General features: G+C 65.0%; 111 protein-coding genes (2 of these 111 cut by a window edge). 58 read left to right on the plus strand and 53 right to left on the minus strand.

The features are described from left to right. Together rpoC and rpoB are read right to left on the minus strand one after the other, a co-directional pair. Nucleotides 1-2,683, minus strand: the 5' portion of a protein-coding gene (rpoC, locus tag ACZ1JY_RS10125; RefSeq protein WP_465129188.1) for a DNA-directed RNA polymerase subunit beta'. Its footprint begins 1,601 nt before the window's first position; only the first 2,683 of its 4,284 coding nucleotides appear in the window; its start codon is at nt 2,681-2,683; its stop codon lies off the left edge, out of view. Between the two features lie 90 nt (nt 2,684-2,773). Continuing rightward, on the minus strand, nt 2,774-6,934 hold the full coding sequence (rpoB, locus tag ACZ1JY_RS10130) for a DNA-directed RNA polymerase subunit beta (RefSeq protein WP_465129189.1): 4,161 nt from the start codon (nt 6,932-6,934) through the stop codon (nt 2,774-2,776). 443 nt (nt 6,935-7,377) lie between these two features. On the opposite strand from rpoB, the gene ACZ1JY_RS10135 reads away from it, so the two are divergent. The 7 genes from ACZ1JY_RS10135 to ACZ1JY_RS10165 all read left to right on the plus strand — a co-directional run bounded on the left by ACZ1JY_RS10135 (nt 7,378) and on the right by ACZ1JY_RS10165 (nt 11,205). Further along, complete coding sequence (locus ACZ1JY_RS10135; RefSeq protein WP_465129190.1) at nt 7,378-8,247, plus strand: hypothetical protein; 870 nt, start codon at nt 7,378-7,380, stop codon at nt 8,245-8,247. A 182-nt stretch (nt 8,248-8,429) separates the two neighbouring features. Then, on the plus strand, nt 8,430-8,582 hold the full coding sequence (locus ACZ1JY_RS10140) for a hypothetical protein (protein WP_168904114.1): 153 nt from the start codon (nt 8,430-8,432) through the stop codon (nt 8,580-8,582). 27 nt (nt 8,583-8,609) lie between these two features. Further along, nucleotides 8,610-9,140 (plus strand): DUF2975 domain-containing protein, encoded by a 531-nt coding sequence (locus ACZ1JY_RS10145; RefSeq protein WP_168904113.1) that lies wholly within the window; start codon nt 8,610-8,612, stop codon nt 9,138-9,140. Beyond that, complete coding sequence (locus ACZ1JY_RS10150) at nt 9,140-9,361, plus strand: helix-turn-helix domain-containing protein (protein ID WP_465129191.1); 222 nt, start codon at nt 9,140-9,142, stop codon at nt 9,359-9,361. The genes ACZ1JY_RS10145 and ACZ1JY_RS10150 overlap by 1 nt, the downstream gene beginning before the upstream one ends. Before the next feature lie 297 nt (nt 9,362-9,658). Beyond that, the gene (rplJ, locus tag ACZ1JY_RS10155) at nt 9,659-10,171 is read left to right on the plus strand and encodes a 50S ribosomal protein L10 (protein ID WP_465129192.1); all 513 of its coding nucleotides are present in this window, start codon (nt 9,659-9,661) and stop codon (nt 10,169-10,171) included. Nucleotides 10,172-10,240: 69 nt separating this feature from the next. After that, nucleotides 10,241-10,615: a 50S ribosomal protein L7/L12 gene (gene rplL, locus ACZ1JY_RS10160; RefSeq protein ID WP_039337844.1), complete on the plus strand. Its 375-nt coding sequence runs from the start codon at nt 10,241-10,243 to the stop codon at nt 10,613-10,615. A gap of 119 nt (nt 10,616-10,734) precedes the next feature. Beyond that, complete coding sequence (locus ACZ1JY_RS10165) at nt 10,735-11,205, plus strand: hypothetical protein (protein ID WP_168904112.1); 471 nt, start codon at nt 10,735-10,737, stop codon at nt 11,203-11,205. Nucleotides 11,206-11,207: 2 nt separating this feature from the next. Here the strand turns inward: ACZ1JY_RS10165 and ACZ1JY_RS10170 are convergent, their stop codons facing one another. Continuing rightward, entirely contained in the window at nt 11,208-12,683 is a 1,476-nt protein-coding gene (locus tag ACZ1JY_RS10170) for an ATP-binding protein (protein WP_465129193.1), read from the minus strand. A 170-nt stretch (nt 12,684-12,853) separates the two neighbouring features. On the opposite strand from ACZ1JY_RS10170, the gene ACZ1JY_RS10175 reads away from it, so the two are divergent. From ACZ1JY_RS10175 to ACZ1JY_RS10190, 4 genes are all read left to right on the plus strand, one after another. After that, entirely contained in the window at nt 12,854-14,230 is a 1,377-nt protein-coding gene (locus ACZ1JY_RS10175) for an MATE family efflux transporter (RefSeq protein ID WP_465130895.1), read from the plus strand. Nucleotides 14,231-14,380: 150 nt separating this feature from the next. Beyond that, entirely contained in the window at nt 14,381-14,668 is a 288-nt protein-coding gene (gene groES / locus ACZ1JY_RS10180; RefSeq protein ID WP_039337841.1) for a co-chaperone GroES, read from the plus strand. A 51-nt stretch (nt 14,669-14,719) separates the two neighbouring features. Next, nucleotides 14,720-16,363: a chaperonin GroEL gene (gene groL / locus ACZ1JY_RS10185; RefSeq protein WP_118072869.1), complete on the plus strand. Its 1,644-nt coding sequence runs from the start codon at nt 14,720-14,722 to the stop codon at nt 16,361-16,363. A 157-nt stretch (nt 16,364-16,520) separates the two neighbouring features. After that, nucleotides 16,521-18,212 carry an ATP-binding protein gene (locus ACZ1JY_RS10190; RefSeq protein ID WP_465129194.1) on the plus strand — a complete coding sequence of 564 codons (1,692 nt, stop codon included), beginning with the start codon at nt 16,521-16,523 and terminating at the stop codon, nt 18,210-18,212. Here the strand turns inward: ACZ1JY_RS10190 and ACZ1JY_RS10195 are convergent. From ACZ1JY_RS10195 to ACZ1JY_RS10220, 6 genes are all read right to left on the minus strand, one after another. Further along, a complete protein-coding gene (locus ACZ1JY_RS10195; protein WP_465129195.1) occupies nt 18,199-18,735 on the minus strand; it encodes a GNAT family N-acetyltransferase in 537 nt (178 codons plus the stop codon). The genes ACZ1JY_RS10190 and ACZ1JY_RS10195 overlap by 14 nt on opposite strands. Beyond that, complete coding sequence (locus ACZ1JY_RS10200) at nt 18,732-19,937, minus strand: DUF445 domain-containing protein (protein ID WP_168904204.1); 1,206 nt, start codon at nt 19,935-19,937, stop codon at nt 18,732-18,734. The genes ACZ1JY_RS10195 and ACZ1JY_RS10200 overlap by 4 nt, the downstream gene beginning before the upstream one ends. A 107-nt stretch (nt 19,938-20,044) precedes the next feature. Beyond that, nucleotides 20,045-23,248 carry an efflux RND transporter permease subunit gene (locus ACZ1JY_RS10205; protein WP_465129196.1) on the minus strand — a complete coding sequence of 1,068 codons (3,204 nt, stop codon included), beginning with the start codon at nt 23,246-23,248 and terminating at the stop codon, nt 20,045-20,047. 9 nt (nt 23,249-23,257) lie between these two features. Next, a complete protein-coding gene (locus ACZ1JY_RS10210; protein ID WP_118072867.1) occupies nt 23,258-24,430 on the minus strand; it encodes an efflux RND transporter periplasmic adaptor subunit in 1,173 nt (390 codons plus the stop codon). A 331-nt stretch (nt 24,431-24,761) separates the two neighbouring features. Further along, on the minus strand, nt 24,762-25,061 hold the full coding sequence (gene sciP / locus ACZ1JY_RS10215) for a CtrA inhibitor SciP (RefSeq protein WP_118072866.1): 300 nt from the start codon (nt 25,059-25,061) through the stop codon (nt 24,762-24,764). Between the two features lies 1 nt (nt 25,062). After that, on the minus strand, nt 25,063-25,401 hold the full coding sequence (locus ACZ1JY_RS10220; protein ID WP_168904109.1) for a hypothetical protein: 339 nt from the start codon (nt 25,399-25,401) through the stop codon (nt 25,063-25,065). Between the two features lie 141 nt (nt 25,402-25,542). On the opposite strand from ACZ1JY_RS10220, the gene mnmA reads away from it, so the two are divergent. Then, a complete protein-coding gene (gene mnmA / locus ACZ1JY_RS10225; RefSeq protein WP_118074607.1) occupies nt 25,543-26,682 on the plus strand; it encodes a tRNA 2-thiouridine(34) synthase MnmA in 1,140 nt (379 codons plus the stop codon). An 18-nt stretch (nt 26,683-26,700) separates the two neighbouring features. Here the strand turns inward: mnmA and ACZ1JY_RS10230 are convergent, their stop codons facing one another. Further along, nucleotides 26,701-27,072 carry a hypothetical protein gene (locus ACZ1JY_RS10230; protein ID WP_168904108.1) on the minus strand — a complete coding sequence of 124 codons (372 nt, stop codon included), beginning with the start codon at nt 27,070-27,072 and terminating at the stop codon, nt 26,701-26,703. Between the two features lie 32 nt (nt 27,073-27,104). Here ACZ1JY_RS10230 and ACZ1JY_RS10235 point away from each other — a divergent pair, with 32 nt between their 5' ends. Next, nucleotides 27,105-28,229: a serine hydrolase domain-containing protein gene (locus ACZ1JY_RS10235; RefSeq protein ID WP_465129197.1), complete on the plus strand. Its 1,125-nt coding sequence runs from the start codon at nt 27,105-27,107 to the stop codon at nt 28,227-28,229. Between the two features lie 9 nt (nt 28,230-28,238). Here the strand turns inward: ACZ1JY_RS10235 and ACZ1JY_RS10240 are convergent, their stop codons facing one another. The 3 genes from ACZ1JY_RS10240 to pdxH are packed head-to-tail and all read right to left on the minus strand — an operon-like array spanning nt 28,239 to nt 30,665. Continuing rightward, nucleotides 28,239-29,054 carry a PhzF family phenazine biosynthesis protein gene (locus tag ACZ1JY_RS10240; protein WP_465129198.1) on the minus strand — a complete coding sequence of 272 codons (816 nt, stop codon included), beginning with the start codon at nt 29,052-29,054 and terminating at the stop codon, nt 28,239-28,241. Nucleotides 29,055-29,064: 10 nt separating this feature from the next. Beyond that, complete coding sequence (locus ACZ1JY_RS10245; protein WP_465129199.1) at nt 29,065-30,042, minus strand: cation diffusion facilitator family transporter; 978 nt, start codon at nt 30,040-30,042, stop codon at nt 29,065-29,067. An 11-nt stretch (nt 30,043-30,053) separates the two neighbouring features. After that, nucleotides 30,054-30,665, minus strand: a complete 612-nt coding sequence (gene pdxH / locus ACZ1JY_RS10250) for a pyridoxamine 5'-phosphate oxidase (protein ID WP_465129200.1) — start codon at nt 30,663-30,665, stop codon at nt 30,054-30,056. 221 nt (nt 30,666-30,886) lie between these two features. Here pdxH and ACZ1JY_RS10255 point away from each other — a divergent pair, with 221 nt between their 5' ends. Genes ACZ1JY_RS10255 through fabI form a run of 3 tightly spaced genes read left to right on the plus strand, consistent with a single transcriptional unit; the run spans nt 30,887 to nt 33,678 of the window. Further along, nucleotides 30,887-31,831, plus strand: a complete 945-nt coding sequence (locus ACZ1JY_RS10255) for a DnaJ C-terminal domain-containing protein (protein ID WP_168904103.1) — start codon at nt 30,887-30,889, stop codon at nt 31,829-31,831. A 48-nt stretch (nt 31,832-31,879) separates the two neighbouring features. Further along, nucleotides 31,880-32,878, plus strand: a complete 999-nt coding sequence (locus tag ACZ1JY_RS10260; protein ID WP_465129201.1) for a YihY/virulence factor BrkB family protein — start codon at nt 31,880-31,882, stop codon at nt 32,876-32,878. Beyond that, the gene (gene fabI / locus ACZ1JY_RS10265) at nt 32,875-33,678 is read left to right on the plus strand and encodes an enoyl-ACP reductase FabI (RefSeq protein ID WP_168904102.1); all 804 of its coding nucleotides are present in this window, start codon (nt 32,875-32,877) and stop codon (nt 33,676-33,678) included. Before ACZ1JY_RS10260 ends, fabI begins: the two co-directional genes overlap by 4 nt. Before the next feature lie 89 nt (nt 33,679-33,767). Here the strand turns inward: fabI and ACZ1JY_RS10270 are convergent, their stop codons facing one another. From ACZ1JY_RS10270 to ACZ1JY_RS10310, 9 genes are all read right to left on the minus strand, one after another. After that, complete coding sequence (locus tag ACZ1JY_RS10270; protein ID WP_465129202.1) at nt 33,768-34,340, minus strand: hypothetical protein; 573 nt, start codon at nt 34,338-34,340, stop codon at nt 33,768-33,770. An 84-nt stretch (nt 34,341-34,424) separates the two neighbouring features. Continuing rightward, nucleotides 34,425-34,934: a demethoxyubiquinone hydroxylase family protein gene (locus ACZ1JY_RS10275; protein ID WP_118072860.1), complete on the minus strand. Its 510-nt coding sequence runs from the start codon at nt 34,932-34,934 to the stop codon at nt 34,425-34,427. Nucleotide 34,935: 1 nt separating this feature from the next. Beyond that, nucleotides 34,936-35,418, minus strand: a complete 483-nt coding sequence (locus ACZ1JY_RS10280; protein ID WP_465129203.1) for a disulfide bond formation protein B — start codon at nt 35,416-35,418, stop codon at nt 34,936-34,938. 13 nt (nt 35,419-35,431) lie between these two features. Beyond that, nucleotides 35,432-36,775: a S41 family peptidase gene (locus ACZ1JY_RS10285; protein ID WP_465129204.1), complete on the minus strand. Its 1,344-nt coding sequence runs from the start codon at nt 36,773-36,775 to the stop codon at nt 35,432-35,434. 136 nt (nt 36,776-36,911) lie between these two features. Beyond that, nucleotides 36,912-38,126, minus strand: coding sequence for a murein hydrolase activator EnvC family protein (locus ACZ1JY_RS10290; RefSeq protein ID WP_465129205.1), 1,215 nt, complete (start codon nt 38,124-38,126; stop codon nt 36,912-36,914). 7 nt (nt 38,127-38,133) lie between these two features. After that, entirely contained in the window at nt 38,134-38,559 is a 426-nt protein-coding gene (locus tag ACZ1JY_RS10295) for a 23S rRNA (pseudouridine(1915)-N(3))-methyltransferase RlmH (RefSeq protein ID WP_168904098.1), read from the minus strand. Nucleotides 38,560-38,656: 97 nt separating this feature from the next. Beyond that, nucleotides 38,657-39,049, minus strand: a complete 393-nt coding sequence (gene rsfS, locus ACZ1JY_RS10300; protein ID WP_039337819.1) for a ribosome silencing factor — start codon at nt 39,047-39,049, stop codon at nt 38,657-38,659. Between the two features lie 109 nt (nt 39,050-39,158). Continuing rightward, entirely contained in the window at nt 39,159-39,863 is a 705-nt protein-coding gene (locus tag ACZ1JY_RS10305; protein WP_465129206.1) for a nicotinate-nucleotide adenylyltransferase, read from the minus strand. Continuing rightward, complete coding sequence (locus ACZ1JY_RS10310; RefSeq protein ID WP_465129207.1) at nt 39,827-41,104, minus strand: glutamate-5-semialdehyde dehydrogenase; 1,278 nt, start codon at nt 41,102-41,104, stop codon at nt 39,827-39,829. Before ACZ1JY_RS10310 ends, ACZ1JY_RS10305 begins: the two co-directional genes overlap by 37 nt. A 293-nt stretch (nt 41,105-41,397) precedes the next feature. Between ACZ1JY_RS10310 and ACZ1JY_RS10315 the strand changes: the two genes are divergently transcribed. The 3 genes from ACZ1JY_RS10315 to ACZ1JY_RS10325 all read left to right on the plus strand — a co-directional run bounded on the left by ACZ1JY_RS10315 (nt 41,398) and on the right by ACZ1JY_RS10325 (nt 43,862). After that, nucleotides 41,398-42,555, plus strand: a complete 1,158-nt coding sequence (locus tag ACZ1JY_RS10315; RefSeq protein ID WP_465129208.1) for a M23 family metallopeptidase — start codon at nt 41,398-41,400, stop codon at nt 42,553-42,555. Nucleotides 42,556-42,562: 7 nt separating this feature from the next. Further along, complete coding sequence (locus tag ACZ1JY_RS10320; RefSeq protein WP_465129209.1) at nt 42,563-42,913, plus strand: bactofilin family protein; 351 nt, start codon at nt 42,563-42,565, stop codon at nt 42,911-42,913. A 244-nt stretch (nt 42,914-43,157) separates the two neighbouring features. Further along, nucleotides 43,158-43,862 carry a DUF1013 domain-containing protein gene (locus ACZ1JY_RS10325; protein WP_118072854.1) on the plus strand — a complete coding sequence of 235 codons (705 nt, stop codon included), beginning with the start codon at nt 43,158-43,160 and terminating at the stop codon, nt 43,860-43,862. 125 nt (nt 43,863-43,987) lie between these two features. Here the strand turns inward: ACZ1JY_RS10325 and ACZ1JY_RS10330 are convergent, their stop codons facing one another. Then, nucleotides 43,988-44,986 (minus strand): NAD(P)H-quinone oxidoreductase, encoded by a 999-nt coding sequence (locus tag ACZ1JY_RS10330; protein ID WP_465129210.1) that lies wholly within the window; start codon nt 44,984-44,986, stop codon nt 43,988-43,990. A 93-nt stretch (nt 44,987-45,079) separates the two neighbouring features. Here ACZ1JY_RS10330 and ACZ1JY_RS10335 point away from each other — a divergent pair, with 93 nt between their 5' ends. Further along, nucleotides 45,080-45,298, plus strand: coding sequence for a DUF1192 family protein (locus tag ACZ1JY_RS10335; protein WP_465129211.1), 219 nt, complete (start codon nt 45,080-45,082; stop codon nt 45,296-45,298). A gap of 168 nt (nt 45,299-45,466) precedes the next feature. Next, a complete protein-coding gene (clpA, locus tag ACZ1JY_RS10340; protein ID WP_168904094.1) occupies nt 45,467-47,830 on the plus strand; it encodes an ATP-dependent Clp protease ATP-binding subunit ClpA in 2,364 nt (787 codons plus the stop codon). A 76-nt stretch (nt 47,831-47,906) separates the two neighbouring features. Here clpA and ACZ1JY_RS10345 read toward each other — a convergent pair whose 3' ends face one another. After that, nucleotides 47,907-48,422: a hypothetical protein gene (locus tag ACZ1JY_RS10345; protein ID WP_465129212.1), complete on the minus strand. Its 516-nt coding sequence runs from the start codon at nt 48,420-48,422 to the stop codon at nt 47,907-47,909. 136 nt (nt 48,423-48,558) lie between these two features. On the opposite strand from ACZ1JY_RS10345, the gene ACZ1JY_RS10350 reads away from it, so the two are divergent. From ACZ1JY_RS10350 to ACZ1JY_RS10370, 5 genes are all read left to right on the plus strand, one after another. Further along, nucleotides 48,559-49,575, plus strand: coding sequence for a ligase-associated DNA damage response exonuclease (locus ACZ1JY_RS10350; RefSeq protein WP_465129213.1), 1,017 nt, complete (start codon nt 48,559-48,561; stop codon nt 49,573-49,575). Further along, complete coding sequence (locus ACZ1JY_RS10355) at nt 49,575-51,170, plus strand: cisplatin damage response ATP-dependent DNA ligase (protein WP_465129214.1); 1,596 nt, start codon at nt 49,575-49,577, stop codon at nt 51,168-51,170. The genes ACZ1JY_RS10350 and ACZ1JY_RS10355 overlap by 1 nt, the downstream gene beginning before the upstream one ends. A gap of 59 nt (nt 51,171-51,229) precedes the next feature. Further along, nucleotides 51,230-51,418, plus strand: coding sequence for a hypothetical protein (locus ACZ1JY_RS10360; protein WP_118072848.1), 189 nt, complete (start codon nt 51,230-51,232; stop codon nt 51,416-51,418). A gap of 99 nt (nt 51,419-51,517) precedes the next feature. Beyond that, on the plus strand, nt 51,518-51,913 hold the full coding sequence (locus tag ACZ1JY_RS10365; protein WP_465129215.1) for a group II truncated hemoglobin: 396 nt from the start codon (nt 51,518-51,520) through the stop codon (nt 51,911-51,913). A 48-nt stretch (nt 51,914-51,961) separates the two neighbouring features. Continuing rightward, a complete protein-coding gene (locus tag ACZ1JY_RS10370; RefSeq protein WP_118072846.1) occupies nt 51,962-52,600 on the plus strand; it encodes a YoaK family protein in 639 nt (212 codons plus the stop codon). Nucleotides 52,601-52,611: 11 nt separating this feature from the next. Here ACZ1JY_RS10370 and ACZ1JY_RS10375 read toward each other — a convergent pair whose 3' ends face one another. The 4 genes from ACZ1JY_RS10375 to ACZ1JY_RS10390 are packed head-to-tail and all read right to left on the minus strand — an operon-like array spanning nt 52,612 to nt 56,047. Next, nucleotides 52,612-52,896: a DUF167 domain-containing protein gene (locus tag ACZ1JY_RS10375; RefSeq protein WP_465129216.1), complete on the minus strand. Its 285-nt coding sequence runs from the start codon at nt 52,894-52,896 to the stop codon at nt 52,612-52,614. Further along, on the minus strand, nt 52,877-53,452 hold the full coding sequence (locus ACZ1JY_RS10380; RefSeq protein ID WP_465129217.1) for a gamma carbonic anhydrase family protein: 576 nt from the start codon (nt 53,450-53,452) through the stop codon (nt 52,877-52,879). The genes ACZ1JY_RS10375 and ACZ1JY_RS10380 overlap by 20 nt, the downstream gene beginning before the upstream one ends. Nucleotides 53,453-53,463: 11 nt before the next feature. Next, nucleotides 53,464-54,456 (minus strand): porphobilinogen synthase, encoded by a 993-nt coding sequence (hemB, locus tag ACZ1JY_RS10385; protein ID WP_465129218.1) that lies wholly within the window; start codon nt 54,454-54,456, stop codon nt 53,464-53,466. Nucleotides 54,457-54,493: 37 nt separating this feature from the next. Continuing rightward, complete coding sequence (locus ACZ1JY_RS10390; protein WP_465129219.1) at nt 54,494-56,047, minus strand: peptidoglycan DD-metalloendopeptidase family protein; 1,554 nt, start codon at nt 56,045-56,047, stop codon at nt 54,494-54,496. 147 nt (nt 56,048-56,194) lie between these two features. Here ACZ1JY_RS10390 and ACZ1JY_RS10395 point away from each other — a divergent pair, with 147 nt between their 5' ends. Continuing rightward, a complete protein-coding gene (locus tag ACZ1JY_RS10395) occupies nt 56,195-57,241 on the plus strand; it encodes a DUF3667 domain-containing protein (protein WP_465129220.1) in 1,047 nt (348 codons plus the stop codon). 54 nt (nt 57,242-57,295) lie between these two features. On the opposite strand, the gene ftsH is transcribed toward ACZ1JY_RS10395, so the two are convergent. From ftsH to ACZ1JY_RS10425, 6 genes are all read right to left on the minus strand, one after another. Then, nucleotides 57,296-59,227 (minus strand): ATP-dependent zinc metalloprotease FtsH, encoded by a 1,932-nt coding sequence (gene ftsH, locus ACZ1JY_RS10400; protein WP_168904086.1) that lies wholly within the window; start codon nt 59,225-59,227, stop codon nt 57,296-57,298. A gap of 140 nt (nt 59,228-59,367) precedes the next feature. Continuing rightward, complete coding sequence (tilS, locus tag ACZ1JY_RS10405; RefSeq protein ID WP_465130896.1) at nt 59,368-60,312, minus strand: tRNA lysidine(34) synthetase TilS; 945 nt, start codon at nt 60,310-60,312, stop codon at nt 59,368-59,370. Between the two features lie 16 nt (nt 60,313-60,328). Next, complete coding sequence (locus ACZ1JY_RS10410) at nt 60,329-61,336, minus strand: tetratricopeptide repeat protein (RefSeq protein WP_465129221.1); 1,008 nt, start codon at nt 61,334-61,336, stop codon at nt 60,329-60,331. Nucleotides 61,337-61,456: 120 nt separating this feature from the next. Then, complete coding sequence (locus tag ACZ1JY_RS10415) at nt 61,457-62,440, minus strand: helix-turn-helix domain-containing protein (protein ID WP_465129222.1); 984 nt, start codon at nt 62,438-62,440, stop codon at nt 61,457-61,459. A 126-nt stretch (nt 62,441-62,566) separates the two neighbouring features. After that, nucleotides 62,567-64,846 carry a phosphoenolpyruvate--protein phosphotransferase gene (ptsP, locus tag ACZ1JY_RS10420; RefSeq protein WP_118072839.1) on the minus strand — a complete coding sequence of 760 codons (2,280 nt, stop codon included), beginning with the start codon at nt 64,844-64,846 and terminating at the stop codon, nt 62,567-62,569. A 159-nt stretch (nt 64,847-65,005) separates the two neighbouring features. Continuing rightward, complete coding sequence (locus ACZ1JY_RS10425; protein ID WP_118072838.1) at nt 65,006-65,164, minus strand: YdcH family protein; 159 nt, start codon at nt 65,162-65,164, stop codon at nt 65,006-65,008. A 234-nt stretch (nt 65,165-65,398) separates the two neighbouring features. Between ACZ1JY_RS10425 and ACZ1JY_RS10430 the strand changes: the two genes are divergently transcribed. The 6 genes from ACZ1JY_RS10430 (at nt 65,399) to nadA (ending at nt 69,734) form a co-directional block, all read left to right on the plus strand. Then, nucleotides 65,399-65,596, plus strand: coding sequence for a YdcH family protein (locus ACZ1JY_RS10430; protein WP_039333267.1), 198 nt, complete (start codon nt 65,399-65,401; stop codon nt 65,594-65,596). 126 nt (nt 65,597-65,722) lie between these two features. After that, nucleotides 65,723-66,208, plus strand: coding sequence for a DUF1465 family protein (locus tag ACZ1JY_RS10435; RefSeq protein WP_205525256.1), 486 nt, complete (start codon nt 65,723-65,725; stop codon nt 66,206-66,208). Nucleotides 66,209-66,293: 85 nt separating this feature from the next. After that, complete coding sequence (locus ACZ1JY_RS10440; protein WP_465129223.1) at nt 66,294-67,211, plus strand: MBL fold metallo-hydrolase; 918 nt, start codon at nt 66,294-66,296, stop codon at nt 67,209-67,211. Beyond that, nucleotides 67,193-67,846, plus strand: a complete 654-nt coding sequence (locus tag ACZ1JY_RS10445; protein WP_465129224.1) for a DUF4230 domain-containing protein — start codon at nt 67,193-67,195, stop codon at nt 67,844-67,846. Before ACZ1JY_RS10440 ends, ACZ1JY_RS10445 begins: the two co-directional genes overlap by 19 nt. A 101-nt stretch (nt 67,847-67,947) precedes the next feature. Then, on the plus strand, nt 67,948-68,679 hold the full coding sequence (locus ACZ1JY_RS10450; protein ID WP_465129225.1) for an adenylate cyclase: 732 nt from the start codon (nt 67,948-67,950) through the stop codon (nt 68,677-68,679). A gap of 56 nt (nt 68,680-68,735) precedes the next feature. Continuing rightward, complete coding sequence (nadA, locus tag ACZ1JY_RS10455) at nt 68,736-69,734, plus strand: quinolinate synthase NadA (protein WP_465129226.1); 999 nt, start codon at nt 68,736-68,738, stop codon at nt 69,732-69,734. 1 nt (nt 69,735) lies between these two features. Here nadA and ACZ1JY_RS10460 read toward each other — a convergent pair whose 3' ends face one another. After that, nucleotides 69,736-70,629, minus strand: coding sequence for a DMT family transporter (locus ACZ1JY_RS10460; RefSeq protein WP_465129227.1), 894 nt, complete (start codon nt 70,627-70,629; stop codon nt 69,736-69,738). Between the two features lie 82 nt (nt 70,630-70,711). Here ACZ1JY_RS10460 and ACZ1JY_RS10465 point away from each other — a divergent pair, with 82 nt between their 5' ends. Both ACZ1JY_RS10465 and ACZ1JY_RS10470 read left to right on the plus strand, forming a co-directional pair. Continuing rightward, nucleotides 70,712-71,818 (plus strand): alkene reductase, encoded by a 1,107-nt coding sequence (locus ACZ1JY_RS10465; RefSeq protein WP_465129228.1) that lies wholly within the window; start codon nt 70,712-70,714, stop codon nt 71,816-71,818. Nucleotides 71,819-71,835: 17 nt separating this feature from the next. Further along, complete coding sequence (locus ACZ1JY_RS10470) at nt 71,836-72,717, plus strand: HpcH/HpaI aldolase/citrate lyase family protein (protein ID WP_465129229.1); 882 nt, start codon at nt 71,836-71,838, stop codon at nt 72,715-72,717. Here ACZ1JY_RS10470 and ACZ1JY_RS10475 read toward each other — a convergent pair. Continuing rightward, complete coding sequence (locus ACZ1JY_RS10475; RefSeq protein WP_465129230.1) at nt 72,700-72,999, minus strand: hypothetical protein; 300 nt, start codon at nt 72,997-72,999, stop codon at nt 72,700-72,702. The genes ACZ1JY_RS10470 and ACZ1JY_RS10475 overlap by 18 nt on opposite strands. Continuing rightward, complete coding sequence (gene lipB, locus ACZ1JY_RS10480; protein ID WP_465130897.1) at nt 72,978-73,646, minus strand: lipoyl(octanoyl) transferase LipB; 669 nt, start codon at nt 73,644-73,646, stop codon at nt 72,978-72,980. Before lipB ends, ACZ1JY_RS10475 begins: the two co-directional genes overlap by 22 nt. Nucleotides 73,647-73,743: 97 nt before the next feature. On the opposite strand from lipB, the gene ACZ1JY_RS10485 reads away from it, so the two are divergent. Further along, complete coding sequence (locus ACZ1JY_RS10485; RefSeq protein WP_465129231.1) at nt 73,744-74,577, plus strand: glycerophosphoryl diester phosphodiesterase membrane domain-containing protein; 834 nt, start codon at nt 73,744-73,746, stop codon at nt 74,575-74,577. 4 nt (nt 74,578-74,581) lie between these two features. On the opposite strand, the gene ACZ1JY_RS10490 is transcribed toward ACZ1JY_RS10485, so the two are convergent. Next, nucleotides 74,582-75,208 (minus strand): class I SAM-dependent methyltransferase, encoded by a 627-nt coding sequence (locus ACZ1JY_RS10490; protein WP_118072828.1) that lies wholly within the window; start codon nt 75,206-75,208, stop codon nt 74,582-74,584. Nucleotides 75,209-75,353: 145 nt separating this feature from the next. On the opposite strand from ACZ1JY_RS10490, the gene ACZ1JY_RS10495 reads away from it, so the two are divergent. After that, nucleotides 75,354-76,676: an MFS transporter gene (locus ACZ1JY_RS10495; protein WP_465130898.1), complete on the plus strand. Its 1,323-nt coding sequence runs from the start codon at nt 75,354-75,356 to the stop codon at nt 76,674-76,676. A 64-nt stretch (nt 76,677-76,740) separates the two neighbouring features. Further along, a complete protein-coding gene (locus ACZ1JY_RS10500) occupies nt 76,741-78,243 on the plus strand; it encodes a lipopolysaccharide biosynthesis protein (protein ID WP_465129232.1) in 1,503 nt (500 codons plus the stop codon). Here the strand turns inward: ACZ1JY_RS10500 and ACZ1JY_RS10505 are convergent, their stop codons facing one another. Next, nucleotides 78,244-79,176, minus strand: a complete 933-nt coding sequence (locus ACZ1JY_RS10505; protein WP_465129233.1) for a CDP-alcohol phosphatidyltransferase family protein — start codon at nt 79,174-79,176, stop codon at nt 78,244-78,246. Nucleotides 79,177-79,301: 125 nt separating this feature from the next. On the opposite strand from ACZ1JY_RS10505, the gene ACZ1JY_RS10510 reads away from it, so the two are divergent. The 5 genes from ACZ1JY_RS10510 (at nt 79,302) to ACZ1JY_RS10530 (ending at nt 84,237) form a co-directional block, all read left to right on the plus strand. Continuing rightward, a complete protein-coding gene (locus ACZ1JY_RS10510) occupies nt 79,302-80,399 on the plus strand; it encodes a CDP-alcohol phosphatidyltransferase family protein (RefSeq protein ID WP_168904080.1) in 1,098 nt (365 codons plus the stop codon). A 207-nt stretch (nt 80,400-80,606) separates the two neighbouring features. After that, complete coding sequence (locus ACZ1JY_RS10515) at nt 80,607-81,329, plus strand: phosphocholine cytidylyltransferase family protein (RefSeq protein WP_465129234.1); 723 nt, start codon at nt 80,607-80,609, stop codon at nt 81,327-81,329. Then, nucleotides 81,326-82,009 (plus strand): HAD family hydrolase, encoded by a 684-nt coding sequence (locus ACZ1JY_RS10520; protein WP_465129235.1) that lies wholly within the window; start codon nt 81,326-81,328, stop codon nt 82,007-82,009. The genes ACZ1JY_RS10515 and ACZ1JY_RS10520 overlap by 4 nt, the downstream gene beginning before the upstream one ends. Before the next feature lie 276 nt (nt 82,010-82,285). Then, the gene (locus ACZ1JY_RS10525) at nt 82,286-83,386 is read left to right on the plus strand and encodes an inositol-3-phosphate synthase (RefSeq protein WP_118072822.1); all 1,101 of its coding nucleotides are present in this window, start codon (nt 82,286-82,288) and stop codon (nt 83,384-83,386) included. Nucleotides 83,387-83,478: 92 nt separating this feature from the next. Beyond that, nucleotides 83,479-84,237, plus strand: a complete 759-nt coding sequence (locus tag ACZ1JY_RS10530) for a phosphocholine cytidylyltransferase family protein (RefSeq protein ID WP_465129236.1) — start codon at nt 83,479-83,481, stop codon at nt 84,235-84,237. Nucleotides 84,238-84,447: 210 nt separating this feature from the next. On the opposite strand, the gene ACZ1JY_RS10535 is transcribed toward ACZ1JY_RS10530, so the two are convergent. After that, nucleotides 84,448-84,945 carry a DUF2141 domain-containing protein gene (locus ACZ1JY_RS10535; protein WP_118072820.1) on the minus strand — a complete coding sequence of 166 codons (498 nt, stop codon included), beginning with the start codon at nt 84,943-84,945 and terminating at the stop codon, nt 84,448-84,450. A gap of 342 nt (nt 84,946-85,287) precedes the next feature. Here ACZ1JY_RS10535 and rpe point away from each other — a divergent pair, with 342 nt between their 5' ends. Genes rpe through purH form a run of 3 tightly spaced genes read left to right on the plus strand, consistent with a single transcriptional unit; the run spans nt 85,288 to nt 89,454 of the window. Next, entirely contained in the window at nt 85,288-85,959 is a 672-nt protein-coding gene (gene rpe / locus ACZ1JY_RS10540) for a ribulose-phosphate 3-epimerase (protein ID WP_118074596.1), read from the plus strand. 1 nt (nt 85,960) lies between these two features. Then, nucleotides 85,961-87,850, plus strand: coding sequence for a heparinase II/III family protein (locus ACZ1JY_RS10545; protein WP_465129237.1), 1,890 nt, complete (start codon nt 85,961-85,963; stop codon nt 87,848-87,850). Nucleotides 87,851-87,864: 14 nt separating this feature from the next. Continuing rightward, the gene (gene purH / locus ACZ1JY_RS10550; protein ID WP_465129238.1) at nt 87,865-89,454 is read left to right on the plus strand and encodes a bifunctional phosphoribosylaminoimidazolecarboxamide formyltransferase/IMP cyclohydrolase; all 1,590 of its coding nucleotides are present in this window, start codon (nt 87,865-87,867) and stop codon (nt 89,452-89,454) included. Nucleotides 89,455-89,652: 198 nt separating this feature from the next. Here purH and ACZ1JY_RS10555 read toward each other — a convergent pair whose 3' ends face one another. From ACZ1JY_RS10555 to ACZ1JY_RS10600, 10 genes are all read right to left on the minus strand, one after another. Further along, nucleotides 89,653-90,141 (minus strand): cell wall hydrolase, encoded by a 489-nt coding sequence (locus tag ACZ1JY_RS10555; protein ID WP_370073194.1) that lies wholly within the window; start codon nt 90,139-90,141, stop codon nt 89,653-89,655. 372 nt (nt 90,142-90,513) lie between these two features. Then, the gene (locus tag ACZ1JY_RS10560) at nt 90,514-90,855 is read right to left on the minus strand and encodes a DUF1491 family protein (protein ID WP_465129239.1); all 342 of its coding nucleotides are present in this window, start codon (nt 90,853-90,855) and stop codon (nt 90,514-90,516) included. 11 nt (nt 90,856-90,866) lie between these two features. Further along, nucleotides 90,867-91,349 (minus strand): PaaI family thioesterase, encoded by a 483-nt coding sequence (locus ACZ1JY_RS10565; RefSeq protein ID WP_168904074.1) that lies wholly within the window; start codon nt 91,347-91,349, stop codon nt 90,867-90,869. Further along, on the minus strand, nt 91,339-91,800 hold the full coding sequence (locus tag ACZ1JY_RS10570; RefSeq protein ID WP_118072814.1) for a PTS sugar transporter subunit IIA: 462 nt from the start codon (nt 91,798-91,800) through the stop codon (nt 91,339-91,341). The genes ACZ1JY_RS10565 and ACZ1JY_RS10570 overlap by 11 nt, the downstream gene beginning before the upstream one ends. A 161-nt stretch (nt 91,801-91,961) precedes the next feature. Next, entirely contained in the window at nt 91,962-92,546 is a 585-nt protein-coding gene (hpf, locus tag ACZ1JY_RS10575; RefSeq protein WP_118072813.1) for a ribosome hibernation-promoting factor, HPF/YfiA family, read from the minus strand. A gap of 68 nt (nt 92,547-92,614) precedes the next feature. Further along, nucleotides 92,615-93,316, minus strand: a complete 702-nt coding sequence (dnaQ, locus tag ACZ1JY_RS10580) for a DNA polymerase III subunit epsilon (protein WP_118072812.1) — start codon at nt 93,314-93,316, stop codon at nt 92,615-92,617. Nucleotides 93,317-93,365: 49 nt separating this feature from the next. Beyond that, on the minus strand, nt 93,366-93,971 hold the full coding sequence (gene coaE / locus ACZ1JY_RS10585; RefSeq protein ID WP_168904072.1) for a dephospho-CoA kinase: 606 nt from the start codon (nt 93,969-93,971) through the stop codon (nt 93,366-93,368). Continuing rightward, nucleotides 93,968-94,825, minus strand: a complete 858-nt coding sequence (aroE, locus tag ACZ1JY_RS10590; RefSeq protein WP_465129240.1) for a shikimate dehydrogenase — start codon at nt 94,823-94,825, stop codon at nt 93,968-93,970. Before aroE ends, coaE begins: the two co-directional genes overlap by 4 nt. Next, complete coding sequence (locus ACZ1JY_RS10595; RefSeq protein ID WP_465129241.1) at nt 94,822-95,409, minus strand: Maf family protein; 588 nt, start codon at nt 95,407-95,409, stop codon at nt 94,822-94,824. Before ACZ1JY_RS10595 ends, aroE begins: the two co-directional genes overlap by 4 nt. After that, complete coding sequence (locus tag ACZ1JY_RS10600) at nt 95,406-96,248, minus strand: pyruvate, water dikinase regulatory protein (protein WP_465129242.1); 843 nt, start codon at nt 96,246-96,248, stop codon at nt 95,406-95,408. The genes ACZ1JY_RS10595 and ACZ1JY_RS10600 overlap by 4 nt, the downstream gene beginning before the upstream one ends. Before the next feature lie 353 nt (nt 96,249-96,601). Between ACZ1JY_RS10600 and hemE the strand changes: the two genes are divergently transcribed. Continuing rightward, nucleotides 96,602-97,630, plus strand: a complete 1,029-nt coding sequence (hemE, locus tag ACZ1JY_RS10605; protein WP_465129243.1) for a uroporphyrinogen decarboxylase — start codon at nt 96,602-96,604, stop codon at nt 97,628-97,630. Between the two features lie 83 nt (nt 97,631-97,713). Further along, nucleotides 97,714-98,157 carry a CopD family protein gene (locus ACZ1JY_RS10610; RefSeq protein ID WP_118072807.1) on the plus strand — a complete coding sequence of 148 codons (444 nt, stop codon included), beginning with the start codon at nt 97,714-97,716 and terminating at the stop codon, nt 98,155-98,157. A gap of 147 nt (nt 98,158-98,304) precedes the next feature. Here the strand turns inward: ACZ1JY_RS10610 and ACZ1JY_RS10615 are convergent, their stop codons facing one another. Beyond that, on the minus strand, nt 98,305-98,463 hold the full coding sequence (locus ACZ1JY_RS10615; RefSeq protein ID WP_465129244.1) for a hypothetical protein: 159 nt from the start codon (nt 98,461-98,463) through the stop codon (nt 98,305-98,307). A gap of 213 nt (nt 98,464-98,676) precedes the next feature. On the opposite strand from ACZ1JY_RS10615, the gene rho reads away from it, so the two are divergent. The 8 genes from rho (at nt 98,677) to ACZ1JY_RS10655 (ending at nt 106,285) form a co-directional block, all read left to right on the plus strand. Beyond that, a complete protein-coding gene (rho, locus tag ACZ1JY_RS10620; protein ID WP_039333211.1) occupies nt 98,677-99,933 on the plus strand; it encodes a transcription termination factor Rho in 1,257 nt (418 codons plus the stop codon). A 103-nt stretch (nt 99,934-100,036) separates the two neighbouring features. Beyond that, complete coding sequence (locus tag ACZ1JY_RS10625) at nt 100,037-102,583, plus strand: helicase-related protein (RefSeq protein ID WP_465129245.1); 2,547 nt, start codon at nt 100,037-100,039, stop codon at nt 102,581-102,583. A gap of 18 nt (nt 102,584-102,601) precedes the next feature. Beyond that, the gene (locus tag ACZ1JY_RS10630) at nt 102,602-102,886 is read left to right on the plus strand and encodes an RNA-binding S4 domain-containing protein (RefSeq protein ID WP_118072806.1); all 285 of its coding nucleotides are present in this window, start codon (nt 102,602-102,604) and stop codon (nt 102,884-102,886) included. A 60-nt stretch (nt 102,887-102,946) separates the two neighbouring features. Next, nucleotides 102,947-103,285 carry a ferredoxin FdxA gene (fdxA, locus tag ACZ1JY_RS10635; protein ID WP_118072805.1) on the plus strand — a complete coding sequence of 113 codons (339 nt, stop codon included), beginning with the start codon at nt 102,947-102,949 and terminating at the stop codon, nt 103,283-103,285. Nucleotides 103,286-103,634: 349 nt separating this feature from the next. Beyond that, on the plus strand, nt 103,635-104,159 hold the full coding sequence (locus tag ACZ1JY_RS10640; RefSeq protein ID WP_011443787.1) for a CarD family transcriptional regulator: 525 nt from the start codon (nt 103,635-103,637) through the stop codon (nt 104,157-104,159). A 152-nt stretch (nt 104,160-104,311) separates the two neighbouring features. Beyond that, complete coding sequence (locus tag ACZ1JY_RS10645; RefSeq protein ID WP_205525254.1) at nt 104,312-104,887, plus strand: hypothetical protein; 576 nt, start codon at nt 104,312-104,314, stop codon at nt 104,885-104,887. A 181-nt stretch (nt 104,888-105,068) separates the two neighbouring features. Then, nucleotides 105,069-105,830, plus strand: coding sequence for a head GIN domain-containing protein (locus ACZ1JY_RS10650; RefSeq protein WP_465129246.1), 762 nt, complete (start codon nt 105,069-105,071; stop codon nt 105,828-105,830). A gap of 107 nt (nt 105,831-105,937) precedes the next feature. Next, on the plus strand, nt 105,938-106,285 hold the full coding sequence (locus ACZ1JY_RS10655; protein ID WP_465129247.1) for a hypothetical protein: 348 nt from the start codon (nt 105,938-105,940) through the stop codon (nt 106,283-106,285). On the opposite strand, the gene ACZ1JY_RS10660 is transcribed toward ACZ1JY_RS10655, so the two are convergent. Then, a complete protein-coding gene (locus tag ACZ1JY_RS10660) occupies nt 106,282-107,229 on the minus strand; it encodes an L-threonylcarbamoyladenylate synthase (protein WP_465129248.1) in 948 nt (315 codons plus the stop codon). The two genes, ACZ1JY_RS10655 and ACZ1JY_RS10660, sit on opposite strands and share 4 nt — an antisense overlap. 81 nt (nt 107,230-107,310) lie before the next feature. Between ACZ1JY_RS10660 and ACZ1JY_RS10665 the strand changes: the two genes are divergently transcribed. After that, on the plus strand, nt 107,311-109,029 hold the full coding sequence (locus tag ACZ1JY_RS10665; RefSeq protein WP_465129249.1) for an acyl-CoA dehydrogenase: 1,719 nt from the start codon (nt 107,311-107,313) through the stop codon (nt 109,027-109,029). Nucleotides 109,030-109,054: 25 nt separating this feature from the next. After that, nucleotides 109,055-109,870: a DUF815 domain-containing protein gene (locus tag ACZ1JY_RS10670; protein ID WP_465129250.1), complete on the plus strand. Its 816-nt coding sequence runs from the start codon at nt 109,055-109,057 to the stop codon at nt 109,868-109,870. A 132-nt stretch (nt 109,871-110,002) separates the two neighbouring features. On the opposite strand, the gene ACZ1JY_RS10675 is transcribed toward ACZ1JY_RS10670, so the two are convergent. Then, a protein-coding gene (locus ACZ1JY_RS10675) for a PQQ-dependent sugar dehydrogenase (protein ID WP_118072799.1) crosses the window boundary here: on the minus strand, nt 110,003-111,458 show its 3' portion. Its footprint extends 5 nt past the window's final position; only the last 1,456 of its 1,461 coding nucleotides appear in the window; its start codon lies beyond the right edge, outside the window — the gene reads right to left on this strand; its stop codon occupies nt 110,003-110,005.

The raw sequence follows: 111,458 nt of genomic DNA on the forward strand, positions 1-111,458 counted from the left end.
AGCACGTGCCGCAGACGCCCTGCTGGGCTTCGCAGACCAGCGGCGAGCGGATCTTGGCAGACTGCACGCCAGCGGCCTCGATGCGGGCAATCGCGGCTTCGTCGAGCAGTTCGCCCTTCTGCGCGATCACTTCGCCCGACTTCGCCTCGATCAGGTCTTCGGCAAGGGTACGGCCGAGGATGCGCTCACCCAGCGAGGCAATGGTCGAACCGCCCTGGACGATCGCGCGCATTTCCAGCGCACGTTCGGTGCCGCAGTCTTCCTCGATCACGACGCAGTCCTGCGACACGTCGACCAGACGACGGGTCAGGTAACCCGAGTTCGCGGTCTTCAGCGCGGTGTCCGCCAGGCCCTTACGAGCACCGTGGGTCGAGTTGAAGTATTCAAGAACGGTCAGACCTTCCTTGAAGTTCGAGATGATCGGGGTCTCGATGATCTCGCCCGAAGGCTTGGCCATCAGGCCGCGCATGCCGGCAAGCTGCTTCATCTGCGCCGGGGAGCCACGAGCGCCCGAGTGCGACATCATGTAGATCGCGTTGATCGGCTTCTGACGGCCGGTCGCCTCGTCCACAGGCGAGCTCTTCAGCTCTTCCATCATGGCGTTGGCCACCTGGTCGCCGCAACGGCTCCAGGCGTCGATCACCTTGTTGTACTTTTCCTGCTGGGTGATGAGGCCGTCCTGGTACTGCTGCTCGTAGTCAGCAACCAGTTCCTTGGTCTCTGCAACCAGCGCATCCTTGCTGTCGGGGATGATCATGTCATCCTTGCCGAACGAGATGCCTGCCTTGAACGCGTTGCGGAAGCCCAGCGCCATGATGGCGTCGGCGAACAGCACCGTGTCCTTCTGGCCGGTGTGGCGATAGACCTGGTCGATCACGTCGCCGATTTCCTTCTTGGTGAGAAGGCGGTTGACGATCTCGAACGGAACCTTGTGGCTCTTGGGCAGGCATTCGCCGATCAGCATGCGGCCCGGCGTCGTTTCGAAACGCTTGAGGTACTGCTTGCCGTTCTCGTCGGTCTGCGGGACGCGGGCGATGATCTTCGAGTGCAGCGTGACGGCCTTCGCCTCCAGCGCCTGGTGCACTTCGGCCATGTCGGCCAGCATCATGCCTTCGCCCGGCTCGCCGGCGCGGTCCATCGACAGATAGTAGATGCCCAGCACCATGTCCTGCGAAGGCACGATGATCGGCTTGCCGTTGGCGGGCGAGAGGATGTTGTTGGTCGACATCATCAGCACGCGCGCTTCAAGCTGGGCTTCCAGCGAGAGCGGCACGTGGACGGCCATCTGGTCACCGTCGAAGTCGGCGTTGAAGGCCGAGCAGACGAGCGGGTGCAGCTGGATCGCCTTGCCTTCGATCAGGACTGGTTCGAACGCCTGGATGCCGAGACGGTGCAGCGTGGGCGCACGGTTCAGCATGACCGGGTGTTCGCGGATCACCTCGTCAAGGATGTCCCAGACTTCCTTGCGTTCCTTCTCGACCCACTTCTTGGCCTGCTTCAGGGTCATCGACAGACCCTTGGCATCAAGACGCGCGTAGATGAACGGCTTGAACAGTTCGAGCGCCATCTTCTTGGGCAACCCGCACTGGTGCAGCTTGAGTTCCGGCCCGGTCACGATGACCGAACGGCCCGAATAGTCGACGCGCTTGCCGAGCAGGTTCTGGCGGAAGCGGCCCTGCTTGCCCTTGAGCATGTCGGAAAGCGACTTCAGCGGACGCTTGTTGGCACCGGTGATGACGCGGCCACGGCGGCCGTTGTCGAACAGCGCGTCAACGGCTTCCTGCAGCATGCGCTTTTCGTTGCGGACGATGATGTCCGGCGCGCGCAGCTCGATCAGGCGCTTGAGGCGGTTGTTGCGGTTGATGACGCGACGGTAGAGGTCGTTGAGGTCCGAAGTCGCGAAGCGGCCACCGTCCAGCGGCACCAGCGGGCGCAGTTCGGGCGGGATGACCGGCACGACATCGAGGATCATCCATTCGGGGCGGTTGCCCGAATCGATGAACGATTCCACGACCTTGAGGCGCTTGATGATCTTCTTGGGCTTGAGCTCGGACTTGGTCGTCCGCAGCTCTTCCAACAGATCGTCGCGCTCCTGCTCGAGATCGAGGTTCATCAGCATGTGCTTGACGGCCTCGGCGCCGATGCCGGCCGAGAAGGCGTCTTCGCCGTACTCGTCCTGCGCGTCGAGCAGTTCGTCCTCGGTCAGCGTCTGGTACTTCTCGAGCGGGGTCAGGCCCGGCTCGGTGACCACGTAGCTTTCGAAGTAGAGAATGCGCTCAAGGATCTTGAGCTGCATGTCGAGCAGCAGGCCGATGCGCGAGGGCAACGACTTGAGGAACCAGATGTGCGCGACCGGCGCGGCCAGTTCGATGTGGCCCATGCGCTCGCGGCGCACCTTGGTGACGGTGACTTCGACGCCGCACTTTTCGCAGACGACGCCCTTGTACTTCATGCGCTTGTACTTGCCGCACAGGCACTCGTAGTCCTTCACGGGGCCGAAGATGCGCGCGCAGAACAGGCCGTCACGCTCGGGCTTGAACGTGCGGTAGTTGATGGTTTCCGGCTTCTTGATCTCGCCGAAGGACCAGCTGCGAATGCGCTCGGGCGACGCCAGACCGATCTGGATCTGGTCGAAGGTCTCGGGCTTGGCGAGCTGGTTGGTGAATTTGGTCAGGTCGTTCATGTGGTGCCGTTCCCTTGCCTCAGGCTGAGGCGTTGGACGTGAATTTCGGTGCGAAGGGCTGGGCGGCGGCAGGACCGCCGCCCGTATTCCTTACTCCGCCGCCTCGGCGAGGCCGTCGTCATCGGTGTCGTCGAGCGACGACAGTTCGACGTTGAGGCCCAGCGAGCGCATTTCCTTGACGAGCACGTTGAAGCTTTCGGGAATGCCGGCCTCGAAGGTGTCGTCGCCCTTGACGATCGCTTCGTAGACCTTGGTGCGGCCGACCACGTCGTCCGACTTCACCGTGAGCATTTCCTGCAGCGTGTAGGCCGCGCCGTAGGCCTGGAGAGCCCAGACCTCCATTTCGCCGAAGCGCTGGCCACCGAACTGCGCCTTGCCGCCCAGCGGCTGCTGGGTGACGAGCGAGTACGGCCCGATCGAACGTGCGTGAATCTTATCGTCGACAAGGTGGTGCAGCTTGAGCACGTACTTCATGCCCACCGTCACCTTGCGGTCGAAGGCATCGCCGGTGCGGCCGTCATAAAGCGTGACCTGACCGGATTCATCCAGCCCGGCCAGACGCAGCATGTCGGTCACGTCCTTTTCGACCGCGCCGTCGAACACCGGCGAGCCCATCGGCACGCCGTTGCGAACAGCCTGGGCGAACTCGATGATCTGGGCGTCGTCACGGGCGTCGATATCGCCGGTGTAGTTGTCGCCGTAGATCTCCTTGAGCAGCTCGCGCACCGCTTCCGGCGGCTGGCCGGCTTCGGGGTTCGGGTTGGCCTCGCGCCATGCGTCGAGAGCCGCGCCGATGCGCTTGCCAAGACCGCGAGCGGCCCAGCCAAGGTGCGTTTCGAAGATCTGCCCGACGTTCATGCGCGAAGGCACGCCCAGCGGGTTGAGCACGAAGTCGACCGGCGTACCGTCCTCGAGGAACGGCATGTCTTCCTGCGGCAGGATGCGGGAGATGATGCCCTTGTTGCCGTGACGGCCGGCCATCTTGTCGCCCGGCTGCAGCTTGCGCTTCACCGCGACGAAGACCTTGACCATCTTGAGCACGCCGGGGGCGAGTTCGTCACCACGCTCGAGCTTTTCCTTGCGGTCCTCGAACTTCTCCTGGATCGCCTTCACTGCGGTATCGTACTGCGCCTTGACCGCTTCCAGCTGCTGCTGGCGCGCATCGTCGGCAACGGCGAACTTCCACCATTCGTGACGCTCGACATCGGCGAGAACCTGCTCGTCGATCGTTTCGCCCTTCTTGATGCCCTTGGGCGCCGCAGCCGAAACCTGGCCGAGCAGCATTTCCCGCAGGCGGTTGAAGGTGGCGCGGTTGAGGATCGCGCGCTCGTCCTCGCGGTCCTTGGCGAGGCGTTCGATTTCCTCGTTCTGGATGGCGCGGGTACGGTCGTCGATCTCGATGCCGTGACGGTTGAAGACGCGCACGTCGACGATCGTACCGGCAACGCCCGGCGGCAGGCGGAGCGAGGTGTCGCGCACGTCGCTGGCCTTTTCACCGAAGATCGCGCGGAGCAGCTTCTCTTCCGGAGTCATCGGCGATTCACCCTTCGGGGTGATCTTGCCGACGAGGATGTCACCGGGGTGAACTTCGGCACCGATGTAGACGATGCCCGCCTCGTCGAGGTTGCGCAGGGCTTCCTCGCCGACGTTCGGGATGTCGCGGGTGATGTCCTCGGGCCCGAGCTTGGTGTCGCGGGCCATGACTTCGAATTCCTCGATGTGGATCGAGGTGAAGACGTCTTCCTTGACGATACGCTCGCTGATCAGGATCGAGTCTTCGTAGTTGTAGCCGTTCCAGGGCATGAACGCGACGAGCACGTTGCGGCCCAGCGCCAGCTCACCGAACTCGGTCGACGGACCGTCGGCGATGATGTCGCCCTTCTCGATCAGATCGCCCACCTTCACCAGCGGACGCTGGTTGATGCAGGTCGACTGGTTCGAGCGTTCGAACTTCTGCAGGCGGTAGATGTCGACGCCGGACTGGCCGGGTTCGATATCGCCCGAGGCGCGGATCACGATACGGGTAGCGTCGACCTGGTCAACCACGCCGGAACGCAGGGCCGAGATCGCGGCGCCCGAATCGCGGGCAACGGTCTCTTCCATGCCGGTGCCAACGTAAGGCGCATCGGCCTTGATCAGCGGCACGGCCTGGCGCTGCATGTTCGAGCCCATGAGCGCGCGGTTGGCGTCGTCGTTTTCCAGGAACGGAATGAGCGAGGCGGCAACCGAGACGAGCTGCTTGGGGCTGACGTCCATCAGCGTGATCTGATCACGCGGGCTCATCACGAATTCGCCGTTCTGGCGAGCCGAGACGAGTTCCTCGACGAACGAACCGTCAGCCGTCAGCTCGGCCGAAGCCTGCGCCACGGTGTGCTTCTGCTCTTCCATCGCCGAGAGGTAGATGACGTCCTTGGTCACCTTGCCGTCGATAACCTTGCGGTACGGGGTTTCGATGAAGCCGTACTTGTTGACGCGCGCGAAGGTCGACAGCGAGTTGATCAGACCGATGTTCGGGCCTTCCGGCGTTTCGATCGGGCAGATGCGGCCATAGTGCGTCGGGTGAACGTCGCGGACTTCGAAGCCGGCGCGCTCGCGGGTCAGACCGCCCGGCCCAAGTGCCGAAACGCGGCGCTTGTGGGTGACTTCCGAGAGCGGGTTGGTCTGGTCCATGAACTGCGAGAGCTGCGACGAACCGAAGAACTCGCGCACGGCAGCAACGGCCGGCTTGGCGTTGATCAGGTCGTTCGGCATGACCGTCGACACGTCAACCGACGACATGCGCTCCTTCACCGCGCGCTCCATGCGCAGCAGGCCGACGCGGTACTGGTTTTCCAGCAGTTCGCCCACCGAACGCACGCGACGGTTGCCGAGGTTGTCGATGTCGTCGACTTCGCCCTTGCCGTCCTTGAGGTTCACCAGTTCCTTGACCACGGCGAGGATATCGTCGGTGCGCAGGGTGGTGACGCTGTCGTCGCACTCGAGCCCGAGGCGCATGTTGAGCTTGACGCGACCCACGGCCGAGAGGTCGTAGCGGTCGGCATCGAAGAACAGGCCGTCGAACAGCGCTTCGGCGGTTTCGCGCGTCGGCGGTTCGCCAGGACGCATGACGCGGTAGATATCGGCCAGGGCGTGGTCACGATCTGGAGCCTTGTCGGCCTTGAGCGTGTTGCGGATCCAGGGACCGGTCGAGACGTGGTCGATGTCGAGCAGCTCGAGCGTGTCGATGCCGGCCTTGTCGAGCAGGTCGAGGTTTTCCGGGCTGACTTCGTCACCGGCTTCGATCCAGATGCGACCGGTCGCTTCGTCGATGAGGTCACGCGCGGCGTAGCGGCCGAAGATTTCCTCGGTCGGGATCAGCAGTTCTTCAAGACCGTCCTTCGCGGCCTTGTTGGCAGCGCGTGGGCTGATCTTCTGGCCTGCCGGGAAGATCACTTCGCCCGACTTGCCGTCGACGATGTCGAACATCGGCTTCGCACCGCGCCACTGTTCGAGCACGAAGGGCACCTTCCAGCCACCTTCGGCACGCGCCCACTGGACGGTGTCGTAGAAGTGGTGGAGGATCTGTTCGTCATCGAGGCCGAGCGCGTGTAGCAGCGCGGTGACCGGCAGCTTGCGCTTGCGGTCGATACGGACGTTGACGATGTCCTTGGCGTCGAATTCGAAGTCGAGCCACGAACCGCGATAGGGGATCACGCGGGCAGCGAAGAGGTACTTGCCCGAGGAGTGGGTCTTGCCGCGGTCATGGTCGAACAGCACGCCCGGCGAACGGTGCATCTGCGACACGATCACGCGCTCGGTGCCGTTGATGAAAAACGTCCCGTTCTCGGTCATGAGCGGGATGTCGCCCATGTAGACGTCCTGCTCCTTGATATCGATGAGCGACTTGGTCTCGGTCTCGGCATCGACCTCGAAGGTCGCGAGCTTGAGCGTCACCTTCATCGGCGCAGCATAGGTGATGCCGCGCTGGCGGCATTCGTTCACGTCGTACTTCGGCGCTTCGAGGACGTAGCCGTCACGCTCCTTGATATCGAGGCTGGCGGTGCCGGCGAAATCCTGGATCGGGAAAACCGAACGCAGCGTCTTTTCGAGACCCGAAACGTAGCCCACCGACGGATCGGAGCGGAGGAACTGCTCATACGATTCGCGCTGGACCTCGATCAGGTTCGGCATCTGCACGACTTCGTGGATGTCCCCGAAGATCTTGCGGATGCGCTTCTTCACGCCGGGACGACTGGCTGTCTTGGAAACCATAAAGGTTGCGAGCCTCTTCTCAACAAATGGCCGGAAAACCGGCGGAAATTCTGCCACGCGCAAGGATGGCGCCACCAAACAGCGAAAGGCCGCACAGCGCACGGCGATCCGTTCAACGGAAGCCATGGCCCGCAGCCTTTTGCGTCAGATGGATTGCCCTGCACTTCCTTCCCGAGCCACCCCCTGCGCATGGGACGGCCTTGCTCGAAGCGCTGGACAGGGGCGGCATATAGGCAATGCCGCAGGACAAGTCAAAGGGCGCATTGGGCAGGCGGCGCGCCGACGTGCGGCATCTTCAAGTAATTCAGCGCAATGATGAACACCGGTTCAGAAACTGTGAAACATTGTTGCGGCGCGCCAAAGTGACGACGGCTCACTGGCAATAAGCGCTCGCTTCGTCGCCAATTTGGAACCTATTGCACAGGTCGTCGCGTTTTCTCGTCATGACCAAGATCAACGCCATATCGCCCCGCAGCACCATGGCGATTTCAGCCATGCTGCTGCTTTCTGCCGGAACTGCTCATGCGCAGGAGGTTACGATCCCTGTAACTGATGCGCCAGTGGCAGCGGCACCCGTCGTGACTCCCGCACCCGTCACACCGACCATCGTGATCCCGACCACGACGCCGGAGCCGGTTGCAGCGCCCGCGACCACGGCCGCAACGACGCCGGTGGCGACGCCGACGGCGCAGCCCCGACCGGCAGCGCGACCGGCGCCGCGAGCACCCGTGCGTGAGTCGGCGCCTGCACGTTCGACAGCGGCCGCAGCGGAGACTACGCCGGTGCCGGCAATCGCGCCCGTCCCGGCCGTTGCACCTGCGCCTGTTGAAGAGCCGGCAGCAGCCGCCCCCGTTGCAGCAAACGTCGCCACTGAAAGTGCAGCACCGGACTGGGCCCTGCCGATTGGCGCCGCAGCAACCCTGCTCGTGCTCGGTGGCGTGGGCCTTGCCGTCAGCCGCCGCCGTCGCGTCTATGAAGAAGACGTGGATTTCGTGCCGCCGGTCACCACCCGTCCGAGCCTGAGGCCGCAGCCCGAGCGCCGCATCGCGCCGCCGATGCCGCCTGAGCGACCCTCGGCCCCGACATACGCCATGTCGGCTGCCAACACGCGCACCGCCAGCGAACGCGAAGCCCTGATCGAGCGCATCGTTGCGTCTCCGCCCGACGATGCCAACCCGTTCCTGTCACGCAAGGCCCGTCGCCGCCGCGCGCGGATCATGGTGCAATCGATGGCCGCCCGCAGCGACGTGCCCACGACAACACGTGGCGAGCAGGTCCTGCCCGAGGTTCGCACGGACTACGCGCAGGCCTGAACCCGTCGCCAACCCATCACCGACAAACGAGGCCTCGTCCGGTGGACGGGGCCTTTTTGCGTCGGGAAAGCGTTACCCTAAGCAAAACGATAAGGGGAATATCGTTTTTCGATATTATTGATTGACGATAAGGCGAATCGCCCTTATTGATTTTCGATATCGACCATATCGGAGAACGATCAATGTCCCGCCACCTTCCCCAGACCGCCGCCGCGATCCTCTCGCTGCTGCTGGCCGCCACGCTGTGGCTGCCGACGGTGGATGCAGGCGCGGCTCCGCTCGCGCTCGTCGATGGTCCGGTCATGGCGACCTATCAGCTTCCACTCGCCGCCTGACCGCTCATTCAACAGGAGGGAAACACGATGTCCACGCTCCGTACCGACCCACTGCTCGGATTGGCCAAGGCTTTGCTCACATTCATGCTCGTCGTCATTGTCATCGGCATGGTGGGCCTGGGAATAGGATTCGCCGCGACGGTGGGCCTGCATGGGATGGTTGCCGAAAAGCTCGCGAAGGCCGGTGCCGCAGAATCGACCTATTGGCTGATCCTGCTGATGTTCCCGCTGCTTGCCGCGATGCTGGCCTCGATGCATCGTTTCGTCGACAAGCTCCGCGCCATCGTCATAACGGTCGAGGACGGCGATCCGTTCACCCCCGACAACGCCGAGCGGCTGCGCGCGATGGCCTGGCTGTCGGTCATCATCCAGCTGCTTTCCATACCCCTCGGGATCGTCGGGGTGATGCTTGAAAAGGCCAGCGCGGATGCAGCGTCGATAAGTGTCGATGCCGATTTCTCGACCAACGGCCTGCTGCTTGCCCTCGTCCTGTTCATCCTCGCCCGGGTGTTCCGCACCGGCGCGAAGATGCGCGAAGATCTGGAAGGGACCGTGTGATGCCGATCAACGTGAAACTTGACGACCTGCTCCACGCCCGCCGCATGACGCTGACGGAACTGGCCGAACGCATCGACCTTACGCTCGCCAACGTCTCGATCCTCAAGACCGGCAAGGCCAAGGCGATCCGCTTCTCGACGCTCGAAGCGATCTGCCGGGAGCTCGATTGCCAGCCCGGCGACGTCCTCGGCTACGAACCGGACGAGGCCGAACCCGTGTAAAGCTTGACTTCGAGACCCGAATCCGCCAGAGGCCCGCCCGACCGGTGGGCCTCTTTTGGTTTTGCCGATCATCCGTCCGAGACAGTTGGTGTGCGGGATCTGCCTGCACTTAATCTCCAGCCTAGACGGGGAAAAGAGTTTCAAGGCCCCTCGCTCCAGCAGGATCGTGGCGCCCCTCGCGTCTTTTACGGCGCATCTCCTTCCCTTGTCACGGACTCGCCGGTGGTCTTCGGGCCATCGACAAACGTAGCCGACTGTCCGGGCATCCCGGTTCAGTCACATGTGAAGGAGTATGGCATGGATCGTTCGCAGAAAGCCGATTCGGTCGCCTTCCTTAACGGCGTCTTCGGCGAGGCCGGCGCGGTGGTCATCACCCGCAACCTCGGCATGACGGTGGCCCAGTCCACCGCCCTGCGCACGAAGATCCGCGAAGCGGGCGCGACCTACAAGGTTGCGAAGAACAGTCTTGCCAAGCTTGCCGTCGCAGGCACCGATTACGAAGGTCTGGGTGAATTCTTCACCGGTCCGACCGCAATCGCCGCCTCTGTCGATCCGGTTGCTGCCGCCAAGGCAGTCGTCGAGTTCGCCAAGACCACCGACAAGATCGAAATCGTCGGTGGTGCAATGGGTTCGCAGGTTCTCAACGAAGCCGGGGTCAAGGCACTCGCCTCCATGCCCAGCCTCGACGAACTGCGCGGCACGCTTATCGGCCTCATCCAGGCTCCGGCCACGAAGATCGCCCAGCTCACGACTGCTCCGGCAGCCAAGCTGGCCCGCGTCTTCGGCGCCTACGCCAAGGAAGCCGCATAAGATTGTTCGGAATCCGCCCGGCCGCGCCATGCGGGCGCACGGGCACCACAAGATCAGGAGTGAAATACCATGGCCGATATCGCCAAGCTCGTTGAAGAACTTTCGAAGCTGACCGTCCTCGAAGCCGCTGACCTCGCCAAGGCTCTCGAAGAAGCATGGGGCGTTTCCGCCGCTGCTGCTGTTGCCGTTGCTGCGGCTCCTGCCGGCGCTGCTGCTGAAGCCGCTGAAGAGAAGACCGAATTCGACGTCATCCTGACCGGCGACGGTGGCAAGAAGATCCAGGTCATCAAGGAAGTCCGCGCGATCACCAACCTGGGCCTGACCGAAGCCAAGGCGCTGGTCGAAGGCGCTCCGAAGGCGATCAAGGAAGGCGTGTCGAAGGCTGAAGCCGAAGACATCAAGAAGAAGATCGAAGAAGCCGGCGGCACCGTCGAAGTCAAGTAATCTTCTTCTTCCGAACTTTCGGAAAAGATACACGGAAAGGCGGGGCTTCGGCTCCGCCTTTTTCGTTTGAACAAACCGTAGTGCTGCGACATCCTTCCCGGCATTTCCGGGGGGATCATATGTCAGCAGATATTGCGCGGTATCGGCGCTTCGCCGCGTTGAGGGTGGAACAGCTCGAGCAGGAAGACCTGAGCCTGCGCCGCCAGTTGTTCTGGGTCCGCGCAGGAAGCTGGCCCCTTCAGGTCATCAGCATCGTCCTGCCGGTAGCGGCCGGATCCATCGCCTTGGGCGACCACCTGTCAGGCTTCGTCTCGCCGCTCAGCTTCATTGGCGCTGCTGCCGTGGCACTGCATCGCGGCCTCAACTGCGAGGCATACCAGAGCGCGCTCAAGCGCACGACGCAGGCAGTGCGCAGCATTGTCGAAGACTATGAATGCATCGGCGCGCTGGCCGACGAGAAGGTCGCCGACGCCTTGCGCAAGGCCGAAGCGCGGCTGCACGAGTTGCGGGCAACGAGCAACGACGTTCCGCCGCGACGGCGGCAGAACCTGCTTCGCCTGGCAGATATGGAGTCACCAGCGCCGGCCTGATGTCAGGCTGGATCGGTGGCCACGGGCACTCTCACGATCACCAGCAACCCGCCGCTTTCGCTTCTGGCAAAGGACAGCTTCCCACCGAAGCGCTGCAGCAGCCGGTCAGCGGTGGGAATACCGAGGCCAAAGCCGGCAGTGTCGCGCGCGCGGGCGTCATCGATCCGGTAGAACGGCGCGAGGATGCGCTCGAACTGGTCCTCGGAGATGCCCGGCCCCTGGTCGGCGATCAGCACGTGCCAGCGTCCATCCGCATCCGGTTCGACGCAGACCTTGGCCTTGCCGCCATAATGCACGGCGTTCTCGATCAGCGGGTGAAGCGCCATCAGCAAAGGCTCGCGCCACGAGCAGATCATCGCCCCCGGAGTCACCTCGACCGTGGCATTTCCGGCAAAGCTGCCAAGGACAAGATCCGTCACTGCCAGCCCAAGGTCCATCATGGCCGGTTCGGGCGCGAGGTGCTGGGCGCGGAGATAGCGCTGGAGCGACATCAGCATCGCTTCCATCTCGGCCGTGGCGTCGCGGACAAGGCCGGCGATTTCGGCATCGTCGATCAGATCGGCGGCGATGGTCACGCGCGACAGCGGCGTGCGCATGTCGTGGCTGATGGCCTCGAACGAGCGCGCCTGATCCTCGAGCATCGCCGCGATGCGCTCCTGCATGGCGTTCATCGAGCGGGCGAGGCTGCGCAGATCGTCCGGCCCGCTTTCACGCACCGGCACGACTTGCCCCTTGCCGATCGCATCGGCGGCGTCGGTCAGCTCCCGCAAGGGGCGGGTGATGATGCGCAGCGACCACAGCGACAGGGCAAAGCTGACGACCGCAGTAACAAGCGTAAGGACCGTGGCGCGCAGCGCGATCGGCCAGCCCGAGGTCACGTCGCGCGAGCGGAAGTTCAGCCAGTGGCCATCGGACAAGCGCATCGCGCCAACCAGGTTGCCGTAGCCCAGACGCGATGGCTCAAGCCCGAGCATCAGTTGCTGGTCTGCCAGCATCGGCTCCCAACGCAGGATATAGCTGCGGATCTGGGCCACGGCTTCGTCGTCCCGGTCGGGTATCGGATGGGGCGTGTTGCCCAGGGCCACCTCAAGGTGACTGGTGCTCATCGTCGAGCCGACCGCCTCGGGGTGGAGTTCGTGCAGGCGATTGCTGACCACCAGCAGTTCCGCCACACGCCGCGCGTGGTCCTCGCGCAGGGTTTCCTTGTCGATCACATCGTAGAAGGCGAGGCTGGCGATTGCCTGCACCGCCGCCAGCAGCAGCAGCAGCGTCGCGGCGCGAACCGCCAATCGGGACAGATTGGGCCCGTGGGGCGGGTGCGCCTCGATGAACGCGCGCAGGCGGCCTACGCCACCTGCCGATCGCATCTCCGGACTGCGCCCCACGCGCCGCCGGCTTGCCAGATGGCCGAACCCTTGCATCGCCGAAACGCTGTCACCCGGGACGCGACGGGTCAACCATTGCCGCGTGGCGGACATGATTTGTGACACGCGATGACGGGAATCTGCTGTTTATCAGAAACTTGTCCATCAGAGACAATCCGCATCACTGCCCGGCGCAGGCCATGCAGAGGCGCCATCCGGCCGCTTTGCGACTCGCCATCGAAGCGCTTTCCTTCCCGCGCCGGCCCGCCTACACCCCGCGTCCGATGTTCGAACAACCGCCCCACAAATGGATTGACGAGCTGCGCGCGATGCTGCGCCTGGCCGCGCCGCTTGTCGGGGCGAACCTGCTGCAGATGGCGGTATTCGCCGTTGACGTCGTGTTCGTCGCGCGTCTTGGTCCCGAGGCGCTGGCCGCCTCCTCACTATCGGTCTCGCTGTTCGGGCTGCTGATCTGGAGCCTGTCCGGCCTGGTCGGCGCGGCCTCGCCCTTGATCGCGGCTGAACTCGGGCGTCGGCGCCACGCGGTCCGCGAGGTGCGGCGCACCGTTCGCATGGCAGCGTGGGCCGGTCTGCTCGCAGCGTTCGTCGCCATTGGCGTATGCCTGCTCGGCGGGCCGCTGATGCGCGTGACCGGGCAGGACCCCGGCGTGATCGCCCGTGCAGTTCCTTTTCTTGAAGTCCTGATGTGGGCCGCGATCCCGGCTGTGCTTGCCGCTCTGCTGCGCACGGTGGTGGCAACGCTCGGGCGCCCCGGCATCGGTACGGCGATTACCGGCATGGCCGTCGCCATCAATGCGCTGGGCAACTGGGTCTTCGTGTTCGGCCATCTCGGCGCACCGGAACTGGGGCTGCTCGGCTCGGCCATTTCGAGCGTGATGACGAGCGTTGCGATGCTCCTGGCGTTCATGCTGGTCATCCGCTTCGACCGGCGGCTGCACCGCTACCGGCTGCTTGGCCGGTGGTGGCGGCCAGAGTGGCAGCGCCTGGGCGACGTCCTCAAGATCGGCCTGCCCATCTGCGGCACGATCATCGCCGAGGCCGGCATGTTCAACGGCGCCGCCTTCCTGATGGGCAGGATCGGCGAGATCGAACTTGCCGCCCATACGCTGGCCCTGCAGTTCGCGGCGATCGCCTTTCAGGTGCCCTTTGGCGTGGGGCAAGCCGCCACGATCCGCGTCGGCCTCGCATATGGCGCGCGAGACAATGCCGCGATTGCGCTGGCCGGAAAGGTCGCAACCCAGCTCGGCATCGGCTTCATGGCGGTTTCGGCGGGGATCATGCTGCTGTTCCCGCTGCAGTTGCTCAGGCTCTACATCGATCCGGCAGCACCCGAGAACGCGCGCGTTGTCGGGCTTGCCCTGCAGTACATGATGGTGGCGGCTGCATTTCAGCTGTTCGACGGCGCACAGGCCGTGGGGGCGAGCCAGTTGCGCGGCCTGCAGGATACCCGGGTACCGATGCTGATCGCGATTTTCGGCTATTGGGTTCCGGGCGTCGGCACGGCACTCACCCTTGGCCTGTTCACCGGAAATGGCGGACTCGGCGTATGGTTCGGCCTGCTGGTCGGGCTCATTTTCGTCGCCGGGCTGATGCACTGGCGGTGGCGCAACCGGGCGAGGCTGGGGCTCCTGCCTGCCTGACGACGCGTTTCGTCGATTCATTCATCTGCATGAAAAGAATCTGCGCCACACCCATTGACGCCCCTTCTACCGGCACCCATATGCCGCCCGCTGGCACTCTCGCCTTGAGAGTGCCAAGCCTCATTTTTAACTTGGAAGAGGGAGCAACCCATGACTTTCCGTCCGCTGCACGATCGCGTGCTCGTACGCCGCGTCGAAGCCGAGGAAAAGACTGCCGGCGGGATCATCATCCCCGACAGCGCCAAGGAAAAGCCCGCTGAGGGCGAGATCGTCGCCACCGGCACCGGCGCCCGCGCCGAAAACGGCACGATTACCCCGCTCGACGTCAAGGTCGGCGACCGCGTCCTGTTCGGCAAGTGGTCCGGCACCGAAGTCAAGGTTTCGGGCGAAGACCTGCTGATCATGAAGGAATCGGACATCCTGGGCGTGATCGGCTGAGCCGAACCCCGGATTTCCTGAACCAACTCAAGATATTCAAAGGAACGAGAAATGGCTGCCAAGGACGTACGCTTTTCGCGCGACGCTCGTGAACGCATTCTGCGCGGCGTCGACATCCTCGCCGACGCGGTAAAGGTCACGCTGGGCCCCAAGGGCCGCAACGTCGTGATCGACAAGAGCTTCGGCGCACCCCGCATCACCAAGGACGGTGTTTCGGTCGCCAAGGAAATCGAACTCAAGGACAAGTTCGAGAACATGGGCGCCCAGATGCTGCGCGAAGTGGCCTCGAAGGCCAACGACGCAGCCGGTGACGGCACCACCACCGCGACCGTGCTCGCCCAGGCGATCGTTCGCGAAGGCATGACCGCGGTTGCCGCCGGCATGAACCCGATGGATCTGAAGCGCGGCATTGACATCGCCGTCGGCAAGGTCGTCGAAAACCTCAAGTCGCGCTCGACCCCGGTTGCCGGCTCGTCGGAAATCGCCCAGGTCGGCATCATCTCGGCCAACGGCGACACCGAAGTCGGCCAGAAGATCGCCGAAGCGATGGAAAAGGTCGGCAAGGAAGGCGTGATCACCGTGGAAGAGGCCAAGGGCCTCGAATTCGAACTCGATGTCGTTGAAGGCATGCAGTTCGACCGCGGCTACCTCTCGCCCTACTTCATCACCAACCCGGAAAAGATGACGGTCGAACTCGAGAACCCGTACATCCTGATCCACGAGAAGAAGCTCTCGTCGCTCCAGGCGATGCTGCCGATCCTCGAAGCGGTTGTGCAGTCGGGCCGTCCGCTCCTCATCATCGCCGAAGACATCGAAGGCGAAGCGCTAGCGACCCTCGTCGTCAACAAGCTGCGCGGTGGCCTCAAGATCGCTGCCGTCAAGGCTCCGGGCTTCGGTGACCGTCGCAAGGCCATGCTGGGCGACATCGCCACGCTGACCGCCGGCGAAATGATCTCCGAAGACCTCGGCATCAAGCTGGAGAGCGTCACGCTCGCCATGCTCGGCCAGGCCAAGAAGGTCACCATCGACAAGGACAACACCACGATCGTCGACGGCGCCGGTTCCGCCGAAGAGATCAAGGCCCGCGTCGAGCAGATCCGTGCGCAGATCGAAGTCACCACTTCTGACTACGACCGCGAGAAGCTGCAGGAGCGTCTGGCCAAGCTTGCTGGCGGCGTTGCCGTGATCAAGGTCGGCGGTGCTACCGAAGTCGAAGTGAAGGAGCGCAAGGACCGCGTCGACGACGCTCTCCACGCCACCCGCGCTGCGGTTGAGGAAGGCATCGTTTCGGGCGGCGGCACGGCCCTGCTCTATGCGACCAAGGCTCTCGACGGCCTCAAGGGCGCCAACGACGACCAGACCAAGGGCATCGACATCGTGCGCCGCGCGATCCAGGCCCCGATCCGTCAGATCGCTGCGAACGCAGGCCATGACGGCGCGGTCGTCGCTGGCAACCTGCTGCGCGAGAACGACGAGAACCAGGGCTTCAACGCTGCGACCGACACCTATGAGAACCTCAAGGCTGCCGGCGTGATCGACCCGACCAAGGTCGTTCGCACTGCCCTGCAGGACGCTGCATCGGTCTCGGGCCTGCTGATCACCACCGAAGCGGCGATCAGCGAGAAGCCGGACGACAAGCCCGCGATGCCGCCGATGGGCGGTGGCATGGGCGGCATGGGCGGCATGGACTTCTAAGTCCACGCAGCTCACGCTGACACGAATTGGGCCGGGAGGAGCGATCTTCCCGGCCTTTTTCGTTCATGGTGCGCAAAAAGCGGGAACAAGCTGCGACGAGCCGCGTTTGGGGAACGATGGACTGCGCCCGATCCTGCCTGACTGAATTGATGCGCCCGTGAAGGACGGCATCGCCAGGACGGATCACACTCCTCCCGCTCCAGTTGTCGGCCACGAGATCTATCGCATCCTGTTCGAGAACATGGACGACGGGTTTTGCGTCATAAGGTTCCTCGATGGGCCCCATGGTCCGCTCAGCGACTACGTTCACGTCCTCGCGAACTCGGCCTACGAACGGCACACCGGAATTCCGAACGTGGTCGGGCAGCACTTGCGCGACATGGTGCCGGACGAGGCCGATGACTGGATCGCCTTCTACGGCAAGGTGCTGCATACCGGCGAGCCGATCCGGTTCCGCAATGAACTCGTAGCGACAGGACGCCATCTCGAGGTGTCCTCGTTCCGCATCGGCGCGTTCGAGGATCGACTGGTCGCGGTGCTGTTCAAGGACGTGACCGAGAGGGTCCGGGCCGAAGGCGCCTTGCACCAGCTCAACGAAACGCTCGAACAGCGGATTGCCGATGCGCTCGCGCAGCGTGAGCAGGCCGAGAACGCCTTGCGCCAGGCGCAGAAAATGGAAGCGGTGGGCCAGTTGACCGGTGGCCTGGCGCACGACTTCAACAACCTCCTGGCAGGTATAACCGGCGCGTTCGAGCTGGTAGGCCGACGCGTGAACCAAGGCCGCAGTGACGAGGTGCCACGCTATGTCGAAGCAGGGCTTGGCGCCGCACAACGCGCTGCAGCACTGACCCACAGGTTGCTTGCCTTTTCCCGTCGCCAGACCCTCTCTCCGCGCGCAACGCATGCCAATCGCCTGATCGAGGACTTCATCGAACTCGTCCGGCGCACCATGGGGCCGCAGATCACCGTGCAGACTGATCTCGATCCTGCACTCTGGCTCGCGCTGGTAGACGCCAACCAGCTTGAGAACGCCCTGCTCAATCTGTGCATCAATGCCCGCGACGCCATGCCGGACGGCGGCAACCTCGTGATCTCCACGCTCAACGTCGCGCTGGCGGACAACGATGCGCGAAGCCGTAGTCTGGCGCCCGGAGACTACATGACGATCACCGTGAGCGATTCCGGCGTGGGCATTGCGGCCGAGGATGTCGACCGCGTTTTCGAACCATTTTTCACGACCAAGCCCACGGGCAAGGGCACGGGGCTGGGCCTGTCGATGGTCTACGGGTTTGCACGACAGAGCAACGGTATTTTCCGCATCCGTTCGACACAGGGAGCGGGCACGCAAGTGCGGATCTACCTGCCAAGGCACGATGCCGCGCTCGAGGATGTCGTGGAGCACGCAGACAGCCGTGACCTCGATACGCCGCCCGATGCCACCGTGCTGGTCGTGGATGACGAACCTACCGTGCGCATGATGATGCTCGACGCGCTGGCCATGATCGGCATGCGCTGCATCGAAGCTGCCGATGGCGCAGCGGCGCTTGCCATGCTTGATCGGCACCCCGACATCGACCTGCTTGTCACCGACGTGGGCCTGCCAGGTGGGCTCAACGGCCGACAGGTTGCCGACGAGGCTCGCCGCCGCTTGCCGGATCTCGGCGTGCTGTTCGTGACAGGTTACGCCGACAGCGTAGTGCTGCAGAACGATGCCCGTCTGGAGGATCGAACTGCGGTCCTGACCAAGCCCTTCCCGATCGAGGAACTCCAGCGACAGGCCGCGCGCCTGCTCGCCGGCAGTCTAGCCCATCCCTCTGGAGTGTCGTTTCCCGCAGTCAGCTCTCTATGATCCGCTCGTAGAGGTCGACAGCCGCTTCGTCCTCGAAGGTATGTTTGTCATAACGAACGAAGCCAAGATGCTCGGCCAGTCGCACGGACGAATGGTTTTCAGGCTCGATCATGCAAGCGATGCGGCGCGGGTCGTGAGTGCGGTCGAACCAGTCCAGCGCCGCCGCCATGCCTTCTCTTGCATAGCCACGGCCCCAGAACGGACGCGCCACGATCCATCCTGCCTCGACCACGTCATCAAGCCCCTTGCCGAAGCCGCGCAGCGAATGGAACAGGCCCATCTGCCCGACGAAGGCATTGCTGCCCTTCTCGTGCACGAGAAACATGCCGTAGCCGTACAACTGCCATGAGCCTGCACCGCGCAAGGCGCGCGAGAACATGTCGGTAGTCGGGTCTTCCGGCCGTGGCCCGAGGAAGCGGTGAACTTCCGGATCGGCCACAAGATCACGCAGGAGCAGGTAATCGTCGCGCTGCGGCACTCTGAGGATCAGGCGATCCGTCTCCAGCTGCGGCAGCACGTTCACAACATCGCGTCCATCGCATGGAGCACGAGGCCGACCAGCCCACCGACGAGGGTACCGTTGATGCGGATGAACTGCAGGTCCCGGCCGACAGCACCTTCGATGCGGTCGGTCACCGTGCGGGCGTCCCACCTCTTGACGGTTTCGGACACCAGTCGCACGATTTGCGCGCCGTAACGCGTCGACACGCCAACCAGCGTCCGCCGGGCAAAACGATTGACCATCTTCTGCAGTCGCACGTCGCGTTGCAACGCATTGCCAAGCTCGGCAAGGCTGGCTCCCAGCTGGCCGCCAAGCGCCCCACGCGGATTGCGGACAAGCTGCAGGAGGCGCATCCGGCCGCGTTCCCACAGCCCGTCCAGCCACCGCCCGAACGCAGGATTGGCCAGCACCTCACGCTTCATCCGTTCGACCTTCGCGCGCATCTCGGCATCGTTCACCAGATCGTCGGCAAGCGTTGCCAGCCCTTCCTCGATCTTGCGACGCAAGGGATGGTCGGGGACGACCAGAGTCTCGGCGAGAAGCTTGTAGAGGCCATCCAAGATTGCGTTCGCCAGCTTCTCGTCCAGCCCGGTCCAGCGCAGGATCGTATTGGCGCGCTCGTGGATGGTCGACTGGATGAGCTGCTCGTTTGCCTCGATCGTTTCGGCAGCCTTGCGGATCAGGCTTTCGATCACCGGCATGTGCCGACCATCGGCGATGGCCGCCCCCAGCAACTGTCCCAACAGCGGCGCCAGCTCCAGCTTCTCGAGCTGCGTCCGCAACGCGCCTTTGGCAAGACCGCCCAGTTCATCCGGATCGAGCGATTCCAGCACGTCGGCCAGCAGCCCTGCCGCGCCATCGCGCAGGCGGCTTTCCCCGGTTCGCGGGTCTGAAAGAAAAGCACCGGCGGCGGCGGCGGCGTTGACCGCTCCCATGCGGCGCGCCACCACCTGGGGGGTGAGGAAATTGGCTTGCAGGAACGACGCCATCGTATCGGCGATGCGGTCCTTGTTTTCCGGAATGATCGCGGTGTGCGGAATCGGTAGGCCCAGCGGATGCCGGAACAGTGCAGTTACCGCAAACCAGTCTGCCAGACCGCCGACCATCGCCGCCTCGGCAAAGGCCCGGATGAAGCCGATCGCCGGGTGCAGCCCTTCATACCGGCGCGTTGCAATATAGATCAGCGCCATCGCCACCAGCAGACAGGTGGCGACGATGCGCATGCGGCGCGCACGGTCAGCCACCACCGGCATCACGCGCCCTCTTCCGATGCGGACGGGTCCGCTGGAGATCGAAGGCGCGGCTTCGACTGGCTGTGGCAATTCGGCGGTCACTCCGCCGGAAATGCCTCGTGCTGCGGTTCGTTCCGCGTTGCGGGTATGACCGGCTTGGCGGCGTGGGCCGGCTGCGGCGCAGGTTCATGGCCGAGTACCTTGCGGGCAAGCCATGGACCCAGACGCTTTTCGAGGCCATCGGCGAGGCTGAAGCCTGCCGGCACGATCAGCAGCGTCAGGGCCGTGGACAGGGTAAGCCCGCCGATCACCACGATGCCCATCGGCGCACGCCATCCGCCATCGCCGCCGACCGAGACCGCAGTCGGGATCATGCCCGCAACCATGGCCACGGTGGTCATGATGATCGGCTGTGCGCGCTTGTGCCCAGCCTCGGTAATGGCAGCAAGCTTTTCCTGGCCAGTCGCCATCTCCTCGATCGCGAAGTCGATCAGCAGGATCGAGTTCTTCGCCACGATGCCGAACAGCATGAGAATGCCGATGAACACGGGCAGAGAAAGGGCCTGCCCCATCAGCCAGATCGCCAGCAATCCGCCCAGCGGCGCCAGGAACAACGAGCCCATGTTGACCAGCGGCGAGATGAAGCGGTGGTAGAGCAGCACCAGCACCGAGAACACCAGCAGGATGCCCGAGGCGACGGCGATGACGAAGTTGTACATCAGCTCGGCCTGGAACTTGTCTTCGCCCGCCGCCGTGTTGGAAACGCCCTGCGGCAGGTTCTTCATCACCGGCAGCTTCGCGATGGCGTTCATGGCATCGCCCTTGACCACGCCCGGCGGCAAGTCCGCACCAACGAAGACGCGGCGGCTCTGGTTGTAGCGCTGGATCTGCGTTGGCCCCGAACCGAAATCGATCTCGGCCACGCGCGATAGCGGAACCGAGCCACCGGATGCAGTCGGCACCGGCAGATTTTCCAGCGTCGACAAGTCGCGGCGCGAGGCTTCGGGCAGCTTCACGCGGATTGGCACCTGGCGATCGGACAGCGAAAACTTCGCGCTGTTCTGGTCGATTTCGCCCTGCGTCGCGATGCGGATCACCTGGCTCAGGGTCTGCGTCGTCACGCCGAGGCTTGCCGCAAGATCGAGCCTTGGCTTGATGATCACTTCAGGCCGACGCAGATCGGCGCTGATGCGCGGCGCCACGACAAGCGGCAGCGTGCTCATCTGATCGACCAGCGTCTGTGCAGTCTTCTGCAGCAATTCGGGATCCGACCCGGCCAGCATGATGCTGATCGGTCGGCCCGAACCACCACCCGGACCGCTCGGCCCCTGGGCCTGGAAGTTCGCCCGGATGTCGGAGATCGACTGCAGTTGCGGGGTCAGTTCGCGTTCGAAGACCAGGCTCGTCCGCTCACGGTCGGGCCGGAGGTTGACGTAGATGTTACCGCGTCCCTCGCGCACCGAGGCCAGCTGCGATTCCACCTCGGGCTGCTTGGCGAGCAGGGCGACGACCTCGCCCACCTTGCGCTCGGTCTGCTGCAGGGTCGTGCCGGGGACCATCTCGATGGTTACCGTGCTCGAATCGCTGTCGGCGTCGGGGAAGAACTGTGCGGGGATCGACATGAACATGACGATGGTCAGCACGAAGGCACCGGCCCCGATGCCCATCATCCACAACCGGTGGTCGCGCAGGCGCGCGCGGAAGCGGCGGCGCGGATGCTCGGCGCGGTAGGCCCTCGCCTTCGAAGTGTCGAGCGACCAGCCCAGCACCTTCATGTACTTGTCCATCCACGGCCCGGTGCCGTGCTCGGCCTCGCCATGCGCCTGCAGGAAATAGGCCGCGATCATCGGCGTGATCATGCGAGCGACCAGCAGCGAGAACAGGACCGAGATGACCACGGTCAGGCCGAAGTTCTTGAAGAACTGGCCGGATACGCCGGGCATCAGCGCCACGGGGAAGAACACGGCGACAATCGAGAAGGTCGTCGCCACAACGGCGAGACCGATCTCGTCGGCCGCGTCGATTGCCGCCTGATAGGCGGTCTTGCCCATTCGCATGTGTCTGACGATATTCTCGATCTCGACGATCGCGTCATCGACCAGCACGCCCGCGACAAGCCCCAGGGCCAGCAGCGACATCTGGTTGAGCGTGAAGCCCATCAGGTCCAGCACCCAGAACGTGGGAATCGAGGACAGGGGAATGGCCAGCGCCGAGACGATCGTCGCGCGCCAGTCCCGCAGGAACAGGAACACCACGACCACCGCCAGCACAGCGCCCTCGACCATCGCGTTCATCGAGGAACGATACTGATCCTTGGTCTGGATGACCGAGGTGAACAGGAGCTCGAAGTGGATCTTGCCGCCCTGCTCCTGCTTGATCTTCTCCATTTCCTTGAGCGCGCCGTCATAGACCGACACGTCGGATTCGGCGCGGGCACGCGAGAACGAGAAGGTGACGACAGGCTTGCCGTTGAACTTCGCGATCGAGGTCAGTTCGCTGTAGGAATCGCTGACATCGGCAACGTCGGACAGACGCACCGTACGATTGCCGCTGAGATTGATCTCGGTCTGGGACAGTTCATACGCGCTCTTCGCATTGCCAAGGACGCGAACAGACTGGCGCGAACCGGCCACTTCGGTCTTGCCGCCGGCCGCGTTGATGTTGACCTGGCGCAGCGCCGCGTTGACCTGGCTTGCCGTCACACCGAGGCTCGTCATCTTCATCGGATCGAGCGTGACGGCGATCTCGCGATTGACCCCGCCCGAACGGCTGACTTCGGCCATGCCGGGCACGGTCAGCAGGCGCTTGGCGATCGTGTCGTCAATGAACCACGAAAGCTGCTCGATGGTCATGTCGTCGGCCGCGACGGCAAAATAGGCGATCGGGTTGGACGATGTCTCGACCTTGAAGACCTGCGGCTCGAGGATTCCCTCGGGCAGGTCGGAACGGATCTGGTCGACCTTGTTCTTGACCTCGTTGACCGCGGCGTTGATGTCCTGGCCGATCTTGAACTGGACCTGCGTCTGGCTGCTGCCTTCAGAGGCGGTAGAAGTCAGCGTGTCGACACCGGCGATCGACCGCACGGCGGATTCGACACGCTGCGTGATCTGGTTCTCGATTTCCGTCGGCGCAGCGCCGGGCTGGCTGATCTGGACGATGACGACCGGGAATTCGATGTCCGGATTGTCCTGGACCTTCATCTGCATGAACGAGACGAGGCCCGCGAGCGTAAGCCCGAGGAACAGGACGATGGGTACGACCGGGTTGCGGATGCACCAGGCCGAGATGTTCTGGAAGTTCATCGCCAGCCCTTATTTCTGAACGACCGGCCGGACCTTGTCCCCCGGATTGAGGAAGCCGCCGGCCCGCAGCACGATCCGTTCGCTGCCCGAAAGGCCTTCGACCACGGCGATGCCTTTGGCACTGACCTGACCGGTCTTGACCGCGCGGCGGACCGCCTTGTCGTCCTTGTCGATCACGAAGACGTATGAGCCCTTGTCGTCGCTGAGGATGGCCGATTCCGGGAGAAGCGGGGCATTGGTCGTGCCCGACACCAGCGTTGCGGTGGCAAAACCGCCGGGGCGCAGGACCTTGTCGTAGGCAAGGGCAATGCGCGCGATCCCTTCGCGACTGGTCTGGTCGATCGTCGGCGAGAGCTGCCAGACCTGGCCCGAGAACTTGCGGTCTGTGCCAACTGGCGTGACGTCCGCGCTCGCCCCGACGGAAAGACGCGCAAGATCGGACTCCGACAGGCGCGCCTGCATTTCCATCTGCCCATCACGCGCCATGGAGAACAGGACACCCGAACCCGGAGTGACGATCTGGCCCGGTTCGGCCGCGCGTGTCAGCACAAGGCCCGCCGCCGGCGCGACGATGTTCAGGCGCGCGGCGCGGGCTCCGAGTTCGCCAAGGCTCGCCCGTGCCACGCGCACCCGCGCATTGGCTGCGTCGCGGGTGGCAGTGAGCCGGTCGATGTCCGCCTTCGAGATGAAGCCGCGCTCCACCAGCTTCAGCGCACGATCGAGGTTGGCCTGCGCGAGGCGGGCATCGGCGGCGGCCACTTCGACGTTTGCGGCCTGGCTCGCGATCTGCTGGCCCTGGACCGACCGGTCGATCACGGCAAGGACCTGGCCTGCACGGACCCAGTCGCCCGCATCCACCAGCACCTGGACGATCTGCCCGCCTTCTCCGGCGACCCCGACCGGCATCTCGCGCCGCGCGGCAATCGTGCCGCTGGCCGTGATGGTTCCGGCGATGGTGGTGGTGCCGGGCACCACGACGGTCACGACCTGCGCCTGCGATTCCTGCGCATCAGCGGCGGCATTGCCATCGCCCCGGTGCATCAGGAACCACACCCCGGCCAGGACCGCCACAACAACCGCGCCGATGATCCAGAGCCGTCGGGACGACCGCTGACCGTCACCCTCTCCGTCAAACATGGGCGAGGCTGCGTTGTCGGCGTTGATCGTCGTTTCGTAGTTCATGTTCGTCAATGCCTTCGTCCCGTAGCGGGGCGAGGGCAGGCCCCTTGGAATTCGAGTAGGTGTGTTACATTCATAACGCACTTGCCGCAAGCATGCGGCACCGCCGTATGGCAGGTCATTGCACTGCAATAGCTACCCTTCCGACGAGGCGCAATTCCGTCTCGACGAAGGACTTATGCCGAAATGGACACCGTGTCTTTCTTGCACCTGTAACTTTTTGTAACCGGTCGGCGACCTTTGCAGTGCAGGCAAACAACGGAACAGATGCCCAAAAGAACAACGGCCGCCTCCCGAAGGAAGCGGCCGCCGCGGATGGAGCTGGTGCTTGCGATCAATACTTGAGCTGTCGCTCGTAGAGATCGCGATAATGCTGGATACGGGTCACGCGCAGGCCCTGCATGCCCGAGCGGTCGACCGCGCGCTGCCACGATGCAAACTCCTCGAGCGTGAGGTTGTAGCGCTCGCAGACCTCGTCGATAGTCAGGAGCCCGCCGTTCACGGCCGCGACGACTTCCGCCTTGCGACGAACGACCCAGCGCGTGGTGTTGGCAGGCGGCAGACTATCGATCGTCAGGGGCTCCCCGAGCGGGCCGATGACTTGTGCCGGACGGATTTTCTGGTTCTCGATCATGTCAATCTCGTGCTTCGGCGCGGCCCTGCCGCGTCACGGTCATATCGGCGGCGAATGTGCCCAAATCGGCTTTGCTATTCGCTGAAGAGGTTGGGTTAACGACTCGTTCATGCGCCGGATTGCCCTGCACGTTCGACGCAATGAATGCAGCAGTGAGCCGGTGAAAGCTGCCACCGCGTTCGGCATCGCCGTGCTCTCCGTCGGCACCCAGCGATCGACGCAAATCCTGCGTTGCGGCAATGCGGGCGCACAGCCCGTGCCACGACAGCGGACGCAATCCGGTCCCGGCCGCCAAAGCCGTGTCGCCGCCGAAAAACGCCGCGTGATCGTTCAAACTCATATCCATCGCCGTGCTTCTAGGCGCGAGATGGCTAAGGTCCGGTAAAGGGCCCGTTTAGCTGTTGTTTATTTTGTGGCAGTCCAATGCCGCGCCGTGCGGCACGCTTTGCGCTGCGGCGCCAAACCGACTATGGCGCGCACCATGCTCGATACGGCAACACTTCCCGATCTTTTCGACCTGCCGCAACCGCTCAAGGCGCGGCGCATCGTTGTCGCCATGTCGGGCGGCGTCGACAGCTCGGTCGTCGCGGGAATCGCTGCAGCAAGCGGGGCCGAAGTGATCGGCGTAACCCTGCAACTTTACGATTATGGCGCGGCAACCGGACGCAAGGGTGCCTGCTGCGCCGGTGATGACATCCGCGATGCGCGCGCCGTGGCAGACCGCCTGGGTATCGCGCACTATGTCTTCGATCACGAATCGAGCTTCCGCGAGGAAGTGGTCGAACGCTTTGCCGACGATTATCTCAACGGTCGGACTCCGATTCCCTGCGTCCGCTGCAACATGGGGCCGAAGTTTACCGATCTGCTGGCAATGGCGCGCGAACTTGGCGCAGATTGCCTTGCCACCGGCCACTACGTGCGCCGCGTGGTCGGTGCTGACGGCCCCGAACTCCACCGCGCGTTCGATCCCGCGCGCGACCAGTCCTACTTTCTCTATGGCACGACCGAGGCCCAGCTCGATTTCCTGCGCTTTCCTCTAGGCGGATTGCCCAAGACCGAGACGCGGCGCATTGCCGAGGACATGGGCCTCGTCGTCGCCGCCAAGCCCGACAGCCAGGACATCTGCTTCGTGCCCGATGGCGACTACGCCAGAATCGTCCGTTCGGTACGCCCCGAGGGCGATGCGCCGGGCGAGATCGTCCATGCCGCCACTGGCGAAGTGCTCGGGCACCATCGCGGCATCATTCACTATACCGTCGGCCAGCGACGCGGCCTCGAGATCGGCGGGCAGCCCGAACCGCTCTACGTGATCGGCCTCGACGCACCGCAGCGCCGCGTGCTGGTGGGACCGCGCCCGATGCTGGCCGTCAGCCGCGCGACGATCACGGAAACCAACCGCATCGGCCCGCTCCCGGCAGGCCCGCTGACGGCAAAGGTGCGCTCGCTGGCCAAGCCCGTCCCCGTCGAACTCGATGGCCCGTTCGGCGAAGGCGCCACTGCAACGATTCGCTTCCTGCAGCCCGAATACGGCGTCGCCCCGGGGCAGGCCGCAGTGCTCTATGCGGGCGAGCGGGTGATCGGCGGCGGCTGGATCGATTCGACCAAGCGTTGGGACGCCTGAACCTTCAGTTCTTGCGCCCTATTTCTTCCAGGGCTCGAGCATGCAGCCCGGCCCCTTGCGATAGGTTGCGGTCTGGCTGAACACGAGGGCGAAGCGCGCTGTCACGCTCTTGGCCTCGGCGTCCTCGCTCAGGGACACCAGTTCCATCCCCGGCTCGAAGTCCTTGCGGCAATCCGACAGTTCGCGTCCGCCGACAAAGCGGCACGAACACGCGACGCGCGCGCCATAGCTGGCTCCTGTCGTCGCATAGCCGTGAATTGCCGGCCAGAACGTCGCAAGCACCGCAAGCAGCAGAGCCAGTGCAATCAGCAGCGCGCGCCAGCGCCAGCTGCGCTTGGGCGCGATCGTCAGTGACGGAGCTGTGGGGGAACTGTGGTTGCCGGTTGCCATGACTGCCGATTCTGGTCGAAAGGACTGGCCCGATGGCCCGCCGCTCGCTCTCCCTTATCCTGACCCTCGCGCTGCTGCCAGCCGTGGCTGCCTGTTCGCGGGGGACGAATGAGGCCGATGGGCCGCCGCCCGTCTCGGAAGAGGCACTGAAGGCAGTGGTCAAGGAGCCGGGCACCAGCCGTGAGAAGCTCGCCCGCGCCGTCGATGCCCTGTTCGCTCCCGAGATGGGCGAGACGCGCGCCGTCATCGTGATGAAGAACGGTCGTATCGTCGCTGAGCGTTATGCCGAGGGCTATCACGAGAACACCCGCTTCGTCAGCTGGTCGATGGCCAAGTCGGTCACTGGCGTGATGATCGGGATGCTGGTGTCCGACGGGCGCCTGCGGCTCGACGAGACCGCGCCGGTTCCGGCGTGGCAGCGCCCCGGCGACCCGCGCGGCGAGATCACGCTGCGCCAGCTGCTGCAGATGCGCTCGGGCCTGCGCCATTCCGAGGCGATCGATCCGGTCTACGAATCCGATGAAGTGCGCATGCTGTTCCTTGACGGGCGTGACGACATGGCGCGCTATGCCGAGGACCAGCCGCTTGAAGCAGAGCCGGGCCGCAAGTTCGAGTACTCCTCGGCGACCAGTGTGATCCTTGCCGATCTCGCGGCGCGCGTGCTCTCGCCTGCGCCGAACCCCGAGAATCGCCGCCAGGCCGTGGCCGACTACCTGCGTACCCGCTTGTTCGAACCGGCCGGCATGAAATCGATGCTGCCCGAGTTCGACGCCTCGGGCACGCTGATCGGCGGTTCGCTGATCCACGGCACCGCGCGTGACTGGGCGAAGTTCGGCGAGTTCCTGCGCAACAAGGGCTCGGTCAAGGGCGCGCAGATCATCCCGCGGCAGTGGATCGAGTTCATGGTCACGCCCTCCCCGCGCGAAGCGCAGTACGGCGCGCAGATCTGGCTCAACCGAACCCCGACGAACGGCGATTCCTCGCTGTTTCCCGAACGCGGCCCGAAGGACCTGTTCGCCTGCATCGGTCATCTCGGCCAGTACGTGATGGTCAGCCCGAGCCGGGGCCTCACCGTGGTCCGCCTCGGCAAGACGCAGGACGACAAGCTGGCCCCGCTGGTCGACGGCCTGGCAGACTTGGTGGCGCTCTACCGTTAGGCCATTGGCTTACGGGAGGCGGAAGAGGCCTTCCACAACCGTCACGCAATCCCCGCCCAGCAGCACGCGATCACCTTCCAGCCGGCAGACGAAGTCCGCGCCGCGTGCCGAGGCCTGATACGCAGAGAACGTCATGCGGCCGAGCTTGGCGACCCAATATGGCGTCAGCGCCGCGTGGGCCGACCCGGTGGCCGCGTCCTCGTCAATCCCGCCGCCCGGCACGAACACGCGGCTGACGATATCCGCGCCGGAGGGATGCCCCGCGCCCGGCGCGGTCGCGATGAACTGGACGTCGCCGAACCGGAGGAGCGCCTTGAAATCGGGAGCGAGTGCAAGGACTTCGTCGGGCGTGGCGTAATGGAAGATGTTGTAGCCTTCGGTCTGCCAGACCTCGCTCGGCTGCCCCGGCCCGAGCAGGGGCACGGCCTCATCGAAGGTGCCCGGAACGGTGGGCACGGCCGGGAGCGAAAGCCCATAGCGATCGCCATCGCGCGCAACTTCGAGCACGCCGGCCTTGCGCGTCGAGAAAGTGACGCGGCCGCGCATCGGGTCCTGCGCCAGCACCACGTGCCCAGATGCCAGCGTGGCGTGTCCGCACATCGCGACTTCGACCGCAGGGGTAAACCAGCGCAGTTCGAAATCGGCCGCGCCGGTGTGATCGGGCACCAGAAACGCGGTCTCCGCGAACATGTTCTCGGCACCGATCGCCTGCAGCGTCGCGTCGTCCGGCCAGGCCTCGAGCATCATCACCGCCGCCTGATTGCCACCCAGCGCGCGGGCGGTGAAGGCATCGACGTGGAAGTAGGGGACTTTCGAATCGGTCACGCGGCTGTCCTCAAGTATTGGGCGCACCCTGGGCGAGGATGGCCGGGCTGGTACCGTCGGGACCTGGGCTGAGCAGGTTCTCCGCGCCCATCATGTCCTCGTCGACCAGCCCTTCGGGATCGGGGTGGATGAGGATCTCGACGCCGGGGAACTCCGCCATCAGTTTGTCCTCGATCTCGTCCATAACACGATGCGCCTCGGTCACGGTCATGCGTCCGTCGACCCAGACGTGGAACTGGACGAAATCGCGGTTGCCGCTGGTGCGGGTGCGCAAGTCATGCAGGCCCTTGAGTTCCGGATGCGCCGCGACGACTTCGAGAAAGCGCTCGCGCTTTTCGAGCGGCCATTCGTGGTCCATCAGCTGATCGACGGCTTCCTGCGATGCGCCCCACGCGCCCCAGGCCAGCCACAGCGCGATGCCGAACGCGAACACCGCATCCGCGCCCTTGATGCCCACGTAAGTGTCGAGCACCAGTGCGGCGATGACCGCGAGGTTGAGGAACAGGTCGGACTTGTAGTGGACGTTGTCGGTGCTGATGGCCAGGCTGCCGGTCTGCCGGATGACGTGGCGCTGGTAGGCCAGCAGTGCCAGCGTGGCGCCGAGCGCGATGGTCGAGACGACGACACCCGATTCGGCCTCGGCCACTTGCGCCTGCCCGAGGAACTGGCCGACCGCGCGGAAGGCAAGGCCGATGGCCGAGATCGAGATCAGCACGACCTGGAACATCGCCGCCAGCGCCTCGGCCTTGCCGTGCCCGAAGCGGTGGTTGTGGTCATCGGGCTGCGAGGCGACCCACACGCCGAGCAAGGTCGCAAGGCTTGCCACGAGGTCGAGCGCGGTATCCGCGAGCGAGCCGAGCATGGCGGTCGACCCGGTGGACAGGACCGCCCACGCTTTCATGCCGACCAGCAGCACCGCCACCGAAATGCTGGCAAGCGCCGCCTTGCGATTGAGGTCGGCGTGGGTGTCGGTGCGGGTCATGTCCATGTTTCAGGCCCTTAAGGGTAAAGCAGGGTGCTGGTCCAGCCGCCTGCGCCGTCGCCAACGAAGCGGCGGCGTTCGTGGAGGCGGTAGTCGCGATCCTGCCAGAACTCGATTGCCGAAGGGGTCACGCGGTAACCGGACCAGTGCGCCGGGCGCGGCACATTGCCATCGGGGTACTGCTGCCGCAGCGCATCGACCCGGTCGAGGTAGACCTGCCGGTCGGGGAGCGGGCGCGACTGGTCGGACGCTGCCGAGCCGAGCCGGGATTCGGGATGCCGGCTGGCGAAGTAGGCGTCGGCCTCCGCGGCCGTGACTTCGGCAATCGTGCCTTCGATGCGGATCTGGCGGCGCAGCGACTTCCAGTGGAACAGCAGCGCGACGTTGGGATTTGCCGCCAGTTCCCCGCCCTTGCGGCTGTGGAAGTTGGTGTAGAACACGAAGCCGTCCGGGCCGTGGCCCTTGAGCAGCACCATCCGCACCGAGGGGCGGCCATCGGGTGTGGAGGTGGCCAGCGCCATCGCATTGGGGTCGTTGGGCTCGTTGGCCTGGGCCTGCGCGAACCACGATTCGAAGATCGCGATGGGATCGGCGTGGGGGATCGCGTCGGAATTCTGTTCAGGTTGCACTGGAATTTCCTGAAAGGGGTTTACGGGGTTTACACAGTCCAGAGAAAACTCTCCGGCGGGGTTTTCTGAACGGCCGGGCTCCCTGCCTCGATGGGCAGTCTGGCTTGGCGGGAGCGGTTTTCCATGACCGGGATCAATTGCATGGGACCGGCCTACTCTTCTGCTGCGATGTAGGAAAGCCAACCTTGCGGGCAGGCCGCGCGCGCCCTAGCTAGAGAGCCATGGCCGATCCGTATTCCACCCTGGGTGTTCCCCGCAGCGCAAGCGAGAAGGACATCAAGTCTGCCTATCGCAAGCTGGCCAAGGAACTGCACCCGGACACCAACAAGGACAACCCCAAGGCAACGGAGCGCTTTTCCGAAGTGACCCGCGCCTATGACCTGCTGTCCGACAAGGACAAGCGGGCCAAGTTCGACCGTGGCGAAATCGACGCCGATGGCAACCCGACTGGCCCGTTCGGCGGCGGCTTCGGTGGCGGCGGCGGCTTCGGCGGGCATCAGGGCGGTTTCCGCCACGATGGCGGTTTCGAAGGCGGCTTCGGCGGGGGCCCCGACATCGGCGACATCTTCGAGGGGCTGTTCGGCGGGCGCGGCGGCATGGGTGGTATGGGAGGCATGGGAGGCGGCGCGCGCCGTGGCCCTCCCCCTAAGGGCGCCAATGTGAACTACCGCCTGCAGGTATCGTTCATCGACGCGGCAACGCGCGCGAACCAGCGCATCACCTTGTCTGACGGCAAGACGATCGATCTCAAGCTGCCTGCGGGGCTGGAAAGCGGCCAACAGATGCGGCTGGCCGGCAAGGGCGAGCCCGGCCCCGGCGGCAATGGCGATGCCATCGTCACGCTCGAGATCGGCAGCCACCCGTTCTACGAGCGCGACGGCGACAACATCCGGCTCGACCTGCCGATCAGCCTGGCCGAGGCGCTGAACGGGGCCAAGGTGAAGGTGCCGACTGTCGACGGCGCGGTCATGCTCACGGTTGCGCCGGGCAGTTCGAGCGGGCGCACGCTGCGCCTCAAGGGCAAGGGCTTTACCCGCAAGGACGGCACGCGCGGTGACCAGCTGGTGACGCTGCAGATCGATCTTCCGGCAGATGACGGGGACCTGAAAGCGCGTCTCGAGGGTTGGGCGGACATGCGCAACCTTCGTGACAAGCTTGGTGTCTAAGTGAACGCCCCCGGCCAGACCCCGCCGGGGCCCCGCCCACTTGTCGACATGCCGGATCTTTCGCCCGAAGCCCGGCGGCGCGAAGCACTGCGCTGGCGTTCGGGCCTTGCCGAGGCCCGCGAGAAGCTTGGCCCCGGCAGCAAGGCCTGGGAAGTGATCAAGCGCGTCTGGGTCGGCGTCTTCAACGACGGCTCGATCCATGCCGGCAATCTTGCCTACATGATCGTGATTGCGCTGTTCCCGTTCTTCATCACAGGGGCCGCGCTGTTCTCGTTCATCGGCGAGGCGAGCCAGCGCGCCGCCGCAATCGATACAGTGCTGATCGCCTTGCCTCCGGTCGTTGCGACGACGATCGAGCCCGTTGCCAGAAGCGTGATCGAGGCGCGGACCGGATGGCTGCTGTGGATCGGCGGAATCTTCGGCCTGTGGACGGTCGGCAGTCTGGTCGAGACGATCCGCGACATCTTGCGCCGCGCCTATGGCACGCGCTGGGAGCACGCCTTCTGGCGATACCGGCTGGCATCGACCGGAATCACGCTGGCGTCGGTTGTGCTGATTCTTCTCGCCATTTTCGCCCAGGTCGTGATCGGTGCGGCGCAGGAGGTGATCGAGGCGTGGCTGCCGCAATTTGCCGATCTGCTTGGCAGCCTTGCCCTGTCGCGCTTCATTCCGGCTGCGGTTCTTTATGGCGCGCTGTGGCTGCTGTTCATTTCGCTGACGCCCGGCGCCTATCGCGGGCGCGGCTATCCGAAGTGGCCGGGGGCGCTGTTCGTGACGGTCTGGTGGATCGTGGTGACGACGCTGCTGCCCACCGCCTTGCGGACGTTCTTTTCCTACGATCTGACCTATGGAAGTCTTGCCGGGGTGATGATCGCCCTTTTCTTTTTCTGGCTTGTGGGCTTAGGGATGGTTGTGGGGGCCGAACTCAACGCCGCACTTGCCGAAACGCCGGAAGAGCGCGACATGCTGGGCCAGGCTGACAATCGCGCACGCGCATCGCGCACAAGCGCCGGGAACGAGACAAGAAGCGAGAACACTGACGCATGACCGGACTTATGCAAGGCAAGCGCGGCCTGATCATGGGCCTCGCCAACGACAAGTCGCTCGCCTGGGGCATTGCCAAGCTGCTTCACGAACATGGCGCTGAACTGGCCTTTTCCTATCAGGGCGAGGCGCTGGAAAAGCGCGTGCGACCGCTGGCAGCGAGCCTTGGCAGCGATTTCCTGATCGAATGCGACGTGTCCGACATGGCCGCGCTCGACCAGACGTTCGAGACGCTGAAAGCCAAGTGGCCGACGATCGACTTCATCGTCCACGCCATCGGCTATTCGGACAAGACCCAGCTGCGCGGAAAGTTCTACGACACCACGCTCGACAATTTCCTGATGACCATGAACATCTCCGCCTACAGCCTGGTGGCGGTGACCAAGCGGGCCATGGAGATGATGCCGAACGGCGGTTCGATCCTGACGCTGACCTATTACGGCGCGGAGAAGGTCGTGCCGCACTACAACGTGATGGGCGTGGCCAAGGCGGCGCTGGAAACCAGCGTGAAGTACCTTGCCAACGACTGCGGGCCTTCGGGCGTGCGCGTGAATGCGATTTCGGCAGGACCGATCAAGACGCTGGCCGCCAGCGGCATCGGCGACTTCCGCTACATCCTCAAGTGGAACGAGCTGAACAGCCCGCTGCGCCGCAACGTGACGATCGAGGACGTGGGCGGTGCGGGCCTCTACCTGCTTTCGGACCTGTCATCGGGCGTGACCGGCGAGACGCATCATGTCGATGCCGGGTATCACACTGTCGGCATGAAGCAGGAAGACGCGCCGGATATCGCGCTGGGGTGATTTCGTTGGCGGGGTGATTTTACCGGCTATCGCCGGTGCCCACCCCCAACCCCTCCCGCCTGCGGGAGGGAAGACCGCACAGTCGATCTTCAGGGCTGCGCGGGTGCGGGGGTAGCCGGAGCCTGTTCCCCGGCTTGCTCCCGTTCGCGCTTCAGCCTTGCTTCGTATTCCTTCTCGATCTGCTCGACCCGCGCCTGTTCAGCTGCGGCATCGGCATCGATCGTCTCGAGACGCTTGGCGCGTTCTTCCTCGATCAGCTTGCCGAACTGGACGTCGGTGCTGTTCTTCTTCTCGGCATAGGCACGATCGATCAGGCGGGAAAGGCAGCCGGTGGCGCCGCCAGCGCCCACGGCCGAGCAGGAATTGGTGCCGAAGTTGCCGACCGTCTCATAAGCGCGGACCTTCTGGCTCCAGGCCTGATTGACAAGGGCATTGGGATTGTCGCGCAGCGGCTTGGGAATGCGGAAGCGCTCTTCCTCTTCCTTGCGCGCGCAGACGGTGATCGTGCTGCCTTCGGACTTGGGGCAGGGATCGTCGCCATAGACGATCAGCTGGTTGACCTTCTCGCCCGAGGGATCGACCAGCGGCTGGTCCGCTTGCGCAAGGGCCGGAGCGGCAAAGGCGCTGGACAGCAGCAGGGCGGCAGGGATCAGGCGCTTCATCATCGGTCTCCGGTCAGGCTTGCCCCGATATAGGGCGCGCTGCCTGTGAATGGTAGATGAAGGAGTGCAGTTCCCTGCGCTGGATCAAATCCGCTTGGAAAGTGCAATGGCGGCGCGGCAGCCGAGGCGGATGGCGTGGAACAGCACTGGGTAGGCGGGCGCCTTCTCGGCACCTGCCGCCAGCGCGGCATCGCGATGCTCGCGCTCATCATCGCGGAATTCGCGGATCATCGCGGCGAGTTCGGGGTCTTCGTCGCCCAGTTCATCGAGCTGTTCGGTGTAGTGCCGGTCAATCTCGGTCTCGATCGCGGCGGTGCAGGCCATCGCCGCTTCGGGGCCGATCAGGGCGGTGGCCGCGCCAAGGGCAAAGCCTGCTGCCGACCATACCGGCTGGAGTGCGGTGGGCCTCACGCCGCGTTTGGCGATCAGGGCGTCGAACTTTTCGCGGTGTCCGGCTTCCTGCTCGGCCATTGCGGCGATTTCTGCCGAATGCGGTGCGCGGTTGCCCATCACGGCAAGCTGGCCTGCGTAGATCCGCGTCGCGCCGAATTCGCCGGCCTGATCGACGCGCAGCATTTCGGCGAATTTGGTCATCTCACGCTCCCTTGCGGCCTTTGCCGAGCAGCGCAAACACGAGGATCGCGCCTGCTGTCGAGATCAGGAAATTGAACCCGGCGAGGCTGATTCCGAAGAGGTCCCAAGGGGCATGGTCACAGCGCACGACCGGGGCATTCATGATCGCGTCCAAGGGATTGCCGCCACCCGCGACCGTGGAACAGGCGGTGACGCCTTCCCACCAGCCATATTCGACACCGGCATGAAACCCGCCGATCAGGCCGGAAATGCCGATGGCGGTGGCGGCGAGCGTCACTGCCAGATCGCCGGAGCCCTTGCCCTTCATCGTCAGCGCCAGAACCGCCAACACGATCGCGGCGATATGCGGATAGCGCTGCCACCAGCACATCTGGCAGGGATAAAGCCCGAACACGTATTGCGAGATCAGCGCCCCGCCCATCAGCGCGGCGGGGACGATCAGGGCAAGCGCATAGGCGGCGTTGCGGGACTGCTGCGAAGTCATGGGCAGCGCCTTATTAGCGCTTCATCTTCGCTGCAAGCGCGGCGCGCGGCTGGGTCCGGTTCAGGGTCTGCACGGCGTAGTACAGCTGGAAATCCTTGATGTCCTTCGCCTTCAATTCTTCCGGCGTCATCTTGAAGCGCGGGTCCTCGATCTTGTCCTTCTCGAGGTCCTTGTCCTCGAGCTTGATCTCGTTGATCAGGTGGCCGCGCAGGTCGCTCTCGCGGTAGGAGCGCAGCTGGCGCTTGCGCAGGTCGGGGTCGGAGATCTGCGGCACGGTGATATCGGGATCGATGCCGCCTTCCTGCACGCTGCGGCCCGAAGGCGTGTAATAGCGCGCGGTGGTGAGCTTGACCGCGGTATCGCGGGTCAGAGGGATCAGCGTCTGCACGCTGCCCTTGCCGAAGCTGCGCTGGCCCATGACCACGGCGCGGTGCTGGTCCTGCAGGGCACCCGCCACGATCTCCGACGCCGAGGCCGAACCTTCGTCGATCAGCACGATCATCGGAATGCCCTTGGCGATATCGCCCTTGGTGTCGATCTCTGCCGGGTAGACCTCAGTATCGCGGGCATAGCGGCCGCGCTGCGAGACGATCGTGCCCTTGTCGAGGAACAGGTCCGACAGGGCAACGGCTTCGTCAAGCAAGCCGCCGGGGTTGCCGCGCAGGTCGAGCACGAGGCCGGTGACCTTGCCGCCGGACTTCGCCTTGGCATCGTTCCACGCGCGCTGGACCGAAGCGCCGACGTCGGCGCTGAAGCTGGAGACCGAAATGACGGCGACATTGCCCTTCATTTCGAGCTCGACGGGCTTCAATTCGATGATCTTGCGCGTGATGGTGACATCGAACGGTTCGTCGCGGCCGGGGCGGAAGACGCTGAGCTTTATCTGCGTGCCGGGGACGCCACGCATCTGATCGACCGCCTCGTCAAGCGAGCCACCGTAGATCAGCTTGCCATCGAGGTGGGTGATGAAGTCGCCCGCCTTGATGCCGGCGAGGTCTGCCGGGCTGCCCTTGGTCGGCGCGATGACCTTGACCGCGCCGTCGTCCATGGTGACCGACAGGCCCAGCCCGCCATAGGAGCCTTCGGTCTGCGTGCGCAGGTTCTCGAAATCGCGGGCGTCGAGATAGGCGCTGTGCGGATCGAGCGTGGCGAGCATGCCGTCGATCGCGCCCTTGAGCAGCTTGTCGTCGTCGACCGGCTCGACATAGCTGGACTTGATCCGTTCGTAGACGGCCATGAGCTTGCCAAACTCGGGGCCGGACTTGGCATCGACGGCGGCAAGGCCGGTGGTCGCAACCGGAATCAGCGCTACGGCGGTAACGAGCGCAGTGGCGCGCAGCAGGGGGGCGAACTTCATGTGCCCGGGGGCCTTTCGCGAAGAGGCAATCATTGCAGCGGTTCTATAACCGGCTCTGAATTAACACCAGATGAGGTTTTGGGACAGGGCGAGCCCGCTTCGTCGACAAACTGCAGATGGCGTCCGACCAGCGTCGTCAGCCGCGCACGTCGAGCGGGTTTACCGGGGTGCCATCGCGGCGCAACTCGACCGTGAGGACCGGACGGCCCGGCCCGGCGATTCCCAGTGGCGAGCCTTGCACGACCTTGTCACCCACCCGCGCGGCAACGCGGCCGAGATTGGTGACGAGCGTGGTCCAGCCGCCGGAATGTTCGACGATGACGATGGTGCCATAGCCGCGATAGGGCCCGGCAAAGGCGACGCGGCCATCGGCGGGGGAGACGACTTGCGCGCCTCCCGCAGGCGCGAGCGAAACGCCCGTTGTCAGGCCCGTAGGCGACTGCGCGCCGAAGCCCGAGACGAGACGGCCCGCGACCGGCATGATCCAGGCGAGCTTCGGCGTGGATGTAGCGAGGGGCGGCGGCGGCGCGTCCAGCACCTTGAGCACCTCGCCAGGGCGGGTCGGCGGCAGCACCGGGCCGGGGAGTGCGGCAAGTTGCTGGCGCAAGGCACCGTCGGCTTCGAGCTTGCCCATCAGGCCGGACAGGTCGCGGGTCTGCTCGGCCAGGGCCAGGGCACGATCGGATTCCTGCGCGGCAACGCCCTGCGCCGCGCGCGATGCCAGCCTCTGGCGGCTCTCAAGGGCGGCAAGTTCGGTGCGGCGGGCGCCGAGGGACTTTTCGCCTTCGCGCAATTGCTGCGCGGCGAGACGCGCTTCATCCTGCAGCTTGCGACCGCGCACGATTTCGGCGCGCAGGGAGGCAGTGCGCCGCTGCACTTCGGGGAGCATGGTTTCCATCACTGCGCGCAGGTGGATGGTATCGCGCACTGAATCGGCGCGGACGAGACTGAAAGCGAGCGGGCGACGGGCCATCATCTGCAATGCCGCTGTCAGCCGCACGACCGGCTCCTGCCGCTCGGCCATGCGACTGCGCAAGGTTTCGCGCTGGCGATCGATCAGCACGATCTTCGCCTGCGCCAGCTGGATCTCTGCCTCGGACTGCTGGATGCGGGCAGCGACAGCGGCGGCTTCGCGCGCCGTGCGGTCCGCCTCGGCGGTAACCTTGCGCGCGGCCTGTTCGAGGTGTTCGGCGCGGCTGCGCGATTGGGCCAGTGCCTGCCCCGCACGGCGCAGCACCTCGCGGGCCTCACCGGCATCGGCATAGGGCGTGGCCTGCTGCGCCGTTACCTGCCAGCCCAACACGCCAGCCAGCGACAGGCATATGAAGGCAAAGGCAAGGCGTGACGTCATGCCGCCACTATCCTTCGCGGTGATAGGGATGGCCAGCGAGAATGCTGGTCGCGCGCCAGAGCTGTTCGGCGAGCATGGCGCGCGCCATCATGTGCGGCCAGGTGGCCTTGCCAAAGGCAATGAGCAGGTCGGCGGAATCGCGCAAAGGGTCATCATGACCGTCCGCCGCGCCGATCAGGAAGCGGCATTCGCGTACGCCATCATCGCGCCACCGGCCAAGGATTGCCGCGAACTCGCTTGAGGTCAGCTGCTTGCCGCGTTCATCAAGCGCGACAGTGCGGGCGGGCGTCTGCGACGGGGGGGGGATGGAGCCGCCCCGGTCGGGCAGCTCGGTCATCTTCCAGCCCCACGAAATGCGCTTGGCATAACGCTCGACCAGCTCGGCCTCGGGCGAACGGCCGATCTTTCCGCGGGCGATGACATGGAGCAGCATGGGCGGGGTCTAGCGGGATTTACACCGCAAGAGAATCCCCTGGCGAAAATGCAGCGGCACAAGCCCTTGGCGGATGCCAAGGGCGCACTTCACGACCTCACGCCGCGCCAGCGTCTCCGAAGGCCCACATGCGTTCGAGGTTGTAGAACGTGCGCACTTCCGGGCGGAACAGGTGGACGACCACGTCGCCCGCATCGATCAGCACCCAGTCTGCCGCGGGAAGCCCTTCGATCCGCACGTGACCGAAGCCGCCGTGCTTGATGCGCTCGGCCAGCTTCTGCGCCATTGCGGCGACCTGACGGGTCGAGCGGCCCGAGGCGATCACCATGTAATCGGCAACGGAGCTCTTGCCCTCAAGCGGGATGGACACGACCTCCTGCGCCTGATCGTCGTCAAGCGACTGCAGCACGAGATCGTGCAGCGCGGCGGGGGTGTAAGGAGTCTTGGGTGCGGTGCCGGCATTGGCCGACAGCGGTTGTACGCTGGTCATGATGCGCGAAATGGCCTCCGTGGCTCAAGAGTCAAGTGATAACGGTTGGAACGCGCAAGAGTTTCTATGCTCCGCACCATGGCGGAACATGGATCAAGGTATTGCGCGGTCAGGGTTTTCCTCGCCGGATAAGGCCCCGGGGGATCAGGCGATGCGTGACGGCATCGCGCTGGGCCGCTGGTGCATAGCGGCGGGACCAATCGGGGTCATGGGCGCGAATCGCGCTGGCGGACCGATGGTCAGGATCGAAGCGAAGAATGGTCAGCGCCGGAGCGCTCCGCATTGCGCCGGAAACAAACTGTCCGGGCCGCTGGCGCCAGCGGCGCAGCCAGGCCATGGCAGGGCTTGCCAAGGCAGCCGAATCATAACCCGGACGCGCGATCACCGCAATCGGCATCTCGCGGGCGATCTGCTGCCAGTGTTTCCACTTGTGGAACTGGGCAAGGTTGTCAGCCCCCATCAGCCAGATGAAGCGGCGTCTTGGATAGCGCCGCTTGATCGCGCGCAGGGTGTCGACAGTGAAGCGCGTGCCGAGTTCACGCTCGATCGCGGTGGCGCGGATCGGAGCGTTGCGGCTCTGCCCGCGGGCAGAGGCCAGCCGCGCTTCGAGCGGAGCCATGCCCTGCACCGTTTTGAGCACGTTGCCGGGCGAGACCAGCCACCACACCTCGTCCAGCCCCAGCGCTTGAATTGCGAAGAGCGTGACGCGGCGGTGGCCGCCGTGCGCGGGGTTGAAGCTGCCGCCGAACAGGCCGGTCAGGGGTGCAGCGGGATTCCTCAGGGTCTCACTTGCCCCGAACCGCGGACCAGCCACTTGTAGGTGGTGAGGCCTTCGAGCGCGACCGGGCCGCGTGCATGGAGGCGCCCGGTGGCGATGCCGATTTCCGCGCCAAGGCCGAATTCGCCACCATCGGCGAACTGGCTGGAGGCGTTGTGCATGACGATCGCACTGTCGACTTCGGTGAGGAAGCGGTCTGCCACGGCCTGATCCTCGGTGACGATGGCGTCGGTATGGCCCGAGGCATGGGCGGAGACGTGCGCCAGTGCTTCATCGAGGCCATCGACCACGGCGACCGAGAGGATGGCGTCGAGATATTCGGTGTCCCAGTCGTTCGCGGCGACAGGCACGATGCGCGGATCGATGGCGCGGGCGCGGGCATCGCCGCGCAGCTCGCAACCTGCATCGAGCAGCGGTTCGACCAGGCCGTGCGGATCGGGATAGGTCGCATCGATCAGCAGCGTTTCCATCGCCCCGCAGATGCCGGTGCGGCGCATCTTGGCGTTGAGCACGATCGCCTTGGCCATGGAGGGATCGGCAGCGGCGTGGACGAAAGTGTGATTGATGCCATCGAGGTGGGCGAGAACCGGCACGCGGGCATCGGCCTGGACGCGTGCGACGAGGCTCTTGCCGCCGCGCGGCACGATCATGTCGATCAGGCCAGCGGCGGCGAGCATGGCACCAACGGCGGCGCGGTCCTGCGTGGGCATGAGCTGGACGGCTTCAGCGGGCACGCCACCTTCGACGAGGCCAGCGACCAGCGCCTTGTGGATCGCGCGGTTGGAGTGGACGGCCTCGGAGCCGCCGCGCAGGATCGTGGCGTTGCCGGAGCGGACGCAGAGCGCAGCGGCATCGGCGGTCACGTTGGGGCGGCTTTCGTAGATGATGCCGATCACGCCGACGGGAATGCGCAGGCGCTGCAACACCATGCCGTTGGGGCGCGCGGCCTCCGAAATGACTTCGCCGACGGGATCGGCAAGGCTGGCCACCTGTTCGACCGCATCGGCGATCCCGGCAAGCCGCTCCGGCGTCAGCTTGAGGCGATCGAGCATGGCGCCGGTGAGGCCGTTCGCCTCGCCATTGGCCATGTCCTGCGCATTGGCGGCGAGGATTTCGGCCTCGGCAGTGCGCAGGGCTGCAGCGGCAAGTTTGAGCGCGCGCTCCTTGGCTGGCGAATCCATCCGCGCCAGCTGGCGCTGCGCCGTGCGGGCGGCGCGGGCGAGACCTTCGACCAGATCGGTCACGGATTCGGGCTGCTGTGCGGGCTGACTGGACATGGGCTGCGCACTAGCACCGCGATTGTCGCGTGTCATCCGGATGGGAGCACGAACCGTCGAGTCGAAATCTTCGAGAGCGCGAATTGTGCGCCTGCTTACACCGCTGCAAACGATTCATCGGGGGACTCACACGATTCAGCGCGTCTTTCCCGATTCGGATTCGCCAGCCGGGAACCCGACGTCTAGTCCGCGCCGCGACGGGATCTGAATTAACCAAAACCACGCAGATATACGACGGGGGTCGCCTGCCTGTGCCATCGATAAAGCCTGCCCGCTTTGCGGCTGCGCCAGCTGTGGCCAGCGCTGTCGCCCGTGTGCGCAGCTGGTTTCCGGAGCGCGAGTTCTTCATGCGCTCGCAGGGTCAGGTCCGCTTCATCCGCATTTCCTCGCGCCTGCAGATGACCGTGGCCGGTGGCGTTGCTGCGGCGGTGCTGCTCTGGCTGGTGGTCATGGCGGCGACATTGTTCTCGCAATTCACCGCCGCGCGCGATCACGCCGCACTGCTCGAGCGTGAGGCGGCAGTCGCTTCGGCCGAGAGCCGGGTGGCGAAGTATCGCGGCGGGCTGGAAGGCGTGGCGGACGACCTCGATCGTCGCCAGGACTTCATCGAGAAGGCGATCGAAGGCACGATCGGCGAGCTGCCCAAGGACCTGCCGCAAGGCACCGTATCCGACAGCAGCGGCGAAGCGCAGAAAACCGTGCGCAAGATCTCGATGGAATTGCCTGAAGCGCGGCGCCTTGCCGAAGTGGAAGCGCGCCAGCTGGCCTTCATCGAACGCCTCACCCGCTTTGCCGATGCGCGTTCGGCGCAGGCGGAGACGGCGATCCGGCGCGTCGGGCTCAACCCGGCGATGCTGCGCGCTGCTTCGCGCGAAGGCCAGGGCGGCCCGCTGATCCGCCTGTTCACCGGCAACGATGACAGCGTGGATCCTCGCTTTGCCCGCCTTGGTGCCAGCCTCGAGCGGATGGCCGCGCTGGAAAAGGGGCTGCGGCGTATCCCGAACACCCTGCCTGCGAGCCTCGAGTACATTTCGAGCGGCTTCGGTTACCGTTCGGACCCGTTCACCGGTGGTCCGGCGTTTCATGCCGGGCTCGATTTCCGCGGCCCCGTCGGCGCGCCGATCTATTCGGCGGCGGCAGGCACGGTCAGCTTCGTCGGCCAGCGCCAGGGTTACGGCAATGTTGTCGAAGTCAGCCACGGCAACGGGCTGATGACGCGCTACGCCCACATGTCGCGCACAGCCGCGCGGATCGGCCAGAAGGTCGACGCCGGCAGCGAGATCGGCAAGATCGGTAACACCGGGCGCTCGACCGGGCCCCACCTCCATTTCGAAGTGCGGATCAATGACCGTCCGGTCAATCCGCGCCCCTTCCTTGAGGCAAACAGGCATGTTCAGGAAATCCGCGCCGGAAACGCCGCGCACCGCGTCAACAATCTTGGGGGGAAGTAATTCAGCAATGGCCGCGACTTTCTCCGTGCTTGGTGCCGATCTCGCCGTGAAGGGCGATCTTTCGGCGACGGCCGATCTCCACATCGATGGCAGCGTCGAAGGCGACATCACTTGCGCCGCATTGGTGCAGGGCGAGAAGAGCACCGTCACCGGCGCGATCAAGGCCAAGAGTGCGCGGCTTTCGGGCACTGTGCACGGATCTATCGAGGCGGGCGAGCTGGTGATCCTCAAGACCGCGCGCATCCACGGCGATGTGAACTACGACGCGCTGACGATTGAGCAGGGCGCGCAAGTCGATGGGCGCTTCGCCCATCACGTCCATGCGGGCGAGGAGCCGTCGCTGACTCTGGTCAGCTGAGGGTTCTCTGTCTGGTGCGCCCCTGTCATCCGTCAGGGGCTAGCGGCACCGGCCCGCTCCCCCGCCCGGCCACCCAAATCCTGCCGCAAAGGGCGAGCGGGCAGCGGAGCGGGCCGGTGCCGCAACTCTTTTCTTGCCGATTCGCCATTCCCGGCTTACATCGGCGAGGTTCAAGGCCGCTCCGCGAGGGGCGGCCCTTATTGTATCCGCTTTTTGCGGGACCGCTTTTTTCGGGAGATTGTCCGTGAGCAACCAGCCCACGTATCCGCTGATGCCGCACGCCACTGCGTCCTGGCTCGTCGACAACACCGCCCTGACCTTCGAGCAGATCGCCGAGTTCTGCGGCCTTCACATCCTTGAAGTGCAGGCCATGGCCGATGACCTCGCCGGGCAGAAGTACACCGGGCGCGATCCGATCCACTCGGGCGAATTGAACCAGGCCGAGATCGACAAGGGCCAGGCAAACCCGGAATACAAGCTCAAGATGCAGCGTGCGCCGATCTCGGTCAGCCGCACCAAGGGCCCGCGCTATACGCCGGTTTCGAAGCGCCAGGACAAGCCGGACGGCATCGCCTGGATCCTGCGCAACCATCCGGAAGTTTCGGACGCGCAGATCGGCAAGCTGATCGGCACGACGCGCACCACCATCGCCGCGATCCGCGATCGCAGCCACTGGAACATCGGCAACATCAACCCCAAGGACCCGGTGACGCTGGGCCTGTGCTCGCAGCGCGAACTCGATTCGCTGGTGGCCAAGGCTGCCAAGAAGGCCGGCATCGAGGACAACGGCGAAGCCGCGCTGCGCCTTGGCACCGACCGTGAAGCGCTGATCGAGGAGCTGCGCGCAGAGCGTCAGGCCTCGGCCAAGGCAGCTTCGGAAGCGGCGCAGGAAGCTGAAGCGGCCGCATGGCTGGCAGCCCGCCGCGCTGAAGGTATTTCGGACAGCTGAGCTTTCGGCTGATTGCTGAATTGAGAAGGGCCGCCCTTGGGAAAGGGCGGCCTTTTTGTTGGCTGTCGCCAAGGCCCACCCCTGACCCCTCCCGCCTGCGGGAGGGGAAGAAGTCGCGAGGTGCGTCAGATCGCCAGCACGATCTTGCCGATGTGGCTGCCCTCTTCCATGCGGGCGTGCGCGGCGGATGCTTCAGCCAAGGCAAAGGTCCGGTCCATGATCGGGCGCAATTCTCCGGTGGCGACGAGCGGCCAGACCGTCTCGCGGATTTCGGAGGCGAGCGCCGCCTTGAAGGCCTTTGACCGCGGGCGCAGCGTCGAGCCGGTGAGCGTGAGGCGGCGGCGCATGACTTCGGCCATGTTGAGTTCCGCCTTGACCCCGCCTTGCACCGCGATCGTGACGTGGCGGCCATCATCGGCGAGGCACTTGAGATTGCGCGCCACGTAATCACCGGCGACCATATCGAGAACCATGTCCACACCGCGGCCTGCGGTGATGCGCTTGACCTCTTCCACGAAGTCAGCGGCCTTGTAGTCGATCGCATGGGCCGCGCCGATCTCGAGCGCCTGGGCGCACTTCTCCGACCCGCCGGCGGTGACGATCACCGTCACGCCGAACAGCTTGCCGAGCAGGACCGCCATCGAGCCGATACCGCTGGTGCCGCCATGGACGAGGATCGTTTCGCCCGGCGCTGCCATGCCGCGTTCGAACACGTTGTGCCACACGGTGAACAGCGTTTCCGGAATCGCCGCAGCCTCTGCCATGGAAAGGCCGGTTGGCACCTGCAGGCACTGCGCCGCTTCGGCGATGCAGTATTCGGCATAGCCCCCGCCCGCGACCAGCGCGCAGACCATGGTGCCGGTGAAAGGCCAGGTCACCCCTTCGCCCATCGCGACGACCTGACCTGACACTTCGAGGCCTGGCAGGGGCGAGGCATCGGGCGGCGGGGGATAGAAGCCCTGGCGCTGGATGACATCGGGGCGATTCACGCCCGCAAAGGCCACCTTGAGCAGCACTTGTCCGGGGCCAGGCTGCGGGACCGGGACCGTTTCAGGCCGCAGGACCTCGGGCCCGCCGGGTGCGTCCCAGCCGATTGCCGTCATTGTTGCAGGAATGCCGCTCATCCACCGCCCTTGTCGTTATCGAATACCAATTTGCCCTTGGCTAGCCATGCAAGGCGTTGACAGCAAGGCATTGCAATGCCCAAACTACCCGGAATGGACATTGACGAGCGCCCTCGCCCGAAAGGGGACTTGGCCAGCCAGCTGGCAACCGAAATGCTCGACCCCTATTCGCACGACGAACTGAACGAGCGCATTCGCCTGCTCGAACTCGAGATCATGCGCACTGTCGCCCACCGCGACAAGGCGAGCGCCCATCGCGCTGCGGCCGAAGCGCTGTTCCGAACGCCTCCACCATCAGGCGAGGCAGGATGAATTCGCGCGCCCTTCCCTTTGCCGAAGGGCGTTACCATATCTCACGATATACGGGTGTCTTTCAGGCATCTGTTCTCACCCTCACACGTGGTTTAGCCCGGGTTAATAACGCGTGTGCACTCTCCATGTCGGAGAACCCACCGGCGCAAGCCAGAAAGTAGCCGCAACATGCCCAGTTTCGCCCAGAGTCTCGAGAAAACGCTGCACACCGCGCTCGCCAACGCGTCCGAGCGCAGCCACGAGTACGCGACTCTCGAGCATCTCCTGCTGGCCCTGATCGATGATCCGGACGCGGCGCAGGTCATGCAGGCTTGCGGCGTGGACCTCGGCGATCTCGGCGATGTGGTGCGCCAGTACCTCGATCAGGAATACCAGTCGCTCAAGACCCAGGAGAAGGCCGATCCGCAGCCGACCGCCGGGTTCCAGCGGGTGATCCAGCGCGCCATCCTTCACGTGCAGTCCTCGGGCAAGGACACCGTGACAGGAGCGAACGTGCTGGTAGCGCTGTTCTCCGAGCGTGATTCATACGCCGTCTACTTCCTGCAGCAGCAGGACATGAGCCGCCTCGACGCGGTCAGCTTCATCAGCCACGGCATCGGCAAGGGCGGTCGCCAAGTCGAAGGCCGCACGCCCAAGGGCGCAGAGGAGGAGGCTCCCAAGCAGCAGGAAGAGAAGGCTGACGCCAAGGGCCAGAAGAAGGAAACCGCGCTCGACCAGTTCTGCGTCAACCTCAACGAGAAGGCGCTGAACGGCAAGGTCGATCCGCTGATCGGACGTGGCCCCGAAGTGGACCGCACCATCCAGATCCTGTGCCGCCGTTCCAAGAACAACCCGCTCTATGTGGGCGATCCGGGCGTGGGCAAGACCGCGATTGCCGAGGGCCTTGCCCGCAAGATCGTCGAAGGCGAAGTGCCCGAAGTGCTGTCCGAAGCGGTGATCTACTCGCTCGACATGGGCTCGCTGCTGGCCGGTACGCGCTATCGCGGCGACTTCGAGGAGCGCCTCAAGCAGGTCGTCTCGGAGCTCGAGAAGATGCCGCACGCGGTGCTGTTCATCGACGAGATCCACACCGTGATCGGTGCCGGCGCGACCAGCGGCGGCGCGATGGATGCCTCGAACCTGCTGAAGCCCGCGCTTTCGGGCGGGACGATCCGCTGCATCGGCTCGACCACCTACAAGGAGTTCCGCAACCACTTCGAAAAGGACCGCGCCCTGCTGCGCCGGTTCCAGAAGATCGACGTTAACGAGCCGACCATCGAGGACACGATCAAGATCCTGCGTGGCCTGCGCACCGCGTTCGAGGAACACCACAAGGTCAAGTACACGCCCGATGCGATCAAGACCGCGGTCGAGCTTTCGGCGCGCTACATCAATGACCGCAAGCTGCCCGACAAGGCGATCGACGTGATCGACGAAGTGGGCGCGATGCAGATGCTGGTGCCGCCGAACAAGCGCAAGAAGACGATCACCGCGCGCGAGATCGAGCAGGTCATCGCAACGATGGCGCGCATCCCGCCCAAGTCGGTCAGCTCCGACGACAAGAAGGTGCTCGAACATCTCGAGCGCGATCTGAAGCGTCTGGTGTTCGGCCAGGACAAGGCCATCGAGGTCCTGTCCTCGGCAATGAAGCTGAGCCGTGCGGGCCTGCGCGATGCAGACAAGCCGATCGGTTCGTTCCTGTTCAGCGGTCCTACCGGCGTCGGCAAGACCGAAGTTGCCCGCAGCCTTGCCCAGATCATGGGCATCCCGCTGCAGCGCTTCGACATGTCCGAATACATGGAGCGCCATTCGGTCAGCCGCCTGATCGGTGCCCCTCCGGGCTACGTCGGGTTCGATCAGGGCGGTCTCCTGACCGATGCCATCGACCAGCAACCGCACTGCGTCCTGCTGCTCGACGAGATCGAGAAGGCGCACCCAGACCTGTTCAACATCCTGCTGCAGGTCATGGACAACGGCCGACTGACCGACCACCACGGCAAGACGGTGGACTTCCGCAACGTGGTCCTGATCATGACCACCAATGCGGGCGCTTCGGACATGGCGCGCCAGGGCATCGGCTTTGGCGACGTGTCGAAGGCCGACGCGGGTGACGAGGCTGTGAAGAAGATGTTCACGCCCGAATTCCGTAACCGTCTCGATGCGATCGTGCCGTTCGGTTACCTGCCGCCCGAGGTTGTCAGCCGCGTGGTCGACAAGTTCGTGCTGCAGCTCGAACTGCAGCTGGCCGAACAGAACGTCCACATCCAGTTCGATGCCGATGCGCGCAGCTGGCTGGCCAAGAAGGGCTATGACAAGCTTTACGGCGCCCGCCCGATGGCCCGCCTGATTCAGGAGAAGGTCAAGAAGCCGCTCGCCGAGGAACTGCTGTTCGGCAAGCTGGCCAATGGCGGCGAAGTCCACGTCAGCCTTAAGGAGGACGCGCTGTCCTTCGAACTGACGCCGGCTGCGCCCAAGCTGGTCAAGAAGAAGGCCCGCAAGGGCAAGGCCGGAAGCACGGCAACCGAAGAGCCGAGCGCCGACGAAGCCGAGTAAGCTTCACTGGTGAAAATGAACAAAGGGGCGGCATCGCGAGGTGCCGCCCCTTCTCGTTGTTCTCAGGGTCGTCACTCTACGGCGCCTGCGGCGGCGCGGGATGAGGGGCGTCCCATTCGGCGCGGCTGACCATGCCATCGCCATTCCGGTCGATCATCGAGAAGCGGGCATTGTTGAAGGCCATCCATTCGGACAGGGTCAGTTTTCCGTCGCCATCGGCATCGGCAACGTTCAGCAGCACCTGCGGTGTCAGCCCGTCGATCTCGGCCAGCATTGCAGCGCCCGCGCGGAGCTGGTCCGCATCGAGATTGCCGTTCTGCTTCAGGTCCATCATCTCGAACAGGGTCTGCGCCCCTTGTGCATATTCCGCGCTGGAGATCGCGCCATCGCGCGCGGCGTCGAGCCGGTCGAAGTCAGTGAGCGGATTGGCAGCGAGGGGCACTGACGTAACGGCTGGTTCGGGCGCAGCAATCGCCGGGATCGAGGCGGTTGGCGAAACATCCGGGCCGGTCTCCTTCTCCTTGCCGTCGCACCCGGCCAGCAGCAGGGCGGCGCATATAGGCGCGAGGAGCAATGTGCTTTTGCGGAGCATGGCTTGTCTCCCGGATCGTCTGTTTGTGGGCGGGCGAAAGCTAACCCGGTGACCTGAACCTTGCCTGTCCCGCGCGCGGAATGCTGTGGCGATAGTTCATCTGGAACGAAACCTGTGAGCCCGCCATTGTTCCACCATGGCAGCGTCATTTTCGTGGATCAGGGCAGAGCCGATGGGCATCCACGTTGCGCCGGCCGACGTGTGGATCGATCCCGCGCGCCCGGTCGAGACCGCGCTGGTCACCCATGGGCATGCCGATCACGCCCGGGGAGGCCACGGCCGAACCGTCGCCACACCTGAAACGCTGGCGATCATGCAATTGCGGTATGGGGTGGAGGCGCAGAATGAAGTCCGGGCGGCGCCCGTCGGCTATGGCGAAACCATCAGCCTGCCGGGAGGTGTGCGGGCGACGTTCGTGCCCGCGGGCCACGTCCTCGGCTCTGCACAGATCCTGCTGGAGCATGCAGGCGAGCGGGTGATCGTGACCGGGGACTACAAGCGTCGGGCCGATCCCACCTGCCCGCCATTTGAAGTGACGCCATGCGACGTGTTCATCACCGAGGCCACGTTCGGACTGCCGGTGTTCCGCCACCCGCCGATTGCCGAGGAAATGGCCAAGCTGCTCAGTGCCCGTGAGAACGATCAGGGGCGCTGCGTGCTCGTTGGCGCCTATGCCTTGGGCAAGGCGCAGCGGGTGATCGCAGAACTGCGGGCTGCAGGGTTTCACGAGACGATCTGGCTGCACGGCGCGATGGAGCGGATGTGCCGGCTGTACCAGGACCACGGCGTCGACCTGGGCGATCTCAAGGCCGTGGCCGGTGTGCCCAAGGCGGCGCTAGCCAACAGTATCGTGATCTGTCCGCCATCGGCGCTCAACGACCGCTGGAGCCGCCGCCTGCCCGACCCAGTCACCGCCATGGCGTCGGGCTGGATGCGTGTGCGGCAGCGGGCGCGGCAACGTAATGTCGAACTCCCGCTGATCATCTCCGACCACGCCGACTGGGACGAACTGACCCAGACCATCGCGCAGGTGAACCCGGCCGAGACCTGGATCACCCATGGCCGCGAGGAAGCGCTGCTGCGCTGGTGCGAACTGACGCAGCGCAAGGCGCGGGCCCTGGCGCTGGTGGGGTATGAGGACGAGGATGATTGATGGAGCGCTTTGCCGCCCTGCTCGACGCGCTCGTGCTCACGCCATCGCGCAATGCCAAGCTGGCGTTGCTGGCCGATTACATGCGCGAGACGCCCGATCCTGACCGGGGCTGGGCGCTGGCTGCGCTGACCGACGGGCTGGATTTTCCGGCGGTGAAGGCAAGCCTGATCCGCGCGCTGATGGCCGAGCGGGTCGACCCGGTGCTGTGGACGTTGAGCCGCGATTACGTTGGCGACACCGCCGAGACGGCCAGCCTGCTCTGGCCGGAGCCAATCGGCGATCAGCTGCCGCCGCCATCGGTTGCCGAAGTCGTCGAGACACTCCACGCCACCACGCGCGCAACGGCGCCCGGAATTCTCACCGATCTGCTTGACCGTCTTGACGTCAATGGTCGCTATGCCCTGCTGAAACTTGCCACGGGTGCGATGCGCATCGGGATTTCAGCGCGGCTGGCCAAGGTCGCGTTCGCGCAGGCTTTCGAGGTCAGTGTCGAGGATGTGGAAGAGTACTGGCACGGACAGGCGCCGCCCTACTTGCCGCTGTTCGATTGGGCGGCGAACGGTGCGGCGCCGCCGCGCACCGACCTGCTGCCGCTGTTCCGGCCGTTCATGCTGGCCCACCCGCTCGAAGCGGAAAGCCTCGACCTCTCGGAGTTCGCGGCCGAGTGGAAATGGGACGGCATTCGCGTGCAGATCGTCCATGTGGCGGGCGAGACGCGCGTCTATTCGCGCAGTGGCGACGACATCTCCGGCACCTTCCCTGAAGTGACAACCGCACTGACCACGCCCTGCGTGCTTGATGGCGAGTTGCTGGTACGCGGGGCGCATCAGGGCGGCGAAAGTGGCGGGGCGGCCAGCTTCAACGCCCTGCAGCAACGCCTTGGGCGCAAGACCGTGTCGAAGGCGATGCTCAGCGACTATCCCGCCTTCGTGCGCCTTTACGACCTGCTGATCGAGGACGGCGAAGACTTGCGCGAATGGGCGTGGGAGCAGCGCCGTGCCCGGCTTGAAGTTCTGGTGCCCAAGCTCGATCAGAACCGGTTCGACATCTCGCAGGTGATCGAGGCCCGGGACTTCGACGAACTTGCCGAGATCCGCGCCCGGGCGCGCGACGAAGCGATCGAGGGAGTCATGCTCAAGCGGCGCGACAGTCCCTACGTGGCGGGACGGCGAACCGGCCTGTGGTACAAGTGGAAGCGCGATCCGCTGCTGATCGATTGCGTGCTGATGTACGCGCAGCGGGGGAGCGGCAAGCGCTCGTCGTTCTATTCGGACTACACGTTCGGCTGCTGGAACGGCGACCCGGACGAGGGGGCGGAACTGCTCCCCGTCGGCAAGGCCTACTTCGGCTTCACCGACGAGGAGCTGAAATGGCTCGACCGCTACGTGCGGCAGCACACTGTCGGCAAGTTTGGCCCGGTGCGGGAGACCGACAAGTCGCTGGTTTTCGAAGTTGCCTTCGATTCGGTTCATGCCAGCAAACGGCACAAGTCGGGCGTCGCCATGCGCTTCCCGCGGATCAGCCGCATCCGCGCAGACAAGCCGGCGCATGAAGCGGACCGGCTCGAGACGCTGAAAGGCCTGATCGCCGACTGAGCTTGCGGAACCTAGTCACCTGCCTGCCGTTTCCAGAAAAACGTCTGGGAGAGAACACAATGGCAAACGTATTGCTCGCCGCTCCGGCCTATGCGCTCGGACGACTCGCCTGGACATCGCTGCGCACCGGCGGCGAATGGACGCGTTATCGGCAGTGGGATGCGGTGGCGACCAACTGGGCGATCGGGGCAGTCCTTGGCGGAATGGCGGCAAGCCTTGCGGCCAAGGCGCTCCCTCACCGCAACTGAAGCGCCGAGCGGTTGCTCAAGCGGTTGATTGCGGTCAATGTTTTCGGCACTTGTTTGACGCACAAGCAAGGCTCCAGATCCCTGTTCCGGAGCATTCCCTTGGCGACCCAAGCCCCCGCAACCAGTCCCTATGACCGCCTTGGCGGAATTGAAACGCTGCGCCGCATCACCGATCGCTTCTACGACCTGATGGAAATCGATCCGGCCTTTGCAGAGCTGCGCGCCATGCATGCGCCCGACCTTGCACCAATGCGCGAATCCTTGCCGGGCTTTCTGGCCGGCTGGAGCGGCGGTCCGCGCGACTGGTTCGACGCACACCCCGGCAAGTGCATGATGTCGATGCACAAGCCCTTCCCGATCACGCGCGAGACGGCCACGCAATGGGCCGACTGCATGGCGCGGGCGATCGCCGATGTCGCCCCGCAGGACCGCGAAATTGCCGCCGGGCTCAGCGAAGTCCTCGGCCAGATGGCCCGAGGCATGGCGCGCGACTGATTCCCCCGTTGATTCCCTTCGGCGCAAACACGCGCTAGAAGGCACAGCGTGATCCTTAACGACCGCCAGCGCCGGACATTCGCCATGGCTCTTGCCGCCATGGCCGGGTTCGTGGACGCGGTCGGGTTTCTCTCTGCGCAGGCCTATTTCGTCTCGTTCATGTCGGGTAACACGACGCGGCTTGGCGTTGCGCTTGGCACTTCCCCGCATGACGCGATCGTTCCCGCTCTGTTGATCGGTGGCTTCATCGCGGGTGTGACGGCAGGCGCGCTCGTTTCCGAGCGTGCGGGATCATTGCGCAAGCCCGCCGTGCTGGCGCTGGTCACAGCGCTGCTGTTGATCGGGGCAATGGCCCGCGCCGCCGGGACCGTAACGCTGATGATGGCGGCGCTGGTCCTGGCGATGGGTGCGCTCAACAACACTTTCCAGCGCGATGGCGAAGTGACTGTCGGCCTGACCTACATGACCGGTGCGCTGGTCAAGCTCGGCATTGGCCTGGCCCGCCGCATCATGGGCAAAGGCGATGGCCGATGGACGTCATGGGCGCAGCTGTGGCTCGGCCTGCTCGCCGGTGCCGTGCTGGGCGCCTTTCTGCAGGATCGCCTGCCGATGGGATGCCTGTGGATCGCCAGCGCCTGGAGCGTGGCAATGGTGGTCGTTGCTTTCAGGGTGCCTTCGGAGAGCTAGGCCGGGGAAAGTCAGGCTGGCGGAATCCTGAACAGCTTCTCCCGGGAAGTTGCGCCGCGCAACATTTCCACCCTGGACGGCGCAACGCCAAGCGCCCTTGCCAGTAGCTCCCCCACCGCTGCCGTCGCCTTGCCATCCTCGGGCTTGGCGCGGACCCTGACGGCGATGCGCCCCTGTTCGATCTCGATGCCCTCGCTGCGCGCGCCCGGCGTCACCCGCACCGCCAACCGCCCTTCGGCATCGACCAGCGCGCGCAAGGCCTCCGGCGGCGGCAGCTCAGCCTTCGGCCGCGCCAAGGACGGCCGCCCCGACAGCCAGCTTGTGCGCCTGCCCGTTGCGGACATAGTGCTGCACGCCGCGCTGCATGTCGGCGATGGCCGCATCATCGAGATCGCGCATGTACCTGGCGGGACGGCCGCCCCACAACTGACGCGACAGCACGCGCTTGCCGCCGGTCAGCATCGCGCCTGCCGCCAGCATGCCGTCGCTTTCGATGTGGGCATCGCTCATCACGATAGCGCCAAGGCCGACGAAGCCGCGATCCTCGATCACGCAACCGTGGACCATGGCGAGGTGACCGACCAGCACGTCCTCGCCGATGATCGTCGGAAAGCCATCGGGCTTGTTCGGCGCGGGACTGTCGACGTGGATGACGCTGCCATCCTGGATGTTGGTCCGTGCGCCGATGCGGATGAAGTTGACGTCGCCGCGCAGGACGCAATTGTACCAGATGGACACGTCCGGCCCGATCTCGACATCGCCGATGATGCGGCACCCCGGCGCAATGAAGGCGCTCTCGTGGATGCGCGGGGCCTTGCCGTTCAGCGGGATGATCGAGACGTCGGGGTACATGGCCAAGTCCTTCAGGCGCCCATCAGGCGTGCGGCGTGGGCGGCGTGGTAGGTCAGTACTCCGGAACAGCCCGCGCGCTTGAAGGAGACCAGCGTTTCCAGAACCATGGCGTCGCGGTCGGCCGCACCTGCCGCCACCGCGGCTTCGATCATCGCGTATTCGCCGCTCACCTGATAGGCGAAGACCGGCACGCCGAAAGTTTCCTTCACGCGGGCTGCGATGTCGAGATAGGGCAGGCCCGGCTTGACCATCACGCTGTCAGCCCCTTCGGCAAGGTCCATCTCCACCTCGCGCAGGGCTTCCTCGGCGTTGCCGGGGTCCATCTGGTAGGTCTTCTTGTTGCCCTTGAGCAACCCGCGCGAGCCGACCGCATCGCGGAACGGACCGTAGAATGCCGAGGCATACTTGGCGGCGTAGGACATGATCTGCACGTTGATATGTCCAGCGCCTTCCAGCGCCTCGCGGATCGCGCCGATGCGGCCGTCCATCATGTCCGAGGGCGCAATGATGTCGGCCCCGGCGGCGGCCTGGTTGAGGCTCTGCCCGACGAGCATCTCCACGGTCTGGTCGTTGAGGACATAGCCATCAGCGTCGATCAGCCCGTCCTGCCCGTGGCTGGTGTAGGGATCGAGCGCAACGTCGGTCAGCACGCCGATATCGTCACCGCAGGCCTGCTTGATGGCCTTGATCGCCCGGCACATCAGGTTGTCCGGGTTGAGCGCTTCCTTGCCATCTTCGCTGCGGCGATCGGGCTGGGTGTTGGGAAACAGCGCAAGGCAGGGAATGCCCAGCGCCACCGCTTCCTTTGCCCGCGCGACGATCCCGTCAACCGACCAGCGCGATACGCCCGGGAGCGACAGGATCGGATCCTCGACGCCCTCCCCCTCGGTCACGAACAGCGGCCAGATCAGGTCGGCAGGCGTAACCAGCACTTCGCGGTGCATGGCGCGGCTCCATGCGGTGGCACGGGTGCGGCGCAGGCGAGTCATCGGATAAGTCGTCATGGCACGAAGGCCTAGCCGCTGGCTCGCCCCGCTGCAATCACCGGGAACGGTTTGCCGGGATCGCGGTGATCTGCGCCAGCTTGCTGCGGAAGGCGGCAAGTTGCGCCGGATCGACGGCTGCGCGCTGGACGATCGAGGTCATCGACATCGGGTTCACCGTCTGCCCGCCGCGATACATCTCGTAATGGAGGTGCGGCCCGGTGGAAAGGCCGGTGGAACCGACATAGCCGATCACCTGGCCCCGCCGCACGGTCATGCCTGCCGAAACAGCGATGCGGCTCATGTGGCCATAGCCGGTCCCGATGCCGCCGCCGTGATCGAGGCGAACGTAGTTGCCGTGCCCGCCATGCCACCCGGCAATACTTACGCGGCCATCGGTTGCGGCATAGATCGGCGCGCCCCAGCCTGCGGCGAAATCGATCCCCGCGTGCATGCGCACATAGCCGAGGATCGGGTGGCGACGCGCCCCATAGCCCGAAGTGATGCGACCGTTTACCGGCGCGCCGAGGAAGCCGATGGTCTCCTGCGCGCCTTCGGCCATACCTTGGGGCGAATAGAACGCCCCGTCGTTGCCCCAGCGCAGGAGTTGCAGCACCGGCTTTCCGGCGCGGACCACGCCGGCATAGAGCAGGTCGCCCGCCTGCTGCTCGCCCGTGCCGGCGCGGCGATTGGCATAGACCAGGTCGAACTCGTCACCCGGCGCGATTTCCTCGAACGCCATGTGCTCGTCGATGGTGCGCAAGTAGTCCTGCACCGCAGACGGCGGTGCCCCGGCGGCGCGGGCGGAGCGATAGAGGCTCGCCCCGACGATCCCGCGAATGCGTTGCGGCGATGTGTCGACGGCAATGGCGTTGCTGGCCAGCGCCAGTCCGCCGCCGCTGCGCCGGATGTCGAGCGCGAGATCGAAGCGCGGGCGGAACGACAACTGCTCGAGCGGGCGCGGCTGCGCTGGGCTGGTGCGCGCGCCAAGGCGAATGGAAAAGCGCGTGCCTTCCGCAATCGCGCCGGGCTTCACCTGGCCGCCGACCAGATCGAGCACGCGCACGATATCGGTACTGGCAAGGCCGGCGCGCTGCAGCATGCGCGGGAAGCTGTCGCCGGCGCCAAGGGTTGCCGTCAGGTCGATGCTGGGCCGTTCGGGCGCGGCAGCGAGCGGGATGACGGCTGACGTGGCGTTCATGCGGCGGCCGTTGTCCGCACCGAAGGCGAGCGGGCGAATGCCCATCACGCGGAACTCGTCCTGCGCGGCATCGTCCAGCATGGTCAGCGGCGCGGCCTGCAACGGGGCAAAACTCGGCCACATCAGCACGGCAGCCGCGCCGAGGCCGAGCATGGTGCCAAAGCCCCGGAACCAGCGGGCGCTGCCGAGGTCTTCGGCAAGGTCGGGCACGAGATCGAACCTGGCGAAAGCGCGCTCCACCGGCGCAGTCAGGCGCGGCCAGTGGCGCGAAAAGAACAGCTCGGTGTTCCTGAGCAACAGCTCCCAGCGGGGCGGCGTCACGGGGGCGCGGGGCGGCGTGGTGCGCTGGCCGAAGCCGCTTCCCCCTCCCGCTCCGGCGAGTGCTATCAGTTGATCCCGCGGTGTGAACACGTGTCCTGCTTACCCTCTTGGGCTCCGGACTGCACGTTCAAGGTTAATGTTCCGTGAAATCAGCCATTTTGCCGCTCTGTCTCCAAGGGTGTGGCGAGAACCGGACATGCTCGTTATGCTGCAACTGGTTACAGGGGGAACAAGATTTTGAGCGGCACGGAGACTCTGGGCGACATGGCGGGTGCCTTTGCAGCGGCACGCACGGTTGAGCCGACGGCGGGGGAGTATCGGGCCGACGGCCACACCCACGAATCGGCCTGCCTGAATTGCGCCACGCCGCTGGTCGGCAGCCATTGCCATGCCTGCGGGCAAGCCGCGCATGTGCACAAGACAATCGGCGCATTCTTCCACGACCTGCTCCACGGCGTGTTCCACTTCGAAGGCAAGATCTGGCGGACGCTGCCGATGCTGGTGACCAAGCCCGGCCAGCTTACCCGCGAATACATCGACGGGCGGCGGGCGAGCTATGTCTCACCCATCGCGCTATTCCTGTTCTGCGTGTTCCTGCTGTTCACCACGATCAATTCCATGAACGCCGGCGACCTCGGAAAATCGGCGACCACTTCGATCGAGCAGGCAGAGGCTCAGCAGAAAGCAGAGCTGAGTGCGCTTCAGGCGAAACTCAGGACCGAGACCGATGCGGATGACATCGCGCGACTGAAGCGGAAGATCGAAGTTGCGCAATCCAGTCTCGATGGGCTGGCAACGCTCAGGTCCAGCAATGTGAACATCAACATGATCCAGCCCGACACGGATATCGAGGGGCTCGAGAAAGTCCCGTTCGTCTACGAGGCGGTGAAAGTGTGGAAGGAGAACCCCAAGCTCGCGCTCTACAAGGTGCAGACTTACAGCTACAAGTTGAGCTGGGCACTGATCCCGATCTCGGTACCGTTCCTTTGGCTGCTGTTTCCCTTCAGCCGCCGCTTCGGACTTTATGATCACACCGTGTTCGTCACCTATTCGCTCTGCTTCATGACGCTGCTGGCAATCGTCGCGATGCTCGGCGCCAAGCTTGGCGTGCCTTCACTCGGACTTCTCGGTCTGGTGCCGCCGTTCCACATGCTGGTGCAGTTGAGAGGAACTTACGGCCTGTCGTGGTTCGGTGCATGGCTGCGGACGTGGTTCCTGTCCATGTTCGCCCTTACGGCACTGATCCTGTTCGCGATGCTCATCCTCGTGGAAGCAGGCGGTTAAGCAAAAGGGCCGGAGGTTTCGCCCCGGCCCTTTCTTTTCGATCAGACTTGAAAATCAGGCCGGCTGCGGATTGGTCGAGCCGAACTTCTTGCCCGCGCGCGGCACTGCCGAGCCCTGGGCTGCGACTGGCCGTGCCGTGCCGCCGGGGTTCTGCGGGCGGTCCAGCTTGCCGCTGTCGAGCAGTTCCTTGATCTCGTCGCCGGTCAGCGTCTCGTATTCAAGCAATGCCTGGGCGAGGAGGTGGAGTTTGTCCTCGTTGGTCTTGAGGATGTCGGTCGCGCGTTCGTGCGCACCGTCGACGAGCAGGCGAATCTCGCTGTCGATCAGCTTGTTGGTTTCGTCCGAGGCGAAGAGGCGGGCCGAACCACCCATGCCAAGGTAGCCTTCCTGCTGGTCTTCGTACTGCAACGGACCGAGCTTGTCCGACATGCCCCACTTGGTGACCATCGAACGCGCCAGCGACGTGGCGTACTGGATGTCCGAGGATGCGCCGGACGACACCTTGTCGTGTCCGAAGATCAGCTCTTCCGCCACACGGCCACCCATCGCGACCGAGAGGTTCGCGTGCATCTTGTCGCGGTGGTAGGAATAGCTGTCACGCTCGGGCAGGCGCATGACCATGCCCAGCGCGCGACCGCGCGGGATGATCGTGGCCTTGTGGATCGGATCGGATGCCGGTTCCTTGACGGAGACGATGGCGTGGCCCGCCTCGTGATAGGCGGTCATTTTCTTCTCGTCGTCGGTCATGACCATCGAGCGGCGTTCTGCGCCCATCATGACCTTGTCCTTGGCGTCCTCGAATTCCTGCATCGCAACAAGGCGCTTGTTGCGGCGCGCGGCGAGCAGGGCGGCCTCGTTGACGAGGTTGGCAAGGTCAGCACCCGAGAAGCCGGGAGTGCCGCGCGCAATCGTGCGCGGATTGACGTCGGGCGCGAGCGGCACCTTCTTCATGTGGACCGAAAGGATCTTCTCGCGGCCTTCGATGTCGGGGATCGGCACGACCACCTGGCGATCGAAACGACCGGGACGCAGCAGCGCGGGATCAAGCACGTCGGGGCGGTTGGTCGCCGCGATGATGATGATGCCTTCGTTGGCCTCGAAGCCGTCCATTTCGACCAGCAGCTGGTTCAGCGTCTGCTCGCGCTCGTCGTTCGAATTGCCGAGGCCGTGGCCGCGGTGACGGCCGACCGCGTCGATTTCGTCGATGAAGACGATGCACGGCGCGTTCTTCTTGGCCTGTTCGAACATGTCGCGCACGCGGCTTGCGCCGACGCCGACGAACATCTCGACGAAATCAGAACCCGAAATGGTGAAGAACGGCACGCCCGCTTCACCCGCAATGGCGCGGGCCAGCAGGGTCTTGCCGGTGCCGGGCGAACCGACCAGCAGCGCGCCCTTGGGAATCTGGCCGCCGAGCTTGGAAAAGCGCGAAGGATCGCGCAGGAACTCGACGATTTCCTCAAGCTCCTCGCGTGCTTCATCAATGCCGGCGACATCATCGAAGGTGACGCGGCCCGAGCGTTCGGTCAGCAGCTTGGCCTTCGACTTGCCAAAGCCCATCGCGCCCGATCCGCCGCCCTTCTGCATCTGGCGCAGCGCGAAGAAGGCAACGCCGAGAATGAGCAGGAACGGCAGCGAGTTGAACAGGATGTACATCAGCATGTTCGGCTGTTCGGCCGCCTTGCCGGCATACTGCACGCCGTTGTCCTGCAACAGCTTCGGCAGATCGGAATCGCCGGGCACGGGCACGGTTGCGAACTGGCTGCCATTCTTGAGCGTGCCGGTGATGCGCTCCGGCGCGATCTCGACCGAGCGGACCGCACCATCGCTGACTTGCGAACGGAAGGCCGAGTAGGGGATCGTTGTCGCGTTGGTATCGACCCGTGATCCGAACATCGAAACCACCAGCAGGAGCGCAAGGAAGATCATGCCCCAGACAAGGAGACTCTTGATCCATGGATTTCCCTGAGGCTGGTCGTCGTTCATCGCTGTCTTTCCGCAATCGCCCGGGGACGCGGGCGGGTATGGAGGCAATGTAGGATTGCCACCCCGATTCTCAATATCGGGTAACTGGCAATATAGCGCGAATGTGGTTTTTCAGCGACCTGTGCCGATAGGGCATGCCGTCAAGCGCAATGTGGCGGCGCCAGGGTGAAGCGCCAGCCGCCGCTCCGGGCATCCCCCTTTACCCCGCCAAGCGTCGCAACGCCGCCCTGGCGCAGGGTTTCAAGCCAGCGGACCAGTTCTGCGCCTCGCGGCGTCCCTCCGCCCAATCTGGCGAGCACGCGCTCGAGCAGGCGCAAGGCGATGGCGTCGGGCAGGCCTGGCGGCGGGTTCCACGTGAAACCTTCGCCCGCCGTTGTCACGCTTTCCCACAGCTGGCCGACAACCCAATCCAGCGCAGCATCGGCTTCGGCAAGGTGCCGGGCGCTCCGGGCGAAACCCATGATTGCAAACGCATCGGTTGACGTCAGAGCGTCACGCATGCGCACCCGCTCGTAACCCGGATCGCGGTTCGAAGGATCGTCGGCCGCGGCAAGGCCGGTCAAGTTGACAACCGCCTGCAATTCAGCCCGCCGCCATGACAGCAAGGGCCGTAGCAGCGTAAGGCCCGGAGCGCCCGGCACTTGTGCAACGGGGCGCATCGCTGCCAACCCCCGCAAGCCGACACCACGGTTGAGGCGCATGACCATCGTCTCGGCCTGATCGTCGGCGTGGTGGGCGGTGACGATAGCCGCCAGACCCTGGTCGCGCGCCCACTGCGCCAGCGTCGCGTAGCGCGCAGCCCGCGCCCGCTCCTGCACGGCGCTGCCTTTTTCAAGCGAGAGCGCCAGAGTCCGATGCGCAATGCCGCGCTCAGCGCAGATTGCAGCGACCATTGCCGCTTCATCGGCCGATTCCGCCCGCAAGCCATGATCGACCGTGGCCACCTGAAAGTTGCGCGGCGCAACTTCGTGGAACAGCAGCAGCATGGCGAGGCTGTCCGGTCCGCCCGATACGGCAAGGCCGACGGGCTCATGCGGGGCAACCGCCGCCCACTGCGCGGCAAAGCGCGCAGCAGCAGCGGTCAGGCTATTCCCGAGTCCATTACTTGCACTTCACCGAGGCGCGGGCGCCATCGTATTGGCCCTTGAGACGACCGGCGACTTCATCGGGATAGGTCGAGGCCAGTTCCGTGAAGGCGCCGCATGCCTTTTCGGTATCCTTGAGGCGCACCATGGCGATCCCGAGATAGAGCAGGCTGTCAGGCGCACGCGCGCCCTTCTTGTCGGCAAGGTAATTCTGCAGGAAGAACTGCGCCGCGGTGCCGGGCTTGCCATCATCGAGCCAGGCCCGACCCAGCAGGTTGCGGCCGAAGCTGATCATGTTGTGCTTGGGATAGCGATCGACATAGATCTGCAGTTGCTGCTGCGCTTCGGGATAGAACTTGGCTTCCCACAGGCGGAAGCCATAGTTGTATTCATCCAGCGCGGCATCACCCGTCGCCGGCTTCTCGATCGCCTGCACAGCTGCCACGCGCGCGGCCGAAGGCGATACCGGCTTTGCGGCAGGCGTTGCAGGCTTGGTCTCGGCCGGCTTGGTTGCAGCAGGCTTGGCAGCGGCTGGCGTCGTGGGCTTCGGCGTCACTGTCGCAGGAGCGGGCGTCGTCGTCGCGGCAGGCGCTGGCGTCGCCGCCGGTTCCTCGGGCGGCGGCGCGGCAGCGGCCTCAAGCCTGGCCAGCCGCTCCTCGATCTTGGCCGAGCGGTTCTGCCCCTCTTCGACCTGCGCGGTCAGCCGCGCCATCTGCGCCTCGACTGCATCCATCCTCGCAAGAATGTCGGTCACCGCGGACGAGGCGGGCGCGCCAACCGGTGTGGTGTTCGTCGGGCCTGCGGTGATTTCAGGAACGAATGTCTTGCCGGCGCCGTCGGGGAAGACCTTGCGCTGCATCGCGCGGATTTCCGCCTCCATCCGGCGCAGGCGCATTTCCGGGTCGACCGGCGCGGCTGTGGTCTTCTGCGCAGTGGATTGGGCCAGCAGCGGCGCAGCGATCGGGGCGGTCAGCCCCAGAAGGAGGGCTCCAAGCGGCGCAGCACGCCGGAAAGTCATGGTCATGGTCGTTCCCGTTCAGCGGCGCACGATCCCCCGCGCACCCTCAATCAACGCCGCAAGTTTGCCCGATAGCCTGCACCAAGTCGAGACCGGCCAGCAGGTTATCCGCCTCGGCCCGTCGCCTCAGCGCTGGGCAGCAGGTGGCCGCGTACCCTCTGCCGGGGCTGCGGCCGGAGCCGGAGCCGTTGTCGGCTCACTTGCCGCAGCGGACTGTTGCACACGGCGGGGCGGGGCAGGTCGTGCGGCCGGGGCCGCCGCAGAAGGCGTCGCCGCAGGAGCTGGCGTGGCCGCCGCAGTACCGCGCGCCAGCAAGGCCGCTGCGCTGACCGCCACGTCCTTAACGATGCCTTCCTTCTCGGCGATGCGCGGAACCGGTTGCCCGCCCACCGTGATCGCAAGCGCATCGGGACGCCCGGTCCACAGCTTGGGCTCGGGCGCGTCGGCCGGCACGGTGAAGCTTTCGCCCTTGGCCAGTTCCTTCTGGAGGATCTGCTTGCCGGTGCCGTCGTAGAACTTCACCCAAATGCGATCTTCGGTGGCCGTGAACACGACCGGGCCGGTCGGTGCAGGAGCCGGTGCAGCGGCGGCGACCTGGCTCGGCGCCGGGCTCGCCTCTTCCGGCCCGACCAGCGGCGGGAGTTCGGCAGACGGCAGGTAATAGCTGCGCCAGAACACCAGCCCCGCCAGCGCAATGGCGATGACCAGCCCTGTGGCAAGCCACGCAGTCAGCCGCGAAGGCGTCTTTTCAGGATCGCCCACCTCGAACTGGTTGATCACGCGCGGCGGCGGTGGCGGCGCCTGCCGGTCAAGCTCGGCCCGCACGGCCTCGGAAACGGCCTTGTCATCGAGGCCGACGGCTCTGGCGTAGCTCTTGGCAAAGCCAAGCGTGTAGGGCCGTCCGGGGAAGGCGGCATAATCGCCCACCTCAAGCGCCTGCAGATGCCGCGTCGTTACCCGCGTGGCTTGTGAAAGCTGCTTGATGTCCAGCCCTGCGGCCTCACGCGCCGCGCGCAGCATTTCGCCCACGCTTTGCGGGCCCGGCTGCCCGGCGGGCATGGGCGTGGTGTCGATATTGGTAATGTCCTGCAGACCGCCGGCTTCAGCCAAGGCGTTACTCCCGTCTTCCGCGTATGCTTTGCAACCCGTTAACAGGGTTCGCGTCGCCCCTGCGATTGTCAACGGCTTTCGACGAAGATTGGCGGATTTCGACGACGAAACGCCCCTGAGCCACCCTCAGTCGCACTCGATCCCGCGTGCGGCGGCCCATTCGGCAATCGCAGCGCGAAGGTCTTGCGGGGGTTCGGACAGCCAGCCGGCCATTGCCGCGCGAATCTCGTTCACATCGACCTTGCGGACAAGTTCCTTGACGGGCCCGACCGCCGCAGGCGTAATCGAAAGACGCGTGATGCCAAGGCCGAGCAGGGCGAGCGCCTCCAGCCTGCGTCCGCCCATCTCGCCACAGACTGTCACGTCGGTGCCGAACGGCGCAACCGTGTTCACCACGCGGCGCAGGAAGCGCAGGATGGCCGGGCTGAGCCAGTCGTAACGTTCGGCAAGCTTGGGATTGGCACGGTCGGCGGCGAACAGGAATTGCGTCAGGTCGTTGGTGCCGATCGACAGGAACGACAGCTTCGGAGCCAGCAGGTCGAGACACTCGGCCAGCGCCGGGACTTCGAGCATCGCGCCATAGCGGATCGCCTCGGGCAGGATCTTCTTCTGCTTGCGCAGGAAGGCCAGCTGGCCATCGAATACGGCCTTGGCGGCATCGAACTCCCACGGTTCGGTGACCATCGGGAACATGACGTTGAGCGTCCGCCCGCCCGCGGCTTCGAGCAGGGCGCGGGCCTGCACCTTCAGCAAGCCATCGCGTTCCAGCGCCACGCGCAGCGCGCGCCAGCCCATGGCAGGGTTTTCCTCGGCCTCACCGTCATTATGGCGCAGGTAGGGCAGCACCTTGTCACCGCCGATATCGACCGTGCGGAACACCACCGGACGATCGCCGGCCGAGTCCATCACATCACGATAGAGCCGGGTCTGGCGCTCACGCGAGGGCAGCGTCGCCGAAACGAGGAACTGGAACTCGGTGCGGAACAGGCCGATGCCATCCGCGCCAGTGAGGTTGAGCATTGGCGTATCGTCGCGCAGCCCCGCATTCATCAGCACGGCGATGCGCGTGCCGTCGCGAGTGAAAGGCTCGACCTCGCGCATCGTGGCGTAATGGGCCTGCCGTTCGCGGTTTCTGGCAAAGCGCGCCTCGAACGCTTCTATCAGCGTGGGTGCGGGGCGGACGTCGACCACGCCCTGATCGCCATCGAGCAGGAGGTGATCGCCATCGCGCACCTTGCCGCGCAGCGCCCGCATGCGGCCGACCACCGGTATGCCCATGGCCCGCGCCACGATGACGACATGCGCGGTGAGCGAGCCTTCCTCGAGAATGACGCCCTTGAGGCGCCGCCGATCGTATTCGAGCAGTTCGGCCGGGCCGAGATTGCGTGCGATCAGGATGGCATCGCCCTTGAGGCCCATGCTGGCGGCGGTGCCCAGCTGACCCGAGACGATCCGCAGCAGGCGATTCGACAGATCCTCGAGATCGTGCATGCGGTCGGCCAGAAGCGGGTCGTCGATCTGGCGCATGCGCATGCGGGTGCGCTGCTGCACGCGCTCGATCGCCGCTTCTGCCGTGAGCCCGGAATCGATCGCCTCGTTGATCCGGCGCGACCAACCTTCGTCATAGGCGAACATGCGGTAGGTCTCGAGCACCTCCTCATGCTCTCCGCCTACGCCGAATTCCGCCTGGCTGGCCATGCGGTCGATCTGTTCGCGCATCTTGTCGAACGCCAGATAGACGCGCTGGCGCTCGGCCTCGGTGTCCTCTGCGACGACATGCTCGATCGTGACGCGGGGCTGGTGATAGACGGCAACGCCACTGGCGAGGCCCTTCACCAGGGTCAGCCCCTTGATGCGGTCCGGCCCGGTAAGGTGGGCCGGCACCCCCAGCGTTTCCTCGTCGTCGATCAGCTCTGCATTGGCGATGAGTTCGGAAAGAACCATCGCCACCGTCTGCAGCGCCTCGATCTCAACCTCTTCGTAGCGGCGCGGTTCGACGTGCTGAACCGCAACCACGCCCACCGCGCGTTCGCGCCGCACGATCGGAACACCGGCAAAGGAGTGGAACTTTTCCTCGCCCGTTTCTGGACGGAACGCGAAGTCGGGATGCGCCGCTGCCTCGGCAAGGTTCAGCGTCTCGACATTGCCCGCGATGGTGCCGACCAGACCCTCGCCCACGGCCAGCCGGGTGACATGGACCGCCGCCTGGTTGAGGCCGCGCGTGGCGAAGAGCTCGAGCATCCCCTCGCGCAGGAGGTAGATCGAGCACACCTCTGAATCGAGATTTTCGCCGATGACTTCGACGATCTGGTTCAGCTTGGCCTGGGCACCCGCGCGCGAGGCCATGACCTCGTGCAGCGAAGTCAGGATTTGTCGGGCAGAGGTCACGGCACTGAGCATGGACATGGATTAGCCTAGTGCGCGCGGTTTGGGAATGTTGCGCACAATCCGATACCGAGGCGATTATGCTGCGGATAGCTATGCAGGTAGAGAATGGCGAGTTGCCGATGCAAAAAGAGCCGCCCGATCGGGCGGCTCCGTGTGTTGCCTTGAGGCGCGCAAGGATCAGTGGAAGCGCGATAGCTCTTCCTTGATCTTCAGCTTCTTTCTCTTGAGCTGAGCCACCAGCGTTTCATCAGGGAGAGGCCGGGACATTTCCGATTGGATCTGCTTTTCAAGTCCGGCGTGCTTTGTCTGGAGTGCGCTGATGTGCGTCGATTCCATGCTTTTTCCTCCTTAAGGGAAAGCCCCCTTCAGAAAACCGCACGAGGCCATCCCCGTGCGGGGCGGCGCAACCTTTCGGCCGGTTCTTCACGACTCGAACAGGCGGCGCGTTGTCATGCTCCCACATTGGCCGTATCTTGCAAGCCAAACCGCGCCGGAGCGTTGCACTTTACGGGTTATGCCGTAAGTCGCAGATTACGACCGGTTCACCGGGTCGAAGGAGTTGGGCGGAACGTGACCGAAGAGGAAATGCGCAAGCGGCTTGCTGCGCTGCGTATCGAACACCGTGACCTCGACGCGGCGATCGACGCGCTCTCGCTCAACGGTGCGCGCGACCAGTTGCAGATCGCCCGTCTCAAGAAGCGCAAATTGCTGCTGAAAGACCAGATCGCGATGATCGAGGATTACCTTATTCCCGACATCATCGCCTGAAATCAGATAGTTGAATCACGCGCTCGGCAATGCGCGAGTGTCCCGTTAAGAAACGTTCACGAAACGGGACAGATTTGGTTCGATGTCATGTTGGCGAAACAAAGACGGTCGGGCTATGCGCATTTCATGCCTTTGTTGCCGAGCCTGAATCCGCGTATCGTAGACGCTCTCCATGCCGAGGCGCTCGGTCTTGCCGATCAGGTGCGCACACGATTCGAACGGCTGCGCCAGGAGACCAACCAGATCGTCGCCGATGACGAGGATCTGCGGCGCGTGCAGGTAAGCTGTGAAGCGCTGCGCACGACGACACGCGTGATGCACTGCCTCGCCTGGCTGCTCAATCATCGCGCCCACTTCGCAGGCGAGCTTTCGGAGCTGCAACTGCGCCGCCATGGCCGCCTGATCGCGAATTTTCCCGACAGCGATCGCGAAGTCGTCGCCAACCTGCCGCAGGACGTGCAGGCGCTGGTTCACGACAGCCAGCGGCTTTACCAGCGCATCCAGCGGCTGGAACAGGCGTGGCGATCCGAGGCCATCGCCAATGGCAGTGCCGTGCAACGCTTGCGCGACCGCCTTGCCCGTGCTGTCGAGGATCATTCAAGCGCCGCCTGATCTGCCGGCACGGTAGCGGCATCCACTGCAATCCGACATGACTTGCGCGGTTGCGCCCGGGCGTTGCAGTCCCCATACCCCGCCCATGGCCCAGATGCCCCCGATCCCCGACCGCAGCGAATGGCCCGTCGGCCGCGCCGAGCAACTCGAACCGCTGGTGCGCCGCGTGCTCGCCCCCAACCCCTCGCCCTACACCTTCACCGGCACGCAGACCTATCTGGTCGGAGCTGGCAAGGACGTGGCGGTGATCGATCCCGGCCCTTACGGCATGGACCATGTCGTCGGCTCGGAAAGCCAAGGCCATCTCGACGCCATCCTCGCCGCAGTGGGCGATGCCAGGATCGTCGCGATTGTCTGCACCCACACCCATCGCGATCATAGCCCCGCCTCGCGCCCCCTTGCCGAAGCCACCGGCGCCCCGATCATCGGCTGCGCGCCGCTGACCATGGAGGACGACGGACCGCGCGCCGATGCCGCTTTCGATGCCGAATACATGCCCGACCGCGTTCTCGCAGATGGCGAGCGCGTTTCGGGCGATGGCTGGACGCTCGAAGCGGTCGCCACGCCCGGCCATACCTCCAACCACCTGTGCTACAGCGTGGTGGAAAGCGGTGCGCTGTTCACCGGCGATCACGTGATGGGATGGTCCACCTCGGTTGTCTCACCGCCGGATGGCGACATGGCGGCATACATGGCGAGCCTGCAGAAGCTCCACGATCGCGCCGATCGCGTGCTCTATCCCGCGCACGGGCCGCAGATCGACAACCCGCGCCAGCTCGTGCGCGGCATGCTCGGCCATCGCCGCCAGCGCGAACGCCAGATCCTGCGATTGCTGGAAGACGGCGGACCGCACGCCATTCCCGAGTTCGTCAGCGCCATGTACAAGGGCCTCGATCCGCGGCTCCACGGTGCAGCAGGTCGCTCGGTGCTTGCCCACCTGCTCGATCTGGAACGTCAGGGACGGGTGAGGGTTGAGGATGAGACATGGATGATCCAGGCCTGACCACCCGCCCTACGACCAAACCGGCAGCGCCTTCGCTGGCGCGCGCCTCCTTGCTGCCTTGGGGCCTGTTCCTTGTCGCGCTGGCAGCGGCAGCCTTCTTCGCCTGGCAATGGTGGCAGCCCGAGGATCTTGGCGATCCACTCTCCACCAGTCTCGTCGCGTTCGAAAAACAGGACAAGCTGACAGTGTTCAGCGCCGAGCTTGCCCCTGTCGTATCGAGCAACGATTCCCGCCTGTTCGGCCTCGTCAATTCCAAACAGGTCGCAGTAATCCCGGCGCGGATCGACTACACGATCAACCTGGCGCAAGTTGGCCGTGACCGCCTGACGTGGAATGCGGAAGGACAGACCCTTGCAGTCCGCCTGCCGCCGCTCACCGTCAGCCGTCCCAATCTCGATGAGGCGCGGGCGCAGTATTTGCGCGACGGCATCTGGATCAGCCGCGATGCCCAGGACAAGCTGACCCGCGACAACACACGGCTTGCCGAAGCGCAGGCGGTGCAGCAGGCGGCCAATCCCGTGCTGATGAACCTTGCCCGGCAGGCCGCCCGGGAAGCCATCGCCCAAAATCTGTCGATCCCCCTGCAGGTGGCGGGTTACGGCAAGGCCAAGGTCGAGGTCACGTTCGACAAGTAAAGGGCGACAGCCCTGGCGAAATGGTTGCAAGTGTGACTGACGTCACCGCCAGATCGGACCGAATCGCCTAGCGGGCGCCTCGGGACTGGTGGAGACACCTCATGGCAACCGCCGCAATCAATACCGTTTATCCGTACTCGCGCGATCAGCGCTTTTTCACCCGCATGGCCATCGGCATGGCGGTGTTCGTCGTCTTCGCGTTCGGCCAGTGGGCCCTGCGCGGGATGGCCACGCCGTCCACCGCACCGGTCTGGGTCCATCTCCACGGCGTGGCGATGCTGTCATGGCTCGGCATGTTCGTGCTGCAGAACCAGCTGGCGCTCACCGGCAACATCGCGCTGCACCGCAAGCTCGGCTGGGTGTCGCTGGCGCTCGTCCTGTTCATCGCCGGGCTTGGCATGTTCACCGGCCGCATGGCGATCGAACTGCATCGCGTGCCGCCATTCTTCAGCAATGCCTATTTCCTGGCGCTGACGCACATCGGCACCGCGCTGTTCGCCGCGATGGTCATCGCCGCGATCGCCATGCGCCGCGAAACCCAGTGGCACCGCCGCCTGATGATGGGCGCGATGATCCTGATCCTCGAACCTGCCATCGGACGGCTCGTGCCCGCGCCGATCCTCGGGCCGACGCTGACGCCAATTGTCGAGGGCGCCTTCCAGCTCTTTGCCGTGGGCCTGATCGCCATGCATGACCTGCGCGAGACCGGATCGGTGCATCCCGCCACCCGCTTCAGCGCACTGGCCGTGGTGGTCCTGTTCGGCGTGGTCATGGGCCTTGCCGTGTTCCCGCCGTTCGTTTCGCTGGCAGAAGGTATTGCCGCGGCGGGTTGAGGTCCCTAAGTCCGCCTCTCGCCCGCGCGCCCAAGCGGGCGGGAGGATGTGACACGATGACTGCCCAGCCCCTGAACCTTTCCGGCCTCGATCTGCGCGCCGAGATCGACCGTCTGCGCAAGGAGCGCAACGCGGTGATCCTCGGGCACTATTACCAGCGCCCGGAAATTCAGGACATTGCCGATTTCGTGGGCGACAGCCTCGAGCTTTCGCGCAAGGCCGCTGAAACCGATGCCGACGTCATCGCGTTCTGCGGCGTCAAGTTCATGGCCGATACCGCCAAGATCCTGTCCCCTGACAAGATCGTGGTCCTGCCCGACATGGACGCCGGCTGCAGCCTCGAGGATTCGTGCCCGCCCGACAAGTTCAAGGCGTTCCGCGAAGCCCACCCCGATCACATCGCGCTGACCTACATCAACTGCTCGACCGAGGTGAAGGCCCTGTCGGACGTGATCGTCACGAGTTCCAGCGCCGAGACGATCCTCGCCCAGATCCCGCGCGAGCAGAAGATCATCTTCGGGCCGGACCGTCACCTCGGCGGCTATCTCAACCGCAAGTTCGGCCGTGACATGCTGCTCTGGCCGGGCGTGTGCATCGTGCACGAGGCCTTCAGCGAGACCGAGCTGCTGAAGCTCAAGGCGCAGCACCCCGGCGCTCCGGTGGCGGGCCACCCTGAATGCCCGCCGCACATCATCGACCATTGCGACTACGTCGGCTCGACCAGCGGCATCCTGCAATTTGCCAAGACCATGCCCGGCGATACGCTGATCGTGGCGACCGAGCCGCACATCATCCACCAGATGGAACTGGCCGTCCCCGACAAGACCTTCATCGGTGCCCCGGGCGCAGACGGCAACTGCAACTGCAACATCTGCCCGTACATGGCGCTGAACACGATGGAAAAGCTCTACCTCGCCCTGCGCGACCTGCAGCCGCGCATCGAGATGGACGAAACCTTGCGCCTCGCTGCCAAGAAGAGCCTCGACCGCATGCTCGACATGGCCAGCGGCACCGTGGGCCTCGGCGACCTGGGCGCGCGGCCGTTCGGCAGCTGAGCTAGGCGCTCCTTCCCTCGCCTAGCCGCGCCAGTACCAGCGCGGCGCCGACCAGCGCCATGCCGATGGCGTCGGGCAGGGCGAGGACTTCGCCGAACGAGAGCCAGCCGACGAGGACCGACACGGCCGGTTGCGTGAGCAGGACGAGGCCGATCACCAGCGGCGGAAAGTGGCCGAGCGAATAGACTAGCAAGCCTTGGCCGACGATCTGGCTCGCCAGCATCAGCCCGATCAGCGGCCACCAGTTGTGCGCCAGTACCGGCTCGCCCATCGCCAGTGCCGTGCCGAGCATGACCGGGCAACCGGCAAGGCTTGACCAGAACAGCAGGCTCCACGGGCGCAGTCGCTCGCGCACCTTCTGCACCAGCAGGATGTAGACCACGTAGAACAGCCCGGCGAGGATGCAGAACAGGTCTCCTGCCAGGGTGCGCGCATCGATCTCCATCGAGCGGCCCAGCAGCAGCCCCGCTCCGCCCAGCGCCGTCGCCACAGCGGCAAACTCGCGCAAGTGCGGGCGGCGGTGCATCGTCACCAGTCCCCACACCATCAGGATCACGCTGCCGGAATTCCCGAACATCGTAGCGTTGCCGAGCTTGGTCCGCTCGATCCCGACGTGCCAGCTGGCAAGATCGAGCGCGAAGACCACGCCCGCAGCAGCAATGAACCACCAGTCCTTGGCCGGGTGGCCGCGCAACGGTTCTTTGCTGCGCCATGCAAACAGGGCGAGCAACGGCAGCGCCAGTGCCAGCCGCCAGAACCCCGCCGAGACCGGCCCGCTATCGGCAATGCGCACGAACCATGGCCCCAGCGCCAGCGCAATGTTTCCTGTCAGCAGTGCAAGGAAATGCTTCGGTGTGGGGCGAAATGACAGGTCTGCGTCACTTGAATTCGTCATGGGCGCAGCCTAATCCAGTTGCAAAGAGAAACTTAGGGCGAAATCTGGCGTTTCCCCGTTATCTTCGGAAAGGTCCTCTAGCATGCACGAACCGCTGTTCCAGCCCCTGCGCCTCGGCGCGATCGAAGCACCGAACCGCGTCATCATGGCGCCGCTCACCCGTGGCCGCGCCACTAGCGAAGGCGTGCCTACGCCGGTCATGGCTGAATACTACCGGCAACGCGCCAGCGCCGGGCTGATCATCTCCGAAGCCACCGGCATCAGCCGCGAAGGCCTTGGCTGGCCAAGCGCACCGGGCATCTGGTCGGCAGAACAGACCGAAGCGTGGAAGCCGGTGACCGAAGCCGTACACCAGGCGGGCGGTCGCATCGTGATGCAGCTGTGGCACATGGGCCGGATTGTTCACCCGTACTTCCTCGGTGGCGAACCGCCGGTCTCGGCTTCGGCCACCCGCGCGCCGGGGCAGGCGCACACGCCGGAAGGCAAGCAGGACTTCGCCACGGCGCGGCCCCTGCGCCTCGACGAGATGCCACGCCTTGTCGATGATTACGGCCTGGCTGCGGAAAACGCCAAGAACGCCGGCTTTGATGGCGTGCAGCTTCATGCCGCCAATGGCTATCTGATCGACCAGTTCCTGCGCGATGGCACCAACCTGCGCGATGACGACTACGGCGGTTCGCCGCAGAACCGGTCACGCATCCTGCGCGAAGTGGTCGAACGCCTGATCGCGGTATGGGGCAAGGACCTCGTCTCGGTCCGCCTGTCACCCAACGGCGATTCGCAAGGCACGGATGACAGCGATCCCGCCGCCACGTTCGGCGAAGCGGCGCGGGTACTGCAGGACCTCGACATCGGCTTCCTCGAACTTCGCCAGCCGGGGCCCGATGGAACCTTCGGGCAGACCGACGTGCCGCAGCAGGACGCGCTGATCCGCTCGATCTATACCGGCCCGCTCGTGCTCAACAGCGACTACACGCCCGAACAGGCTGCAGCCGACGTCGCCTCGGGCCGCGCCGATGCAATCAGCTTCGGCCGTCCGTTCATCTCGAACCCCGATCTGGTCGAGCGCATCCGTGTCGGAGCGCACATCAATCCGAACAAGGGGGTGCCACAGACGTGGTATTTCCCGGGCGAGGTCGGCTATACCGACTATCCGACGCTGGCGGAGGAAACCGCCGCCGCCGACTGACAATGGAGCAATGCCGCATGCCGCCAAGATCATGGCTTTTCGTTCCCGGTGACAGTGACAAGAAGCTGGGCAAGGCCATGACCACCGGCGCGCATGCGGTGATCGTGGATCTCGAGGATGCGGTCGCTCCGGCGGCAAAGCCACAGGCCCGCATCCTCGCACGCGACTGGCTGGCGATCCATCGCCAGCACGTGACGGAAAACCGCCCGCTGGCGCGCTGGGTGCGCATCAACGCAATCGAGACCGGCCTGTGGCGCGAGGACCTCGCCGTGGTCATGGCCGGCGCGCCCGATGGCGTGATGCTGCCCAAGTGCGAAGGCCCCGACCAGATTCGCATGGTGGCGGCCGAGATCTACGAACTGGAACAGCGCAATCGCCTGCCCAACGGCGCCACGAAAATCCTGCCGTTGGTCAGCGAAACCGCGCGCTCCGCCCTTACCATCCCGTCTTACGTCGACGAGCCCATGCCGCGCCTTGCGGGCCTGACCTGGGGCGCGGAGGACCTGTCCGCCGTGCTTGGCGCCAGCCGCAAGCGCGATGCCGCGGGCGCGTGGACGGATGCCTTCCGTTTCATACGCGCGCAGTGCCTGCTGGTGTCCCATGCCAAGGGCGTGTGGGCAGTCGACACGCTTTACGACGATTTCCGTGACGAAGACGGCACGCGCCGCGCCGCCGAAGCGGCCAAGGCTGATGGTTTCACCGGCATGCTGGCGATTCACCCATCACAGGTGCCGATCATCAACGCGGCCTTTGCCCCCACCGAGGAGGAACTGGCCGAGGCGCACGCGATCGTGGCCCTGTTTTCCGCCAATCCCCACGCCGGCACGTTGCAATACAACGGCCGCATGGTCGATCAGCCGCACCTGAGGATGGCGCGGCAGTTACTCGGGATCGGCTGAGCCGGCTGCCACCCCGGCCGCGGGATCATCGCCAGCCACCGGTGCTTCTGCAGCGGCTTCGCTTGCCGAGGGCGCTGCTGCCTTCTTCTTCTCGGTGCGGGCCGGTGCCAACGGCGGTGATGCCGTGGACGTATCGAGGTCGATCATGTCGTCCGAGATCGTTCCGGGCAGAACCTCCGCACCGGCTGCCGCCGCCGCCTTGTCGTCGGCTTTCTTGCCGCAACCACCAAGTGCGAGCCCAAGAGCGAGCGGGAGGACAATCAGGCGGCTGATGGCGGGCACGGCGTATCCAGACGTTCGAGAAAACGGTCGAGGTGCGAGAGCAGCGCCTCGTCCCACGCTTCCGGTGTAACCTCCTTGCCCAGCGCGGCAAGACTGGTCACGCCGAATTCCTCTATCCCGCAGGGCACGATCCCGCCAAAGTGCGAGAGATCGGGCGAGAGATTGACCGAAAAGCCGTGCATCGTCACCCAGCGGCGGATGCGCACGCCGATCGCGCCGATCTTGGCCTCGCGCCCGTCCGCTCCGTGAGTCCAGATGCCGACGCGCCCTTCGGCCCGCCACGATTCGACGCCGAAGTCGGCCAGTGTCTCGATCACCCAGCCTTCGAGCGCATGGACAAAACCGCGCACGTCCCGCGCCCGCTTGCGCAGGTCGAGCAGGACATAGCCGACGCGCTGCCCCGGCCCGTGATAGGTGTAGCGCCCGCCCCGCCCGGCCTCGACCACCTCGAAACGCGGATCGAGCAGTTCGTCGGGCGCGGCACTGGTCCCGGCGGTATAGACCGGCGGATGTTCGAGCAGCCAGATCAGTTCCTGCGCGGTCCCTTCGGCAATCGCGGCATTGCGCAGGGCCATTTCGTCCAGCGCCGCGCGATAGGGCACTTGCGCGCTTTCACGCCGGATTTCGATAGTCTCATTTCGGGCCATGGCCTGCGAAATGGCCCAGCGCTGGACGGGTGACAAGAGGCTGGACACGCAAAACTGACGTTCGACGTGATCGTCCGACGCTGCTATTGACCCCGCCATGACGCCCCGCCCTGACAGCAAACTCGACAGCAGCCTTGCCTGGAAGACCGCCACGCGCCTTGTTGCGACCAACCGCGATGTCTTGATGGCCATCGCCGGCGTGTTCTTCCTGCTGCCCGGACTTGCTTTCTCGATCTTCGTGCCCGAACCGCAGATGGCCCCGGGCACGCCGCCGGGCCGGATGATGGAGATCATGGCCGATGCCTGGACGTCGTCGCTGCCCTTGCTGATCATCGTCACGCTGCTGCAGATGGCCGGGACGGTCACCGTGCTGATCGTCATGACCGATCCCGAACGACCGACAGTGGCCCAGGCCATCGCGCGCGGTTTCCGCGCCCTGGGGCCTTACGTGCTGGCGCAGATCATCGTCGGCGGCGCGCTTGGCATGGCGTTCCTCGTGCTGGTGAGCGCGGCCGCGCTGACCGGCGTTCAGGCCATCGGCGCAGTCGTCATCCTTGCCGCGTTCGTGGCCATGGTCTGGTGCAGCCTGCGCATGGCGCTTGTCGCGCCCGTCCTTGCCATCGAGGGCGAGCGCAATCCGATCCAGGCGCTGCGCCGCTCGTGGACGCTGACCCAGGGCAATTCGGGACGCCTGCTGGCCTTCCTCGTGCTTCTCGGCCTGCTCTTCGCGGTGGTCTATGGCCTGGCCATGATGCTGGTCGGCGTCGTCCTGGTGCTGACGACCGGGGGCGAGTTGCAGCGCGTGCTGACGGCTGCGGTATCAAGCGCCATAACCTCGGGCGCGCTGATCTATTTCATTGCGGTGCTGGCGGCGGTCTACCGCCAGCTTGGCGGACGGCAGCCCTCGGAAACCCGCTCGATCTTCGATTGAGCGCTTATTCCTTCCAGCCCCAGCTGATCACGCAGGGCGGGATGTTGACCGGCTCGAACCCCTTGTCGATGCGGCGGAAGAACTGGCCCATCAGATCGCGCGCGCGGGCGGTGTACTGATAAACCAGGAACGCGCCACCGGGGCGCAGCACGCGATGCGTTGCCCCCATGATCGCCGGGCCGACGCCTTCGGGCAGGTTCGAGAACGGCAGGCCCGAAAGCACATAGTCGGCGTGGTCAAAGCCATGCGCCTTGACGATGTCCTCCACGTCGGCGGCTGAACCGTGAACGGCGATGAAGCGGCTGTCGCCGATCGTCTTCTGCAGATAGGCGATGAAATCGGGGTTGGTGTCGATCACGATCAGGCGGCCATCGCGGCGCAGCTTTTCGAGCACCGGGCGGCAGAACGTCCCGACACCCGGGCCGTATTCCACGAACAGGCGGCATTCTTCCCAATCGACCACCGAGAGCACGCGCTCGATCGTGCGGTTCGACGACGGGACGATTGCGCCAACCATGGCGGGGTGCTTGAGAAAGCCCTTGAAGAAGATCCCGGCCGGCCCAGCCAAGCGTACCACCTTGCGTTTTGCCCGCTGAAGAAGAGGCTCACGCGCCACCTGGGTCGAAGTCATTGCAGGAAATGGTCCTCTGCCGGTCAAGCTTGGCTGAAGCGGGTCGCAAATTTGGCCTGCCATTGCAAGCACCGTTCGCCCGGCCTAGTCAGCAATGGATGAACCAGCCGTGGACAATTCCGATCCCTGCCCTGGGGGCGAAGGCATGAGCGAAGGCGCCATCCGCCTGCCGAAAGAGCGCATGGCCCTGCTGTTTGCGGTCATGCTGGTCACGGCGGCGGGCAATACCGCGATGCAATCGGTCATGCCCTCGATCGGCACGCGGCTTGGCATTGCCGACGTCTGGGTGAGCCTCGCCTATTCATGGTCGGCGCTGCTGTGGGTGATCATGGCCCCCTTCTGGGCGCGCCGGTCCGACCGTCGCGGGCGCAAGGCGATGATGGCACTGGGAGTCGTCGGCTTCATCTCCTCATTCGCCCTGTGCGGAGCGATCCTCCACTTCGGCCTCGATGGTTGGTTCAGCGCAGGGTTGACGATGATCCTCTTTGCCGTTGCCCGCTCGCTCTATGGCGGCTTCGGTTCCGCAGCCCCGCCCGCCGTGCAAGCCTACGTTGCCAGCCGCACTGGCCGCGCCGACCGGACCAAGGCGCTGTCGCTGGTCGCATCGAGCTTTGGTCTGGGCACGGTCCTCGGCCCCGCGCTTGCTCCGCTGCTGATCCTGCCCGGCCTGGGACTGGTTGGCCCCTTCGCGATGTTCGCCCTGTTCGGCGTGATCGTGCTGGTCCTGCTGCGCACGCAGTTGCCCGATGATGATCCCCGCTTTGCCGCCCGCGGCGAGGTGATGTCGGCGCCTTTCAGCGCCTCGTCCAATCCGCGCATGGTCGAGGATCATCCCGATGGCAGTCCCGACGAACTGCCCGAAGCGGAACCCCGGCACCAGGGAAGCGACCGTCTGCGCTGGACCGACCGCCGCCTGCGTCCGTGGCTGGCAGCAGGGCTGATCGGGGGGCACGCGCAGGCGATGGTCCTTGGCGTGATCGGCTTCCTGCTGCTCGACCGGCTTGGCCTGCGCGGCGATCCCGATGCGGGCGCAGGGCCGGTCGGCCTCGTGCTGATGTGCGGCGCAGTGGCGACCTTGCTGGCGCAATGGGGGCTGATCCCGATGCTTGGACTCGGACCCAGAACCTCGACGCTGTGGGGAATGAGCCTGGCCGCTGCAGGCATCATACCAGTCGCCATGGGCCGTGACCTGCACACCATTGCCGTCGGCTTTGCCATCGCCTCGATGGGTTTCGGCCTGTTCCGCCCCGGCTTCACCTCGGGCGCCAGTCTTGCCGTTTCGCCAGCCGAACAGGGCCAGTCCGCCGGTATCGTCGCTTCGGTGAATGGCGCGGCCTATATCGCAGCCCCGGCCATTGGCGTCTGGCTCTACAATCATTCGCAATGGCTGGCATGGGGCGTGATGGAGGTGCTTTCGGCAGGGGTGGTGCTGCTGTGCTTCGTTGCCATGAAGCGCGACCCGGCCTGACCGCCCTCCGCACAGCCCGGCACCCTTGCGCCTGCGCGCATTTGCCGCCAAGCGCGCGGGCGCAATGACAGCAGACCGGGGCTCACAGACAGTAATCGCGCGCGGCGCGGGATCGAACGCCCTGAGCTTCGTGATCCGCTTCGCCGCGCGCGCCTCGTTCCTCTATGTCGGCGCGCGGCTCTATGGCGCGGCCAACTACGGCGTGTTCACAATGGCCAGCGCCATGGTCGAACTGGCCGTGCCGATCGCCAGCCTCGGGCTGAAGCGCATGATCTTCCCCTGGCTGGAAGAAACGACGCCAGACACTGCCCCGCGAAGCGCCACCCATGTCCTGCTCGATGCGCTGCTGCTGGCCGCGATTGCCGGAATCGCAGTCTCGATGCTGCTGGTTCTTGGCGCACAGGCGCTGCCGGATGGCCTAGTGTCCGAAAGCCTGCGACTCGCGCTTGCCCTGATCGCGCCGGCCGTGCTCGGCCAGATCACCGGCGATGTCGCGCTCGCCGCCACCCGCTGGACCCACAAGATGCGCTACGAGGTCATCGCGCGTGGCCTTGTCGAACCTTATGTGCTGAGCGCAGTGGCCTTCGGCGCCTGGTACCTGGGCTTTGAACAGACCGGCATGATCATCGGCTACTGGGCCGGATCAATCGCGCTGGCCCTGTTCTCTGTATGGAGCGCGCGGCATTGCCTCGGTCCGCTTGGCCTGCGGCGCTGGCGTCCGCACCCGGCCGAACTGCTCCGCCGCGCCCGCGCCCTGGCGCCGGCCAGCGGCAGCGACTTCCTGACCACGCTGGCCCAGCGCATCGATCTCTATCTCGTCGGCTTCCTGCTCGGCGATGCTGCGGTGGGCGTCTATGGCGTGCTGCGCCAGCTGCGCACGCCGATCCTGCAGGTTCGCCAGGCTTTCGACGGCATCCTTACCCCGCTCACAGCGCGCACCATGATGACCGATGGCGACATCGCCACCGGCAAGGCCACGGCAGCGGCAACGCGCGTGATCCTGACCATCCAGCTCGGCGTCGTCCTGCTGATGGCGGCAACCGGCGAAGCCCTGCTCGACCTGTTCGGGGCGCATTATGCCGGCGGCTATGCCGCGCTGCTGGCGATGGTGCTGGCCGAAACGGTCAATGGCGCATTCGGGGTGTCGGAGCTGATCCTCTACTACCGCCGACCTGCGCTTGCCCTGCAGGTCAACCTGATCCTGATCGTGATCGCGGGATTCGCCATCCCGCTGCTGACGCCGGCATACGGCATTCTCGGCGCGGCGCTGGCCATGCTGCTGGCGGCGCTGGTGGCGTCCTTCATGCGGCGGCACTGGCTTTCGGGCCTCGGCGTGCGCCCGCATCCGTTCCATGCCGCGATCCCGGTGCTAGCTGCAGGAACCGCTGTCCTGCTCGGCATGTGGCTCGGCGGTCTTGCCAAGGGCACGGCGCTGATGGGCGCACATCCGGTGGTGACCAAGGCGGTCTCGCCGCTGATCGCGCTGCTGTTCTATGCCGGCTTCGTGATGATCTGGCGCAAGGCGCAGCCGGGCGTGCTTTCGCTCAACCGCTACCGCGTCAGCTGATCAGACCCTCGACGCAGTGCGCGTGGCCGCGCGGTTGTGCAACTGCACCGAGATCAGCAGCAGCAGGTTGAGCACCACCACCTGATAGAAGAAGTAATAGACCGGGCTGCCGGCGATCATCCCCAGCCCCAGCACGATGGCGCGCGGATTTGGCCCGAGCAGCTTTAGGAAATCAAGCAGCGGCTTCTGCTCGCGCGCCACTTCGGCACGGATAGCCTCGAGCCGCGCCTTGTCGTCCGCCGCCAGCGCCTGGCGCACTGCTTCATCGATCTGTCGGGCATGCGGCGTCATCCCGGCGGCGAGGAACAGGTATCCGCGCGCGATCGGTTCGAACAGGCGGGAAAACAGCGTCTTTTCCCCGAACAGGCCCGCGTTGTTGTCCTTGGCGTTGTTGAGCCAGGGCACGGCATAGGTCCAGTACTGGTAGAACCGGCGCTGCACCTCGACATGGTTGGACTGCACGATATGGCTGGCGCCAGCCGCCAAGGTCCATGCCCAGGCCTGCCCCGACCCGATCTGCCGCGTCAGCACGAAGGCGAGCAGCACGTAGAGCACGATGTGGCTGGCATAATCGCAGATGCCGTCGACCATCTCGCCGATCGGGCTGGTCCTGCCGGTGATCCGCGCCAGATCGCCGTCGGCGCCATCGACCACGTGCCAGCTCATGTGCAGGGCCATGCCCAGCATTGCCCCCATCGGCCAGCCCAATGCCCATGTGCCGCCGGTCGAATCCATGTTGAAATAGACCACGCCCGCCGCCACGACGAGCAGGCCACCGAAGACCGAGACCATGTTCGGCGTGAGCGGCGTATGCGCAAGAAGCCGCGCCAGCCGCCATGCCAGCGGATGGTAGAGATGGTAGTTCAGTCCATCCTGCAATTCCCGCGGACGCTTGGGGCGTACGATCGCCCCGGTCCGATTTCCCGCGTTCACCCTTGCGACCCCTTGAATGCCTTGGCCAGCCAGCATGCATCCCGACGATGCTGGCTTGGCGCATCAGGTAGCCGTGTCTATAGGCCGTGGAAAGGGCCTGATGGCTCTGGATGAGGCACGCACGCTTGAATACCCCGTTTTCCGTCGCGATTCCGGCAAGTCCCTACCTGCGCCGCCGCATCGGTGGCATCAGCGGCGTGGCGCGAGCGGTGATTCTTGCCGATCTCACCGGCGCCAGCGAAATCGTGATTCTCGCCGATTCCCCGGTTCCCGAGGACTGGCAGCGCAGCTTTGCGATGCGCGCACGCCCCTTGCCGCAAGTCACCTGCGTCGCTGCCTCGACGCCGCTGCCTCCCGGCACCGCGCTGCTGCCAGCCGATGCGCAGCCCACCAAGGCCGCGCTCGAAGCCCTGCGCGAGGATCCGGCGCTGGTCCTGGTCCGGGGCGATCCACGCCTGATTCGCGGCGAGACCGACCAGGCCACCGTCCTGGCACTGCTGCGCGCAACACTGAAGCCCACCGAGGGACCGGTTGGTCGCTGGATCAACCGGCCGATCTCGTTCCGCATGTCGGCGCTGGCGATGAAGCTCGGCCTTGGTCCCGATCCCATCACCTGGTTCACCCTCGCGCTGGCGATGGTGATGGCGGTCATTCTGGGACAGGGCGGCGTCGAATGGCTGGCGCTGGGCGGTTTCCTGTTCCAGGCGGTCTCCGTCACCGATTGCGTCGATGGCGACATTGCCCGCGTTTCATGGGCGATGAGCCGGCGCGGCGCGCTGCTCGATACCGCATGCGACATGGTGGCCAACCTCGGCTTCGTGATCGGCCTGATGACCGGGGTGATCCGCACTTATGGCCCGGAATATGGCTGGATTGCGCTGGCCTGCGTGGTGCTGCTGGTCTGCGGCATCGTTGCCATGAGCATCCTTGTGCGCATCGGCCCCAAGCGCGGCAGCTTCGACGTTCTGCGCGCCGCGCTGGAACGCAGGCTGGAGGGGCGCCCCGTCCTGCAGAGCGTCACGCTGACGCTGGAGCGCCTGTTCAAGCGCGACGTCTATGTGCTTGTCGCCTGCGTGTTCTGCCTGCTCGGTCTTGCCTGGGTGCTGCCGGGAATGCTGCTTGGCGGGCTGTGCATCTGGCTTGGCGCAGTGGCCTGGTGCGCGCCGCTGATCGCCGCCGACAGCGAGGGCCTGCTGCTGCCGCCACACATGCGCCAGCTCTGAGCCGGCGTTTCCAACTCTCCCCCAACTCCCCCTCAACTCTGGGGCAACTCCCCCGCAACTCCCCTTCAACTCGGGCGCAACCCTGTTGCAACTGGGGCACCCTTTGGTGCTGCAACGCGGCATCAATCAGCCCCACCCCTTGCGCGACGCGCTGCGTTCCCCCAAATTAGCGCAAGCAACGACCGCAACAAGGAACCGTGAGAAACCATGAAAGGTGTTATCCTTGCTGCGGGCCGTGGCAGTCGGCTCGGCGATGCGACCGACTCCCTGCCCAAGCCGCTGATGGCGGTCGCCTCGCGCACCTGTCTCGATTTCGCGATCGAAGCCCTGCTGGCGGTGGCTGACGACGTCATCGTGGTGACCGGCTATCGCGCGCAGCTGATCGAGGATCACATCGCGGCCGAGTGGGGGAACGCCCCGGTGCGGACCGTGCGCAATACGCAGCTGGAGGCCGGGAACCTGACCTCGCTGGGTGCGGCGCGGGCGCTGATCGGGGATGCGCCCTTCGTGCTGACCAACGCCGACCACCTCTTTCCGTCCGACATGTACACCCGTCACTTCACCACCGCAGCCGGCGGCGCGACAGTGGCTGTCGCCTGCGAGCGTGAACGGCCGGTCCTGCCCGACGAGATGAAGGTCATCGAGAAGGACGGCGCGCTGCAGGCCATTTCCAAGACCCTGCCCAAGTACGACGGCGCCTATATCGGCACGACCTTTGTGCGCGAGGCAGCGCGCGACGCATATTGGGCCGCGTTCGAGCGGGTGCGTGAGACCAAGGACCTGGCCACCGCCTCGGTCGAGATGGTGCTGCACGAACTGGCGCAGGATGTGGCGACCGCGCCGCAGGTGCGCTGGCTTTCGGGGCTCAAGTGGTTCGAGGTCGACACGCCCGAGGATCTGGCGGTCGCGCGCGAAAGCCTGACTGCGTGATTCAGGAGCCTGACGTCCGCGTTCTGGTCTTCGATCTCGACGGTACGCTGGTGCCGACGATGGAGGACTACGCTGACCGTGCGGCGCAATTGATGGAAGAATCCTTCGGCACGCCCTTTGCCGAGGCCCGCCGCTCCTATTTCGCAACTTCGGGCCTGCCGTTCGAAAAGCAGTTGCGCCAGCTTTACCCCGGGCAGGACACCGACCCGGTCGCACAACGATTCGAGGATTGGAAGGACGGCTACCTCACCGGGATTGCCATTGCCGCAGACACCGCCGCGCTGCTGCAACGGTGGCGTGATTCCGGCCTGCTCGTGGTCATCTCCTCGAACAATCTTGAACACTATGTCGAGCGCCTGGCCCGCGATTGGCCGGTCGACTGCGCCCTGGGATACCGCGCGCCGTCGGCAGCCGATGCCGGCTTTGCCAAGGGCGAGCCGCACTTCACGGCAATCGAGGCACGCTTCGGAATCGACCGGTCCGCGTTTCTGTTCACCGGAGATTCACCGAACGACGCCCACATCGCGGCCGCCGCAGGGGTGCGTTTTCGTGCCCTACTGACCGATGCCTTCGGCCCCGAAGACTTCGAACGGGCGGTTCCGGGCACCCGGACCCTGACCAGCCTGGCCAAGCTTGGTGACCATATTGCAACGGTTGCCGACGCTGTTACCAGCTTGTGAAGGGCATCTGGCGAAACGGGCTATCGCTGGCAGCTTTTTTCGGTTAAGGGCGCGGTCCCATCGGAGATTGCTGTGGTTTGCGCGCCCATACTTTGGTGCAGCGCAGGCGGCGCGATTGCGAGCAGGGAGTGGGGATTGCAAGGTCTGCCATGACCGGCGGTTCTCCGCTTCGTCTTGACGGACTGAGGATTCGGCTTGCATTCGATGGCATTTCGGTATTTTGAGGCAGTTTGATTACAGCCGCCGCAGGGCGCCTGTCTGAAGGGATCGTTTTTCATGAAGCCAATCAAGGTCGCCATGATCGGCGTGGGCAACTGCGCTAGCTCGCTGGTGCAGGGTGTAGCCTACTATCGCAGCAACAACTCGTCGCAGGGCCTCATCCACGACCGCATTGGCGGCTATGGCGCCGGTGACGTGGACTTCGTGCTCGGCATCGACGTCGACGCGCGCAAGGTCGGCAAGGACATTGCCGAAGCCATCTTCGCTGCTCCGAACAACACCACCGTGTTCCAGCCCAACGTGCCGACCACTGGCGGCAAGGTGATCATGGGTCGCGTGTCGGACGGCGTTGCCGCGCACATGACCTCGGTTGGCGAAAAGGGCTTCATCGTCGCTGACGAGCCCGAAGCCACCCAGGCCGACATCGTCAAGGCCCTGAAGGACTCGGGCGCCGAAGTGCTGCTCAACTTCCTCCCCGTCGGTTCGCAGGAAGCCACCGAGTTCTACATGGAATGCGCGCTTGAAGCCGGCGTTGCCGTCGTCAACTGCATGCCCGTGTTCATCGCTTCGACCCCGGAATGGGAAGCGAAGTTCCGCGAAAAGCGCATCCCGATCGTCGGCGACGACATCAAGGCGCAGGTCGGTGCAACGATCGTTCACCGCGTGCTGTCGAGCCTGTTCGCTGCCCGCGGCGTCAACGTCGAGCGCACCTACCAGCTCAACACCGGTGGCAACACCGACTTCATGAACATGCTCGACCGCCAGCGTCTGGGCAGCAAGAAGGAATCGAAGACCGAGGCCGTGCAGGCAATGCTCGCCACGCGTCTCGAGGACGAGAACATCCACGTCGGTCCTTCGGACTATGTTCCGTGGCAGAAGGACAACAAGCTGTGCTTCATCCGCATGGAAGGCCAGCAGTGGGGCAACGTTCCGATGAACCTGGAACTGCGCCTGTCGGTTGAAGACAGCCCGAACTCGGCCGCTTGCGTGATGGACGCGATCCGTTGCTGCAAGGTCGCGCTGGACCGTGGCGAAGGTGGTGCGCTGATCGGCCCGTCGGCCTACTTCTGCAAGCACCCGCCGCAGCAGTTCAACGACGACGTCGCCGCCCAGATGGTTGACGAGTACGCTTCGGTGGAGAAGCTCGCCGCTGAATAAGCGACAGCTTCGCTGACGGATTGAAAGGCCGGCCCGACGTTTCGTCTGGTCGGCCTTTTCATTTGCCGCCGAAACCTCTACCCGAGGCGACCATGGATGCGCTGATCATCGCTGCCGGTTTCGGCAGCCGCCTTGCCGAACTATCACCGTCGAAGCCGCTGACGCCGGTTGCGGGCGTGCCGCTGATCGAAATCGGCGTGCGGCAGGCCATGCAGGCCGGTGTCAAGCGCGTCGTCGTGGTGACCGGCCATCAGGCCGAACTGCTCGAAGGTTTTCTGGCCGATCTTTCGATGCGCGCAGGGATCGAGATCGTACCGGTGCGGCTGACCAACTGGTCGACGCCCAACGGCCATTCGGTGATGGCCGGTGCCACGCGCTGCGACGGCAACTATCTGCTGATGATGGCCGACCACATGTTCGATGCCGACATTCTGGAGCGGCTGATCCACGAACACCGGCCGGACTGCGCCGTGACGCTGGCGGTTGACCGTCGCATCGACAACCCGCTGGTCGATCCCGAAGACGCGACGTGGGTGAAGATGGACGACGATGGCATGATCACCGCCATCGGCAAGACCATCGCGCCCTATGACGCGGTCGATTGCGGCGCGTTTCTGGCCACGCCGGATCTGGCCAAGGCAATCCACGAAGCGATTGCCGAAGGCAAGCCCGGCAGCCTTTCGGACGGGATGCAGCGCCTTGCCGATGCGGGCCGTGCGGGCACGATGGACATCGAGGATGCCTGGTGGATGGACGTGGACGATCCGCGCGCCCATGCGCTGGCGGAAGAGCTGGCGCCGTGGCACCTCGCGCGCACCTTCGCGGATATCGGCGTGCCGGCGGGCGAGTGAGCCGGTTTTTTTGATTATCACGCGAAGCCGAAAAGGCGCGAAGTTGTCGCGCCGTCGACTACGCGGCTCGATCGATCTTTCGCATGACCCAGCTGCAATACATGCAGTTTCCGCTTCTGGCGCAGCATCTTCGCGCCTTTGCGTGACAAATTGAAAGACCCACCCCCAGCCCCTCCCGCCTGCGGGAGGGGAGGAGGCAGGTTTATCCCATCAAGGATACTTGAGGTGGATGCGGGTCGCGAGGCCGGTCTTTGAGATGTTCAGGCGCACCGAGCGGAACGAGGGAATGCTCGCGATCGTCGGCGGGTTGTTGGAAAAGCCGAAGCCTTCCTCGGGCAGGCCAAGAACGCCGCTGCGCTTGATGTTCCGGCTTGCATCCTCGTCATGATAGACGGCCAGGGCATAGACGCCGGGCTTGGGCACATAAAGGCACATGCGCGTTTCCGGTGCCGTGGCATCGACACGGCCAACGTACATCGAGCCCTTCTTGACGAGGAACTTGCGCGGCTCGTCAGCATAGAGCGTCACGGCCATCAGGCCGTTGCCGTTGCGCACGCCGTCAATGGTGACGTTTATCCAGGTGTCGCTCACCGGCCCGGCACAGTTCGGGCCAGCCGCACTGGCAGCAGTGCTTCCGCCCATCAGAGTGGCGGCGAGTGCAGTGGCAGTCAAAGCGGCTGCAGCGCGCAGCCGTCCCGGCTTGGTCATGTCAAAAAGCCCCGATTTCGATGTTTCCTGCGGCAACCGCTTGATCCACGCGCTTCCAACGGAAGCCCACGCAGCGCCTCTTTTCTTCCCCGCCGCTTCCAATAACGGCGGTTGGCTGGTTCGTTAAGTAAGATTCGTGCCGTGAATAGCGGCTGAATTCTCGCCTCGCCTGCCGTTCATCCCAAGAACCGCCTCCAAAGCGGGACATTCCGTGTGGATAATGAGGCCGATAGTGCTTGTTCCGCCGATTCGCCAAAGGTAAGCGCATGGCATGGGGTGGCTATGCCTGAGCGCATGAGCGTTTACCAATCTGCCTGCCACCCGCCGCAGGAAGATGACCAGATGACCCCGCTGATTTCGCCGTCGATCCTTTCCGCAGACTTCGCCAAGCTGGGCGAGGAAGTGCGCGCGATCGATGCAGCCGGGGCAGACTGGATCCACGTCGACGTGATGGACGGTCACTTCGTGCCCAACATCACGATCGGGCCGATGGTCGTAAAGGCGCTGCGCCCGCACACCACCAAGCCGTTCGACGTGCACCTGATGATCTCGCCGGTCGATTCCTACCTCCAGGCCTTTGCCGATGCCGGTGCGGACATCATCACGGTTCATCCCGAGGCCGGGCCGCACATTCATCGCACGGTTCAGGCAATCAAGGGCCTCGGCAAGAAGGCCGGCGTATCGCTCAATCCCGGAACCCCGGCGAAGATGCTCGATTACCTTATCGATGATGTCGATCTGGTCCTGATCATGAGCGTCAATCCCGGCTTTGGCGGGCAGAGCTTCATTTCCAGCCAGCTTCGCAAGATCGAGGCGGTGCGGAAGATGATCGACAAGTCGGGCCGTGACATCCACCTCGAGGTCGATGGCGGGGTCGATACCCGCACGATCCGTTCCTGCGTCGACGCCGGGGCCGACGTGCTGGTCGCCGGCACCGCCACGTTCAAGGGCGGGCCTTCGCAATATGCGGCCAACATTGCCGGGCTGAAGGCCATCGGCGCGGGGCAGGCCTGAGATGAAGACCGGCGGCTTCCCCGAAGTTGGAAGTCGCCCGGCGGAGGCTGGCCGTTCCGCCCCCACGCCTGCCATTCCGCTCGATGCGACGAAGGAGGAACCGCTGGCCGATCCGACGCCCGAGGCAAGCAGTCGCTACGTTGCGCTTGACGATGACCGTCCGGACCCGGCGGTGATCGAGCCGGGGCGTGCGCTTGCCCTGGCCGACTTTGCGCCGCCAGCGATCGGTGCAGGCGACAGGCTGGTGCGCTTCGCCTACAGCCTTGGCCTTCCGGCCAGCGCGATACACCCGTTCCGCAAGCGCGCCCGCACGCGGTTGACGGCGACCGTCACGCCGCCGCTGCCGGGCGATGCGGCTGCGGGCAAGGCCCTGCGCGCGGGGCATTTCCTGGTCCACGGCTACAAGTCGCCGATCGCCGACACGGCCTTTTCGGGGCCCCGCCTGTCGCCATCGTTCGAGCGAATGGTGCATGGCTTTCGCTGGCTGCGCGATCTCGAATCCGGCGGCACCCGGGCGCAATGCGCGCAAGTGGCCGAGCGCATTCTCCAGACCTGGCTCGCCGCCAATCCCAAGCCGGACCCGACGCCGGCATGGGACGTGGGCAATGTCGGCCATCGCCTGCTTAACTGGATGGTCCACGCGCCGCTGATCCTTTCAGGCCAAGACCGCGCGTTCCGGACGCGCGTGCTGCACACGATCGAGGACACGGCGCGCTGGCTGGACCGCCGCGTGACCAAGGCCGACGACCGGCTTTCCGAAGTGGCGGGCTGGTGTGCGCTGGTCGCGGTCGGCCTGCTCATGGCCGACGGCAAGGCGCGCCGCCTTTATGGCGAAGCCGGGCTGGTCAAGGCGCTGGGCGAGCTGGTGGGTGACGATGGCGGCGTGCTGTCGCGCAGCCCGCTCTGCCAGATCGAGGCGATAGAGCTGCTGGTGGACCTGCGCGCCTGCTACGAGGCGATCAGGGCCGAACCGCTGCCGCAGATCCAGACGATGCTGACGCTGCTGGTGCCGCCCCTGCTGGCGCTGCTCCATGGCGATGGCGGCCTCGGCAACTGGCAGGGCGCGGGAGCGATCCCGGCCGAGCGGATCGAGGAACTGGTGCGCGCCAGCGGTGTCCGCACGCGGCCTTTGCGCGATGCGCGGCAGTGGGGCTACCAGCGCGCCACGGCGGGCAAGGCGGTGCTGCAGTTCGATGCCGGACCGCCGCCAGTGGCGCGGCATACGCGCGATGGCTGCGCTTCCACGCTGGCCTTCGAACTGAGCCACGCAGGTGAGCGGCTGATCGTCAATTGCGGCGGCGCGGCCTTTGCCGGCGGCATGATCCCGCTTCGGCTCGAACAGGGCCTGCGCGCCACGGCTGCCCATTCGACGCTGACGATCGACGATTTCAACTCCACCGCCGTGCTCATCAACGGCAAGCTGGGATCGGGCGTGTCCGAGGTCGAGGTCGATCGCCGCACGCTTTCGGCCGAAGGCGCAGGGCCGGGGGCGACGCGGATCGAGGCGAGCCACAATGGTTATGTCAGCCGCTATGGCCTGACCCATCGCCGCATCCTGATCCTGCGCGATGACGGCACCGAGCTGCGCGGCGAGGACCTGCTGGTGCCCTCAGGGCGCAAGGGCAAGCGCGGGATGATCGGCGTTGCCCTGCGCTTCCATCTCGGCCCGCATATCGAACTGGCGGCCAGCGCCGATGGCAAGGGCGTGACGCTGTCGCTGCCCGATGGCAGCCTGTGGCAGTTCCGCTCTGGCCGCGATGCGGTCGGAATCGAGGAATCCCTCTGGGCAGACGGGCTCGGAAGGCCTATCGGCACGCGGCAATTGGTCGTGACGGCCAAGGTTCCCCGCAGCGGCGAGAGCTTCTCCTGGCTGCTGAAGAAGATGCGATAGATAGGAATTCCCACGTGAGCGAGGTTACGATCAAGCGGGCGCTGCTTTCGGTGTCCGACAAGTCCGGTCTTGTGGATCTTGGCAAGGCGCTGGCGGCGCGCGGTGTCGAACTGCTTTCGACCGGCGGCACGGCCAAGGCGCTGCGCGATGCCGGCCTGAACGTGAAGGACGTTTCGGAGCACACCGGCTTTCCCGAAATGATGGACGGCCGCGTCAAGACGCTGCACCCCACGATCCATGGCGGCTTGCTGGCCGTGCGCGACAATCCCGAACATGCGGCCGCGATGGCCGAGCACCAGATCGGCGCGATCGATCTTGTCGTGGTCAACCTCTATCCGTTCGAGGCGACCGTGGCCAAGGGTGCCGAGCGTGACGAGGTGATCGAGAACATCGATATCGGCGGGCCTTCGATGGTGCGCTCTGCCGCCAAGAACCACGACTATGTGACGATCCTGACCGACGCTGCCGATTACGCAACGTTCCTGGGCGAGCTGGAGCAGACCGGCGGTGCAACGACGCTGGCCTTCCGCCGCAAGATGGCAGGCAAGGCCTATGCCGCGACGGCCGCTTATGACTCGGCGATCTCGCAATGGTTTGCCACGGTCGATCAGGGCGAACACTTCCCGCCCGTCCTCGCCGCCGCGCACACGCGCGTGACGACGTTGCGCTATGGCGAGAACCCGCACCAGGATGCGGCGCTTTACGTGCCGCGCAACCCCGCCGTCACCGGCCTGCCGCAGGCGACGCAGGTGCAGGGCAAGGAGCTGTCCTACAACAATTACAACGACGCCAATGCCGCGCTGGAACTGGTGGCGGAGTTCGCCGGCGCCAAGCCGACGGTGGTCATCGTCAAGCACGCCAACCCCTGCGGCGTCGCCACGGCGGACACCCTGCTCGATGCGTGGAAGGACGCGCTGGAGTGCGATTCCGTTTCGGCATTCGGCGGTATCGTGGCGACCAATGTGCCGCTCGACGGGCCGACCGCCAACGCGATCTGCGAGATCTTCACCGAAGTCGTCGTCGCACCCGGCGCGGACGATGCGGCCAAGGAAGCCTTTGCCCGCAAGAAGAACCTGCGCCTGCTGCTGATCGACAGCCTGCCCGATGCCAACCGCAAGGGCCTGACGACCGTGCCGATTGCCGGCGGGCTGCTGGTGCAGGATCGCGATGCCGGCAAGATCGAAAAGGCCGACCTCAAGGTCGTGACCAAGCGCGCGCCGACCGAGCAGGAACTGGAAGACGCCCTGTTCGCCTGGACCGTGGCCAAGCACGTCAAGTCCAACGCCATCGTCTATGCCAAGGATGGCGTGACGGCCGGCATCGGCGCAGGCCAGATGAACCGCCGCGACAGCTCGCGCATTGCTGCTGCCAAGGCCAAGGAAGCGGCCGAGACACACGGCTTTGCCGATGTGCGCACGGTCGGCTCAGCCGTGGCTTCGGACGCGTTCTTCCCGTTTGCCGATGGCCTGATGGCGGCAGTGGAAGCAGGCGCGACCTGCGTGATCCAGCCCGGCGGCTCGATCCGCGACGAAGACGTGATCAAGGCTGCCGACGAGGCCGGCCTCGCCATGGTCTTCACCGGAATGCGCCACTTCCGGCATTGATTGCGTTGCAAACCCACCCCCAACCCCTCCCGCCTGCGGGAGGGGAGCGAGACTTGGCGAGCCGCAGGCGAGTTTAGTCGCAGCGGGGTGGGCATCACACCAACGTTGGCTGTCAGGAACATAGCAAAAGGGCCGGCCCCGCAGCGGGGACCGGCCCTTTTCATTGCCGTCCAAGGCAGCTGAAATCAGCGCCGATCTTCAGCGGTAGAAGATGTGGCTGTCGACGCGCGCAATGCGGGTCTTGCCCCAGCGCGGCGAGACGTGGGCAGCGTGGAAGAACATTGCGCCTTCTACCGGGCTCTTCCACAGGCCTTCATCGGCGATCTTGGCGATGCGCACGGCGGTCTGCCAGGCGCGGCTGTCGCGGTTGATCGCCGGCATGCCGTGGCCGCGAACAAACGAGAACTGCGAGGGCTGGTAGACCACGCCGCAGTACGACGAGGGGAAGCGACCGGAATTGGCGCGGGCGACGATGACGCGACCGACGGCAAGCTGTCCGGCAAGGGTTTCGCTCTTGGCTTCGAAGTAGACGGCGCCGGCAAGGCACTCTAGCTCGTTCGAAAGCGCAGCGGGAATCTGGGTTTCCTCGACCAGCTCGGTAAGCGATGCCGCGTCGGCGGCTTCAGCTTCGATGGCAGCTTCCGGCGTTGCGGTGGCAACGGCCTGGATCGGAGTGGGCTGAACCACGGGCTGGGAGATGAACGTCGCAGTGACTGCGATCGGAGTTGTTATGCCCACTACATTGGTGGACTGCGCGGCGGCGTGGGATCCGCCTGTGCTGAGAAGCGTTGTGATAAAAGTCGCAGCAATGCTCAAGCTGGCTGCGTATTTGAACTTCGTGCTCATACTTTGTCGTCAATGGGCGGTGAGCTTCCTGCCATGGCGCGACAAAAGACCGGTGAGCGCGAGTGATGCCGCGTGCCGGTCAACTGCCGAAGGGCCATGTCGGTTGCCCCCCGTCTGCGTGCCAGTGCGTCGGGCCTTGCTGCCGTCCGTCACCGCCTGCGCAAAAATCGGTATGGGGCCTTTATTGTGCGCTGCAGAAGAGTCAACCCGCGTTCAGCCAGCAGAAAGGTTGTCCCGGACGAACCGTTCGCGATCCGCGACGGTCAGTTCGACTATCCACACGTCGGGATCCTGTTGCATTCTGCGGCTCAGATAGTCTTCAAATTCCTGTTTATTGTCAGTTACTTGCACCTTGGAAACGCGCCATTGGCGGCGTCCATCAAGGTCTGGCATGCGCTCGTAAAGCACGCCAAGCGACTGATTTTCCAAGATAACAATCAGGATGGTTCCGCCGTCGCGTTCGCCCTTGTGCAGCACCATGCCGAAGCCGCCGTCGGCCTGCACGGCACGGACGATTCCCTGGACTTCGAGATGTGCCGGGAGCCGCGAGTCCACAAGTTGGCCGATCAGGCGAGCGCGGCGCGCAGGCCGGCGTTGTAGCCATCGAGACTGGACAGAGGGATGCGCGAACGCTGGAACGTACCGGTGCCACGGCCCACTTCCTCGCCGTCCTCGTCGATCAGGCGGGCTTCGGCCACAAGCACGCGACGGCGTCCCGAGACCCAATGCCCTTCCGCAGTGACGCGCCCGCCCTTGATCGGGCGGCTGAAGAACAGGTTGAACGAAGTGGTCAGCAGGAAACGGTCGGTAACCAACGTGTTCGCCGCGTAGAACGCCGCGTCGTCGAGCATCTTGAAATAGATCGTGCCATGGGCGGCACCTGCAGCGTGGAAGCAGGATGGCGAGACATCGAAATGGATGCGGGACAGGCCTTCACCGATGATTTCCAGCCGCGATTCGAACAGGCTGTTGACCGGCGCCGAAGCGTAAAGGCCTTCCAGCGCGCGCCAGTGCAGGCTTGCGCTGTCGGCGCCGTGCTCAGGCGGCATCGCGATCGATGACGTTGACGAGCAGCCCGTAGATCGCATCGGCATCAGTGGCTGAGACCAGACGCTCGTGCATGCGTTCGTCGCGCATCAGGCGCGAGATCGCCGCGAGGGCCTGAAGATGTGTGGCACCCGCCTGCGAGGGCGAGAGCAGGCCGAACACGCAATCGACCGGCATGCCATCGGCGGCGGCGAATTCGACCGGATTCTCTAGTCGGAAGAACACCGCAACCGGCCGTTCCAGACCGTCGATACGGGCGTGGGGAATGGCAACGCCCCGGCCAAAGCCCGTGCTGCCAAGCTTTTCGCGCTCCTCGATCCCGTCGATGACCACTTCGGCGTCAAGCGCGTAGACCGACGCGAAGCAGGCGGCGAGATCGGCAAGGATCTGCTGCTTGGAATCGGCGCGGATGACGCGGACAGCTTGTGGATCGAGTTGGAACAGAGCCGACATACGAAAAAACGTATCACATGAGTGCAAAGGCACGGTGAATTGGGGCGCGCCATGCTCCCGAATGCGGGGGAAGGCAAGCGCAATCGGTTTGTGCAGCGATGCTCCGACCGAATGCGAAGGGGGCGCCGGAACACCCCCCTCCTTCATTATCCTGGCCCGATCTACTTCGGTTCGACCCAGCCGATCGAACCGTCACCGCGGCGATAGACCATGTTGTGCATGCCGGTGCCGGCGTTCTTGAACAGCAGCGCATTGGTATTGCGCAAGTCGAGCATCATCACCGCGTCCGAGACGCTGGCGGTGGGCACGTCGACACGGGTTTCGGCGATGACCAGCGGTGCGTCGGCCGGTTCATCCTCGCTCACCTCGTCGTGGACGAAGACGGTATAGGCCGCTTCCTGCGGTTCGAACGCAGCTTCCTCGGCCTTGCGGGCGTGATCGGCGCCTTCGTGGCGGTCCTTGATGCGGCGGCGATAGCGGCGCAGCTGCTTCTCGATCTTCTCGGCCGACTGGTCGAGCGCGACGTGGGCGTCCTGCGCCACGGCGCTGCCCTTGAGGATCAGGCCCTGCGTCACATGCGTGACGATATCACATCGGAAGCCCCCGTGCGGGGCCTTGCCCAAGGTGACGTTCGAGGAAAGCGCTCGGGAAAAGTGCTTGTCGACGATGGCGCCAAGGCGCTCCTCGGCATGGGTCTGCAGTGCAGCGCCGGTTTCGACCTGGTGTCCCGAAACGCGAATATCCATAAGTCACTTCTCCTGTCACTCGGGCGAGACGCCCGGTCTTGCTGAACCATCCGCACTGCGGGTTGGTTTCAGCGCGACCAGATCGGCTCGGCAAAGCCCGCCATGAATTCGGCATGACGGGCAAGCTCCTCGGCGCTCGCGGCATGCGGGCGCGGGGAACGGAAGGTGCGGGTCAGGCTGGAGGTGACGGTGATCGACTCCTCCACCACAACAAGACCGGCTGCGCCAGCGGCATCTGCCGCCAGTTCGAGGCCGATCTGCCGCCCGCCCATCAGCTCTACATAGAGCTGGGCGAGCAGTTCCGCGTCCAGTAGCGCCCCGTGCTTGGTGCGGTGGCTGCGGTCTATGCCGTAGCGGGTGCACAAGGCATCGAGGCTGAGCTTGGCACCGGGGTGCTTGCGCCGGGCGATCGCTACCGTATCGACCATGCGATCACGGCTGACGGGTTCGCGCCCGCACATTTCCAGCTCGTTGTTGATGAAGCCGAAATCGAATCCGGCGTTGTGGGCGACCAGCGGCGAGTCGCCGAGGAAGTCGAGCAGCGCGTCAGCCTCGGCGGCAAACCTGGGCTTGTCGGACAGGAACGTGGATGACAGGCCGTGGACGGCCTCGGCCTCGGCCGGCATGTCGCGTTCGGGATTGAAATAACAATGGAAAACCTGGCCAGTAGGCACCCGGTTGACCATTTCGACACAGCCGATCTCGACCAGCCGATCCCCGCTTTTCGGGTCCAGTCCGGTCGTCTCGGTATCGAAAACGATCTCACGCATTGAAGAATATGTGGACCCCTCGTGGCGGGCTGACAAGGGGTTGCGAAGGTTACTGGCGGGGGTTTTTTTCCCGGATGGCCGCAACCAGCGCGGCGACTTGCGCCTCGGTCTCGGCAAGGGTGACGCCGGTATCGATCACGTGGGTGGCGCGCGCGCGCTTCTCGGCGTCGGGCACTTGCAGCGAGAGGATGTGGGCGAACTTTTCGGGCGTCATGCCGGGGCGGGCGAGCACGCGCTGCCGCTGCACCTCGGCGGGGGCGGAGACGACCATGACCGCGTCGAGATCGGCCCCATGGCCCTTTTCGAACAGCAGCGGAATGTCGAAGACGACGAGCGGCTCGCCCATGTGCTCGACCATGAAGGCGTGGCGCAGCCGCGCGACCGCGGGGTGGACGATGGCCTCCAGCCGCTTCAACGCTTCCGGATCGCCGAAGACCTGCGCGCCCAGCTCCTGCCGCTTGACGCCTTCGGGTCCGGTGGTGCCGGGGAAGGCTTGCTCGATGGCCGGGAGCAGCTCTCCGCCCGGGCCCTGGAGATGGTGGACGGCGGCATCGGCATCGAACACCGGCACGCCCAGTTCGCGCAGCATCAGCGCCACGGCGGACTTGCCCATGCCGATCGAACCGGTGAGGCCGAGGATGTAAGGGCGGCTCATCCCAGGATTCTCGCACGAAGTTCGGCGTCCGCCTCTCCGCGTGGTGGAACGGCGCCAAAGAAGCGGCGGAAGGCATGATCGGCCTGTCCGATCAGCATCGACAGGCCATCGACCGTGCGGAATCCGGCGGCCTTCGCGGCTTTCAGGAATTCGGTTTCGAGCGGACTGGTGACGATATCGTAGAACACCGAGCCGGGCGGGGCGTGGCTCATGTCGAAGGCGAGCGGCGCTTGCCCCGTCATGCCGAGCGAGGAGGCATTGACCACGAGATCGAAGCAGCCTTCGCGATTGTCGAAGGCGAAGTCGGTGGCGTCGGCGAAATGTTCGAGCGGGGCGACGTGGTGTTCGCCCTGCGGGTCGAGTTCATCGAGCATGGCGCGGGCCTTGTCGACGTTGCGGCCGGCCAGCACCACGACCATGTGCTCGTCCGCCAGCGCGGCGATGATCGCCCGTGCCGCGCCGCCCGTGCCGAGAACGCGGGCCATGCGGAAGTAGTGGGTCTTGGCCAGTTCCTCGCGCAGGGGTTCGAGGAAGCCGGGCGCGTCGGTATTGTAGCCAACCAGCGCTCCGTCTTCTGGCACCACGGTGTTCACGGCGCCGATGCTCTCGGCCAGCGGATCGAGCCGGTCGAGCAGCGGAATCACCGCCTGCTTGTGCGGCATGGTGACATTGCAGCCGCGCCAGTCGGGATCGGTGCGGCGCGCGGCGAGATAGTCGGCGAGCTCTTCGGCCTTCACATGGGCGCGATCATAGCGCCCCGAAAGGCCGAGCTTTTCCAGCCAGAAGCCGTGGATCACCGGAGACTTGGACTGAGCGATCGGATCGCCGATCACTTCGGCATAAGGAAGACTCAAGACGGCAACTCACCCTGTTCGCGCAATGCACCGAGCAGCGCCAATAGCGGCATCCCCAGCACAGTGAAGTGGCTGCCTTCGATCGTTTCAAACAGTTGCACGCCCAGCGCCTCGATGCGGAACGCGCCGACGCAGCCGGAAACCTCCGGCCATTCCCTGTCGAGATAGCTCTGGATAAACTGGGGAGAAAGCGTGCGAACCCTTAAGTTAGCGGTCTCGCAGGTTTTCCACACCACCTTGCCATCGCGCATCAGAACGGCGGCGGAATGGAGGTTCATGTCCTTGCCGGAGAAGAATTCGAGATGCTCGGCAGCGTTCTCGCGGCTCGTCGGCTTGTCGAACTGGCGGCCGCAGACCTCGACCATCGAATCCCCGCCGAGCACCAGCCGTCCGGGCATGGCGAGCGACACGGCAAAGGCCTTGGCTTCGGCAAGCACGCTGGCGATCTGGCAACCGGTAACACCGATCAGCTCGCGCTTGATCGCACCTTCATCGACGTCGGACGAACGCGTCTCGAACGGCACGCCTGCCGCCTCGAGCATCATCCGGCGCGAGAAGCTCTGGCTCGCCAGTACCAGTGTCATATCGGTTTTGCTCCATCGCCGCTGCCGCCCACAGCGCCGCGTTCGTTGTAGAGATTGATCACGGCGGCAGCGGTTTCCTCGATCGAGCGGCGCGAGACGTCGATCACCGGCCAGCCATTGTCGGCAAACATGCGCCGCGCGTATTGCACTTCGCGCGTCACCTGTTCGTTGTCGACATAGGCAGTCTCGGGCGCCTGATTCAAGGACAGCAGCCGATTGCGACGCACCGCGATCAGGCGTTCCGGGCTGGTGGTGAGGCCAACCACCATCGGGCGGCGCAAGGAAAACAGCATCGACGGCGGCGGGCTTTCCACCACGATCGGGATGTTGGCGACCTTGTAGCCGCGGTTGGCAAGGTAGATCGAGGTCGGCGTCTTCGAACTGCGCGAAACGCCGGCCAGCACGATGTCGGCCTCTTCCCAATTTTCCCAGTTCACTCCGTCATCATGGGCGATGGTGAACTGGATCGCATCGACGCGCGCGAAATAGGCCTCGTCCATCATGTGCTGGCGGCCCGGCCGGGCCTTGGCCTGAACCCCGAGCTGCTGCTCGAGCGCGTCGGTCACGGCATCGAGTGCCGGGACCATCGGCAAGCCCAACGCAGCGCAACGCTGCTCCAGCCGGGCGCGGGTTTCGGTATTGACCAGCGTGAACAGCACGAGCCCCGGATTTGCGGCAATTTCGCCCATGATGCGGTCGAGATGCTGCATCGAGCGTACCATCGGCCAGAAATGCCGGACCACGTCGGCGCCATCGAACTGCGCAAGCGCCGCCTTGGCGATCATTTCCAGTGTTTCGCCGGTGGAATCCGACAGGAGGTGCAGGTGCAGACGCTGCATTTGCGGACTTTCAAAGGGTGTCCGGCAGGGGGTCCGGACGGGGTCGGGATGACTCTGTGGAAACAGCACCGATAAACCACGGTACAGAGTCAGGGACAAGTTTCAGCGTGAGATTCACTCTCGATCCGAGTCCTGTTCAGGGCCATTTGTGGACAAGTGGACAGCGTTTTCCCCAGCCTGTGGAGAGCGGTGAGAACTTCGCGTTGACTCATATGCTGTCCAGAGTCGCGAACAGCAAAAAGTGTGGAAGCGGACTCACAAATCGGGCAGTGACAGGCAATCCCCGGTTTCCACAGGGCCAACAAACACCTTCAACCTGATTCTAAGAATCTATTTTAGTGGATTGGATCGAAATGCCCGGCCCGTTGCTCAGGACACTTCAGGGTGAGAATCTTTCCCGTCGGCCGATCTGGCTGATGCGCCAGGCGGGGCGCTACCTGCCCGAATACCGCGAGTTGCGCGCCGAAAAGGGCGGTTTCCTCGCGCTTGTCTATGATACCGACGCCGCGGCCGAAGTGACCGTGCAGCCGATCCGCCGCTTCGGCTTCGATGGCGCGATCCTGTTCTCGGACATCCTGATCGTGCCCTATGCGATGGGGCAGGACCTCAGGTTCCTCGTTGGCGAAGGCCCGGATCTTTCGCCGCGCCTGCTCGACGTGGCGCTGGACAGCCTTGTCGCGGTGCCTGAGCGCCTGTCGCCAATCTACGAGACGGTGGCCAAGGTGAAGGCGCAGATCGGCCCTGAGACGACACTGCTGGGCTTTGCCGGGTCACCGTGGACAGTGGCGACGTACATGGTCGCCGGCGAAGGCAGCCGCGATCACCACGACACCCGTGCGCTGGCCTATCGCGATGCCGGCCAGTTCCAGGCAATCATCGATGCGATCACGCAAGTGACGATCGAGTACCTTTCGGGTCAGGTCGAAGCCGGCGCCGAAGGCTTGCAGCTGTTCGATTCATGGTCGGGCAGCCTTGCGCCTGCCGAGTTCGAGCGCTGGGTGATCGCGCCCAATGCGAAGATCGCGGCGGAAATGCAGTGCCGCTATCCGCACGTGCCGGTGATCGGCTTCCCCAAGGGCGCAGGCGAAAAGCTTGCCGCCTATGCCCGCGAGACCGGCGTCAATGCCGTCGGCGTGGACGAGACCATCGACCCGCTGTGGGCCGCGCGCGAGATGCCGGCGGGCATGCCGGTGCAGGGCAATCTCGATCCGCTGCTGTTGCTTGCGGGTGGGCCGGAACTGGAAAAGCAGACTCACCGCGTGCTCGAAGCCTTCGCCGACCGCCCGCACGTGTTCAACCTTGGCCACGGCATCGGCCAGCACACCCCGATCGAAAACGTCGAGGCGCTGCTCAAGATCGTGCGGGGCTGGTCGCGCGACTGAACCTTTTCGGGCACTTGCAAACCATGGTTTCCGCGCCGAAATAGCCCTCAGCAGGGGCGCACTGGCAGGCGGAGCCGCAACAGATGCAGCAGGTATTGGCGATGCTCTATCTCTGGCTCAAGGCGGGCCATGTCATCTTCGTGATCTTCTGGATGGCCGGCCTGTTCATGCTGCCGCGCTTCTTCGTCTATCACCAGGAAGCGCCGGAAGGTTCGCCCGAGAATGCGATCTGGGTGGATCGCGAGCGCAAGCTTATGAAGATCATCATGTGGCCGGCGCTGGTGGTGGTGTGGGTGCTCGGCCTGCTCCTGGCCATGGACATCGGCGCGTTCGCGCAAGGCTGGTTCCACCTCAAGCTGGCCTTCGTGCTCGTGCTGACGGCCTATCACTTCTGGCTGGCGAGCTATGCGCAAGCCCTCGCCCAAGGCGTTCGCAAACTGTCCGGCAAGAAACTGCGCATGCTCAACGAGATCCCCGGCATTGCCGCTGCAGTGATCGTGATCATGGTGATCGTGAAGCCGTTCTGATTCCGGTTTCACGCAAAGACGCGAAGACGCAAAGAGGTTGCGATTGCCGCAGGCGATGTGCGTCAATCAATTGCCGCGATTGTTCACTCGCCTTCGCCGAAGCGCAACATCTTCGCGCCTTTGCGTCTTCGCGTGTGAAATCCTTGTTTAGCCGCGCAAGGTCCGCAATCCATCTCGCATCGCATTGCGCACCAATCGCAAAGGCGAGCGCGGCAGGTACTTCCATTGCGAGCCCCAGGCGTTGGCCGGGGCATTGTGCGCCTGCGGGCGGGGGAAAGCTTCGTTGCGGCGGGGCAGTCTGATCATGTGCCGTTCCTCTCGAAAGACCGGTTTTCCGGTTTGATGCCGGGAGGATACCACCCCCCTGCCCCTATCCACAATTGACTATCGGCTGGCGCAGGCATATCTGCGGCGAACCGGAATGCAGATGTGCTGCCGATCGATGCAGCCGCCCTCTCGCTTTCTCCAAGCCCTTCAGAGGTTTCCGGCCATCTATCCAACCCTTTGGAAAAACACGAAATGCACCTGAAGGAACTCAAGCAGAAGACCCCCGCCGAGCTGGTCCAGATGGCCGAAGAGCTCGAGGTCGAAGGCGCCAGCACCATGCGCCGCCAGGACCTGATGTTCGCCATCCTCAAGGAAATGGCGGAAGACGGCGAGGAAATCCTCGGTATCGGCACCATCGAAGTCCTGCCCGACGGCTTCGGCTTCCTGCGCAGCCCCGAGGCGAATTACCTCGCCGGGCCGGACGACATCTACGTTTCACCCAACCAGGTCCGCAAGTGGGGCCTGCGCACCGGCGATACCGTGGAAGGCGAAGTCCGCGCGCCCAAGGATGGCGAGCGCTATTTCGCGATCACCCGCCTGATCAAGGTCAACTTCGACGAGCCGGAGGCCGTGCGCCACCGCGTCAACTTCGACAACCTCACCCCGCTCTACCCGAACGAGCGCTTGAAGCTCGACACGCTCGACCCGACGGTCAAGGACAAGTCGGCCCGCGTGATCGATCTGGTCAGCCCGCAGGGCAAGGGCCAGCGCGCGCTGATCGTCGCGCCGCCGCGCACCGGCAAGACCGTGCTGCTGCAGAACATGGCCAAGGCGATCACCGACAACCATCCGGAAGTCTTCCTGATCGTCCTGCTGGTCGACGAGCGTCCGGAAGAAGTCACCGACATGCAGCGCAGCGTGAAGGGCGAGGTCATCTCCTCGACCTTCGACGAGCCAGCGACGCGCCACGTGCAGGTTGCCGAAATGGTGATCGAGAAGGCCAAGCGCCTGGTCGAGCACAAGCGTGACGTCGTCATCCTGCTGGATTCGATCACGCGCCTTGGCCGCGCCTACAACACCGTGGTGCCGTCATCGGGCAAGGTGCTGACCGGCGGTGTCGACGCCAATGCCCTGCAGCGCCCCAAGCGCTTCTTCGGCGCGGCGCGCAACATCGAGGAAGGTGGCTCGCTTTCGATCATTGCGACGGCCCTGATCGATACCGGCAGCCGCATGGACGAAGTGATCTTCGAAGAGTTCAAGGGCACCGGCAACAGCGAAATCGTGCTGGACCGCAAGGTTGCCGACAAGCGCATCTTCCCGGCCCTTGACGTGGGCAAGAGCGGCACCCGCAAGGAAGAGCTGCTCGTGCCGAAGGACCAGCTTTCGAAGATGTGGGTCCTGCGCCGCATCCTCATGCAGATGGGCACCGTCGATGCGATGGAATTCCTGCTCGACAAGATGAAGGATTCGAAGACCAACGAAGACTTCTTCGCGACGATGAACCAGTAACTCCGGGAATCGGCAAGCGCCCTAAGCGCGCGAGAATCGAGGGCGGGGATAAATTCCCCGCCCTTTCTTGTTTATGGGCATCATGCCCGCCACATTCAGACACATGGCCCCGCGCATTCCTGCCCAGCCTCGGAGACCTGCGCATACCGGCGTGGTCAAGGCGGTGCTCGGGCCGACCAACACCGGCAAGACCCACCTCGCGATCGAGCGGCTCTGCGCGCATTCCTCGGGCGCAATTGGCTTTCCGCTGCGGCTGCTGGCGCGCGAGGTCTATGACCGGGTCTGCGCGATCAAGGGCGCGGACAATGTCGCGCTGATCACCGGCGAGGAGAAGATCGAGCCCAAGGGCGCGCGCTGGCACCTCTGCACGGTCGAGGCCATGCCCTCGCGCCCCGATCTTGCCTTTGTCGCGCTCGACGAGGCCCAGCTTTCCGCGGATCCCGAGCGCGGTCACGTCTTCACCGACCGCCTGCTGCACACGCGCGGGCGCGAGGAGACGATGCTGCTCGGCTCCTCGACATTGGAGCCGATGATCAAGGCGCTGGTGCCCGAGGCCGAAGTGGTCACCCGCCCGCGCTTTTCGACGCTGAGCCATGTCGGCGCCAAGAAGCTCTCGCGCATTCCGCCGCGCAGCGCGATCGTCGCGTTCAGCGCCGAGCAGGTCTACGTCATGGCCGAGATGCTGCGGCGCTTCAGGGGCGGCGCGGCAGTGGTCATGGGTGCATTGAGCCCGCAGACCCGCAATGCCCAGGTAGCGATGTATCAGGCCGGCGAGGTCGACTACCTCGTGGCGACCGATGCGGTGGGCATGGGCCTCAACCTCGACGTGCACCATGTGGCCTTCGCCGGCCTCTCCAAGTTTGACGGTCACCGCCAGCGACGGCTGACCACCGCAGAAATGGCGCAGATTGCCGGGCGCGCCGGGCGTCACCAGCGCGATGGCACTTTCGGTACGTTAGCGGGCGCGGGTGGCACCAATCCCGAGTTCACCGACGAGGAAATCTACGCGATCGAGGAACACCGCTTCCCGCCCCTCACCCGCCTGTTCTGGCGCGAGGCGGAGCCGCGGTTCGACAATCTGGCCGCGCTGATCGAGGACCTCGAAAGCATTCCCCCGCGCCCCGAACTGGTGACGCCGCCCCAGGCCATCGACCTCGCCGTGCTCAAGCGCCTCGCCGAAGATCCCGAAACTGTTGCCAGCGTGCGTGGCAAGCGTGCGGTCGAACGCTTCTGGGAGGTCTGCCGCCTGCCCGACTTCCGCTCGCAGGGCGAGGAAACGCACAGCCGCTTTGTCGCCCGCCTGTGGCAGGACTTGCGCCACGGCTACCTTGGCGCAGACTACGTGGCGCAGGCGATTGCCCAGTTGGACAATCCTTCCGGGGACATCGACACCCTGCAGGCGCGCGTCTCGGCGATCCGTTCGTGGGCCTATATCGCGCAGCGGCCGGACTGGGTGCTGGCCAAGGAAGAAATGTCGGCCCGTGCCCGCGCGGTCGAGGCGCGACTGTCCGATGCGCTGCACGCGCGGCTGACCGAACGCTTCGTCAACCGCCGCACCGCGGTGCTGATGCGCAAGGCCGGCGCTGACGCCTCGCTGCTGCCGGTACGCCTCGCGGACGAAGGCGCGGTGCTCGTCGATGACGAGCCGATCGGCCACCTCGAAGGCTTCCGCTTCGTCGTCGATCCCCTCGCCCGCGCCGAGGATCGTCGCCTTCTTCTGGCTGCGGCCGAGCGCCACCTGCCGGGCCTGCTGCGCCATCGTGCCAAGGCTCTGGCTGAAGCGGCGCGTGAATCGAACGACATCGCGTTCGAGGACACTGCGCTGGTCTGGCAGGACACGGTGGTTGCCAAGCTCGAGCGCGGGCGGGCGATGCTGGCCCCTCGGCTCAAGCCTGATGTCGCGCTGGACCGGCTTGCTCCCGACGACAAGGCTGAGGTGGTCGCGGCGCTGGAGGCATGGCTGCAGGCGCAACATCAGCGCCATCTCAAGCCCCTGCTCGCGCTCGACGATGCGAGCCGCGATCCCGCTTCGGGACCTGAGCTGCGCGCGTTGCTGCTTCACCTGGTCGAAGCGGGTGGGGTGCTGGTGCGGGAGGGCTCGGGACTGGACCGGCTCGACGCGGGCCAGCGCCAGCGCCTGAAGAAGCTGGGCGTCCGCATTGGTGCGCTTGATCTGTTCCTGCCCAACGCCTTGCGGCCGGGCGCGATGCAGGCGTGGCACCGTCTGGCGCGCATCTGGGGCAAGCCCGCGCCCCTGCCGCCCGAGACGATGCAGCCCGTGGTCCATACCAGAATCCCTCCTGCCGGATACCGCCGCCTCGGCAACGAGGCCTTGCGCGTCGATCTGGCCGAAAAGCTGCTCCACGCCGCGCACGCCACGCGCATGGGGACGAAGGCGAAACGCGTGTTCCTCGATCCTGCGGTGGCGCGATCGATGAGCCTTTCTACCGCCGCCTATGCAGCGCTGCTGCGCGCCGGTGGCTTTCGCGTGCACATGGGCCGGAGCCTGCCCGAAAAGGCATACGGCCCACCGCATCCGCCGTTGTGGGACTGGCGGCCATCGCGCCGCGAACCTGCAGCCGACCCGGAAAGACCCAAGCCGCCACCCACCGGCGCATTCGCCGCGCTTGCCGAACTGGTGGCGCGATAGGACAAGGAGAGAGCCTGCTTGCGGATCGACAAGTTCCTCTGGTTCACCCGTTTCGCCGGCAGTCGCGGCCTTGCCCAGGACTGGGTTTCCGCCGGCCACATCCGCCTCAACGGCCGCCGGATCGAGCGATGCAGTGCCGGTATCAAGCAAGGCGACGTGCTGGTCCTGCCGATGCGCAGCCGGGTGACGGTGATCGAAGTTCTCGCCATCCCCGCCCGGCGCGGTCCGGCAACCGAAGCGCAATCGTGCTATCGCGTGGTCGAAATTCCTGACCAATCGTCACCCGGTCAAGCGCCCGCTTGACGGGGCGGCCCAAAGGCCTCTAGCACGGCCTCAAACGAAGACCTGAGGGATCAAATCGCCATGACCTACGTCGTCACCGACGCCTGTATCCGTTGCAAGTTCATGGACTGCGTCGAAGTGTGCCCCGTTGACTGCTTCTACGAGGGCGAGAACATGCTGGTGATCAACCCCAGCGAGTGCATCGACTGCGGCGTGTGCGAACCGGAATGCCCGGCAGAAGCGATTCTGCCCGATACCGAATCCGGGCTTGAGCAGTGGCTTGAACTGAACGCCAAGTATTCGGCGGAATGGCCGAACATCACCGCCAAGAAGGATGCGCCCGAAGACGCCGACGAGCACAAGGGCGAAGAAGGCAAGTTCGACAAGTACTTCTCTGCCGAACCCGGCGAAGGCGACTGATTCCAGCAGGTTGCAGGGGTCGGCGGCTGAAGTCGCCCTTGCCCTTCCATCCCTCTGCCGGCGCAGCGTAAGGCGTTTGTTGGCTCCGCAACGGAGGCAGCAAACGATTTCCGCTGCGCTGCAGTGCGTTCAGGGGTGGTAATTTTGTTGCCGAAGTGTTATATCATGCCCCAAGCGCCGGTGGGTTCATGCCTGTCCGGCGTCTTTTCACCACGAAAAACGGCAGGACAAGAACAGCAACCGGATCGCAAGCCTCGCATGACCGTCGATCCGGCGGACTCATGCCTATTTCCCCCAAGGCTTCGCTAACCTCCGTTTGCCAGTCCTGCCCGCGTCGAAAGGATTACCAATGGCAGGTAAGGCTCTCGCCTTCGATGTTGGGGACTACGTCGTTTATCCGAAGCATGGTGTCGGCCGGGTGGTCGAACTTCAGGACGAAGAAATTGCCGGCATGAAGCTGCAGCTCTACGTGCTGCGCTTCGAAAAGGAACGCATGACTCTGCGCGTTCCGGTCAACAAGGTTGAAGCGATCGGCATGCGCAAGCTGTCGTCCGACAAGACGCTGCGCGAAGCGCTCGATACGCTCAAGGGCAAGCCCAAGGTCAAGCGCACCATGTGGTCGCGCCGCGCCCAGGAATACGAAGCGAAGATCAACTCGGGCGACCTCGTGTCGATCGCCGAAGTGACGCGCGACCTGTTCCGTGCCGATGATCAGCCGGAACAGTCCTACTCGGAGCGCCAGATCTTCGAAGCAGCCTCCTCGCGCCTCGCCCGCGAACTCGCGGCGATGGAAAAGACTGACGAGCCTGCCGCGCTCAAGAAGATCCTCGCGATCCTCAACGAACACGCGCCGAAGTACTACGAAACGGCCTGATCCGTTTCACGCACTGGTGCATGAAACAGGCCTCCGGGAAACCGGGGGCCTTTTTCGTTGCGATGGAAGCATTGTCTCTGGCTTTTCACATTGTCCTGAAGGACCATCCCGGCGATCGGAGCGCTCTTTGGCCTGACTTGGGGGATTACTTTGTGAAATCTGCTGCACTTGCCCTTTTGCCCGTTTTTCTGCTGACGGCCCTTCCCGTACAGGCGAAAGCCTCGGCTATCTCGTATGACTGCGATACCCGGGGCGACCATTTCTCGGAGCTGTTGCTGCCGGTCCCTGATGGATCGGTTACGGTCACCGGGAAGGTGCAGGTCCGGGATCTCGCGGAGTTCAAGAAGTACGCGCCCTTGGTGCGGATCGGATTTGCACAGTCTGCAGGCAATCCCGGTGAAGCGCCGGTGGATATTGCCGGCATCAAGATCACCGCGATGCCGGCCAAGCTGGTCGACAAGTCGATCAAGGACCCCAAGCTGGCTATCCAGCTTCTGCAGTGGGACGAGTTTGCCGGCGGCAAGGAAGTCGAAAGCGAACCGATCAATGTGCTGCCGGTGGGTGAGGCCCTGCCGTTCTCGCTGCGGTTGACCGGCACCTCGGTCTCGATCAACTTTGCCGGAAGCAAAAGGACATTTGCCACAGCGATCAATTCGCCAGTCGTGCGGGTCATTTGCTCGACCGGGGAATTTCTGTTCACCGATCTGTCGATCTCGTCGACGGGTTGATCGTCGCGGGCCTTTGTCTCGAACGACCAACTCCTGCCTTGGCTCCACCAACGACTTGGCCGATATCGTATCACCGTGTTATATCGGCAATACAGTTAGGAATGGCGGCAGGAGTGACTTCGTCATGTTCAGGAATTTCGTTCGCGCGCCCCTTTTACGGACTTTGGCTGGCGTTGCTGTCATGGGTCTCGCCACTGCACTCAGCGGGTGTGACGGCGGCAACATCTCGTTCAATGGTAAGAAGGGCGTTCCGCTTGCCGATCTCGACATGAGCGGCGCTGCGCCGACCGGAATTGCACTTTTGGGTCCGGACAATGTCCGTATCACCCGGGGCGACAAGCTGGCGATCACGGTCGAGGGCGAAGGCGCCGACAAGCTGCGTTTTGCCCTGTCGGAAGGCCAGCTTGGCATCACGCGCGAGGATTGGAAGCTTGGTCAGTCAACCCGCGCGGCGACCGTCAACGTCACGCTTCCGGCGTTGAACGAGGTCGTGCTCGCCGGCTCCGGCAACCTGACCACCGACCAGCTCGGCGGCGATGATGCCAAGATCACCGTCGCCGGATCGGGCGTGGTCGAGGCGCGCGCGATCGACGCGCAGAAGCTCGGCATCGACGTGGTCGGTTCGGGCAAGCTGCGCGCCGCTGGCAAGGCGAGGGAACTGAAGATGACCGTGGCCGGCAGCGGCGATGCCGAAATGGACGGGCTGACGGTCGACGAGGTCAAGGTCGACGTCGCCGGTTCGGGCAACGCCCGCTTCGCCTCCAACGGCCACGTCAACGCCAACATCATGGGTTCGGGCGAAGTGCGCGTGTTCGGCCGCGCCACCTGCAAGGTCAGCGCCATGGGCTCGGGCAAGCTGGTCTGCGAGAACGGTGTCACGCCGAACAGCGATGACGCGGACGCGGCCCCGGTGGAGGCGACTGCTGAAGCCGACGAGCAGTGATCTTCTGCAGGACCTGCACCGGATCGGCGCGGCAAGGACCAAACCGGTGCAGGTCCTGCTTGCCAAGTATCTAGTAGGGTGGGATTTTTCCCTTGAGGGAGAAGTCCATGCGCCGTCGCCTCATAGCACTTTCCATTCTCGCGTTCGCGCTGTCAGGCTGCGTCGCCAAAAGCGCGTTCGATCTGGCGACGGCACCGGTGCGGGTGGGCGCAAAGGCGATCGACACCACCGCCGGCGTCTACGATCGCATGACCGTCAGCGAGTCCGAGCGGGATCAGAAGCGCGGCCGCGAAATCCGCCGCCGCGAAGAGCGTTACGGCAAGCTGTCACGCGAATATGACAAGGCTCGCCAAGATTGCAGCCGAGGCGACGATGACGCATGCGAGGATGCCCGCAGCATCTATGCCGAGATGGACGCGATGCGCGCCAGCGTGCCTTACGAAGCTCGCAACTAGGCAGCAGCGCGGCGCAAGCGGTCGTTGATCGCCACGCCGATGCCATGGTCGGGGATCGGCGCCACGGCGATAAGCGGCTGCGGCGCTGCCGAGCCGTGATGCAGGCAGGCGTAGAGCCGCGCCGCTGCCTCCGCCAGATCGCCCGAAGCAGACAGCGTCACGTCTCCGGCGATGTCGCCGAAACCGATCAGGAACTCCCCTGCCCCCGCCTCCGCAGCGTTCAGTCGCACCGGCTTGCCCGGGGCGTAGTGGCTCGCCAACTGCCCGGGAGCCTCGATTCTTGCTGACGTCATGGCGGCGCTTTGTCCGCCCAGAACGCCGGCAATTTCGGGCTCGGTGATCGGGCCTGGCCGCAACACGGTCCATGACCCATCCGCGCGCAGGCCGACGATGGTGGATTCGATTCCCTGCCGCGTTTCCCCGCCATCGAGGATCAGATCGACGCGGTCACCCAGCGAGGCTGCGACATGGGCTGCACTGGTCGGGCTCACTCCGCCCGAGCGATTCGCCGACGGCGCAGCGAGCGGTAATCCACAGGTTTTCAACAGGGCCTGCATCACCGGATGTGCCGGGCAGCGCAGGGCTACTGTCGGCAATCCGGCACTGACTGCGGGGGCTAATCCTGCGCCCTCGCGCAGGGGCAGGACCATGGTCAGCGCGCCGGGCCAGAAGGCTTTTGCCAGGTTTCTCGCGCGCTCGTCGAACCGGGCCAGAGCTTCGGCTGCCGTAACGTCGGGCACGTGCACGATCAGCGGGTTGAAATCGGGCCGACCCTTGGCCCGATAGATCCCGGCCACCGCCGCATCGTCGTCGGCGCGGGCGGCCAGGCCATAGACCGTCTCGGTCGGCACGGCGACAGTTCCGCCGCGCGTTATCACCTGCGCGGCAAGCTCCAGTCCCCGGGCGTCGGACAGATGCACTTTGGAAGGCTTTGTCGGCTCCATCAGGCTCGCTATAGGGAGAGCCAGGCCCCGCGCCAAGCGCACATGCCCTGCGCCTGAGATTGCGCGAGACAGGAGAGGACGATGAGTTTCACGCCGCCCACCGCCGACCAGCTGCTCGCCATCCGCGTGAGCGCCGGGATCGACGAACTGGCCCAGAGCGAACGCTTTGCCGCCGCCACGCCCGATCTGGTCGAGGCGATCGTCGAGGGCATTGGCGCGTTCGCCGCGGGTGAATGGGCACCCCTTCATCGCGCGGGCGACCAGATCGGCGCGAAGTGGCGCGATGGCGAGGTCACTCTCCCGCCCGGCTATGTCGATGCCTACAAGGCCTTCGTCGAGCAGGGCTGGAACTCGATTGCCGGGTCGACCGAGTTCGGCGGGCAAGGCCTGCCGTTTACGCTGGCCACGGCAACGCTCGAAACGCTGGGCGCGGCCAACATGGGCTTCACCCTGCTGCCGATGCTCACAGTCGGCGCGATCGAGGCGCTGGAGCATCACGGCAGCGAAGCGCAGAAGGCGATGTACCTGCCCAAGCTGATCAGCGGCGAATGGTCGGGCACGATGAACCTGACCGAACCACAGGCCGGTTCCGACGTGGGTGCCCTGCGCACCACCGCCACGCCGATCACCGAAGGGCCGCACGCCGGCAAGTGGCGCATCGTCGGCACCAAGATCTACATCACGTTCGGCGAGCATGACGCGGCTGACAACGTCGTCCATCTCGTTCTTGCCCGCACCCCCGGTGCGCCGGAGGGTTCGCGCGGCATTTCGCTGTTCATCGTTCCGAAGTTTCACGTGGAACAGGATGGTTCTATCGGCGCCCGCAACGACGTGCGCTGCGTCTCGATCGAGCACAAGCTCGGCATCCACGCCTCGCCCACCTGCGTGATGAGTTATGGCGACGAGGGCGAATGTATCGGCGAGATGGTCGGCCATGAGAATGGTGGCCTGCGCGCGATGTTCACGATGATGAACTCGGCCCGCATCAATGTTGGCAGCCAGGGCGTCCAGATCGCCGAGCGCGCGTTCCAGCAGGCGCGGGCCTATGCGCGAGACCGCGTGCAGTCGGCCCGCGCCGGTGCGGCCGACAAGGCCCCGGTCGCGATCATCGAGCATCCCGACGTGCGCCGTATGCTGATGCGCATGCGCGCCCTGACCGAAGGCAGCCGCGCCCTGCTCTACTACACGGCAGGCCAGGTCGATCGCGGCGCACTCGGCAATGACGCGGCGCAGAAGCGCGCCGAACTGCTGGTGCCGATGCTCAAGGCGTGGGGCACCGATATCGGCTGCGAAGTCGCCAGCCTCGGCATTCAGGTCCACGGCGGCATGGGCTTCATCGAGGAAACCGGCGCCGCCCAGCACCTGCGCGATTCCCGCATCGCCCCGATCTATGAAGGCACCAACGGCATCCAGGCGGCAGACCTCGTCACGCGCAAACTCGGTTACGACAACGGCGGTGTGCTGCAGGCACTGATGGCCGAAATCGCGTCTGAGATGGAAGACGTCCCCGAAGTCGCGGCTCTGGCCAAGGATGCCGCTGCGATCGGCCAGTGGATGAGCACGACCGCCTCGCTTGACGACAAGCTGGCAGGCTCCGTGCCCTTCACCACGATGTGCGCGGTTGCCGTTGCCGGGTGGCAGTTGGCCCGCCAATCGCGCGCGTCGGACCTGCACAGCAAGATCGCCGTGACCAAGTTCTTCAACCGCGTGATCGTGCCCGAGGCGCGCGGCCTCGGCTCCTCGGCGATGGCGGGCGCAGCGCTGCTCTACGATCTCGACAGCGAGGCGCTTGCCGGATAACCGCCGGCCCGATAATCGCCTGGCCATGACCGACGCCCTGCTCAACCGCATCGCCGAGGCGCTGGAGCGCCTTGCCCCGCCGCGCGAGGCCAGTGCCGATTGGCTCGCCTTCCCCGCCTATGTCTGGGACGGCAAGGCGGCGCGCGGGATCGATCCGTTGGAAGCGCCCGCGCTGGGTCTGATGCAGGGGATCGACAAGCAGAAGGCAGCCGTGGTCGAAAATGTCGCGCGGCTTTCGCGCGGTGCTGCGGCGCATGACATGCTGCTGTGGGGCGCGCGCGGTATGGGCAAGTCGGCTCTGCTGCGGGCGGCAACGCTGGCGGCGCAGACCGCGCTGCCCGGTTCCATCGCACTGGTGCAGGCCAGCCCTGACGCTGGCCTGGCTGATCTTTTCGCGATCCTGCGCAAGATCGACCGTCGCTTCCTCGTCTTCCTCGACGATCTTGGTTTCGACGCGGGCGACGGCGACGGCGCGCGCAAGTTGCGCTCGTGGCTGGAAGGCGGCGTCGAAGCACGCCCGGCAAACGTGCGCCTCGCGGTAACGTCTAACCGTCGCGCGATCGTGGAGCGCCATCTTTCCGAGCAGGACGATCCAATCAACCCACGCGACGTGGTGGACGATCGTCTCGCCCTTGCCGACCGCTTCGGCCTGAGCCTTGGCTTCCACAACTGCACGCAGGACGATTACCTCGGGATCATCGCCGGCTACGCGGCGCACTTCGGCCTGGCCTATGAGGAAGGCGATGCGCTGGAATGGTCAAAACGCCGCGGCGGGCGCTCCGGCCGCGTGGCGTGGCAGTACGTCAACGAACTGGCAGGACGGGCTGGCCGGTCGCTCTGATCTGTCCACCCCGCGGCGACTGACCTCGCCTCCAGCCCGCCAAGTCTCGCAGCCCTCCCGCGTGTGGGAGGGCATAAGCGCGATCTTACGCCCCTCCCGCAGGCAGGAGGGTTAAGGGGTGGGCAAAAGCGCTTACTGCTGCGGCTTCATAAGGTCCGAATCTGCGTTCGGCTTCATGATGAACTTGCCGGTGCCCTTGGGCTGGGGCGGTGCCGTGCGCGTCGGGAGTGGCGTGATCGCGGCTGCCGGTTTTGCCCCCGGCGCAACCACGCGCCAGATCACGCCGCCGGTATCGTCGCTGACCAGCAGCGCGCCATCCTTGGCAAAGGCGACCCAGGTCGGGCGTCCGTGCGCGGTGTTTTCGTCGGCAAGGAAGCCGGTCAACACCGGCACCGGCGGATTGGGCAGGACGTTGCCGCGCGTGTCGAACTTCACGAAAACGACGTCATAGCCCGACAGCGGACGGCGGTTCCATGAACCATGGCGCGCGATGAACGCGCCCTGCTGGAACTTGTCGCCCATCAGGTTGCCGCCCTTGGCAAAGGCAAGGCCGAGCGGCGCCACATGCGCGCCAAGGCCGTATTCCGGCTTGCGCACGTAATCGAGCATGTATTCCGGCATCGGCGCCGTCACGCGCTGGTCGATGTTGTTCTTCCAGTAGACCCACGGCCAGCCATAGTTCGCGCCGAACGGCACGTTGGTGAGGTAATCGGGCACGAGGTCAGACCCGAGCATGTCGCGCTCGTTGACCACGGTCCACAGCTCTTCGCTGTAAGGATTGAAGTCCAGACCGTTCGGGTTGCGCAGGCCGCCTGCATACTCGAACGACTTCTTCTTGGCGAAATCGTACTGGTGGATCGAAGCGCGGCGATATTCGGCATCGATGCCACCCTCGGCGATGTTCGAGGCGGAGCCAACCGTGACGTAAAGCTTCGAACCATCCGGCGAAAGCAGCAGGTTGCGCGCCCAGTGGTTGCCGCCGCCGGGCAGGTCCATCAGCTTTTCGGGGCTGCCCGTCAGCGTGGTCTGGCCCAGTTCATAAGGGAACGAGAGCACCGCATTGTGATTCGCCACCAGCAGGCGTCCTTCGCGGAAAGCCATGCCGAACGGCGAATCCAGCGCCGGGTTTTCCATCACGAAGCGCTGCTCGGCCTTGCCATCGCCATCGCCATCGCGCAGCAGCACGATCTTGTTGGGCGAAGGGCCGCCCGCGCCGACCTTCCTGAACAGATAGCCCATCACCGCGCCGGTGATGCCTTCGACCTTGCGCGGTGGCGAATTGGTCTCGGCAACCAGAACATCGCCGTTGGGCAGGGTCACCACGGTGCGGGGGTGATCGAGCTTGTCGGCAAAGCGGGTGACCTGCAGGCCCTGGGCTGCGACCGGCGCCTCGCCATCCTTCCAGCCAATCGGGTCGGCCGTCTTGATCGTCGGGATCGTCTGGCCCTCAGGCCGCGCCAGCTTGGGTTTCGGGCCCGAGGTTTCGTTGAGCGTGTACTCGGCCGAGGACCCGTGGATCGACCAGGCAACCCAGGCGGCAACGATGGCGACGATCACGAGCAGCGCGATCAGCAGTTTCTTGAGAAGC

The sequence above is a fragment of the Novosphingobium sp. BL-A-41-Hi4B-X5A genome, assembly GCF_055521705.1.

Excerpts from the sequence above, each read along its gene's own strand:
- ACZ1JY_RS10515 (WP_465129234.1), top strand. The coding sequence starts at position 80,607 with ATGAAAGGTGTTATCCTTGCTGCGGGCCGTGGCAGTCGGCTCGGCGAT.
- fdxA (WP_118072805.1), top strand. The coding sequence starts at position 102,947 with ATGACCTACGTCGTCACCGACGCCTGTATCCGTTGCAAGTTCATGGAC.
- ACZ1JY_RS10525 (WP_118072822.1), top strand. The coding sequence starts at position 82,286 with ATGAAGCCAATCAAGGTCGCCATGATCGGCGTGGGCAACTGCGCTAGC.
- ACZ1JY_RS10445 (WP_465129224.1), top strand. The coding sequence starts at position 67,193 with ATGGATGATCCAGGCCTGACCACCCGCCCTACGACCAAACCGGCAGCG.
- ACZ1JY_RS10595 (WP_465129241.1), bottom strand. The coding sequence starts at position 95,409 with ATGACACTGGTACTGGCGAGCCAGAGCTTCTCGCGCCGGATGATGCTC.
- ACZ1JY_RS10235 (WP_465129197.1), top strand. The coding sequence starts at position 27,105 with ATGGCCCGCCGCTCGCTCTCCCTTATCCTGACCCTCGCGCTGCTGCCA.
- ACZ1JY_RS10320 (WP_465129209.1), top strand. The coding sequence starts at position 42,563 with ATGGCCGCGACTTTCTCCGTGCTTGGTGCCGATCTCGCCGTGAAGGGC.
- lipB (WP_465130897.1), bottom strand. The coding sequence starts at position 73,646 with ATGGCCCGAAATGAGACTATCGAAATCCGGCGTGAAAGCGCGCAAGTG.
- ACZ1JY_RS10245 (WP_465129199.1), bottom strand. The coding sequence starts at position 30,042 with ATGGACATGACCCGCACCGACACCCACGCCGACCTCAATCGCAAGGCG.
- ACZ1JY_RS10665 (WP_465129249.1), top strand. The coding sequence starts at position 107,311 with ATGAGTTTCACGCCGCCCACCGCCGACCAGCTGCTCGCCATCCGCGTG.
- ACZ1JY_RS10175 (WP_465130895.1), top strand. The coding sequence starts at position 12,854 with ATGTTCGAACAACCGCCCCACAAATGGATTGACGAGCTGCGCGCGATG.
- ACZ1JY_RS10145 (WP_168904113.1), top strand. The coding sequence starts at position 8,610 with ATGTCCACGCTCCGTACCGACCCACTGCTCGGATTGGCCAAGGCTTTG.
- ACZ1JY_RS10285 (WP_465129204.1), bottom strand. The coding sequence starts at position 36,775 with ATGAAGTTCGCCCCCCTGCTGCGCGCCACTGCGCTCGTTACCGCCGTA.
- ACZ1JY_RS10210 (WP_118072867.1), bottom strand. The coding sequence starts at position 24,430 with ATGAACTACGAAACGACGATCAACGCCGACAACGCAGCCTCGCCCATG.
- ACZ1JY_RS10425 (WP_118072838.1), bottom strand. The coding sequence starts at position 65,164 with ATGGAATCGACGCACATCAGCGCACTCCAGACAAAGCACGCCGGACTT.
- ACZ1JY_RS10270 (WP_465129202.1), bottom strand. The coding sequence starts at position 34,340 with ATGAAGCGCCTGATCCCTGCCGCCCTGCTGCTGTCCAGCGCCTTTGCC.
- ACZ1JY_RS10450 (WP_465129225.1), top strand. The coding sequence starts at position 67,948 with ATGGCAACCGCCGCAATCAATACCGTTTATCCGTACTCGCGCGATCAG.
- ACZ1JY_RS10460 (WP_465129227.1), bottom strand. The coding sequence starts at position 70,629 with ATGACGAATTCAAGTGACGCAGACCTGTCATTTCGCCCCACACCGAAG.
- dnaQ (WP_118072812.1), bottom strand. The coding sequence starts at position 93,316 with ATGCGTGAGATCGTTTTCGATACCGAGACGACCGGACTGGACCCGAAA.
- ACZ1JY_RS10205 (WP_465129196.1), bottom strand. The coding sequence starts at position 23,248 with ATGAACTTCCAGAACATCTCGGCCTGGTGCATCCGCAACCCGGTCGTA.
- ACZ1JY_RS10530 (WP_465129236.1), top strand. The coding sequence starts at position 83,479 with ATGGATGCGCTGATCATCGCTGCCGGTTTCGGCAGCCGCCTTGCCGAA.
- rsfS (WP_039337819.1), bottom strand. The coding sequence starts at position 39,049 with ATGACCAGCGTACAACCGCTGTCGGCCAATGCCGGCACCGCACCCAAG.
- ACZ1JY_RS10140 (WP_168904114.1), top strand. The coding sequence starts at position 8,430 with ATGTCCCGCCACCTTCCCCAGACCGCCGCCGCGATCCTCTCGCTGCTG.
- ACZ1JY_RS10440 (WP_465129223.1), top strand. The coding sequence starts at position 66,294 with ATGGCCCAGATGCCCCCGATCCCCGACCGCAGCGAATGGCCCGTCGGC.
- ACZ1JY_RS10310 (WP_465129207.1), bottom strand. The coding sequence starts at position 41,104 with ATGTCCAGTCAGCCCGCACAGCAGCCCGAATCCGTGACCGATCTGGTC.
- ACZ1JY_RS10295 (WP_168904098.1), bottom strand. The coding sequence starts at position 38,559 with ATGCTGCTCCATGTCATCGCCCGCGGAAAGATCGGCCGTTCGCCCGAG.
- ACZ1JY_RS10350 (WP_465129213.1), top strand. The coding sequence starts at position 48,559 with ATGGCAGCGTCATTTTCGTGGATCAGGGCAGAGCCGATGGGCATCCAC.
- ACZ1JY_RS10660 (WP_465129248.1), bottom strand. The coding sequence starts at position 107,229 with ATGGAGCCGACAAAGCCTTCCAAAGTGCATCTGTCCGACGCCCGGGGA.
- ACZ1JY_RS10670 (WP_465129250.1), top strand. The coding sequence starts at position 109,055 with ATGACCGACGCCCTGCTCAACCGCATCGCCGAGGCGCTGGAGCGCCTT.
- ACZ1JY_RS10330 (WP_465129210.1), bottom strand. The coding sequence starts at position 44,986 with ATGAGCGGCATTCCTGCAACAATGACGGCAATCGGCTGGGACGCACCC.
- ACZ1JY_RS10495 (WP_465130898.1), top strand. The coding sequence starts at position 75,354 with ATGAGCGAAGGCGCCATCCGCCTGCCGAAAGAGCGCATGGCCCTGCTG.
- rho (WP_039333211.1), top strand. The coding sequence starts at position 98,677 with ATGCACCTGAAGGAACTCAAGCAGAAGACCCCCGCCGAGCTGGTCCAG.
- rpe (WP_118074596.1), top strand. The coding sequence starts at position 85,288 with ATGACCCCGCTGATTTCGCCGTCGATCCTTTCCGCAGACTTCGCCAAG.
- ACZ1JY_RS10625 (WP_465129245.1), top strand. The coding sequence starts at position 100,037 with ATGGCCCCGCGCATTCCTGCCCAGCCTCGGAGACCTGCGCATACCGGC.
- ACZ1JY_RS10650 (WP_465129246.1), top strand. The coding sequence starts at position 105,069 with ATGGGTCTCGCCACTGCACTCAGCGGGTGTGACGGCGGCAACATCTCG.
- coaE (WP_168904072.1), bottom strand. The coding sequence starts at position 93,971 with ATGAGCCGCCCTTACATCCTCGGCCTCACCGGTTCGATCGGCATGGGC.
- ACZ1JY_RS10535 (WP_118072820.1), bottom strand. The coding sequence starts at position 84,945 with ATGACCAAGCCGGGACGGCTGCGCGCTGCAGCCGCTTTGACTGCCACT.
- ACZ1JY_RS10640 (WP_011443787.1), top strand. The coding sequence starts at position 103,635 with ATGGCAGGTAAGGCTCTCGCCTTCGATGTTGGGGACTACGTCGTTTAT.
- ACZ1JY_RS10170 (WP_465129193.1), bottom strand. The coding sequence starts at position 12,683 with ATGTCCGCCACGCGGCAATGGTTGACCCGTCGCGTCCCGGGTGACAGC.
- ACZ1JY_RS10600 (WP_465129242.1), bottom strand. The coding sequence starts at position 96,248 with ATGCAGCGTCTGCACCTGCACCTCCTGTCGGATTCCACCGGCGAAACA.
- ACZ1JY_RS10470 (WP_465129229.1), top strand. The coding sequence starts at position 71,836 with ATGCCGCCAAGATCATGGCTTTTCGTTCCCGGTGACAGTGACAAGAAG.
- ACZ1JY_RS10465 (WP_465129228.1), top strand. The coding sequence starts at position 70,712 with ATGCACGAACCGCTGTTCCAGCCCCTGCGCCTCGGCGCGATCGAAGCA.
- ACZ1JY_RS10165 (WP_168904112.1), top strand. The coding sequence starts at position 10,735 with ATGTCAGCAGATATTGCGCGGTATCGGCGCTTCGCCGCGTTGAGGGTG.
- ACZ1JY_RS10290 (WP_465129205.1), bottom strand. The coding sequence starts at position 38,126 with ATGACGTCACGCCTTGCCTTTGCCTTCATATGCCTGTCGCTGGCTGGC.
- ACZ1JY_RS10280 (WP_465129203.1), bottom strand. The coding sequence starts at position 35,418 with ATGACTTCGCAGCAGTCCCGCAACGCCGCCTATGCGCTTGCCCTGATC.
- ptsP (WP_118072839.1), bottom strand. The coding sequence starts at position 64,846 with ATGTCCATGCTCAGTGCCGTGACCTCTGCCCGACAAATCCTGACTTCG.
- ACZ1JY_RS10260 (WP_465129201.1), top strand. The coding sequence starts at position 31,880 with ATGCCGGATCTTTCGCCCGAAGCCCGGCGGCGCGAAGCACTGCGCTGG.
- ACZ1JY_RS10610 (WP_118072807.1), top strand. The coding sequence starts at position 97,714 with ATGCAGCAGGTATTGGCGATGCTCTATCTCTGGCTCAAGGCGGGCCAT.
- ACZ1JY_RS10335 (WP_465129211.1), top strand. The coding sequence starts at position 45,080 with ATGGACATTGACGAGCGCCCTCGCCCGAAAGGGGACTTGGCCAGCCAG.
- ACZ1JY_RS10255 (WP_168904103.1), top strand. The coding sequence starts at position 30,887 with ATGGCCGATCCGTATTCCACCCTGGGTGTTCCCCGCAGCGCAAGCGAG.
- ACZ1JY_RS10135 (WP_465129190.1), top strand. The coding sequence starts at position 7,378 with ATGACCAAGATCAACGCCATATCGCCCCGCAGCACCATGGCGATTTCA.
- rplL (WP_039337844.1), top strand. The coding sequence starts at position 10,241 with ATGGCCGATATCGCCAAGCTCGTTGAAGAACTTTCGAAGCTGACCGTC.
- ACZ1JY_RS10355 (WP_465129214.1), top strand. The coding sequence starts at position 49,575 with ATGGAGCGCTTTGCCGCCCTGCTCGACGCGCTCGTGCTCACGCCATCG.
- hemE (WP_465129243.1), top strand. The coding sequence starts at position 96,602 with ATGCCCGGCCCGTTGCTCAGGACACTTCAGGGTGAGAATCTTTCCCGT.
- ACZ1JY_RS10150 (WP_465129191.1), top strand. The coding sequence starts at position 9,140 with ATGCCGATCAACGTGAAACTTGACGACCTGCTCCACGCCCGCCGCATG.
- ACZ1JY_RS10435 (WP_205525256.1), top strand. The coding sequence starts at position 65,723 with ATGCCTTTGTTGCCGAGCCTGAATCCGCGTATCGTAGACGCTCTCCAT.
- ACZ1JY_RS10565 (WP_168904074.1), bottom strand. The coding sequence starts at position 91,349 with ATGCCGCCTGAGCACGGCGCCGACAGCGCAAGCCTGCACTGGCGCGCG.
- rplJ (WP_465129192.1), top strand. The coding sequence starts at position 9,659 with ATGGATCGTTCGCAGAAAGCCGATTCGGTCGCCTTCCTTAACGGCGTC.
- mnmA (WP_118074607.1), top strand. The coding sequence starts at position 25,543 with ATGCTCGATACGGCAACACTTCCCGATCTTTTCGACCTGCCGCAACCG.
- ACZ1JY_RS10410 (WP_465129221.1), bottom strand. The coding sequence starts at position 61,336 with ATGACCATGACTTTCCGGCGTGCTGCGCCGCTTGGAGCCCTCCTTCTG.
- ACZ1JY_RS10545 (WP_465129237.1), top strand. The coding sequence starts at position 85,961 with ATGAAGACCGGCGGCTTCCCCGAAGTTGGAAGTCGCCCGGCGGAGGCT.
- ACZ1JY_RS10360 (WP_118072848.1), top strand. The coding sequence starts at position 51,230 with ATGGCAAACGTATTGCTCGCCGCTCCGGCCTATGCGCTCGGACGACTC.
- nadA (WP_465129226.1), top strand. The coding sequence starts at position 68,736 with ATGACTGCCCAGCCCCTGAACCTTTCCGGCCTCGATCTGCGCGCCGAG.
- ACZ1JY_RS10220 (WP_168904109.1), bottom strand. The coding sequence starts at position 25,401 with ATGAGTTTGAACGATCACGCGGCGTTTTTCGGCGGCGACACGGCTTTG.
- ACZ1JY_RS10485 (WP_465129231.1), top strand. The coding sequence starts at position 73,744 with ATGACGCCCCGCCCTGACAGCAAACTCGACAGCAGCCTTGCCTGGAAG.
- rpoB (WP_465129189.1), bottom strand. The coding sequence starts at position 6,934 with ATGGTTTCCAAGACAGCCAGTCGTCCCGGCGTGAAGAAGCGCATCCGC.
- ACZ1JY_RS10200 (WP_168904204.1), bottom strand. The coding sequence starts at position 19,937 with ATGCGCATCGTCGCCACCTGTCTGCTGGTGGCGATGGCGCTGATCTAT.
- ACZ1JY_RS10615 (WP_465129244.1), bottom strand. The coding sequence starts at position 98,463 with ATGATCAGACTGCCCCGCCGCAACGAAGCTTTCCCCCGCCCGCAGGCG.
- hemB (WP_465129218.1), bottom strand. The coding sequence starts at position 54,456 with ATGACGACTTATCCGATGACTCGCCTGCGCCGCACCCGTGCCACCGCA.
- hpf (WP_118072813.1), bottom strand. The coding sequence starts at position 92,546 with ATGGATATTCGCGTTTCGGGACACCAGGTCGAAACCGGCGCTGCACTG.
- sciP (WP_118072866.1), bottom strand. The coding sequence starts at position 25,061 with ATGATCGAGAACCAGAAAATCCGTCCGGCACAAGTCATCGGCCCGCTC.
- ACZ1JY_RS10500 (WP_465129232.1), top strand. The coding sequence starts at position 76,741 with ATGACAGCAGACCGGGGCTCACAGACAGTAATCGCGCGCGGCGCGGGA.
- ACZ1JY_RS10490 (WP_118072828.1), bottom strand. The coding sequence starts at position 75,208 with ATGACTTCGACCCAGGTGGCGCGTGAGCCTCTTCTTCAGCGGGCAAAA.
- ftsH (WP_168904086.1), bottom strand. The coding sequence starts at position 59,227 with ATGAACGACGACCAGCCTCAGGGAAATCCATGGATCAAGAGTCTCCTT.
- ACZ1JY_RS10345 (WP_465129212.1), bottom strand. The coding sequence starts at position 48,422 with ATGCTCCGCAAAAGCACATTGCTCCTCGCGCCTATATGCGCCGCCCTG.
- groL (WP_118072869.1), top strand. The coding sequence starts at position 14,720 with ATGGCTGCCAAGGACGTACGCTTTTCGCGCGACGCTCGTGAACGCATT.
- fabI (WP_168904102.1), top strand. The coding sequence starts at position 32,875 with ATGACCGGACTTATGCAAGGCAAGCGCGGCCTGATCATGGGCCTCGCC.
- ACZ1JY_RS10230 (WP_168904108.1), bottom strand. The coding sequence starts at position 27,072 with ATGGCAACCGGCAACCACAGTTCCCCCACAGCTCCGTCACTGACGATC.
- groES (WP_039337841.1), top strand. The coding sequence starts at position 14,381 with ATGACTTTCCGTCCGCTGCACGATCGCGTGCTCGTACGCCGCGTCGAA.
- ACZ1JY_RS10655 (WP_465129247.1), top strand. The coding sequence starts at position 105,938 with ATGCGCCGTCGCCTCATAGCACTTTCCATTCTCGCGTTCGCGCTGTCA.
- ACZ1JY_RS10380 (WP_465129217.1), bottom strand. The coding sequence starts at position 53,452 with ATGTACCCCGACGTCTCGATCATCCCGCTGAACGGCAAGGCCCCGCGC.
- ACZ1JY_RS10275 (WP_118072860.1), bottom strand. The coding sequence starts at position 34,934 with ATGACCAAATTCGCCGAAATGCTGCGCGTCGATCAGGCCGGCGAATTC.
- ACZ1JY_RS10570 (WP_118072814.1), bottom strand. The coding sequence starts at position 91,800 with ATGTCGGCTCTGTTCCAACTCGATCCACAAGCTGTCCGCGTCATCCGC.
- clpA (WP_168904094.1), top strand. The coding sequence starts at position 45,467 with ATGCCCAGTTTCGCCCAGAGTCTCGAGAAAACGCTGCACACCGCGCTC.